General features: G+C 71.8%; 103 protein-coding genes, 2 tRNA genes and 1 riboswitch (2 of these 106 running past the window's edge). Of the genes, 50 read left to right on the forward strand and 55 right to left on the reverse strand.

The genetic code is table 11. The features are described 5' to 3' along the window. Nucleotides 1-270, forward strand: the end of a protein-coding gene (locus ACFW01_RS11145) for a hypothetical protein (protein WP_384503081.1). Its footprint begins 303 nt before the window's first position; the window shows 270 of its 573 coding nt (coding positions 304-573); its start codon lies off the left edge, out of view; its stop codon occupies nt 268-270. A gap of 86 nt (nt 271-356) precedes the next feature. Here the strand turns inward: ACFW01_RS11145 and ACFW01_RS11150 are convergent, their stop codons facing one another. Continuing rightward, a complete protein-coding gene (locus ACFW01_RS11150; RefSeq protein WP_384503083.1) occupies nt 357-1460 on the reverse strand; it encodes a Ku protein in 1104 nt (367 codons plus the stop codon). 103 nt (nt 1461-1563) lie between these two features. Between ACFW01_RS11150 and ligD the strand changes: the two genes are divergently transcribed. Further along, complete coding sequence (gene ligD / locus ACFW01_RS11155) at nt 1564-2445, forward strand: non-homologous end-joining DNA ligase (RefSeq protein ID WP_234960857.1); 882 nt, start codon at nt 1564-1566, stop codon at nt 2443-2445. Between the two features lie 19 nt (nt 2446-2464). Here ligD and ACFW01_RS11160 read toward each other — a convergent pair whose 3' ends face one another. Next, entirely contained in the window at nt 2465-3268 is an 804-nt protein-coding gene (locus ACFW01_RS11160; protein WP_234954695.1) for a nuclease-related domain-containing protein, read from the reverse strand. Nucleotides 3269-3529: 261 nt separating this feature from the next. On the opposite strand from ACFW01_RS11160, the gene ACFW01_RS11165 reads away from it, so the two are divergent. The 5 genes from ACFW01_RS11165 (at nt 3530) to ACFW01_RS11185 (ending at nt 9053) form a co-directional block, all read left to right on the forward strand. Next, a complete protein-coding gene (locus ACFW01_RS11165) occupies nt 3530-4339 on the forward strand; it encodes a hypothetical protein (RefSeq protein WP_234954696.1) in 810 nt (269 codons plus the stop codon). After that, nucleotides 4336-5580 carry an ATP-binding protein gene (locus tag ACFW01_RS11170; RefSeq protein ID WP_234954697.1) on the forward strand — a complete coding sequence of 415 codons (1245 nt, stop codon included), beginning with the start codon at nt 4336-4338 and terminating at the stop codon, nt 5578-5580. Before ACFW01_RS11165 ends, ACFW01_RS11170 begins: the two co-directional genes overlap by 4 nt. A 134-nt stretch (nt 5581-5714) precedes the next feature. Continuing rightward, entirely contained in the window at nt 5715-6194 is a 480-nt protein-coding gene (locus ACFW01_RS11175) for an SH3 domain-containing protein (RefSeq protein WP_234954698.1), read from the forward strand. Between the two features lie 43 nt (nt 6195-6237). After that, on the forward strand, nt 6238-7599 hold the full coding sequence (locus tag ACFW01_RS11180) for an FtsW/RodA/SpoVE family cell cycle protein (RefSeq protein ID WP_234954699.1): 1362 nt from the start codon (nt 6238-6240) through the stop codon (nt 7597-7599). Then, nucleotides 7596-9053 (forward strand): penicillin-binding transpeptidase domain-containing protein, encoded by a 1458-nt coding sequence (locus ACFW01_RS11185; protein WP_234954700.1) that lies wholly within the window; start codon nt 7596-7598, stop codon nt 9051-9053. Before ACFW01_RS11180 ends, ACFW01_RS11185 begins: the two co-directional genes overlap by 4 nt. 12 nt (nt 9054-9065) lie before the next feature. Here the strand turns inward: ACFW01_RS11185 and ACFW01_RS11190 are convergent, their stop codons facing one another. Continuing rightward, nucleotides 9066-9665, reverse strand: coding sequence for a Uma2 family endonuclease (locus ACFW01_RS11190; RefSeq protein WP_234954701.1), 600 nt, complete (start codon nt 9663-9665; stop codon nt 9066-9068). Nucleotides 9666-9901: 236 nt separating this feature from the next. On the opposite strand from ACFW01_RS11190, the gene ACFW01_RS11195 reads away from it, so the two are divergent. The 4 genes from ACFW01_RS11195 to ACFW01_RS11210 all read left to right on the forward strand — a co-directional run bounded on the left by ACFW01_RS11195 (nt 9902) and on the right by ACFW01_RS11210 (nt 13301). Next, the gene (locus ACFW01_RS11195) at nt 9902-10840 is read left to right on the forward strand and encodes a diiron oxygenase (RefSeq protein WP_122616204.1); all 939 of its coding nucleotides are present in this window, start codon (nt 9902-9904) and stop codon (nt 10838-10840) included. 179 nt (nt 10841-11019) lie between these two features. Further along, complete coding sequence (locus ACFW01_RS11200) at nt 11020-11673, forward strand: TetR/AcrR family transcriptional regulator (RefSeq protein WP_234954703.1); 654 nt, start codon at nt 11020-11022, stop codon at nt 11671-11673. Nucleotides 11674-11704: 31 nt separating this feature from the next. Further along, nucleotides 11705-12034, forward strand: a complete 330-nt coding sequence (locus ACFW01_RS11205; protein ID WP_234954705.1) for a hypothetical protein — start codon at nt 11705-11707, stop codon at nt 12032-12034. A gap of 103 nt (nt 12035-12137) precedes the next feature. Beyond that, a complete protein-coding gene (locus ACFW01_RS11210; protein WP_234954707.1) occupies nt 12138-13301 on the forward strand; it encodes a C40 family peptidase in 1164 nt (387 codons plus the stop codon). Here ACFW01_RS11210 and ACFW01_RS11215 read toward each other — a convergent pair. The 5 genes from ACFW01_RS11215 to ACFW01_RS11235 are packed head-to-tail and all read right to left on the reverse strand — an operon-like array spanning nt 13262 to nt 18972. Further along, nucleotides 13262-14527: a styrene monooxygenase/indole monooxygenase family protein gene (locus ACFW01_RS11215; RefSeq protein ID WP_234954709.1), complete on the reverse strand. Its 1266-nt coding sequence runs from the start codon at nt 14525-14527 to the stop codon at nt 13262-13264. The genes ACFW01_RS11210 and ACFW01_RS11215 overlap by 40 nt on opposite strands. Nucleotides 14528-14560: 33 nt before the next feature. After that, nucleotides 14561-15202, reverse strand: coding sequence for an ATP/GTP-binding protein (locus tag ACFW01_RS11220; RefSeq protein ID WP_234954710.1), 642 nt, complete (start codon nt 15200-15202; stop codon nt 14561-14563). Then, nucleotides 15183-15623, reverse strand: coding sequence for a DUF742 domain-containing protein (locus ACFW01_RS11225; RefSeq protein ID WP_234954712.1), 441 nt, complete (start codon nt 15621-15623; stop codon nt 15183-15185). Before ACFW01_RS11225 ends, ACFW01_RS11220 begins: the two co-directional genes overlap by 20 nt. Next, nucleotides 15620-16123, reverse strand: coding sequence for a roadblock/LC7 domain-containing protein (locus ACFW01_RS11230; RefSeq protein ID WP_163015789.1), 504 nt, complete (start codon nt 16121-16123; stop codon nt 15620-15622). The genes ACFW01_RS11225 and ACFW01_RS11230 overlap by 4 nt, the downstream gene beginning before the upstream one ends. Continuing rightward, on the reverse strand, nt 16120-18972 hold the full coding sequence (locus tag ACFW01_RS11235; RefSeq protein WP_234954714.1) for a nitrate- and nitrite sensing domain-containing protein: 2853 nt from the start codon (nt 18970-18972) through the stop codon (nt 16120-16122). Before ACFW01_RS11235 ends, ACFW01_RS11230 begins: the two co-directional genes overlap by 4 nt. A 450-nt stretch (nt 18973-19422) precedes the next feature. Here ACFW01_RS11235 and ACFW01_RS11240 point away from each other — a divergent pair, with 450 nt between their 5' ends. After that, nucleotides 19423-20214 (forward strand): protein phosphatase 2C domain-containing protein, encoded by a 792-nt coding sequence (locus ACFW01_RS11240; protein WP_234954715.1) that lies wholly within the window; start codon nt 19423-19425, stop codon nt 20212-20214. Between the two features lie 16 nt (nt 20215-20230). Here the strand turns inward: ACFW01_RS11240 and ACFW01_RS11245 are convergent, their stop codons facing one another. Then, a complete protein-coding gene (locus ACFW01_RS11245; protein WP_234954717.1) occupies nt 20231-20725 on the reverse strand; it encodes a MarR family transcriptional regulator in 495 nt (164 codons plus the stop codon). A gap of 249 nt (nt 20726-20974) precedes the next feature. Between ACFW01_RS11245 and ACFW01_RS11250 the strand changes: the two genes are divergently transcribed. Then, complete coding sequence (locus tag ACFW01_RS11250) at nt 20975-21802, forward strand: lysozyme (protein ID WP_234954719.1); 828 nt, start codon at nt 20975-20977, stop codon at nt 21800-21802. Between the two features lie 60 nt (nt 21803-21862). Here the strand turns inward: ACFW01_RS11250 and lon are convergent, their stop codons facing one another. Further along, entirely contained in the window at nt 21863-24295 is a 2433-nt protein-coding gene (gene lon / locus ACFW01_RS11255) for an endopeptidase La (RefSeq protein ID WP_234954720.1), read from the reverse strand. A 164-nt stretch (nt 24296-24459) separates the two neighbouring features. On the opposite strand from lon, the gene ACFW01_RS11260 reads away from it, so the two are divergent. The 4 genes from ACFW01_RS11260 to ACFW01_RS11275 all read left to right on the forward strand — a co-directional run bounded on the left by ACFW01_RS11260 (nt 24460) and on the right by ACFW01_RS11275 (nt 31233). Then, nucleotides 24460-25158: a spermidine synthase gene (locus ACFW01_RS11260; protein ID WP_234954721.1), complete on the forward strand. Its 699-nt coding sequence runs from the start codon at nt 24460-24462 to the stop codon at nt 25156-25158. 113 nt (nt 25159-25271) lie between these two features. After that, on the forward strand, nt 25272-26012 hold the full coding sequence (locus tag ACFW01_RS11265) for a response regulator transcription factor (protein ID WP_064729795.1): 741 nt from the start codon (nt 25272-25274) through the stop codon (nt 26010-26012). Further along, nucleotides 26009-27133 carry an ATP-binding protein gene (locus ACFW01_RS11270; RefSeq protein ID WP_234954722.1) on the forward strand — a complete coding sequence of 375 codons (1125 nt, stop codon included), beginning with the start codon at nt 26009-26011 and terminating at the stop codon, nt 27131-27133. The genes ACFW01_RS11265 and ACFW01_RS11270 overlap by 4 nt, the downstream gene beginning before the upstream one ends. Nucleotides 27134-27414: 281 nt before the next feature. Next, on the forward strand, nt 27415-31233 hold the full coding sequence (locus tag ACFW01_RS11275) for a multifunctional oxoglutarate decarboxylase/oxoglutarate dehydrogenase thiamine pyrophosphate-binding subunit/dihydrolipoyllysine-residue succinyltransferase subunit (RefSeq protein WP_234954723.1): 3819 nt from the start codon (nt 27415-27417) through the stop codon (nt 31231-31233). Nucleotides 31234-31313: 80 nt separating this feature from the next. Here the strand turns inward: ACFW01_RS11275 and fxsT are convergent, their stop codons facing one another. The 8 genes from fxsT to ACFW01_RS11315 form a co-directional block, all read right to left on the reverse strand. Further along, nucleotides 31314-34316 (reverse strand): FxSxx-COOH system tetratricopeptide repeat protein, encoded by a 3003-nt coding sequence (gene fxsT / locus ACFW01_RS11280; RefSeq protein ID WP_234954724.1) that lies wholly within the window; start codon nt 34314-34316, stop codon nt 31314-31316. A gap of 75 nt (nt 34317-34391) precedes the next feature. Further along, complete coding sequence (locus ACFW01_RS11285; protein ID WP_384503093.1) at nt 34392-35675, reverse strand: aKG-HExxH-type peptide beta-hydroxylase; 1284 nt, start codon at nt 35673-35675, stop codon at nt 34392-34394. After that, on the reverse strand, nt 35672-35947 hold the full coding sequence (locus ACFW01_RS11290; RefSeq protein ID WP_384503095.1) for a hypothetical protein: 276 nt from the start codon (nt 35945-35947) through the stop codon (nt 35672-35674). Before ACFW01_RS11290 ends, ACFW01_RS11285 begins: the two co-directional genes overlap by 4 nt. Before the next feature lie 91 nt (nt 35948-36038). After that, the gene (locus tag ACFW01_RS11295) at nt 36039-39314 is read right to left on the reverse strand and encodes an SAV_2336 N-terminal domain-related protein (RefSeq protein WP_384503097.1); all 3276 of its coding nucleotides are present in this window, start codon (nt 39312-39314) and stop codon (nt 36039-36041) included. 7 nt (nt 39315-39321) lie between these two features. After that, complete coding sequence (locus ACFW01_RS11300) at nt 39322-40377, reverse strand: AAA family ATPase (RefSeq protein WP_384503169.1); 1056 nt, start codon at nt 40375-40377, stop codon at nt 39322-39324. Nucleotides 40378-40528: 151 nt separating this feature from the next. Beyond that, nucleotides 40529-42634 (reverse strand): trypsin-like peptidase domain-containing protein, encoded by a 2106-nt coding sequence (locus ACFW01_RS11305; RefSeq protein WP_234954730.1) that lies wholly within the window; start codon nt 42632-42634, stop codon nt 40529-40531. After that, complete coding sequence (locus ACFW01_RS11310; RefSeq protein WP_234954732.1) at nt 42631-43038, reverse strand: CU044_2847 family protein; 408 nt, start codon at nt 43036-43038, stop codon at nt 42631-42633. Before ACFW01_RS11310 ends, ACFW01_RS11305 begins: the two co-directional genes overlap by 4 nt. 140 nt (nt 43039-43178) lie before the next feature. Further along, nucleotides 43179-43364 (reverse strand): DUF6104 family protein, encoded by a 186-nt coding sequence (locus tag ACFW01_RS11315; RefSeq protein WP_030190019.1) that lies wholly within the window; start codon nt 43362-43364, stop codon nt 43179-43181. A gap of 244 nt (nt 43365-43608) precedes the next feature. Between ACFW01_RS11315 and ACFW01_RS11320 the strand changes: the two genes are divergently transcribed. Beyond that, the gene (locus ACFW01_RS11320; RefSeq protein WP_234955396.1) at nt 43609-44559 is read left to right on the forward strand and encodes a DUF4097 family beta strand repeat-containing protein; all 951 of its coding nucleotides are present in this window, start codon (nt 43609-43611) and stop codon (nt 44557-44559) included. A gap of 1 nt (nt 44560) precedes the next feature. Beyond that, nucleotides 44561-45616 carry a PadR family transcriptional regulator gene (locus tag ACFW01_RS11325; protein WP_234954734.1) on the forward strand — a complete coding sequence of 352 codons (1056 nt, stop codon included), beginning with the start codon at nt 44561-44563 and terminating at the stop codon, nt 45614-45616. Nucleotides 45617-45728: 112 nt separating this feature from the next. Here ACFW01_RS11325 and ACFW01_RS11330 read toward each other — a convergent pair whose 3' ends face one another. The 4 genes from ACFW01_RS11330 to ACFW01_RS11345 form a co-directional block, all read right to left on the reverse strand. Beyond that, nucleotides 45729-46304: a Clp protease N-terminal domain-containing protein gene (locus tag ACFW01_RS11330; protein WP_234954736.1), complete on the reverse strand. Its 576-nt coding sequence runs from the start codon at nt 46302-46304 to the stop codon at nt 45729-45731. Next, nucleotides 46304-46513, reverse strand: coding sequence for a helix-turn-helix domain-containing protein (locus ACFW01_RS11335; RefSeq protein ID WP_161331678.1), 210 nt, complete (start codon nt 46511-46513; stop codon nt 46304-46306). The genes ACFW01_RS11330 and ACFW01_RS11335 overlap by 1 nt, the downstream gene beginning before the upstream one ends. A 64-nt stretch (nt 46514-46577) precedes the next feature. Continuing rightward, nucleotides 46578-47543: a zinc-binding dehydrogenase gene (locus tag ACFW01_RS11340; RefSeq protein WP_234954737.1), complete on the reverse strand. Its 966-nt coding sequence runs from the start codon at nt 47541-47543 to the stop codon at nt 46578-46580. Between the two features lie 170 nt (nt 47544-47713). Beyond that, nucleotides 47714-48943 carry an NADP-dependent malic enzyme gene (locus ACFW01_RS11345; RefSeq protein WP_234954738.1) on the reverse strand — a complete coding sequence of 410 codons (1230 nt, stop codon included), beginning with the start codon at nt 48941-48943 and terminating at the stop codon, nt 47714-47716. 639 nt (nt 48944-49582) lie between these two features. On the opposite strand from ACFW01_RS11345, the gene ACFW01_RS11350 reads away from it, so the two are divergent. From ACFW01_RS11350 to ACFW01_RS11360, 3 genes are read left to right on the forward strand one after another with little or no spacing between them, the layout of a single operon-like run. Continuing rightward, nucleotides 49583-50542 (forward strand): ABC transporter substrate-binding protein, encoded by a 960-nt coding sequence (locus tag ACFW01_RS11350; RefSeq protein WP_234954739.1) that lies wholly within the window; start codon nt 49583-49585, stop codon nt 50540-50542. A 30-nt stretch (nt 50543-50572) separates the two neighbouring features. Then, nucleotides 50573-51523, forward strand: a complete 951-nt coding sequence (locus tag ACFW01_RS11355) for an amino acid ABC transporter permease (RefSeq protein WP_234954740.1) — start codon at nt 50573-50575, stop codon at nt 51521-51523. Further along, nucleotides 51520-52281: an amino acid ABC transporter ATP-binding protein gene (locus ACFW01_RS11360; protein WP_384503102.1), complete on the forward strand. Its 762-nt coding sequence runs from the start codon at nt 51520-51522 to the stop codon at nt 52279-52281. Before ACFW01_RS11355 ends, ACFW01_RS11360 begins: the two co-directional genes overlap by 4 nt. Nucleotides 52282-52348: 67 nt before the next feature. Here ACFW01_RS11360 and ACFW01_RS11365 read toward each other — a convergent pair whose 3' ends face one another. Further along, on the reverse strand, nt 52349-53137 hold the full coding sequence (locus ACFW01_RS11365) for a class I SAM-dependent methyltransferase (protein WP_234954741.1): 789 nt from the start codon (nt 53135-53137) through the stop codon (nt 52349-52351). Between the two features lie 99 nt (nt 53138-53236). Here ACFW01_RS11365 and ACFW01_RS11370 point away from each other — a divergent pair, with 99 nt between their 5' ends. After that, nucleotides 53237-53866 (forward strand): ABATE domain-containing protein, encoded by a 630-nt coding sequence (locus ACFW01_RS11370; RefSeq protein ID WP_234954742.1) that lies wholly within the window; start codon nt 53237-53239, stop codon nt 53864-53866. Here ACFW01_RS11370 and sodX read toward each other — a convergent pair. After that, complete coding sequence (sodX, locus tag ACFW01_RS11375; RefSeq protein ID WP_234954743.1) at nt 53770-54207, reverse strand: nickel-type superoxide dismutase maturation protease; 438 nt, start codon at nt 54205-54207, stop codon at nt 53770-53772. The two genes, ACFW01_RS11370 and sodX, sit on opposite strands and share 97 nt — an antisense overlap. A gap of 145 nt (nt 54208-54352) precedes the next feature. Between sodX and sodN the strand changes: the two genes are divergently transcribed. Then, nucleotides 54353-54748, forward strand: coding sequence for a superoxide dismutase, Ni (sodN, locus tag ACFW01_RS11380; RefSeq protein WP_055417908.1), 396 nt, complete (start codon nt 54353-54355; stop codon nt 54746-54748). Between the two features lie 128 nt (nt 54749-54876). On the opposite strand, the gene ACFW01_RS11385 is transcribed toward sodN, so the two are convergent. The 4 genes from ACFW01_RS11385 to ACFW01_RS11400 form a co-directional block, all read right to left on the reverse strand. After that, nucleotides 54877-55461, reverse strand: coding sequence for a dihydrofolate reductase family protein (locus ACFW01_RS11385; protein WP_234954744.1), 585 nt, complete (start codon nt 55459-55461; stop codon nt 54877-54879). A 76-nt stretch (nt 55462-55537) separates the two neighbouring features. Further along, nucleotides 55538-56158: a GNAT family N-acetyltransferase gene (locus ACFW01_RS11390; RefSeq protein WP_384503105.1), complete on the reverse strand. Its 621-nt coding sequence runs from the start codon at nt 56156-56158 to the stop codon at nt 55538-55540. Between the two features lie 258 nt (nt 56159-56416). Next, nucleotides 56417-57577 carry a family 2 encapsulin nanocompartment cargo protein polyprenyl transferase gene (locus tag ACFW01_RS11395; protein ID WP_384503107.1) on the reverse strand — a complete coding sequence of 387 codons (1161 nt, stop codon included), beginning with the start codon at nt 57575-57577 and terminating at the stop codon, nt 56417-56419. Nucleotides 57578-57664: 87 nt separating this feature from the next. After that, entirely contained in the window at nt 57665-59071 is a 1407-nt protein-coding gene (locus ACFW01_RS11400; RefSeq protein WP_384503109.1) for a family 2B encapsulin nanocompartment shell protein, read from the reverse strand. A 329-nt stretch (nt 59072-59400) separates the two neighbouring features. On the opposite strand from ACFW01_RS11400, the gene ACFW01_RS11405 reads away from it, so the two are divergent. Both ACFW01_RS11405 and ACFW01_RS11410 read left to right on the forward strand, forming a co-directional pair. Beyond that, the gene (locus tag ACFW01_RS11405; protein ID WP_234955400.1) at nt 59401-59979 is read left to right on the forward strand and encodes an N-acetylmuramoyl-L-alanine amidase; all 579 of its coding nucleotides are present in this window, start codon (nt 59401-59403) and stop codon (nt 59977-59979) included. 31 nt (nt 59980-60010) lie between these two features. Continuing rightward, a complete protein-coding gene (locus ACFW01_RS11410; RefSeq protein ID WP_234954752.1) occupies nt 60011-60919 on the forward strand; it encodes a pyridoxal-phosphate dependent enzyme in 909 nt (302 codons plus the stop codon). 22 nt (nt 60920-60941) lie between these two features. Here ACFW01_RS11410 and ACFW01_RS11415 read toward each other — a convergent pair whose 3' ends face one another. Continuing rightward, complete coding sequence (locus ACFW01_RS11415) at nt 60942-62534, reverse strand: Na+/H+ antiporter (RefSeq protein WP_384503171.1); 1593 nt, start codon at nt 62532-62534, stop codon at nt 60942-60944. A 60-nt stretch (nt 62535-62594) separates the two neighbouring features. Here ACFW01_RS11415 and ACFW01_RS11420 point away from each other — a divergent pair, with 60 nt between their 5' ends. The 3 genes from ACFW01_RS11420 (at nt 62595) to ACFW01_RS11430 (ending at nt 64614) form a co-directional block, all read left to right on the forward strand. Beyond that, entirely contained in the window at nt 62595-62855 is a 261-nt protein-coding gene (locus ACFW01_RS11420; RefSeq protein ID WP_122616162.1) for a UBP-type zinc finger domain-containing protein, read from the forward strand. A gap of 251 nt (nt 62856-63106) precedes the next feature. After that, the gene (locus ACFW01_RS11425; RefSeq protein ID WP_003973726.1) at nt 63107-63520 is read left to right on the forward strand and encodes an anti-sigma regulatory factor; all 414 of its coding nucleotides are present in this window, start codon (nt 63107-63109) and stop codon (nt 63518-63520) included. A gap of 29 nt (nt 63521-63549) precedes the next feature. After that, the gene (locus tag ACFW01_RS11430) at nt 63550-64614 is read left to right on the forward strand and encodes an RNA polymerase sigma factor SigF (protein ID WP_234955402.1); all 1065 of its coding nucleotides are present in this window, start codon (nt 63550-63552) and stop codon (nt 64612-64614) included. A gap of 34 nt (nt 64615-64648) precedes the next feature. Here ACFW01_RS11430 and ACFW01_RS11435 read toward each other — a convergent pair whose 3' ends face one another. Then, entirely contained in the window at nt 64649-65095 is a 447-nt protein-coding gene (locus tag ACFW01_RS11435) for a hypothetical protein (protein WP_125492797.1), read from the reverse strand. Nucleotides 65096-65221: 126 nt separating this feature from the next. On the opposite strand from ACFW01_RS11435, the gene ACFW01_RS11440 reads away from it, so the two are divergent. Together ACFW01_RS11440 and ACFW01_RS11445 are read left to right on the forward strand one after the other, a co-directional pair. Then, complete coding sequence (locus tag ACFW01_RS11440) at nt 65222-66190, forward strand: diacylglycerol kinase family protein (RefSeq protein WP_234954756.1); 969 nt, start codon at nt 65222-65224, stop codon at nt 66188-66190. 319 nt (nt 66191-66509) lie between these two features. After that, nucleotides 66510-66767, forward strand: coding sequence for a WhiB family transcriptional regulator (locus tag ACFW01_RS11445; protein WP_003973730.1), 258 nt, complete (start codon nt 66510-66512; stop codon nt 66765-66767). Between the two features lie 216 nt (nt 66768-66983). Here ACFW01_RS11445 and ACFW01_RS11450 read toward each other — a convergent pair whose 3' ends face one another. Next, a complete protein-coding gene (locus ACFW01_RS11450; protein ID WP_234954758.1) occupies nt 66984-68459 on the reverse strand; it encodes a PAS domain-containing sensor histidine kinase in 1476 nt (491 codons plus the stop codon). Nucleotides 68460-68812: 353 nt separating this feature from the next. Then, the gene (locus ACFW01_RS11455; RefSeq protein WP_384503113.1) at nt 68813-69529 is read right to left on the reverse strand and encodes a TetR/AcrR family transcriptional regulator; all 717 of its coding nucleotides are present in this window, start codon (nt 69527-69529) and stop codon (nt 68813-68815) included. A 98-nt stretch (nt 69530-69627) separates the two neighbouring features. On the opposite strand from ACFW01_RS11455, the gene ACFW01_RS11460 reads away from it, so the two are divergent. Beyond that, a complete protein-coding gene (locus ACFW01_RS11460; protein ID WP_384503115.1) occupies nt 69628-70380 on the forward strand; it encodes an SDR family NAD(P)-dependent oxidoreductase in 753 nt (250 codons plus the stop codon). A 120-nt stretch (nt 70381-70500) separates the two neighbouring features. Next, nucleotides 70501-71286 (forward strand): glucosamine-6-phosphate deaminase, encoded by a 786-nt coding sequence (gene nagB, locus ACFW01_RS11465; RefSeq protein WP_234954764.1) that lies wholly within the window; start codon nt 70501-70503, stop codon nt 71284-71286. A gap of 160 nt (nt 71287-71446) precedes the next feature. Here the strand turns inward: nagB and ACFW01_RS11470 are convergent, their stop codons facing one another. Then, complete coding sequence (locus ACFW01_RS11470) at nt 71447-72076, reverse strand: type III effector protein (protein WP_234955404.1); 630 nt, start codon at nt 72074-72076, stop codon at nt 71447-71449. A gap of 147 nt (nt 72077-72223) precedes the next feature. Here ACFW01_RS11470 and ACFW01_RS11475 point away from each other — a divergent pair, with 147 nt between their 5' ends. Together ACFW01_RS11475 and ACFW01_RS11480 are read left to right on the forward strand one after the other, a co-directional pair. Further along, nucleotides 72224-72655 (forward strand): Hsp20/alpha crystallin family protein, encoded by a 432-nt coding sequence (locus ACFW01_RS11475; protein WP_234954766.1) that lies wholly within the window; start codon nt 72224-72226, stop codon nt 72653-72655. Nucleotides 72656-72851: 196 nt separating this feature from the next. Then, nucleotides 72852-73295 carry a DUF2267 domain-containing protein gene (locus ACFW01_RS11480; RefSeq protein WP_234954768.1) on the forward strand — a complete coding sequence of 148 codons (444 nt, stop codon included), beginning with the start codon at nt 72852-72854 and terminating at the stop codon, nt 73293-73295. Between the two features lie 51 nt (nt 73296-73346). Here the strand turns inward: ACFW01_RS11480 and ACFW01_RS11485 are convergent, their stop codons facing one another. The 4 genes from ACFW01_RS11485 to ACFW01_RS11500 all read right to left on the reverse strand — a co-directional run bounded on the left by ACFW01_RS11485 (nt 73347) and on the right by ACFW01_RS11500 (nt 78033). Next, nucleotides 73347-74837, reverse strand: coding sequence for a glycoside hydrolase family 3 protein (locus ACFW01_RS11485; RefSeq protein ID WP_384503118.1), 1491 nt, complete (start codon nt 74835-74837; stop codon nt 73347-73349). 9 nt (nt 74838-74846) lie between these two features. After that, a complete protein-coding gene (locus tag ACFW01_RS11490) occupies nt 74847-75677 on the reverse strand; it encodes a carbohydrate ABC transporter permease (protein ID WP_234954772.1) in 831 nt (276 codons plus the stop codon). After that, nucleotides 75674-76660, reverse strand: coding sequence for a carbohydrate ABC transporter permease (locus tag ACFW01_RS11495; RefSeq protein WP_064729764.1), 987 nt, complete (start codon nt 76658-76660; stop codon nt 75674-75676). The genes ACFW01_RS11490 and ACFW01_RS11495 overlap by 4 nt, the downstream gene beginning before the upstream one ends. 95 nt (nt 76661-76755) lie before the next feature. After that, nucleotides 76756-78033 carry an extracellular solute-binding protein gene (locus ACFW01_RS11500; RefSeq protein ID WP_384503121.1) on the reverse strand — a complete coding sequence of 426 codons (1278 nt, stop codon included), beginning with the start codon at nt 78031-78033 and terminating at the stop codon, nt 76756-76758. 453 nt (nt 78034-78486) lie between these two features. On the opposite strand from ACFW01_RS11500, the gene ACFW01_RS11505 reads away from it, so the two are divergent. The 6 genes from ACFW01_RS11505 to ACFW01_RS11530 all read left to right on the forward strand — a co-directional run bounded on the left by ACFW01_RS11505 (nt 78487) and on the right by ACFW01_RS11530 (nt 85789). Continuing rightward, nucleotides 78487-79251 (forward strand): GntR family transcriptional regulator, encoded by a 765-nt coding sequence (locus ACFW01_RS11505; protein ID WP_003973740.1) that lies wholly within the window; start codon nt 78487-78489, stop codon nt 79249-79251. A 332-nt stretch (nt 79252-79583) separates the two neighbouring features. Then, nucleotides 79584-79841, forward strand: coding sequence for a DUF3311 domain-containing protein (locus ACFW01_RS11510; RefSeq protein WP_234954777.1), 258 nt, complete (start codon nt 79584-79586; stop codon nt 79839-79841). Next, nucleotides 79838-81448 (forward strand): monocarboxylate uptake permease MctP, encoded by a 1611-nt coding sequence (mctP, locus tag ACFW01_RS11515; RefSeq protein WP_234954779.1) that lies wholly within the window; start codon nt 79838-79840, stop codon nt 81446-81448. The genes ACFW01_RS11510 and mctP overlap by 4 nt, the downstream gene beginning before the upstream one ends. Before the next feature lie 100 nt (nt 81449-81548). Beyond that, complete coding sequence (locus tag ACFW01_RS11520; protein ID WP_234954781.1) at nt 81549-82055, forward strand: GNAT family N-acetyltransferase; 507 nt, start codon at nt 81549-81551, stop codon at nt 82053-82055. A 47-nt stretch (nt 82056-82102) separates the two neighbouring features. Further along, nucleotides 82103-82265: riboswitch (cobalamin riboswitch) on the forward strand. 123 nt (nt 82266-82388) lie between these two features. Then, entirely contained in the window at nt 82389-84776 is a 2388-nt protein-coding gene (locus ACFW01_RS11525) for a ribonucleoside-diphosphate reductase subunit alpha (RefSeq protein WP_384503124.1), read from the forward strand. Next, the gene (locus tag ACFW01_RS11530; protein ID WP_125491935.1) at nt 84776-85789 is read left to right on the forward strand and encodes a ribonucleotide-diphosphate reductase subunit beta; all 1014 of its coding nucleotides are present in this window, start codon (nt 84776-84778) and stop codon (nt 85787-85789) included. The genes ACFW01_RS11525 and ACFW01_RS11530 overlap by 1 nt, the downstream gene beginning before the upstream one ends. Here the strand turns inward: ACFW01_RS11530 and ACFW01_RS11535 are convergent. Further along, complete coding sequence (locus ACFW01_RS11535) at nt 85702-85953, reverse strand: hypothetical protein (RefSeq protein WP_234954783.1); 252 nt, start codon at nt 85951-85953, stop codon at nt 85702-85704. The two genes, ACFW01_RS11530 and ACFW01_RS11535, sit on opposite strands and share 88 nt — an antisense overlap. Before the next feature lie 92 nt (nt 85954-86045). Between ACFW01_RS11535 and ACFW01_RS11540 the strand changes: the two genes are divergently transcribed. After that, nucleotides 86046-87014, forward strand: coding sequence for a helix-turn-helix domain-containing protein (locus ACFW01_RS11540; protein WP_234954784.1), 969 nt, complete (start codon nt 86046-86048; stop codon nt 87012-87014). Between the two features lie 3 nt (nt 87015-87017). Here the strand turns inward: ACFW01_RS11540 and ACFW01_RS11545 are convergent, their stop codons facing one another. From ACFW01_RS11545 to ACFW01_RS11590, 10 genes are all read right to left on the reverse strand, one after another. Further along, complete coding sequence (locus tag ACFW01_RS11545; protein ID WP_384503127.1) at nt 87018-88394, reverse strand: cytochrome P450; 1377 nt, start codon at nt 88392-88394, stop codon at nt 87018-87020. Next, complete coding sequence (gene cyc1 / locus ACFW01_RS11550; RefSeq protein WP_384503129.1) at nt 88391-89476, reverse strand: epi-isozizaene synthase; 1086 nt, start codon at nt 89474-89476, stop codon at nt 88391-88393. The genes ACFW01_RS11545 and cyc1 overlap by 4 nt, the downstream gene beginning before the upstream one ends. Nucleotides 89477-89725: 249 nt before the next feature. Next, complete coding sequence (def, locus tag ACFW01_RS11555) at nt 89726-90376, reverse strand: peptide deformylase (RefSeq protein ID WP_384503131.1); 651 nt, start codon at nt 90374-90376, stop codon at nt 89726-89728. 150 nt (nt 90377-90526) lie between these two features. Continuing rightward, nucleotides 90527-91507 carry a hypothetical protein gene (locus ACFW01_RS11560; protein WP_122616143.1) on the reverse strand — a complete coding sequence of 327 codons (981 nt, stop codon included), beginning with the start codon at nt 91505-91507 and terminating at the stop codon, nt 90527-90529. A 113-nt stretch (nt 91508-91620) separates the two neighbouring features. After that, a complete protein-coding gene (locus ACFW01_RS11565) occupies nt 91621-92889 on the reverse strand; it encodes an HD-GYP domain-containing protein (RefSeq protein ID WP_384503133.1) in 1269 nt (422 codons plus the stop codon). Next, the gene (locus ACFW01_RS11570) at nt 92886-94220 is read right to left on the reverse strand and encodes an HD-GYP domain-containing protein (protein ID WP_384503135.1); all 1335 of its coding nucleotides are present in this window, start codon (nt 94218-94220) and stop codon (nt 92886-92888) included. Before ACFW01_RS11570 ends, ACFW01_RS11565 begins: the two co-directional genes overlap by 4 nt. Before the next feature lie 108 nt (nt 94221-94328). Next, nucleotides 94329-94640 (reverse strand): mycothiol system anti-sigma-R factor, encoded by a 312-nt coding sequence (rsrA, locus tag ACFW01_RS11575; RefSeq protein WP_234954790.1) that lies wholly within the window; start codon nt 94638-94640, stop codon nt 94329-94331. After that, nucleotides 94637-95320: an RNA polymerase sigma factor SigR gene (sigR, locus tag ACFW01_RS11580; protein WP_234955406.1), complete on the reverse strand. Its 684-nt coding sequence runs from the start codon at nt 95318-95320 to the stop codon at nt 94637-94639. Before sigR ends, rsrA begins: the two co-directional genes overlap by 4 nt. A gap of 260 nt (nt 95321-95580) precedes the next feature. Next, complete coding sequence (locus ACFW01_RS11585) at nt 95581-96255, reverse strand: alpha/beta family hydrolase (RefSeq protein WP_384503138.1); 675 nt, start codon at nt 96253-96255, stop codon at nt 95581-95583. Between the two features lies 1 nt (nt 96256). Beyond that, the gene (locus ACFW01_RS11590; protein ID WP_384503140.1) at nt 96257-97072 is read right to left on the reverse strand and encodes an SOS response-associated peptidase; all 816 of its coding nucleotides are present in this window, start codon (nt 97070-97072) and stop codon (nt 96257-96259) included. Nucleotides 97073-97122: 50 nt separating this feature from the next. Between ACFW01_RS11590 and ACFW01_RS11595 the strand changes: the two genes are divergently transcribed. From ACFW01_RS11595 to ACFW01_RS11610, 4 genes are all read left to right on the forward strand, one after another. Further along, nucleotides 97123-97845 carry a M50 family metallopeptidase gene (locus ACFW01_RS11595; protein WP_122616139.1) on the forward strand — a complete coding sequence of 241 codons (723 nt, stop codon included), beginning with the start codon at nt 97123-97125 and terminating at the stop codon, nt 97843-97845. A 134-nt stretch (nt 97846-97979) separates the two neighbouring features. Continuing rightward, a complete protein-coding gene (gene aroA / locus ACFW01_RS11600) occupies nt 97980-99296 on the forward strand; it encodes a 3-phosphoshikimate 1-carboxyvinyltransferase (RefSeq protein ID WP_234954794.1) in 1317 nt (438 codons plus the stop codon). A 12-nt stretch (nt 99297-99308) separates the two neighbouring features. Continuing rightward, on the forward strand, nt 99309-100322 hold the full coding sequence (gene rsgA / locus ACFW01_RS11605) for a ribosome small subunit-dependent GTPase A (RefSeq protein ID WP_384503143.1): 1014 nt from the start codon (nt 99309-99311) through the stop codon (nt 100320-100322). A gap of 160 nt (nt 100323-100482) precedes the next feature. Then, complete coding sequence (locus ACFW01_RS11610; RefSeq protein WP_064729742.1) at nt 100483-100806, forward strand: multidrug efflux SMR transporter; 324 nt, start codon at nt 100483-100485, stop codon at nt 100804-100806. Between the two features lie 47 nt (nt 100807-100853). On the opposite strand, the gene ACFW01_RS11615 is transcribed toward ACFW01_RS11610, so the two are convergent. Then, nucleotides 100854-101465 (reverse strand): TetR/AcrR family transcriptional regulator, encoded by a 612-nt coding sequence (locus ACFW01_RS11615; RefSeq protein ID WP_384503145.1) that lies wholly within the window; start codon nt 101463-101465, stop codon nt 100854-100856. Nucleotides 101466-101654: 189 nt separating this feature from the next. Between ACFW01_RS11615 and hisN the strand changes: the two genes are divergently transcribed. Next, nucleotides 101655-102455 carry a histidinol-phosphatase gene (gene hisN, locus ACFW01_RS11620; RefSeq protein WP_384503147.1) on the forward strand — a complete coding sequence of 267 codons (801 nt, stop codon included), beginning with the start codon at nt 101655-101657 and terminating at the stop codon, nt 102453-102455. 133 nt (nt 102456-102588) lie between these two features. Beyond that, nucleotides 102589-102996, forward strand: coding sequence for a cyclic nucleotide-binding/CBS domain-containing protein (locus tag ACFW01_RS11625; RefSeq protein WP_161329940.1), 408 nt, complete (start codon nt 102589-102591; stop codon nt 102994-102996). A gap of 113 nt (nt 102997-103109) precedes the next feature. Here ACFW01_RS11625 and ACFW01_RS11630 read toward each other — a convergent pair whose 3' ends face one another. Then, nucleotides 103110-104561: a catalase gene (locus ACFW01_RS11630; protein ID WP_234954800.1), complete on the reverse strand. Its 1452-nt coding sequence runs from the start codon at nt 104559-104561 to the stop codon at nt 103110-103112. A 144-nt stretch (nt 104562-104705) separates the two neighbouring features. Here ACFW01_RS11630 and ACFW01_RS11635 point away from each other — a divergent pair, with 144 nt between their 5' ends. Further along, nucleotides 104706-105122 carry a Fur family transcriptional regulator gene (locus tag ACFW01_RS11635; protein ID WP_125491922.1) on the forward strand — a complete coding sequence of 139 codons (417 nt, stop codon included), beginning with the start codon at nt 104706-104708 and terminating at the stop codon, nt 105120-105122. A gap of 138 nt (nt 105123-105260) precedes the next feature. Here ACFW01_RS11635 and ACFW01_RS11640 read toward each other — a convergent pair. The 4 genes from ACFW01_RS11640 to ACFW01_RS11655 all read right to left on the reverse strand — a co-directional run bounded on the left by ACFW01_RS11640 (nt 105261) and on the right by ACFW01_RS11655 (nt 110592). Beyond that, nucleotides 105261-105334 (reverse strand) — tRNA-Met (locus ACFW01_RS11640). Nucleotides 105335-105412: 78 nt separating this feature from the next. Then, nucleotides 105413-107224, reverse strand: a complete 1812-nt coding sequence (locus ACFW01_RS11645) for a tetratricopeptide repeat protein (RefSeq protein ID WP_384503150.1) — start codon at nt 107222-107224, stop codon at nt 105413-105415. 240 nt (nt 107225-107464) lie between these two features. Further along, nucleotides 107465-107538: transfer RNA gene (locus tag ACFW01_RS11650), tRNA-Met, on the reverse strand. Between the two features lie 84 nt (nt 107539-107622). After that, entirely contained in the window at nt 107623-110592 is a 2970-nt protein-coding gene (locus ACFW01_RS11655; protein WP_234955408.1) for a UPF0182 family protein, read from the reverse strand. A gap of 164 nt (nt 110593-110756) precedes the next feature. On the opposite strand from ACFW01_RS11655, the gene ACFW01_RS11660 reads away from it, so the two are divergent. Beyond that, nucleotides 110757-111299: a PPA1309 family protein gene (locus ACFW01_RS11660; protein WP_384503152.1), complete on the forward strand. Its 543-nt coding sequence runs from the start codon at nt 110757-110759 to the stop codon at nt 111297-111299. A 16-nt stretch (nt 111300-111315) separates the two neighbouring features. On the opposite strand, the gene ACFW01_RS11665 is transcribed toward ACFW01_RS11660, so the two are convergent. Continuing rightward, nucleotides 111316-111975 carry the 3' portion of a PDZ domain-containing protein gene (locus tag ACFW01_RS11665; protein WP_234954806.1) on the reverse strand. 435 nt of this gene lie beyond the right edge of the window, so 660 of the gene's 1095 nt are visible here — the last part of the coding sequence; the start codon falls outside the window, past its right edge; the stop codon is at nt 111316-111318.

Here is a 111975-nt window from a genome sequence, read left to right on the forward strand (position 1 = left end):
CGGGCCCGGCTGCGGCGGATCGGCCGGGTGATCGGCACGGCGACCGCGGTCGCCCTCGCCCTGACCGCGTGGTCGCAGCTGTCCACCGGCCCGGGCACCCCGGGCGGCGAACCGGCCGACACGATCGGACGGCGCCTGGACGAGAGCCCCGCCCTGCCCACCCTGGCCTCCCTCGCACCGACGGAAGCCGGCACCGCGACCCCCGCGGCCTTCGAGTCCGCACCGTCCGCGATACCCCGGGCCTCGGCCTCTTCCTGGACCATCGACTGAACACGGGTGGCCCGACCGCGTCACGTCCGGTCCCGCTTCGCCGGCGCGCCGAGGCGCGGCGCGACCGCACCCGCTGACCGGCGGCGTCAGGCGCTGCGCTTGCGGGACGCCGTCCTCTTCGCCGTGGTCTTGTCCGTGGTCTTGTCCGTGCTCTTGGCGGCCGCGCTCCTGCCGGTGGTCTTCTTGGCGGTGCTCCCGGCCGTCGTCTTCCTGGCCGGCTGGGCGGACTTCGCCGTGGACTTCCCGGCGGCGGCCGTCGACTTCTTGGGCGCCGCCTTCTTCGCCGCCGTCTTCTTCGCCGCCGCGGACGTCGACTTCTTGCCGCCGGTCTCCTTGGGTGCCCGCCTGGACGACTTCTGGGCCCGGGGCAGGGGCCTGACCTCGGCCTCCTCGGCCGGAGCGGGTTCCTCGCCGCCCCGGGACTCCCGCGCCGCCCGCACGCTGCTCTCCAGCGCGGCCATCAGGTCCAGCACCTTCCCGGGCCGCTCCTCCTCGCGGGCCTCGGGCGGGGCCTCGCCGGCCGACTTGGCGGCGATGACCTCCTCCAGGGCCTCCTGGTACTCGTCGTGCAGGTCGTCCAGATCGATCTCGCCGAGGGTGTCCATGAGGGCGTCCGCGAGGTCCAGCTCCTGGTCGCGGACGGTGACGCCGGCGTCCGGGGCGACGCCCTCGGGGGCGCGCACCTCGTCCGGCCAGAGCAGGCCGTGCATGGCGATGGCGTCGCCGACGACCCGGAGCATGCCGAGGCGTTCCCGGCCGCGCAGCGCGAACTTGGCGATGGCGACCCGGTTGCTGCGCTTGAGCGCCTCGCGCAGCAGCGTGTACGGCTTGGCGGCGGGGGCGCCGCTCGCCGCGAGGTAGTACGCGGAGCCCATCTGGAGCGGGTCGATGCGCTCCTCGGGCACGAAGGCGACGATCTCGATCGTCCGCGCGGTCGGGATCGGCAGGTGGGACAGGTCCTCGTCGGTGATCGGGATCATCGAGCCGTCGGCGTCCTCGTACGCCTTGCCGATCTCGGCCTGGGTGACCTCGCGGTCCTCCAGCTCGCAGACCTTGCGGTAGCGGATCCGGCCGCCGTCCTCCGTGTGGATCTGGCGGAAGGAGACCGAGTGGCTCTCGGTGGCGTTCACCAGCTTGATCGGGATGCTGACCAGGCCGAAGGAGATGGCGCCGTTCCAGATCGATCGCACGTGCAGCACCTTTCCGGTCGGGCGGTTCGCGGGTCGGTTCGCCGGGCGGTTCGCCGGGCGGTTCGCCGGGCGTTTTGTACGTGTTCCGTGCGATTCTCATGGTATGGCGCCTATCACGGAGGTGGAGGGGCGGCGGGTGGCCCTGAGCAATCTGGAGAAGGTGCTGTATCCCGCGTCCGGCTTCACCAAGGGCGAGCTGCTGCACTACTACGCGACGACCGCCGGGGTGCTGCTGCCGCATCTGCGGGACCGCGCGGTCTCCTTCCTGCGGTATCCCGACGGTCCGGACGGCCAGCTGTTCTTCACGAAGAACGTGCCGCCGGGTACGCCCGACTGGGTCACCACGGCCGAGGTCCCCCGCTCGGAGGGGCCCGCCCGGATGGTGCTGGTGCAGGACCTGCCGAGCCTGATGTGGGCGGCGAACCTGGTGACCGAGTTCCACACGCACCAGTGGACCGCGGACGATCCCGGCGAGGCCGACCGGCTGGTGTTCGACCTCGACCCCGGCCCGCCCGCGACGGTGGTGCACTGCTGCGAGGTGGCCGGGTGGCTGCGGGAGCGGCTGGCGGCGGACGGGATCGAGGCGTTCGCCAAGACGTCGGGGGCCAAGGGGCTGCATCTGCTGGCGGGGGTGCGGGGGGCGTCGTCGGAGCGGGTGTCGGAGTACGCGAAGGCGCTCGCCGTGGAGGCCGAGCGGGCGCTGCCCCGGCTGGTGGTGCACCGGATGACGCGCAGCCTGCGGCCGGGGAAGGTGTTCGTGGACTGGAGCCAGAACGCCGCCCGCAAGACCACGGCCGCCCCGTACACGGTGCGGGCCCGCCCCGACCCGGCAGTCTCCACACCGGTGACGTGGGACGAGGTGGCGGGCTGCCGGCGGGCGGAGGAGTTCGTGTTCCGGGCCCAGGACCTCGGACCGCGGGTACGGGACCACGGCGACCTGCTGGCGCCGCTGCTCGACCGACGCCGGGCGGCGGCGCTGCCGTAGCCGTCCTGAGCCCGGTGTCCTAGAGGCGCGTCCAGGTGGCGCGGTCGCGGGCCATGGCGTGCAGGGCTTCCACGTCCGCCGGTTTGAGGACCCCTCCCCGGCGGGCCAGGTCGGGCAGCTCCCGGTCGGTGAGGACACGGACCGCGCGCGGTGGCGCCGTGACGGTCACGTGGGCCGGGTCGACGAGGACGAGGACGGCGCGGACCTCGGCCGTCAGCGCGTAGGAGGCCCGGTCGGCGTCGGCGCGGACCCTGCGCAGCAGGGGGTGTGGTTCCCGGCGGCCCAGCGCGACCAGGGGGTCGCCGACGTGCACCCGCTGTCTGCGGGCGGGCAGCACGTGCAGCGCGAAGAGCCCGCCGGGGCCGATCAGCAGGTGGTGGACGCGGTCGCCGCCGGGCAGCGGCACGGAGTGCAGGGTGTGCCAGCCGGCGCCGTCGAGTCGGTCGAGGGCCGTCCCCGTCGCGTGCTCGGCCGCCAGGGCCCGGCGGCGCGGGTCGGGGCGCAGCCGGTGCGCGGGGCCGGCGTCGCGCTCCAGGGCGATCAGCAGCGCCTCGCCGGGCCGATTGGGGGCGAGGTCGTCGTCCGGGTGGAGGGAGAGCCGGGCCAGTTCGGCCGGGGCCGGGACCGGGGGCGGGCCGACGGCGACCGGACCGGTGAGGAAGGGGCCCAGCGCCCGGAGGACCTCGTCCCGCCGGTCGTCGCTCAGCAGGTTGACCCGGGCCGCCTCACGGTCGTACCAGGCGACGTTCCCGCCGTCCGGGAGGCAGACGTAGAGGCGGTCCCTACCGTGCCGCCGGGCCGGTACGACGCGCAGTCCGTCCATCCACACCACCCCTCCACCATGGGACCAGGCGGGGTGCTGCGGGGGCAAGAAGCCGACTGCCCCGGTGAGGAGTCACGCCGGGGCGCCGGGGCAGGGGCGCCTCGCGTGATGGTCCGGCCCCCGCGCGGCTGCCGGAGGACCTGGCCGAGTAGCCCGGCACGCCCGGACGCACGCAAAATGGCCTTCCGTACCGAGAGGCGTACGGTCCCGCCCACAGCCGTGCGGGACCGTCGGCGCCGCTCACCGAACCCCAGGAGTGCAGTGCTCCCGATCCGCCGTGGGCGTCCCGCCCGCGTTCCCGTCGTCGTCGCGCTGCTCCTGGTGACCGCGGCGGCCGGTGCGCTGACGGCATGCGGCGACTCGGGCGGGCTGCGGAGCGCGGGCGCGACCCCCGCGGCGCGGAGCCCGGCCCGGCTCTGGCCCGACCTCACGCCCGCGTCGAGTCCCGCGTACGACATCGGCGAGGTGGACAACGAGGTCGTCAAGGGCGTGCGGGTCCCCGCCGGCGGCATCCGCGAGGTGAACCCGGTGGCCGTCGTGCGGGAGGAGATCACCGCGCACCCGGAGGACTACGCGGGCGCCAAGGCGCGCTACCACGAGACGTCCGTCCGGATGGCGGACTGCGGCGCGGACGGCACGGCCGGTGACCGCGCGGGGTGCCCGGTGCTCCGGCCGTACTACCGGGACCTGACGGGTGACGGGCGCCCCGAGATGACGCTGGGTTTCCGGCTGCTGCCCGCCAAGCTGACCGCCGTGCGCGTCTACACCGTCGAGAAGGGGCGGCTCGTGCGGGTCATGTCCTACGACGACGCGGTGAGCGAGGTCGAACTGGCCGGGCGGACGGTGATCGTCCGCTCGCCCTCGGAGGTAGCGGGCTACGAGTACCGCCTCCAGTGGACCTGGGACCCCGACCAGCGGGCCATGCTGCTCACCAGCGACGAGATGCTGCGCACCGACGACGGCGGGCTGCACACCAAGCGCCCGTCACCGCGGGCCTCCGGGTCGCCTTCCGCGTCACCGTCCGCGTCGCCGTCGGCGCGGTCCGCGTCACCCACGGCGAGCGCCCCGTGAGGCTCGCGCTCCCCCGGTGGGCCGGTCCGCTGGCGGTGAAGGCGGCCGTCTTCATCACCGTGATGTGCTGCGCGCTCGCCGCGCTGCTCGGCGTCCTGGTGCACGTCTCGGTCACCAACCAGACCGTCGGCCAGGCCCGTGACGTCGCCCTGACCCGGCTGGGCGAGGCGACGGAGGCGTACGAGGCCGGGGACCCGCTGCGCCGGGGCGCCGGGATCGATCCGCCGGGGCTGCCGGCCCGGCTGCGCGAGCTGGCCGCGTCCGGCCGGCGGGGCACGATGGTCGCCGAGTCGGACGGGCGCCCCACGATGTGGGCGGCGGGCCCTGCGGGCGGTGGCCGGGCGCTGGCGGTGCGGGTCGACCACTCGCAGGGCGAGCGCACCATCGACGGCCTGGACAACGCGATCGTGTGGTCCTCGGCGCTGGCGATCGGGGCGACGCTGCTGGTCGGCGCGTTCGCCGTGACCCGGGTGACGCGCCGGCTGCACGCGACGGCACGGGTGGCGCGGCGGATCAGCGCGGGCGACCTCGACGCGCGGGTCGGCGATCCCCGGGCGCAGGATCCGACCCGGCCGCAGGACGAGGTGGCCTCGGTCGCGGGCGCGCTGGACTCGATGGCCGCCTCGCTCCAGGGCAAGCTGCTGGCCGAGCAGCGGTTCACCGCGGACGTGGCGCACGAGCTGCGCACCCCGCTCACCGGCCTGCACGCGGCGGCCGAGCTGCTGGAGCCGGGGCGCCCCACCGAGCTGGTGCGGGACCGGGTGGCGGCGCTGCGCACGCTCACCGAGGACCTGCTGGAGATCTCCCGGCTGGACAGCGGTCGGGAGCGTCTCGAGGTGGAGCCGGAGCCGCTGGGCGAGCTGGCGCAGCGGGTGGTGCGCGGCTCGGGTGCCGACACGCGGGTGGACGTCGTGCGGGACGCACGGGTGGAGACCGACCGGCGGCGGCTGGAGCGGGTGCTGGGCAACCTGGTCGCGAACGCCCACCGGCACGGCCGGGCGCCGGTGGTGCTGACCGTGGACGGGCCGGTGATCACCGTGCGGGACCACGGGGGCGGCTATCCGGACTACCTTCTGGCGCACGGCCCGCAGCGGTTCCGCACCGAGGCGGGCGGCAAGGGGCACGGACTCGGGCTGACGATCGCGCTGGGGCAGGCCGAGGTGCTGGGCGCGCGGCTGGAGTTCGCGAACCCGCCGGACGGCGGGGCGCTGGCCGCGCTGACGCTGCCTCAGCAGCCCTGACCCGGCGGCGGGGCGCGCGGCACCCGGTCCGGGCGGCGCGCTCCGATGGCTCAGCGTGACGGGCGGCCGGCACCGTGCGCTCCTAATGTGGCGGACAGTCAGCTGAAGAACCGTTCGCTCCGGGAGGTACTCCCATGGCTCTGTTGTCCGCGTTGTCTTCGTTGTCTGCGCCGTCCGGGCTATCCGGGTTGTCCGCACCGTCCTCGCGCTCGCCACTGGTCCGCGGCCTGGCCACCACCCTGGCGGCCGGCGCGCTCGCCACCGCCGTCGCCGTCACGCCCGCCGCCGCGAACGACGAGTGGGGCGGCGGGGGCTCCTCCGCCGGCGCCACCGGCGGGAGGGGCGACGACTGGGGCGGCGGCGACGGACGCCGGGAGCAGGGCCGGTACCGGGGCGTGGTCACCACCGACCGGCTCCCGCTGCGCACCTCGCCGTCCCGCGGCAGCGAGGTCATCCGGTACGCCCGCCGCGGCGAGACCGTCCGCATCCACTGCAAGACCCCCGGCGACAAGGTGCACGGCAACCCCCTCTGGTACCTCCTGGCGGACGGCACGTGGGCCTGGGGGCCGGCCCGCCACATCGACAACATCGGCCCGGCGCCGCGCTGGTGCTGACGCCGACGCCCCCGACACCACACCATTTGGGTAAGTTCCGGACATGACCAAGGCCGGACCCGGAACCGGAATCACCGTGGCACCAGCGGACACGCCCGCTCCCGTCGCCCGGCTCCCCCGGCGCCGGGGCATCGAACTCGCGCTCATCCTCATGGCCGTGCTGCTGTCGGTGTTCGGCTACTGCAACGTCGGACTCGCCCAGCACGGCACCCTCCCGCGCGACGCCGCCGCTTACGGCGCCGGGCTCGGTGTGCTCGCGCTCCTCGCCCATCTGGCGGTACGGCTGCGCGCCCCCTGGGCGGATCCGCTGCTGCTGCCGATCGGCGTGCTGCTCAACGGGCTCGGCCTGGTGCTGATCTACCGGCTCGACCTGGAGACGCCGGGCGACCGGGCGGCCCCCACCCAGCTGGTGTGGTCGACGCTGGGTGTCGCGCTGTTCATCGTGGTCGTCCTGCTGCTGCGCGACCACCGGGTCCTGGCCCGCTACGCCTACGTCTGCGTCACCGCCGCGCTCGCCCTGCTCACCGTGCCGATCTTCTTCCCGGCGGTGAACGGCGCCCGCATCTGGATCCGGATCGAGGGCTTCTCCATCCAGCCCGGCGAGTTCGCCAAGGTGCTGCTCGCCGTGTTCTTCGCCGCCTACCTGGCCGCGAACCGCAGCGCGCTGGCGTACGCGGGGCGCCGCGTGTGGCGGCTGCAACTGCCCACCGGCCGGGTCCTCGGCCCGATCCTCGCCGTGTGGCTGGTCAGCGTCGGGGTCCTGGTCCTGGAGCGCGACCTCGGCACCTCGCTGCTGTTCTTCGGCCTGTTCGTCGTCCTTCTCTACGTCGCCACCGGCCGCACCGGCTGGATCGCCGTCGGCCTGCTGCTGGCCTCGCTGGGCGCGGTCGCCGTGGGCTGGCTGGAGCCGCACGTGCACACCAGGGTGGAGGACTGGCTGCACCCCTTCGCGTCCATCGAGGCGGGCGACGGGCCGGGCCAGCTGGCGCAGTCCCTCTTCGCCTTCGCGGCGGGCGGCGTGACCGGCACGGGCCTGGGCCTCGGGCACTCCGTGCTGATCGGCTTCGCCGTCAAGTCCGACTTCATCCTCGCGACCGCCGGGGAGGAGCTGGGCTTCCTCGGACTGACCGCCGTCTTCCTGCTGTACGGGCTGCTGGTGGAGCGTGGCTACCGGGCGGGCCTCGCCGCGCGCGACCCCTTCGGCCGGCTGCTCGCGGTCGGCCTCTCCTCGATCGTGGCGCTCCAGGTGTTCGTCATCGCGGGGGGCGTGACCGGGCTGATCCCGCTGACCGGCATGGCGATGCCGTTCCTGGCCCAGGGCGGGTCCTCGGTCGTCACCAACTGGGCGATCGTGGCCCTGCTGATCCGGCTCAGCCACGCGGCCCGGCGCGGGACGCCCTCGTGACCCGGCACATCCGGCACGCGGCCCTCTTCTGCGCCCTGCTGCTGGTGGCGCTGGTGGTGAACGCGGCCCGGGTGCAGATCGTCCAGGCCCCGGAGTACGACGGCAATCCGGCCAACCGCCGCCCCGACATCGCCCGCTACCAGCAGCCGCGCGGCGACATCCTGGTCGGCGACGAGGCGGTGACGGGCTCCCGGGACACCGGGGAGCACCTGCGCTACGAGCGGACCTACGCGAACGGGCCGATGTACGCGCCGGTCACCGGCTTCGCCTCGCAGGCGTACGGGACCAGCCTGCTGGAGCACGCGGAGGACGGCCTGCTGTCCGGCGCCGACCCGATGCTCGCGCCGCTCCCGCTGTGGAACGACGTCACCGGCGCCCACAACCCGGGGGGTGACGTCGTGACGACGATCGACGGGGCGGCGCAGCGGGCGGCGTTCGAGGGGCTCGGGCGGCGCACGGGCGCGGTGGCCGCGGTCGAACCGGCCACGGGGCGGATCCTGGCCCTGGTGTCCACCCCGTCGTACGACCCCCAGCTGCTGTCCGGCAACAGCGCGGCCGCCAACCGGACCTGGGACCGGCTGAACGGCGACCCGGACAAGCCGATGCTCAACCGGGCGGTGCGCCGGACCTATCCGCCCGGTTCGACCTTCAAGGTGGTCACCGCGGCGGCGGCGCTGGACGCGGGCGTGGTCCGGGACCTGGACGCGCCGACCCGCTCCCCCGACCCGTACACCCTCCCCGGCACCCGCACCCGGCTGACCAACGAGGCCGACGGCTGCCGGAACGCCTCGCTGCGGGAGGCGTTCGAGTGGTCCTGCAACACGGTGTTCGCCAAGCTCGGCGTGGACGTGGGGGTGACGGACATGACCGCCACGGCGGAGGCGTTCGGCTTCAACGACGGCGCGGTGCGGGTCCCGTTCGCCGTCTCGCGCTCCACCTTCGACACCTCGGTGGACCGGGCGCAGCTCGGGCTGGCCTCGATCGGGCAGTACAACACCCGGGCCACTCCGCTCCAGATGGCGATGGTGGCGGCGGCCGTGGCCGGCGGCGGTCAGGTGCGCTCGCCGTACCTGGTGGAGCGGACCCTGCGGGCGGGCGGCAGCCTGGTGGCGACGGCCGGGTCCCGGCCCTCGCGCGAGGTGATGCGGCCGTCGACGGCGGCGCGGCTCAAGGAGCTGATGACCGGCGTGGTGGAGAGCGGCACCGGGGCGAACGCCGCGATCCCCGGGGCCACCGTCGGGGGCAAGACCGGCACGGCCCAGCACGGCGTCGGCAACTCGGGCACGCCGTACGCCTGGTTCGTCTCCTGGGCCCAGCGCCACGCGGATGTGGAGCCGAAGGTCGCGGTCGCCGTGGTGGTCGAGGGCACGGCGGCGGACCGTGAGCGGGTCAGCGGGGGCGGACTGGCGGCGCCGATCGCGCGGTCGGTGATGGAGGCGGTGCTCGGGGGGTGAGGCAAGGAGAGTTCAGCGGCGGGGTTCCAGGCTGGTGAGGTCGATGTCGATCGGGAAGGGGACGGTGAGCTTGAGGCGATTGTGGAAGATGCCGACCAGCCCATAGACCTTGGTGGCCGGGTCGAGTTCGTACGCGTAGACCACCGGGAGGTCGTGGTTCTCCTCGACTCGCCAGAAATGCGGGATACCCGCCTGCGCGTACTTCAAGGGCTTCACCTCCCGATCCCGCTCCATCGACTCTTTGGAGACGACCTCGACAGCGATCACGACATCTTCTGGCCGGTACCAGGTCTGCCTCGTACCGGCGTATGCCTCTGCCCGGAACACCAGCACGTCGGGCTCCGACCGATTGCGTTCGTTGAGCTTGACGGTCATCTGCATCATGACCTTCAGCTCGTCCGGCGTCTGGGCCAGTAGGGCGTGGTCCAGCAATCGGATGGCCAGTGAGTGGAAGTTGGTCTGCGGACTCACGAAGACAAGGCTCCCGTCGATCAGCTCCGTGTGCGGAGGCAGGTTGGGAAGCTCGTCGAGGTCGTCCGCCGTCCAGCCGCCCTCCGGCGGACGGGGCCACTCGTAGTCGTCGTCCAGCCCGTAGTCACGTGCGGCGCTCATGATCGCTCCCATGTCCCGGAGTCTGACGGACACCGCCAGCGTACCCAGGACGAACGCGGACGGAGCGCTCCATCGAGTGAGCACCCGTCGGGCCATTGACGTCGCAGCACCTTTGCTCGCGGTCGACAAGTTCCGCGCGGGGGATTGACGAGCTTGCTGACACGCAGTCTCATAAGACGCAGCAAGCTGGAGTGACCGCGGGTAACACGATCCGTTCGACGAGGTGGGACACAGCCATGACGACCCTGACGGAAGCCGACGCGCTCGACGGTCTGCGCGACGCGCTCGGCCTGCTCAAGGACCGCGAGCAGGTGGCCGAACGGCTGCTGGACTCGTCCGCCAAGCACTCCTTCGACCCGGACAAGGAGCTGGACTGGGAGGCGCCGTTCGAGGACGGCAAGTGGTTCTGGCCGCCGGAGCTGGTGTCGCTGTACGACACCCCGATGTGGAAGCGGATGAGCGAGGAGCAGCGCATCGTGCTCTCCCAGCACGAGGCCGCCGCGCTCGCCTCCCTCGGCATCTGGTTCGAGCTGATCCTCATGCAGCTGCTGGTGCGGCACATCTACGACAAGGCGGCGACGAGCGCGCACGTGCGCTACGCGCTGACCGAGATCGAGGACGAGTGCCGGCACTCGAAGATGTTCGCCCGGCTGATAACCCGCGGCGAGACGCCCTGGTACCCGGTGAGCCCGATGCACCAGCACCTCGGCCGCCTCTTCAAGACGATCTCCACCACGCCCGGCTCCTTCACCGCCACGCTGCTCGGCGAGGAGGTCCTGGACTGGATGCAGCGGCTGACCTTCCCCGACGAGCGGATCCAGCCGCTGGTCCGGGGCGTCACCCGCATCCACGTCGTGGAGGAGGCCCGGCACGTGCGCTACGCCCGTGAGGAGCTGCGCCGCCAGATGGTGACGGCCCCGAAGTGGTCGCAGGAGTTCACCCGGATCACCTCCGGCGAGTTCGCCCGCGTCTTCTCCGTCGCCTTCGTCAACCCGGAGGTCTACACGAACGTGGGCCTCGACAAGCGCGAGGCGCTGGCGCAGGTCAAGGCCAGCGGCCACCGCCGGGAGATCATGCAGACCGGCGCGAAGCGCCTCACCGACTTCCTGGACGACATCGGGGTGCTGCGGGGGGTCGGACGGCGGCTGTGGAGGTCGTCGGGACTGCTGGCGTAGTCACCACCGCCCAGCTGCGGGCAGTCGTGCCTCCCCCAGTGCCTGAACGGCCTGGGAGGCACCCCGCCACGCCGGGCTGCGACACCCGCCCCGCCCACCCCACCGGACGGCACGATTCGGACACCGCCCAGTCCACCGGCCCAGGGGACCCACCGAGCGGAGCGGTTACGCTGCGGTTCATGACCCCGCAGGCTCCCACCCCCGCCTACCGCCGGCTCAGCGTCGAGGAACGCCGCGTCCAGCTGCTCGACGCGGCGCTCGCCCTCTTCGCGCACCGGCCCCCGGAGGAGGTCTCCCTCGACGACGTGGCCGAGCAGGCCGGGGTCTCGCGGCCGCTGGTGTACCGGTACTTCCCGGGCGGCAAGCAGCAGCTGTACGAGGCCGCGCTGCGGTCGGCCGCCGACGAGCTGCGGCTCTGCTTCGACGAGCCCCGCGAGGGACCCCTGCTGACCCGGCTGGCCCGGGCCCTGGACCGCTACCTCACCTTCGTCGACCAGCACGACACCGGATTCAGCGCGCTGCTGCGCGGCGGCAGCGTGGCGGAGACCTCGCGGACCTCCTCCATCGTGGACGGGGTGCGCCGGGCCGCGGCCGAGCACATCATGAGCCACCTGGACGTGGCCGAGCCCGGACCCCGGCTGCGGATGACCGTCCGGATGTGGATCACGGCGGTGGAGGCGGCCTCGCTGATCTGGCTGGACGAGGAGAAGCAGCCGCCCCTCGACGAGCTGCGGGACTGGCTCGTGGAGCAGTTCCTCGCCGTGCTGACGGTCACCGCCCGGCGCGACCCGCAGACCTCGGCGCTGGTCGAGGCGCTGGCGGCGGACATCTGACACCGCCGCGCGGATCACTGACACTGGTGCCGTGAAGAGCGAAGACACCCCCTTCGAGGGCGGCCCGATGGACGGGCGGGTGCTGCCCGTCCTGGTCGGCATGACCGGGCACCCGCCGAAGACGTACCGCATCCCCGTACCGGACCCGGACGGCGGGCCGCCCACGGTGCTCGTCTACCGGCGCGTGCCCCGCGACGGGCGCGGCGGGCTCGGGCTCGCCCGCTGGAAGTACGCCTACGACCCCGAGGGCCGGCCCGGCTCCGGCCGGAAGTGGCCGTGGTCCAAGCCGGACCCGAAGGCCGGACCGGGCGCCGATCCAGACGCCACGCCGGGCGGCAAGCCGGACGACGCCGACGGGTGACCCCGTTGCGCCGAACCGCGCACACTCGGCGCGCGGAACCCACGGGCACGTCACAGGCTCGCGGTGCGGAGCGGACCCGCCGCACCGCAGCGGAGGTGATGACGTGTCAGGAAGGCTTCTGCGTCTGGTGTGTACGGCGGCGATGGCGGCCGGGATCGCCCTGGCGCCCGGACCCGCCGCGGCCGACCCCGAACCCGGCGGGACCGGCGCGGGCCGCCCGCTGTCCGAGCTGCTGACGGACCTTCAGGAGCTGTACCGGGAGGCGGAGAAGGCCACCGAGACCTACAACGGCACCGAGGTGCGGCTGACCCGGCAGCGGGCCGAGGTGCGGCGGCTGGACGCCGAACTGGCCCGGACCCGGAACTCGCTGAGCGACAGCCGGGGCGCGGCCGGGCGGCTGGCCCGGCAGCAGTACCAGAACAGCAGCGACCTCTCCCCCTATCTGCGGCTGCTGCTGGCCCGCGATCCGCAGCACGCCCTCGACCAGGGCCATGTGATCGGGCAGCTGGCCCGGGAACGCGCCGAGACGGTCGGCCGGCTGACCGGCGACACGAAGAAGGCCGACGAGCTGGCCCGGCGGGCGCGCGAGGCCCTGGACGCGCAACGCTCCCTCGCCGTACGCCAGGCCGCCGAGCGGGACACCGTACGCGACCGGCTGCACGCCGTCGAGGAACTGCTCGCCTCGCTCAGCCCCGCGGAGCTGGCCGCGCTGGCGGAGTTCGAGCGGAGCGGGATCGCCGAGGCGCAGGAGCGGTTCATGGCGTCCGGCGCGCTCGGCGACGACGCCAAGCCGTCGGGGGCGGGCGACCGGGCGGTGCGGTTCGCGGTGGAGCAGCTCGGCAAGCCGTACGAGTGGGGCGCCGAGGGCCCGGCGTCGTACGACTGCTCGGGGCTGACCTCGGTGGCCTGGGACCGGGCCGGGACGGCGATCCCCCGGACCAGCCAGGAGCAGTGGGCCCGGCTGGACCGTGTGCCGCTCGGCGAACTGCGGCCGGGTGACCTCGTCGTGTACTTCCCCGAGGCCACCCACGTCGCGATGTACCTCGGTGACGGCATGGTCGTCCAGGCCCCCCGCCCCGGCGCCGAGGTCAAGGTCTCCCCGATCGCCGCCAACCCGGTCCTGGGCGCGGTACGCCCCGACCCCGCGGGTGAGCCTCTGGCGCGGTACACGCCACCGAGACTCCCCGAGGGGGCCACGGACGGGTCGGACGAAGGGTACGCGGCCCCCTACGCGCCGGCCGCGCCGCCGGAGATCCCGGCGAGGTAGGCCTCGGTCTTCGCCGGCTCGTAGAAGAAGTTCTCGAAGTCGGACGGGTCGTTGAAGCCGTTGGCGAAGCGGTCGGCGGCGGGCTGGAGCTGACCGGCGGCGCCGATGAGGTTCAGGATGTGCTCCGGCGGCGGCGCGAGCATGGCGTTGGTCCACTTGGTGACGTGCTGGGCGGTCCCCCAGTAGCGGTCGAAGGTCTGCCGCATCCACGCCTCGTCGAACTCCCCGTCACCCCGCTCCAGGATCGAGGCGAGGTAGGCCGCCGCGCACTTGGAGGCGGAGTTGGAGCCCTGGCCGGTGATGGGGTCGTTGGCGACGACCACGTCGGCCACGCCGAGCACCAGACCGCCGCCGGGGAGCCGGCCGATCGGGTTGCGGACGGTGGGGGCGTAGCGGCCGGCCAGCGTGCCGCCGGCGTCGGTCAGCTCGACCTTGGTGGCCCGCGCGTACTCCCAGGGCACGAACTTCTCCATGAGTTCCAGGGTCAGGGAGAGGTGCTCGGCCGGGTCCTTGACGTCCTTGAAGGCGTCCAGCGGGCCGCCGGGTATGCCCTCCCAGAACAGGATGTCCGCGCGGCCGGAGGTGGTGAACGTCGGCATGATGAACAGCTCGCCGACACCGGGGACCAGGTTGCAGCGGACGGCCTCGGTCTCCGGGTGCTCCGGGCGCGGGCCCAGTCCGTGCACGTAGGCCACCGCGAGGGCGCGCTGCGGCTCGGCGTACGGGGAGCGGGAGGCGTCGCGGCCGAACATCTGGACCAGCTCGCCCTTGCCGGCGGAGACCAGCACCAGGTCGTAGGCGCGGGAGAAGTAGTCCAGGTCGCCGACGGCCGCGCCGTGGATGACCAGCTGGCCGCCGCGCTGGGCGAAGGTCTCCATCCAGCCGGCCATCTTCACCCGCTGGTCGACGGATTGCGCGAAGCCGTCGAGCCGCCCCAGCCAGTCGATCGCCCGCTGGGTCGGGCCCGGGTCGTGCGAGCCGGGAGCGGCGACCGAGACGCCGAGTCCCTCGATCTTCGGGGCCTGGGACTCCCAGAAGTTCAGCTGGAGGTCGCGCTCGTGCTGGAGGGCCGTGTGGAACATGCACTGCGTCGACATGACCCGGCCGGTGCGGATCTCGTCCGCGGTCCGGTTGGACATCAGGGTGACCTCGTAGCCGTGCGACTGGAGGCCGAGGGCGAGCTGGAGACCGGACTGGCCGGCTCCGACGACGAGTATCTTCCGCATGCGGGGGACGCTCCTAAGGGGACTGCTCGGGGACTACTCGGGGGTTTCGTCGAGCGCGTGGCCCACGAGGGACAAGAGGGTCTCGATGGCCGAGATCCGACGGCGCGCATCCATGATCATTACAGGTATGTGCGCGGGGATCGTCAGCGCCTCCCGCACGTCCTCCACCCCGAACAGCTCGCTGCCGTCGAAGTGGTTCACGGCGACGACGTACGGCAGTCCGCAGCTCTCGAAGTAGTCCAGCGCCGGGAAGCAGTCCTTCAGGCGCCGGGTGTCGGCCAGCACGACGGCGCCGATCGCGCCGCGCACCAGGTCGTCCCACATGAACCAGAACCGCTGCTGGCCCGGCGTGCCGAACAGGTACAGCACCAGGTCGTCGTCGAGCGTGATGCGGCCGAAGTCCATGGCCACGGTGGTGGTGAGCTTGCCCGGGGTGGCGGTGAGGTCGTCGGTCTCCTCGCTCGCCTCGGTCATCAGCGCCTCGGTCTGCAGGGGCGTGATCTCCGAGACGGCGGTGACCAGCGTGGTCTTGCCGACGCCGAAGCCGCCCGCCACCACGATCTTCGTGGCGATGGGCGCCCGGGTCGGGTCCGTCTGCCAGGGCTGTGCGGGCTCGTCGGGGTCGACGAGCGGGGAGACGCCGGAGGCGGCGGCGTCAGAGACGACGGAGTCCACTGAGCACCCTTTCGAGCAGAGCGCGGTCCGGGCGGCCCGTGCCGTGGCCGGTCCCGGTGCCGTACACACGGATCTTTCCCTGGTCCGCCAGGTCGCTGAGGAGCACGCGGACCACGCCGAGCGGCATCTTCAGCAGCGCGGCGATCTCGGCCACCGTACGCATACGGCGGCACAGTTCGACGATGGCCCGCATCTCCGGCATCACCCGGGAGGTCAGGCCGCCGTTCGTCAGTTCCTTGCGCTCCTCGGCGGCTTCGAGCGCGGCGGTGCCGGCGGTGGCGCCGACGAACGTCTCGACCAGCAGGACGTGGCCGAAGCGGGTCCGCCCGCCGGTGAGCGAGTAGGGCCGTACGCGGGCGGGTTTGCGGTCGGCGCCGCGTACGGGGAGGTTCCCCCGGCTGTACCCGGGACTGCTGCTCATCGGGCGCTCCCCGTCGACTCGGACTCCAGGGACTTCCGCAGCTCGCTGCGGAGTTCGGGCGTCAGGACATGGCCGGCGCGGCCGACGAAGAGCGCCATGTGGTACGCGACGACGCTCATGTCGCAGTCCGCGGAACCGTGCACGCCGAGCAGCGAGCCGTCGCTGATCGACATCACGAACAGGCTGCCCTCGTCCATCGCGACCATCGTGTGCTTCACCGTGCCGAAGTCCATCAGCCGGGCGGCGCCGATGGTCAGGCTGCCCACGCCGGAGACGACGGTGGCGAGGTCGGCCGCCGAGCCGCGCGGACCCGTGCGGGGCGCTTCGCGGACCTGCCGGGCCTCCTCGTTCCGACCGGGGTCGGAGGAGAGGAGCAGGAGGCCGTCGGAGGAGACCACCGCGACCGATTGGATGCCGGGCACCTCCTCGACGAGGTTGGTCAGCAGCCAGTGGAGATTGCGGGCCTCACTGCTCAGACCGAAGGTACTGGGCGCGGTCAACTGCTTGCCTCCTCGACGGTGCCCCCCGTGGCTTCTTCGGTTGTGTCCGCCGCGGCGATCTCCGCCTCGACGTCGCGTCGTCCGGCTTCCGCCCCCTGGCGGAAGCCTCCCAGACGGCGGCGGAGCGCCTCGGCGTCGACGGAGCCCGAGGTGCGTGGTCGCGGTGCCGCCGCGGGTGTGCTGAGCTTCGGGGTCCGCTTGGGCAGACCCTTGTCGGTGACGGGTTCGGCCTCGTCCGGCGCGCGGTCGTGTGCGTCGGGGCCGACGGCGTACGGGTCGGGAGCCGGCTCCGGTCCGGGAGCGCGCTCCGGGTCCGCGGCGGGCTCCGGGTCCTCGGCGGGCCCCAGGTCCGGTGGTCCGGCCTGGGCCGGGAGCAGGAGCGCCATCGTGGTGTCGTCGGGGAGGTCCCGGCCCAGGGCGGCGGTCTCGTCCCGGGTGCCGGGCGCGTCGGTGTCCGGTGCGGCGCTCTCGGCGACCGGTGCGCCCTCGGGCTCCGGTTCCGGCTCCGGCGCGTCCGCGGTGGCCGGTGCGGCGGGAGCGTCGGCCTCCGCGCGCCGTACGGCCTCCTCCGCCGAAGCCACCAGCGGGTCCGCGCTCCGGTGCGCACCCTTGGTGGCGCGCCCGTGCAGGACGTTGGAGTTGGCCTCCGCGTCGGCGCCGGGCAGGGAGAAGGAACCCGTTCCGTCGGACACCGGCACGGTCGGGGCCAGTGCCGCCGGCGGGGCCGGGGCGAGCAGCGGAGCGGGCAGTACGAGGACGGCCGCGACCCCGCCCTGCTTCTGCTCGCGCAGCCGCACGCGCGCCCCGTGCCGGTGGGCGAGCCGGGCGACCACGTAGAGGCCGAGCCCGAGACCGTCCTCGCCCTCCTGGTCGTACGGCGCCTGCGGGTCGAAGTCGGTGAGGCGGGCGTTGAGCCGCTGGAGCCGGTCGGTGGCCATGCCGATGCCCTCGTCCTGGACGGAGAGCATCACCTCGCCGTTCTCCAGCAGCCAGCCGGAGACCTCGACGGGCAGGTCGGGCGGCGAGAACGAGGTGGCGTTCTCCATCAGTTCGGCCAGCAGGTGCGAGAGGTCGTCGGCGGCGAAACCGGCGACGTGCGCGTGCGGCGGCAGCGCGGCGATACGGACCCGCTCGTACCGCTCGATCTCGCTCACCGCGGCCCGGACCACGTCGACCAGCGGCACCGGTGAGGCGCTGTGCTGGACGTGTTCGGTGCCGGCCAGGACGAGGAGGTTCTCGCTGTGCCGCCGCATGACGGTGGCGAAGTGGTCGAGCTTGAACAGGGTGGACAGCCGGTCCGGGTCCTGCTCGCGTTCCTCCAGGCTTTCGATGACGGCGAGTTGCCGCTCGACCAGGCCGAGGGTGCGCAGCGCGAGGTTGACGAAGGTGGAGCCGATGCTCTTGCGGACCACGTCGAGGCGGGCGGCCGACTCGGCGAGTTCGGCGCGCAGTGCCTCGCGGGCGTCGGCCATCTTCTGGCGCTGGCCGACCAGGTGCTTGCGGTCGGACTCCAGCGTGTTGACCCGCTCGGCGAGCGTCGCGGCGTGCGCGTGCAGGGCGTTGACGGAGCGGACGACCTGGGCGAACTCGTCGTTGCGGCCGGTGAAGGCGACCGGCTCCTCGGCCGCCATGTCCTCCGCGCCGGCCAGCCGGGCCGAACCCCGGCGCAGCACCGACAGCGGGCGGGTGAGGGTGCGGGCCATGGCGGTGGCGATGCCGAGGGCGAGCAGGATCAGGGCGCCGAGGGCGGCGATCCGGATCTCCAGCGCGGTGACGTCGTCGTCGCGCAGCTGCTCCAGCGCCGTGGTGCGCTTCTCGTAGAGGGCGGACTCGGCGCCGCGCATCGCGTCGACGCGGGCGGAGAGCGCGGCGTCCAGCCGCTTGGTGCTGGTGCCGAGGTCGTCGTCGGAGAGCGTCGGTTCGTCGGTGAGTCCGGCGAGGTACTTCTCGGCGGAGTTGACCTCGGGTCCGGCTACGGTGGCGTCGAAGCTGCTCCGGGCCTCCTTGGGGGCGCCCTCGCGGAAGTCGGCGAGCGCCGCGTCGGAGCGGACCCGGGCCTGCTGGGCGGCGGCGGCCAGCGCGTCGCGCTGCTTGGCGTCCGCGTCCGAGGAGCTGGTCGTCTCGGTGGGCAGGCCGGTGATCGGGTCGATCACGGTCCGGGTGCTGCTGGGCACGGCGAGGGCCGCGAGCAGCAGGCCACGGGTGGCGGCGGCCTGCTGGACGGCGGTGTCCAGTTCGGCCAGCGCGTAGGCGCCGGCGCCCGCGCGGGGCGGCATCTCCTCGGCCAGCTCCTCGGCCAGGGCGTGGAGTTCGGTGATGGCCTCGGAGTACGCCTGGTGGGATTCGAGGGCGGTGCTCTTGCCGGTGAGCGCGGCGCGGCGCAGGGCGGCGATGGCGTCCAGGTCCTCGCGCAGGGCGGAGGGCGTGTCGGTGTCGGCGCGCAACTCCTCGACCTGCCGGTCCACGCGGGCGCTGCGCTGCTCGGAGGGCGCCTTGTCCTCGGGCCGGCCGGCCGCGATGTAGGGGGTGACCTCGTCGCGCTCGTCGGCGAGGGAGTGGGCGAGGCTGAGCGCGCCCTGGGTGCGTTCGGCGAGCGTCACCAGCTCCTGGGAGTCGTGCAGTTGCCCGGAGGCGGTCACGACCGAGGGGGCGCCGGCGGCGGCGACGGCCGCGGCCACGACCGCCACGGCGACGATCAGGCGGTTGCGTACGTGGGTGGGGCGCCCCTTGCCGACGGGGGTCTCCGGCGGCGGAGGGGTGGAGGTGCCGGGGGTGCGCTCCGCGCTCCCCGCGGGGGCCGTCTGCTTGTCTGTGCGACGAGGCCGCGTCTTCTGCACCGGTGCTCGCATTCCTCACTCGTGTACCCGTGGGCCCGGGTGGCGCTCCGTCAACTGGCCGGTCGGCGCAGGCATCCTCCGCCGAGCTCCGGGCCGTGCCCCGGCCGCCGGCAGCGCGTCGGGCGGGGAGACCGCGTGAGCGGGGCAGGCCCCCCACAGTTTCCCGACCCTCCCAGTGCCGGTGGGTGGTGAGCACGCATCATCCGACCCGCCACCCGAAGGAGTGAACCCCGGACGGGAGTTGGTGGGCAAGTTCCCCCGGCGCGTGCGACACGGGTGTGCGGCGCGCCGGTTGGACGTCTGCGACGGGCGGTGGCACTATGTGCCGCCACGTGTCGTCCGGGCCTGTGATTCCACCCCAAATCAGGCGTCTGACCTGCACCGGCGTGCGGGTTCCGGGGGAATCCGTGGAGGGTGCCAGCCTTTTGCGGACACTGTGAAGGGGTCGTGCAGACTGGCCGGATGCGCACCGAACTCGTCTCGGAACCCGGACTGGCCGACCACCCCAACGAGGACTTCGCGAGCGTCGGACTACCGGCCTCGGGACAGGGCGGCTCACTCGTCGTGCTGGACGGGGTGACGCCCCCGCGGACCGGAACGGGGTGTCTGCATTCCGTGCCCTGGTTCACGGCCCACCTCGGCGGCGCGCTGACCGAACTGACTGTTTCACTGCCGGATGTCCCCCTCGTCGACGCGCTGGCCCGCGCCATCGCGCGTACCGCCGCGGCACACGCGGAAACCTGTGACCTTTCTCACCCGCGCACCCCGCAGGCCACCGTGGTCCTCGCCCGCTGGTCCCCCGCCGAGGTCGAGTACCTGGTCCTCTCCGACTCCGCCCTGCTGGTGGAGGCGCCCGACGGCGCGGTCTCGGCCGTCCTGGACGACCGGCTGTCCCGGCTCCCCCGCTCGGCGCTCGCCACGGACGCGATGGTGGACGCCAACCTGCGCAACAAGGAGGGCGGTTTCTACACGGCCGCGGCCGATCCGGCGGTGGCGGCGCGCGCGGTGACGGGGGTGCTGCCGCGCGGCGGGGTGCGGACCCTGGCGGCGCTGACGGACGGGGCCGGGCGGTGGGTGGAGAAGTTCCGGGAGGGCGACTGGACGGACTGCCTCACGCTGCTGCGCAAGCGGGGCGCTCAGGCTCTGGTGGACCGCGTACGGGAGCTGGAGCGGACGGACGCGGCGGGCACCCGCGCGCACCTGGGCCGCAGCAAGACCCACGACGACGCGACGGTGGTGTACGCGGAGCTGTGAGGCGCGGGGGACGGGGCTACTTCTCCATCCCGCGGTTCAGTTCGTGCAGCAGGCGGGCCAGTTCCGAGACCTCGCGCGGGTCCCAGTCGGCGAGCCGGCCGGCGTAGCGGGCGCGGCGGGCCTCGCGTACCCGGCCGACGCGGTCCTGGCCCTCCTGGGTCAGGGTGACGAGCCAGGCGCGGCCGTCGGCGGGGTCGGGTTCGCGGGCGACCAGGCCGAGTTCCTCCAGGGCGCGCAGCTGCCGGGACATGGTGGCCTTGCCGACGCCGATGTAGGCGGCGAGGTCGGTGGCCCGCTGCCCGCCGCACTCGCCGAGCCGCACGAGAAGGCCGTACGCGGACGACTCCAGGTCGGGGTGGACCTCCCGGGCCATCTCGCCCTGGTTGGCCCGGGCGCGCCGCAGCAGCACCGTCAGCTCCCGCTCCAGCGCCAGGAACTCCGGCTGGTTCACACCACTGCCGGCCATCTCGGATTCGACTCCGCGACCGTCGCCGTTTCCGCTTTCGTGCACGTCAGCCCCTGCCTCGGTTCTTCCGGTTTTCCCGGTCCTGAAAGTTTCCGCCACGGCCCGCCATCACCGCAGCTCGGCAAGTATTTCGCAGGCTTAGACCAACGGCGGCTTCCGGTCCCCCTTCCCACCTCCCGTTCTACGTGCGTAGCGTCTTCACCGGACCTCTGAATGGCATGCCCACGCCATTCACGGGTTCCTCCCCACTTGCGCATCCCCCACCGAGCACCACCGAGCCATCGGAGGCACGTCATGCTCGTGCACAGATCCGGATCGGCCCGCGGCCGGCGTCTCGCCGTCACCGGGATCCTGCTCGCCGCCCTCTGTCTGGTGTCCGCCCTCCCCGCGCAGGCGGCGTCGGCCGCCGACACCCCGCCCCGCGGCTCCGCCCACATGGGCATGGGCGTCCTCGAACACGACGGGAGCCACGGCACCCCGGTCCCGGGCGGCGCCGCCCAGACGGAGGGCGTCGACGTCTCCAGCCACCAGGGCAACGTCGCCTGGTCGACCCTGTGGAACAGCGGGGTCAAGTGGGCCTACGCCAAGGCCACCGAGGGGACGTACTACACCAACCCGTACTTCGCCCAGCAGTACAACGGCTCGTACAACGTCGGGATGATCCGCGGCGCCTACCACTTCGCCACCCCGGACAGCACGAGCGGCGCGACCCAGGCCAACTACTTCGTGAACCACGGGGGCGGCTGGTCCCGCGACGGCAGGACGCTGCCGGGGGCGCTCGACATCGAGTGGAACCCGTACGGCGCCGCCTGCTACGGCAAGACGCAGAGCCAGATGGTCTCCTGGATCCGCGACTTCCTGAACACGTACAAGGCCCGCACCGGCCGGGACGCCGTGATCTACACGGCCACCAGCTGGTGGACCCAGTGCACCGGCAACTACGGCGGCTTCGCCGCGAACAACCCGCTCTGGATCGCCCGGTACGCCGCGTCGGTGGGCACGCTGCCGGCCGGCTGGGGCTACTACACGATGTGGCAGTACACGTCGTCCGGTCCGACGGTCGGCGACCACAACAGGTTCAACGGCGCGCTCGACCGCGTGCGGGCGCTCGCCAACGGCTGACACGCCGGAGGCCCGGCCCCCTCGCGGGGTCCGGGCCTCCGTGCCGTCCGGCAGCGTCCGTCACGCCGCGACCGGAGTCGTACGCGCCGCCCCGTTGGTCGCGGGGGCGAGCGCCAGTTCCAGGACCTGGCGGACGTCGCTGACGGCGTGGACGTCGAGCTTGTCCAGCACCTCCGCCGGGACGTCGTCCAGGTCGGGCTCGTTGCGCTTGGGGATGATCACCGTGGTGACGCCCGCCCGGTGCGCCGCGAGCAGCTTCTGCTTGACCCCGCCGATCGGCAGGACGCGTCCGGTGAGTGAGACCTCGCCGGTCATCGCCACGTCGGTGCGGACCAGCCGGCCGGAGAGCAGCGAGGCGAGGGCCGTGGTCATGGTGACGCCGGCGCTCGGACCGTCCTTGGGGACCGCGCCCGCCGGGAAGTGGATGTGCGCTCCCCGGTCCTTCAGGTCGCCCACCGGCAGTTCCAGCTCGGCTCCGTGGCTGCGCAGGAAGCTCAGCGCGATCTGCGCCGACTCCTTCATCACGTCGCCCAGCTGACCGGTCAGGGTCAGCCCCGCCGCGCCCGTCTCCGGGTCGGCCAGCGACGCCTCGACGTAGAGGACGTCGCCGCCCGCGCCGGTGACCGCGAGGCCGGTGGCCACGCCCGGCACCGAGGTGCGCCGCTCCGCCGGGTCCTGGGCGGACTCGGGCACGTGGTGCGGCCGGCCGATCAGGCTGCGCAGGTCGGCGTCGGTGACGGTGAAGGGCAGCTCCCGCTCGCCCAGTTCGTGCTGGGCCGCCACCTTGCGCAGCAGCCGGGCGATCGACCGCTCCAGGGTGCGCACGCCCGCCTCACGGGTGTACTCGCCCGCGAGCTTGCGCAGCGCGCCCTCGTCGACCGTGACCTCGTCGCCGTCGAGTCCGGCCCGCTCCAGCTGGCGCGGGAGCAGGTGGTCACGGGCGATGACGACCTTCTCGTCCTCGGTGTAGCCGTCCAGGCGGACCAGCTCCATGCGGTCGAGCAGCGCCTCCGGGATGGCCTCCAGGACGTTGGCGGTGGCGAGGAAGACGACGTCGGACAGGTCCAGCTCGACCTCCAGGTAGTGGTCCCGGAAGGTGTGGTTCTGGGCCGGGTCGAGGACTTCGAGCAGGGCCGCGGCGGGGTCGCCGCGGAAGTCGGAGCCGACCTTGTCGATCTCGTCGAGCAGGACGACCGGGTTCATGGACCCCGCCTCCTTGATCGCCCGCACGATCCGGCCGGGCAGCGCGCCGACGTACGTACGCCGGTGGCCGCGGATCTCGGCCTCGTCGCGGACGCCGCCGAGGGCGACGCGGACGAACTTGCGGCCCATCGCGTGGGCGACGGACTCGCCGAGCGAGGTCTTGCCGACACCGGGCGGACCCACCAGGGCCAGCACGGCACCGCCACGCCGGCCGCCGACCACGCCGAGGCCCCGGTCGCCGCGCCGCTTGCGCACGGCGAGGTACTCGGTGATGCGCTCCTTCACGTCCTCCAGACCCGCGTGCTCGGCGTCCAGCACGGCCTGGGCGCCCTGGATGTCGTAGGCGTCCTCGGTGCGCTCGCTCCACGGCATCTCCAGAACCGTGTCGAGCCAGGTGCGGATCCAGGAGCCCTCGGGCGACTGGTCGGAGGACCGCTCCAGCTTGTCGACCTCCTTGAGCGCGGCCTCGCGGACCTTCTCGGGCAGGTCGGCGGCCTCGACACGGGCGCGGTAGTCGTCGGACTCCTCGGCAGCGTCCTTGCCTGACTCGCCGTTGAGCTCGCGCAGCTCCTTGCGCACCGCGTCGAGCTGGCGGCGCAGCAGGAACTCGCGCTGCTGCTTGTCGACGCCCTCCTGGACGTCCTTGGCGATGGTCTCGGCGACGTCCTGCTCGGCGAGGTGGTCGCGCAGCTGCTGGGTCGCGAGCTTCAGGCGGGCCACCGGGTCGGCCGTCTCCAGCAGCTCGACCTTCTGCTCGGTGGTGAGGAACGGCGAGTAGCCGGAGTTGTCGGCCAGCGCGGAGACGTCGTCGATGGCCTGCACGCGGTCGACGACCTGCCAGGCGCCGCGCTTGCGCAGCCAGGCGGTGGCGAGCGCCTTGTACTCCTTCACCAGCTCGGCGACCTGGCCGGGCAGGGGGTCGGGCACGGTCTCCTCGACAGGGGTGCCCTCGACCCAGAGAGCGGCGCCGGGACCGGTCGTACCGGCGCCGATGCGCACCCGGCCCCGGCCGCGGATCAGGGCGCCCGGGTCGCCGTCGGCGAGGCGGCCGACCTGCTCGACGGTGCCGAGGACGCCGGTGGCGGCGTGGGTGCCGTCGATGCGCGGGACGAGCAGGACCCTGGGCTTGCCGGGCTCGGACCGGGCGGCGGCCTGGGCGGCCTCCACCGCGGCCCGCACCTCGGCGTCGCTCAGGTCCAGGGGGACGACCATGCCGGGCAGGACCACTTCGTCGTCGAGCGGCAGCACGGGCAGGGTGAGCGGTGTGAAGGCGGCGGACTCAGCAGCCATGATCTCCCCTTCGGCAGTCAAGTTGAGTTACATCGACTCAATGAAAGGGAGTCCCGGATTGTTCCCCGGGGGTCGTTCGCTCTCAGCGATCAACGGCCGAGGCGCTCGGACCCGTGCACGAAAAGCGCTCCCGGCCCGCGCCGCATTCCTGCCAGGATGGGCCGATGGCCATCACTTCCCCCGACTTCCGCGAGGCCCCCGAGGTGCTGGACCGCAGGGAGGGCCCGTACGGCGAGGTCGTCCTGCGACGGCACGGGGCGCTGCTCCAGATCATCGCGAACGGCTGCTTCCTGATGGACACCTCCGACGGGCGCTCCGAGCGGCGGCTGGTCGACGCGGCGGCCGACGCGCTCGCCGGGTCCGGCGGACCGGCCGCGCCGCACCTGCTCATCGGCGGGCTCGGCGTCGGCTTCTCGCTCGCCCACGCGGCGGCCGACCCCCGCTGGGGCCGGATCGCGGTCGTCGAACGCGAGCCCGCCGTCATCGACTGGCACCGCACCGGACCGCTCTCCGCCCTGTCGGCGCGGGCGCTGGCCGACCCGCGCACGAAGATCGTCGAAGCGGACCTGGTCACCTACGTCAATGAGACTTCCGACACGTACGACGCGCTCTGCCTGGACATCGACAACGGCCCCGGCTGGACCGTCACCGAGGGCAACGACGGGCTGTACGGGCCGTCCGGACTGGCGGGCTGCGCAAGGCTGTTGAGACCCGGCGGGGTGCTTGCCGTATGGTCTGCGCAGCCCTCTCCGGAATTCGAAGAAACCTTGCGTAATGCCGGTTTCCAGCAGGTGCGTACCGAAGAGATCCCCGTTGCCCGGGGCGTTCCGGACGTCGTCCATCTCGGCGTCGGTCCTGGATAGCAATGCCGTGGGGACTCCCCGTACGCTGCTGCTCTGACACGGATCATTCAAGCGTCAATCGCAGTCATGGGATCACCCCACGGATTCCGGAAAGCACACCTCAGGGGCGGGCGATGGAGCAGACACAGACCTCCCACAACGGCTCGGCCGCGGCCACCCAGGGCGCACAGCGCCGGGTGCTGGTGGTCGAGGACGACCAGACGATCGTGGACGCCATCGCGACCCGACTGCGCGCCGAGGGGTTCCTGGTGCAGACGGCGGGCGACGGTCCGTCCGCCGTCGACACGGCCGAGGCGTGGCAGCCCGACCTGCTGATCCTCGACATCATGCTGCCGGGCTTCGACGGCCTGGAGGTCTGCCGGCGCGTGCAGGCCCAGCGGCCGGTGCCGGTGATGATGCTCACCGCGCGCGACGACGAGACGGACATGCTGGTCGGGCTCGGCGTGGGTGCCGACGACTACATGACCAAGCCGTTCTCGATGCGCGAGCTGGCCGCGCGCGTGCACGTGCTGCTGCGCCGGGTGGAGCGGGCCGTCGTGGCCGCCTCGACGCCCCGCAGCGGCATCCTGCGCCTGGGCGAGCTGGAGATCGACCACGCGCAGCGCCGGGTGCGGGTGCGCAGCGAGGACGTCCACCTCACCCCCACCGAGTTCGACCTGCTGGTCTGCCTGGCGAACACCCCGCGTGCGGTGCTCTCCCGTGAGCAGCTGCTGGCCGAGGTGTGGGACTGGGCGGACGCCTCCGGCACCCGGACCGTGGACAGCCACATCAAGGCGCTGCGCCGGAAGATCGGCGCCGAGCGCATCCGCACCGTGCACGGCGTGGGCTACGCGCTGGAGACGCCGACGCCATGAGCCGAGGGCGGGAGGCCGCACGGAGGAGCCCCGGCCCCCGCATCGCCGGGGAGCCCTGGGGCGGCGTACGCCCGTTCTCGGTCAAGACCAAGCTGGGCGCGCTGGTCGTCACGTCGGTGCTGATCACCACCGGTCTGTCGGTGATCGCGGTGCACACCAAGACGGAGCTGCGCTTCATCACGGTCTTCTCGATGATCGCCACGCTGCTGATCACCCAGTTCGTGGCGCACTCGCTGACCGCGCCGCTGGACGAGATGAACGCCGTGGCCCGGTCCATCTCGCACGGCGACTACACCCGCCGGGTGCGCGAGAACCGCCGCGACGAGTTGGGCGACCTGGCCGTCACCATCAACCGCATGGCGGACGACCTGGAGGCGCAGGACCTCCAGCGCAAGGAGCTGGTCGCGAACGTCTCGCACGAGCTTCGCACCCCCATCGCGGGCCTGCGCGCGGTGCTGGAGAACATCGTCGACGGCGTCACCGAGGCCGACCCGGAGACCATGCGCACGGCGCTCGGCCAGACCGAGCGGCTCGGCCGGCTGGTGGAGACGCTGCTGGACCTCTCCCGCCTGGACAACGGCGTGATACCGCTGCGCAAGCGGCGCTTCGAGGTCTGGCCGTACCTGTCCGGCGTGCTCAAGGAGGCCAACATGGTCGCCTCGGCCCGCGCGGGCATCGCCTCCGGCTCGGGCAGCCACACGCGTACCGACGTGCACCTGGCGCTCGACGTCTTCCCGCCCGAGCTGACCGCGCACGCCGACCCCGAGCGCATCCACCAGGTCGTCGCCAACCTCATCGACAACGCGGTCAAGCACAGCCCGCCGCACGGCCGGGTGACGGTCAAGGCGCGCCGCGGCGAGCTGCCCGAATCCCTCGAGCTGGAGGTTCTCGACGAGGGCCCCGGCATTCCGCGCTCCGAGTGGCGCCGGGTGTTCGAGCGGTTCAACCGGGGTTCGGTCTCCCGGCCGCACGGTCCGGGCAGCGACGGCGGCACCGGTCTGGGCCTCGCGATCGCGCGCTGGGCGGTGGATCTGCACGGCGGCCGGATCGGTGTGGCCGAATCCGAGCGGGGATGCCGGATTCTCATCACTCTTCCGGGCCTGCCCTCGACGCCCGGTTGACGTAGGGTTCGAAGCGGAGCTTCAAGATCCACGGGCATCCGCCCTGGCGGACACGTGTGATCAGGGACAGGCCCGCGTTTTCCCGGCGCCGGGTCCCGCTCCGCCCTTCCCACGCGCAGCAGAACCTCGCTTGTTTCCCGCCATTTCCAGCGCCGAAACACCGTCTGCAATGTGACTTACGCGACGATGAACGGGCCCGGCCTGACCTTCGGGGTCGGCAAGGCGTAGCCTTGATTCCCGCTGTCCACCATCTTGTGAAGCGGAAGAGGGCGGTTCTCGCCGTGTCGCCACAGTCCCCCAGTAACTCGAGCATCTCGACCGACACCGACCAAGCGGGCAAGAACCCCGCTGCCGCGTTCGGTGCCAACGAGTGGCTCGTTGACGAGATCTATCAGCAGTACCTCCAGGACCCGAATTCCGTGGACCGAGCCTGGTGGGACTTCTTCGCCGACTACAAGCCCGGGGCGCCCGCGGCCCAGGCCGCCGCCCCCGCGGCCACGGCCACGGACTCCGGCAGCGCGCCCAAGGCCGCCCCCGCACCACAGGCGCAGGCTCCCGCCCCGGCCCAGCCGAAGGCGGCCGCCCAGCCGGCCGCCCCCGCGAAGCCCGCCGCGGCCCCGGCCGCCAAGCCCGCCGCCGCGCCCGCCAAGCCCGCGTCCCAGCCGCAGGCGAAGGCCGCCGCACCCGCCGCGCCCGCCGCGCCCTCGAAGGACGCCGCCACCGCGGCCCCCGAGGGCCCCGAGCTGGTGCCCCTGCGCGGCCCGGCCGCCGCGGTCGCGAAGAACATGAACGCCTCGCTGGAGCTGCCCACGGCCACGTCCGTGCGCGCCGTCCCGGTGAAGCTGCTGTTCGACAACCGCATCGTCATCAACAACCACCTCAAGCGCGCCCGGGGCGGGAAGATCTCCTTCACGCACCTGATCGGCTACGCGATGGTGCAGGCCATCAAGGCCATGCCGACGATGAACCACTCGTTCGGCGAGAAGGACGGCAAGCCGACCCTCGTCAAGCCCGCGCACGTCAACCTCGGCCTCGCCATCGACCTGGTCAAGCCCAACGGCGACCGCCAGCTGGTCGTCGCGGCGATCAAGAAGGCCGAGACGCTGAACTTCTTCGAGTTCTGGCAGGCCTACGAGGACATCGTCCGCCGCGCCCGCGACGGCAAGCTGACGATGGACGACTTCTCCGGCGTCACGGTCTCCCTGACCAACCCCGGCGGCCTCGGCACCGTCCACTCGGTGCCCCGCCTGATGCCCGGCCAGTCGGTCATCATGGGCGTCGGCTCCATGGACTACCCCGCGGAGTTCCAGGGCACCAGCCAGGACACCCTGAACAAGCTCGGCATCTCGAAGGTCATGACGCTCACGTCGACCTACGACCACAGGGTCATCCAGGGCGCCGCCTCCGGCGAGTTCCTGCGCCAGGTCGCCAACCTGCTCCTCGGCGAGAACGGCTTCTACGACGAGATCTTCAAGGCGCTGCGCATCCCCTACGAGCCGGTCCGCTGGCTCAAGGACATCGACGCCAGCCACGACGACGACGTCACCAAGGCCGCCCGCGTCTTCGAGCTGATCCACTCCTACCGGGTCCGCGGCCACGTCATGGCCGACACCGACCCGCTGGAGTACCAGCAGCGCAAGCACCCCGACCTGGACATCACCGAGCACGGGCTCACCCTGTGGGACCTGGAGCGCGAGTTCGCGGTCGGCGGCTTCGCGGGCAAGTCCCTGATGAAGCTGCGCGACATCCTCGGCGTGCTGCGCGACTCGTACTGCCGCACCACCGGCATCGAGTTCATGCACATCCAGGACCCGAAGCAGCGCAAGTGGATCCAGGACCGCATCGAGCGCTCGCACACCAAGCCGGAGCGCGAGGAGCAGCTGCGCATCCTGCGCCGGCTGAACGCGGCGGAGGCCTTCGAGACCTTCCTGCAGACGAAGTACGTCGGCCAGAAGCGCTTCTCCCTGGAGGGCGGCGAGTCCGTCATCCCGCTGCTCGACGCGGTCATCGACTCGGCGGCCGAGTCCCGCCTCGACGAGGTCGTCGTCGGCATGGCCCACCGCGGCCGGCTGAACGTGCTGGCCAACGTCGTCGGCAAGTCGTACGCGCAGATCTTCCGCGAGTTCGAGGGCAACCTCGACCCGAAGTCGATGCACGGCTCCGGCGACGTGAAGTACCACCTGGGCGCCGAGGGCACCTTCACGGGCCTGGACGGCGAGCAGATCAAGGTCTCGCTGGTCGCCAACCCCTCGCACCTGGAGGCGGTCGACCCGATCCTGGAGGGCGTCTCGCGCGCCAAGCAGGACATCATCGGCAAGGGCGGCACGGACTTCACCGTCCTGCCGGTGGCGATCCACGGCGACGCGGCCTTCGCGGGCCAGGGCGTGGTGGCCGAGACCCTGAACATGTCGCAGCTGCGCGGCTACCGCACCGGCGGCACGGTCCACGTCGTCATCAACAACCAGGTCGGTTTCACCGCCGCCCCGGAGTCGTCGCGCTCCTCGATGTACGCCACCGACGTGGCCCGCATGATCGAGGCCCCGATCTTCCACGTGAACGGCGACGACCCCGAGGCCTGCGTCCGTGTGGCGCGGCTGGCCTTCGAGTTCCGCCAGGCGTTCAACAAGGACGTGGTGATCGACCTCATCTGCTACCGCCGCCGCGGGCACAACGAGACCGACAACCCGGCCTTCACCCAGCCGCTGATGTACGACCTGATCGACAAGAAGCGCTCGGTGCGCAAGCTCTACACCGAGTCCCTCATCGGTCGCGGCGACATCACCCTGGAAGAGGCCGAGCAGGCGCTCCAGGACTACCAGGGGCAGCTGGAGAAGGTCTTCACCGAGGTCCGCGAGGCCGCCTCGCAGCCCGCCTCCGCCGAACCGTCGGAGCCGCAGGCCGAGTTCCCGGTCGCGGTGAACACCGCGGTCACCGCCGAGACGGTCAAGCGGATCGCCGAGTCCCAGGTCAACATCCCCGACCACGTCACCGTGCACCCGCGACTGCTGCCGCAGCTGCAGCGCCGGGCGGCGATGGTCGAGGACGGCACGATCGACTGGGGCATGGGCGAGACCCTCGCCGTCGGCTCGCTGCTCCTGGAGGGCGTGCCGGTCCGGCTCTCCGGCCAGGACTCGCAGCGCGGCACCTTCGGCCAGCGCCACGCGGTCGTCATCGACCGTGAGACGGGCGACGAGTTCACCCCGCTGCTGTACCTGTCCGAGGACCAGTCCCGGTACAACGTCTACAACTCGCTGCTCTCCGAGTACGCGGTGATGGGCTTCGAGTACGGCTACTCGCTGGCCCGCCCCGACGCTCTGGTGATGTGGGAAGCGCAGTTCGGCGACTTCGTCAACGGCGCGCAGACGGTCGTGGACGAGTTCATCTCGTCGGCCGAGCAGAAGTGGAACCAGACGAGCGGTGTGACGCTCCTGCTCCCGCACGGCTACGAGGGCCAGGGCCCGGACCACTCCTCGGCCCGCCCGGAGCGGTTCCTCCAGCTCTGCGCGCAGAACAACATGACGGTCGCGATGCCGACCCTGCCGTCGAACTACTTCCACCTCCTGCGGTGGCAGGTGCACAACCCGCACCACAAGCCGCTGGTCGTCTTCACCCCGAAGTCGATGCTGCGCCTGAAGGCCGCGGCCTCGAAGGCGGAGGAGTTCACGACGGGCCAGTTCCGCCCGGTCATCGGCGACGACTCGGTCGACCCGGCCGCCGTCAAGAAGGTCGTCTTCACCGCCGGCAAGGTCTACTACGACCTCGACGCCGAGCGGAAGAAGCGCGGCGTGACCGACACGGCCATCATCCGCATCGAGCGCCTGTACCCGCTGCCGGGTGCCGAGCTCCAGGCGGAGATCGCCAAGTACCCGAACGCCGAGAAGTACCTGTGGGCCCAGGAGGAGCCGGCGAACCAGGGTGCCTGGCCGTTCATCGCGCTCAACCTGATCGACCACCTGGACCTGGCGGTCGGCGCCGACATCCCGCACGGCGAGCGCCTGCGGCGCATCTCGCGCCCGCACGGCTCGTCCCCGGCCGTCGGTTCCGCCAAGCGGCACCAGGCCGAGCAGGAGCAGCTGGTGCGTGAGGTCTTCGAGGCCTGACCGCACACGCGTCCGACAGGAGGGGCCGGTCCCGGGAACGGGGCCGGCCCCTCCGGCGTGCGGGGGGGGGCCGGTGCCTGTCAGCCGAGGTAGGGCTCGAAGTCCCAGTACGGGCGGGTGCGCTGACGGGCGGAGAGGGTGTGCGGATGCTGGGCGCCGAGCGTCCGGGTCAGACCCAGCAGCCCGTCCTCCTCCAGCTTCCCGGCCTCCTCGTGCTCCCGGGCCGCCCGCAGGTCGGCTGCCAGGGCGACCTGGCAGGACAGGGTCAGCGGGTGCTCCCCGCCCAGCGTGCGCTGGGCCCGGCGCACCGTGTCGCGGCCGAGTTCCACCGCGTCGGCGATCCGCCCGTTGAAGTTGCGCGCGCCGGTGGCGCACAGGGCGCAGCCGAGCACCCAGGGGTGGTCGGGGCCCAGGGTGGCGGTGAGTCCGGCCAGGGCCGCCTCGAACATCGCCATGGCCTCGGCCCGCTCGCCGGCCGCCTGCATGATCAGGCCGGTGTTGGCGAGCATGCCGGTGGCGACGGGGTGGGCGGGCCCGAGCAGCGCCCGGTACCCGGACTCGGCCTCCTCGATCAGCTCGCGGGCGTGACGGAGGTCGCCGTGTTCGCGGAGGTAGTTGCCGTAGTTGGTGAGGAAGGCGAGGGTGCGGTAGTGCCCGCGGCCGTGGACCTGGGCCAGCTCGTCCAGCAGGCTCGCCATCTCGGGGCCGATGTCCTGCGTGGGCCCGCCCCCTCGGCGGCGGCTCATCACCAGCTGGGTGCGTGCCCCCAGGGTCTGCGGATGCTGCGGGCCCAGCACCTGCAGATGCAGGCGGACCGCCGGCTCCTGGCGTGCGAGCGCGTCCCGGTAGCGGCCGAGCAGCCTCAGGTCGTGCGTGACGGCGCTCGACGAGTTGAGCGTGCTGATGTGCCGGGCGCGCAGGACGCTCTCGCGAATGCCGTAGTTCTCCAGGTCGAGTTCGTAGGCCTCGGCGAACCGGCCGAGCAGGCGCAGGCTGACACCGAGGTTGTGCCGGGCGACCGTCGTGGCGGTCTCGTTCGGGCCGAGCAGGCGGTCGGTGCCTTCCAGGACCTCGTGCTGCAAGGCGTACGCCTCGTCGTAGCGCCCCAGGTGGCGCAGGCAGCTGGCCATCGCCCCCTGGGTGGTCAGCTCCGCCAGCGGGTTGGTGCCGGGCGCCGCCCGCAGCCGCTCCAGGACGTCGCGGTCGAGGTCGTACGCCTCCCGGAACCGGCCGCTGACCCGCACCATGGTGCTCTCCTCCCGCGTCAGGTCCAGCATCTGCGGGGAGAGCGGGGGCAGGAACGCGGCCCAGCGCTCCCGGGTCCGCCGGGCCAGGTTCAGACCGGTGGTGTACTCCCCGCTGCGGTTGCAGTAGCGCAGGCAGTTCAGCACGGTCTCCTGGATCCGGGGCCGCGTGCTGTCGAGCGCGCCCGAGGGCTCCAGATGCGGCAGCAGTTCGGCGTAGCGGGGCCAGTTCCGGCTGTCCTGGGGGTTGCCGGGGTCCGCTTCGGCCAGCAGGGTGCGCACCGCTCTGCGGTGGCTGTCACGCTGGTCGTCGCCGGTCAGCTTGGAGACGATGTCGTGGACCAGCCGGTGCATGTGCACCGACTCCTGGTGCGGCCCCATCTCCAGGCCGGCCGGACCCCGGGTCTCGCGGGTGAGGACCGAGTACTTCACCAAGGTGTCCAGCGCCCGGGACCAGGCGGGCAGGTCCGCCGTCATCCAGCGCAGGTTCTCGGGGAGATCGGCGTGCGGATAGGCGCGGATCAGTCCGAGCGGGATACGCCCGGGGGCGAAGGAGGTGCACAGTCCCAGCACGTCGATGGCCTGCGGCTGGGCCCGGCGGAACCGGTTGAGCAGTATCGACCAGGAGGTCATGGAGGACTGGGGGAAGCCGTCGCCGGTGACGGGTTCGTCGACGGTGGAGAGCCGGCGCTCGCGCACCATCCGCAGGTACTCGGACACCTCCATACCGGACTCGCCGAGCCAGGAGGCCGCCTGCACCAGCGGCAGCGGTACGTCACCGAACTCGGCGGCGACCTCCTCCGCCTCGGCGGCGCTGATGTGGCCGGCCCTGCGCATCAGGTAGCCGACGGACTCGGCGCGCACGAAGCCGGGGACCTCCACGGCGTCCGTCCGCTCGCTCCAGGCCCGGTTGCGGGACGTGACCAGGACGTGGCCGGGCCCCTGCGGGAGCAGGGCGTCGGCTCCGTCGGTGTCGTCCCAGCCATCGAAGATCACCAGCCACTTCTGGTGCGGGTCGCCGCGGCGCAGGGCGTTGCGGACCGCGCGAATGCGTTCGCCGGGCTCGCTGCCGCTGCGCAGACCGAGTTCGACCGCGAGTTCGCCGAGTCGGTCGCGCTGGATGTTGCGGTCGTCGGAGTTGACCCACCAGACCACGTCGTAGTCGGTGCTGAAGCGGTGCGCGTACTCGGCGGCGAGCTGGGTCTTGCCGATGCCCGACATGCCCAGCAGCGTGCAGGCGGCCGCGCCGCGCTCGGCGTCCGCGAGGCGCTGGTGGATGGTGGTGAGCAGGTCGTCGCGGCCGGTGAAGCGCGGGTTGCGGCGCGGCACCTCGCCCCAGACGTCGCATCGCGTGTCGGGAAAACGGACCCGGGCGGCCGGGGTCCGCGGGGTGGGCAGCGGCGCCAGGCCCAGCCGGGCGAGCAGCCGCTCCTCGACGGCTTCCTCGCTCAGCCCCCACAGACTGGCCGGTTCCAGGACGGCCGTGGCGGGCAGCAGCGGCCGATTGGTGAGGTTGACGGCGGCGAAGCGGTCGGCGTGCGCGGCGACGAAGCCGCGCAGCGCGTCGTTCCACTCCCCCGGCGGGCGCGGCCCCAGCTCGAAGAACCAGTCGTTGAGGACGAGGAGCACGCGCCCGCTGGACAGCAGCAGGTCACCCAGGGAGTCCTCCAGCGGGATCTCCCGCGGCGGGTCCCAGCGCTGAAGTGTGGCCCGTTGGCCGTGGCGTTCCAGGCACTGTTCGATCCACGCCGCCCATGAGCGGTGATAGCCGGGGAAGACCACAAGAATGTGCTCGGAGGCCGTCGCACCGCCCCCGCCGGACCACCGCTTGTCCGCCATCACCGCTCCCTGTCCCGCCGCGTCCGCCGCGCTCGCGCACACGCTAACGCAACGCGGTCACACTCGTGCGCTCCGTCATGTCGAGTTTCGGGCGGCCACGCCGAGACTCTCGTGGTGCCCCTGCATCTCCCGCACGAAACTCCGTCCCGCACAGGTGAGTTCATCGGATTCACGCAGTACGGCCAAGGCCTCCCCGACCTGTTCCCGGTACTGCGCGAAACGTTCGGCGGCCCGCTGTCGCCACTCCTCGGGCGCGGCGGCCGCGCGCTCCGCCCGCGACCACAGATCGAGCAGCGCGAGGTGGGCGTAGGCACCCTGGAGCACCGCAGGGACGGGGCGGGGGTCCGGCCGCCACGCCACCCGGTGCAGGGTGCCGCCGGGACGGCACAGCGCCACAGCCTCGTCGAGGGCCGCCAGCTTGCTGTGGTGGGTCTCGTGCACCAGCGTCTCCGCCAGTTCCGGCGCGTCGGCCGGCATCCGGGTCAGCACGGCGCCCGGGGCGGCACGGAGTGTCGCCCCGCTCGGGGCTCCCGCGCCGCGGCCGGTGGCGAGCGGCACGACGGAACGCACCAGCCCGTCCGTCTCCGCGACCCGTCCGGGGTCGGTCGCCGACAGCAGCGCGCGGGCCAGGCGCCACCGCCCCGCCCACGCGCGGTACTCGGTGCGTGCGCGGTCGGCCGCGGGAGCGCCCGCCCTGCCGATGCCGCGGGACGGCACGCGGTAGGGGTCGAGGTCGTCCAGGACCGTGTCACCGCCCGGCAGCTTCCGCAGGGCGCGCCAACCGGTTCCCTCCTCCGGTCCCGGTGGCCCGGCGCCTGACGGCCTCCGGCGGGGGCGCGCGGTCACGACGTCGGGGCCCGCCTCCGCGGTGAGCCGCACAGGCCCCGCACCGCCGCTCGCCCGGGCCCACCCCGAAGGACTGCGCAGGACGCCCAGGCCGGGCAGCGCCAGCAGTCCCGAAGGTGCCGTGAACCTGCCGGACGGCGCCCGGCCGGACCGGACGGCGGCGGCGACGGCGACGCCCCTCAGGTGCGGCAGATGGGCCTCGAAGGCTGTTCCCGGCCGCGCGGCGAGCGCCTCCGTGAGCCAGGCGCCGACCGTGGGGTAGTCGAGGACGTCGCGCACCGCCGCCCCGTCGGCCCGTTCGGCGCGCTCCAGCAGCGCCCAGTCGTCCTCGAAGTCCCGGTGCGCGGCGGGGGACAGCGAGGGGCCCTGTCGTTCGACCCGGACCAGGAGGGCCTTGAGGAGCAGCATGCGACGCGCGTGGATCGCGGCACGCAGTGCCGCGGTCGCGGCAGGCAGGGGTCGGGTCCGGGCGAGTGCGACGAAGACGCCGGGCGGTACGGAGGACGGAGTCATCCCCCGGACACCCGAGTCGGCGGAGACTCGGCGAGTCGGGCCGAAAACGAGCACTCTCCGGAGCCCTCCGGCATCAGCCGCTCGCTGTCACCGGAATGCCAGACCTGCTGGGAATCGTCGGAGCCGGCCAGCACCCGGTCGACGGCCGCGATGAGTTCCGGATCGTCCATGGCACGCAATGTCCGCAGGTCGGCATCGGTGAGCCCGGGCAGAAGCACGGTCGGTCCGGCGCCCCCGCCGCGACCGGGCGTTCCCATCCCCTGCTCCGCCACCCTCGGCTCCTCCCTGCCCACGTCCGCCCCGTCCCCTCGCGATGGTTGCCCAGTTCTTCCCGACCGGCCGGAGAGGGAAACCCTTCACCGATCAACTGCGCGCAAACTCGGCCGGGTTGGACCGCTCTCCCCAAGGGTGCCAAGGCGGTGAGAGCCGCCTCCACTCCTCCTCGGGCATGGTCCGGGACGGGGCCTCGGGGGTCCGTCCCGCCGCGAGGTCGTCTCCCGCGCGGCGGGTCAGCTCCACGTCGTCCCAGTCGACCTCCTGCAGGGACCCCGTGAGCCGCTGCCACTGCTCCCGCGCCGCCCGGTAGGCCGCACCGGCCGCGCTGGGCCGGCCCAGCAGCACGAGCACCGCTCCGCGCCCGTGCCGGGCCCGGGCCACCGTCGCCGGCCCCGGCCCGGCCGGGTACGCCTCCCACGCCTCGCGCTCGGCGTTCTCGTACGCGTGCAGCGCCTCGAAGAGCACGGGCGCGCCGGCCCGGTACCACCCTTCGAGCCGCACCCTGCCGAGCTGGAGCCAGGCCTCGGCCCGTACGCCCACGTCGGCCGCCGCCCGCACGGCCTGCCCCAGCAGGTGCCGGCTCTCGAACAGGTCCGGCAGGAAGCCCAGATGACGGAAGCGCTGGGCGAGGGCGCTGCCCACGAGCGCCTGCAGCCGGCCGCGCTGCGCGGAGCGGGCCGGCAGGTCCTTGAGGGCCTCCCTCAGTACGGACTCCGCACGGTCCACGAGACCCGCGCCGTCCCCCCGGGACGCCCTGCGGAGCAGGGACTCGCCCCAGGTGGTGAGGAGCCCGCAGCGTACGACGCTCTCCGGCGGTGCGAGCAGCACGGCCGTCTCGTACGCCTCGTCGGCCTCCTGCGCCTCGCCCGCCGTGTCGTGGAACGCGGCGCGGGCGGCGAGGCAGGGCAGCCGCAGGGCGGGGTCGTCGCCGGCGGCCCGCTCCGCCCGCAGCAGCGCTTCCCGGGTCGCCGCCTCGTCCGCCGGGTCGCCGCGCAGCGCCCGCGCCAGGTCGAGCAGGGCCCGGCTGCGTACGGGGCCGGGGGCGCCGGACTCGTCGAGCAGGGCGCAGGCCGGGCGCAGGTCGGCGGCGGCCTCGCGGTGGTGCCCCAGGTCGAGCAGGAGCCGGCCGCGGCGCAGCAGCCGCGCCCGGTGGACGGCGCGCCAGGTCTCGGTGCGGTGGCGGTCCGCGGCGGACCCGGCCTCCGTGGGCTCAAAGGCGCGGCGGACCGCCGCGGGCCAGGGGGCGATGTCGGGGGCCAGGACGTCGAGCGCGGCCATGAGGCGGTCCGGGTCGCCGGTGACGCGCCACAACGCGTGCAGCCCGGCGGCGAGTTCCAGCGCGGAGTCCGCCTGCGCGGGGCTGTCGTCCGGCGCCGCGCGGTGGGCCGTGGCCAGTTCCCCGGTGGCGGCGGCGAGGAGGTCCGCCCGGCGCTCCGGCGCGCGGCCCGCCACCGTGTCGGCCTCGGCGCGCAGCACGCGGCCGAGGACCAGCCGAGCCCGTACGCCGTCGTCCCCGTCGGGTGCCAAGGCGGCGTCGGCAGCGGTCCCGGCGGCGGCCCGCACCGCAGCCTCGGCGTGCTCCCGCGCCCGGTGCAGCACATCCGGGTCGGCCAGCGTCCGCCACTGGCCGAGCAGCCGCTCCGCCTCCGTCAGGGGCTCGGGCGTGACCAGGTCCGGCAGGTAGAAGCGCAGCACCTGGGCGGGGACGCGGGCGAACAGCTCGGCCTCGACGCTGTCCCCGGCGTTCGGCCCGGCGTCGTCGTCCGTGCGCGACCCGGGATCGGCGGCCCCGGCGTCGCGCCCGGCGAGGCGGACCGCGGCCAGCGCGGCGAAGTTGCGGGTGCCCTTGCCGAAGCGGCGCTCCACGTAGTCCGAGCAGTGCTTGAGGACGAGTCCGGCGGTGTCCTGGTCGAGCGTGGAGAGCAGCAGGTCCTGCACTCGGCCCGGGTAGCTGAAGCACGGCTGTTCGTCGGGGCCGGGCAGCCGGCGCAGCAGCCCGCCCAGCAGGACCTCCGCCAGTTCCATGGGCCCGGTGTCGGGGAGCATGGCACGCTGGACGAGTTGCATGACGGGCAGGGTGAGCGGGGCGGCGGCCAGATAGACGGCGAGGCGCAACGCCCCCGGCGAGGCGGTCGCCCGGAAGGCACGGACGAGTTCGTCGTCGTCGCGGGCGACCGGGCCGGCCGCGGCCTCCGGCGCGGGGCGGTGCGTCGTCAGGGCGGCCCAGGCCCGCTCACTGGTGGGACCGGTGCCGGCCAGCAGACGCGCCCAGGTCTCGAACGCCTCGGGTGTCGGCTGAAGGACCGGTACCGCCGTGACGGGTGCGTCGGGCTCGTCCCACGGCTCGTCGTCCGGGTGGAAGGTGAGACGGCCGCCGAACTCGGCCGGCCGGACCAGCAGTCCGGGCTCGGCGGGCAGGGCCGTGCGGCCCCACAGGCGGGGTGGCAGCGGCTGGACGATGGCCAGGGGCGAGGAGCGCGGCCACTCCCCCAGCAGCCGTTGCGCCCCGCCGCTCTGCCACAGGGTGCCCACGCAGTCGCTGATCAGCAGGGTGACGGAGCGGCCCGAGGGGTCGTGGAGCTCGTCCGGCGAGCGCAGCCGCAGCGGGCGGCCGGGCTCGGCGGCGGGACCGATCGCCGGGCTCCCGGCGGCATCGGCGTACAGATGATGGACCCGGACGGCGGCGAACGCTCCCGACTGCTGACAGGCCTGGCGCAGCTCCTCGACCAGCTGTCCCCACACGGCCATCGCGGGCCCGGTGTCCACCAGGAGGCAGATGTCGCACCGCCTGCTGCGGCCCGGCCGGGGTACGGGCAGCACGAAGCCGGTCGCGGCGGCGCGCTCGGCGGTCGCCTCCTCGTCGATGCCGCCGTCCGTGTACTCGGTGCCCGCGACCCGGTAGCGGCTCAGGATGCGCAGGGCCTTCTCCAGGCCGAGGAGGCCGGGCAGCGCGGTGGCGGCGGGGGCGCGCACCGGGAAGGTGGCGTAGGTGCCGCTGCCGTCGGATCGGCCGGTGGCGGCGCCCGCGGCACGCAGGGGTACCGGGGTGGACGCCCGGGTTCCGGGGGTGGTGCGGTCCGGGGCGGGCCGTGCCGCGCCGTCCGGGGTGGCGAGGTGGGGGTCGGGCGACGCCGGCGGGGTCTGCGATCCGCTCTCCGGCGTACCGGCTGGTTCGGAGCCGGAGCCGGGGTCCGAACCGGAACCGGGGCCCGTGGCGGGGTCGGGGCGGCCGACGGCGGCGCGGGGCGGTGCCGAGCCGAGCCGGCGGGCGAGCCAGACGGCGTCCGCGACGTCCTCGGCGGTGACGTCGAGGCCGGCGCGTCGCAGTCGGCCGATCAGCTCCTCCAGCGGCGCCCCCTGCATCGGGCACTCACCTCGACCGGTCGAGCCGCTGCATGAGCAGGTCCGCGATGCGCTCGCGGGTGAGCCGTTCCGCGTGGGGCGTGTGCTGGGTGAGGAAGAGGGCGTTGAGGAGTTGGTCCGCGGCCATCACCTCGCCCGGTTCCCGGTCGAGGAACCTGCCGATCAGGTCCTGTCCCGCGGCGACCCCCTCCTCGCCGAGGTGCGCTTCCACCATCGCGGTGAGCTGCTCCTCCCCCGGCGGCTCCAGCTCGAGCTGGACGCAGCGCCTCAGCAGCGGCGCCGGGAAGTCACGCTCGCCGTTGGAGGTCAGGACGATCAGCGGGAAGCTGGTGCAGGCGATGCGCCCGCCGTGCACCGCGATCCGGCCGCTGTCGTGCGCGAGCACCTCGACCACGGGCTGCCTGTCGGCGACGCGTTCCAGTTCCGGGATGGCGAACTCGCCCTCCTCCAGCGTGTTCAGGAGGTCGTTGGGCAGGTCGAGGTCGCTCTTGTCCAGTTCGTCGATGAGCAGGACCCGGGGCAGTTCGGAGGGCAGCAGCGCGGTCCCTAGCGGTCCGAGCCGGATGTACGCACCGATGCCCCGGTCCCTGTCCGCTCCGTCGTCCCCTTCGCTTCCGTTGCCGCCGTCGTGTCCGTTGCCCCCGGCGCCGCGGGCGCGCTCCAACTGGACGTCCTGGAGCCGTCCGATCGCGTCGTAGCGGTACAGACCGTCCTGCAGGCTCGTCCGGCTGACGATCGGCCAGCGCAGCACCCGGCCCAGTTTCAGCTCGTGGGCGACCGCGTAGGCGAGGGTGGACTTCCCGGTGCCGGGGTTGCCGGTGACGAGGAGCGGGCGGCGCAGGTAGAGGGCCGCGTTGACGGCGTCGACCTCGGCGGGGCGGGGCGCGTAGTTCTCCGCACGGCGGCGGCGGACTCCGAGCCGGCGGGCTCCGCCCGGGTCCTCCGACCCGGCCGGCGTGCCGTCCTGTCCCCGTGTGAAGTCGCGCCAGGGGGGCGGCTCCGGTAACCGCCGTACACCGTCGTGCGGCTGACCCACTCCGCGGTAGATCCGCCAGTCGTTCACCATGGGCTCCTTCCGGCTCTGGTGATCCTGCAGCGGTCCGGGCCGTTCGAGTACGACGGTACCGTCCGGCCGCCGGGCCCGCCGAGACTCCCGGACGCTCCTGCTTCCCTGATGCCCCGACACCGGGGAGCCGACGGCTTCTGACGCGGCATCAGGCGGTCCGGGGTCCGGCGAGCGGAGGCGGCCGCATCGTCTCCGCCCCGTACGGTGGACGGTCCGGGGGGTCGAAGAGGACGGCGATCCTGCCCGTGAGTCCCTCGCTCAGGGCGATGTCGGGGTCCGAGGCCCCGATGCGCTGGTCGCGTACGTGCGCGTGCAGGCCCTCGGCCCGGCCCGCGAGGGACAGCAGGCGGGCGGCGTTCCGGTGGAACGCCCGGCACCCGTCGTGGTCGTGGCCGTCTCTGCGCCACAGCACCAGGGGGTGTCCGGCGGCGAGGGCGACGTCCATGGCCTCCCGCCCGGCGCCGCTCCCGACGGGCCCGCAGAAGACCGGGACGCAGCCGTCGCCGCTGCCCGACAGCCGGCGGAAGGTGCCGAGCCTGCTCTCCCGGCGCCCGCCGGACTCGTGCCCGCTGTCCGTCGACTCGCCGCGCAGCGGGATGCCGGAGAGCGGCCCCCGCGCGGTGGCCGTCCAGCGCCGGCGCCATTCGGGGATGGGTGCCTTGGCGTTGCGGCGGCGGTCGCGGAGCAGCACGGTACGGCGCAGTCCGAGCGGCATGGACTGCTCGTCGAAGAAGTCGGTCTCCTCGTCCTCGCCCCCCTCACCGGATGCGACGTCCCTCTCGGGGACGAGCCGCCACTCGTCTATCGGCTCGTCGAGCAGGGCGCGGGGCAGGAACGCCTCGACCACCGCCAGGTGTTCACCGCGGTCGCCCAGCCGCAGCGCTTCGGCGAGCGGCTCCCTCAGGTACTCCTGGAGTTCGTGGCGCCGTACGCCGAGGTCGTTGCTGTAGAGAGGGGTGACGTCCCGGCCGTCGTACAGGAGTCGCACGCTCAGCGGGTAGCGCTCCCCGTAGACCGGTTCCCCGATGTCGACGAGGACGTCGGCTCCGGTGCGGGCCGGTGTCTCGCGCACGAGGACAGGACCGGCGGGCCGGGCGACGGCCGGCTCGCGCACGTCGTCGAGCAGCCGGTCGATGTCCTCGCGGATGACCGGCCGGGCGTACAGGACCGCCTGCTCCCCGATCCACCGGGTGAAGTCCCGCAGCCGCTCCGGGTCGGTGCCGCCCGGGTGTTCCAGCACGGTGTGCCGGGCCACCTTGGCCGCGTACAGCAGTACGGCGTCCAGGTCGAGTTCGGGCCTGCCTCCCTTGTCACCGAGGTCGCGCAGCCCGTGCAGCAGGGCCGCGCCCTCCCGCCAGGTGCGCGGGTCCTCGGGGAAGGGGGACCGGAAGTCCGACTGCACCACGCGGGACTTGGCCTCCTGCACGAGGTCCAGGATCTCCCCCGGGCCGCTGGGCGGCGGCAACTGGGCGAGGTGGCCGTAGAGGTGGAGGCGCTGGGCGGGGTCGAGGATGCCGGGGGTGCCCGGGTCGCGCAGCCCGGTCTGCACCCGCGTCCAGTCGGTGTCCGCTCCGGGCCGGTTGAAGCGGGCGAGGTGGTGCAGGTCGTGCTCGCGCATGACGGTGTGCAGGATGTCGCCCCCGCGCACGTCGTGCAGCTCGCGCAGCGCGGTGACGGGGACGGCGGCCCCCTCCGACTGCCGGACGCCCTTGTTCATGCCGATGACGGAGCCGTGGCGGAGGTCGACCACGGGTCCGCCGGACAGGCCCTCGACCGGCAGGGCGCCGGTGAGCAACAGGGCCTTGCCGTCCCGGCCGCTGGCCTCACCGACGCCGTGTCTGAGGCCGAGGGCGCCGGTCTGCCGCGACCAGCCGTGCAGCGAGACCGGGGCGGGGATGGTCGGGGCGCGATCGCTCAGCCAGACGCACGGGGCGTCGTCGGCGCCGTGCACCCGGACGAGTGCGATGTCCGGGAAGTCCCAGCGCGCGCGGCCCGCGTGCGCGGGCTCGGGGCGCGGTTTGGCGAGCACCACCTCGCCCGTGGTGGTGCCGCCCTGCCAGGTGACCCCCACGGGGCTCCGACTCCGCCACACCTCCGCTCCCCCCTTCCCCACGACGTGAGCACAGGTCAACAGCCAGCCCGGCGCTATGAAGAATCCCGATCCCCAGTATTCGCCACGCTCCGGTGCATACCCGTCACCCGGTGCGACGATGCGCGCGAGCGAGGGGCGCACCAGGTCTTCGAGGGCGCTCATACGGCCCCGGACACCGGAGGTCCGGGCGCGGGAACGGCACCGCCCTCCGGTCCGGGTCGCGGCGCGCCGTCCCGGCGGGCGGGTTCGGTCCAGGTCAACGACACGTTCAGCGAGGCGTTGCCGCCGCCGCCCGCGATCGCGGCCACGACGCTGCCGGCCTGCGCCGACAGCTCGATGCCGAAGCCGACGGAGACCTCGACGGATTCCTGGGTGTCCAGTCCGGCGCGCAGGGAGCGCACGACACCACCGACCGTGCCGGCGAGGCCCCCGGCCATGTCGATGACGCGGTCCCGTACTCCGGTGTCCTCGAAGCCGTCACCGGTCGTCGCGTCGTCGGGCGCGCTCACTCTGGCCCAGACGACGGTCCCGTCGTCGAGCCGTACCTGTTCGATCCCCCCGGCCACGGCGCCCCCGTCCGTTCGCTTCCGGCTCCCCCGCTGCTGTGGAGGTCTCTTACCCCACCGGGGGGAGCAGGCTAAACCCCTGGCCCTGCCCAGTGGTTCAGGCCGAGTGGTTCAGTCCGAGTGGTTCAGACCGAGTGGCCCTACTCCTCGTCCTCGTCCTCGTCGTCCAGGCGGGCGAGCCAGGTGGCGAGGCGCTCGACGGGGACCTCGAAGTCCGGATTGAGGTCGACGAAGGTACGCAGCTGTTCGGCGAGCCACTCGAAGGTGACCTCTTCCTCGCCGCGCCGCTTCTCCAGTTCCTCGATGCCGCGGTCGGTGAAGTACATGTGGCGTTCTCCTGCGTGCGTCCGTGTTCCGAATCGGCCCCCAAGACTATGCAAAGGGCACCGGGCGGGTGCCGTGCGCCCCGGCCGGGGAGCGGAGCCCGGCGGTCCGTCGGGCGTCGGGTGCCGGGCGTCCGGCGGGCGCGTTCACCGCAGCGGACTCCGGTGTCTTGACTTTCCGCAGCCGCGATATATCGTGAATGACGGAGGACGCGATATGGCGCGTTCGGTCGAGGAGGTCTGCACCATGTCCGAGTGGTCCGTCGCGGAGCCCAGGAAACTCACCTTCGACGAGTCCGTGAGCCGCCTGCACGTACGCATCGTCGATGGAACGGTGAACGTCGTGGGCACGGACGAGGGTTCCGCCCGCCTGGAGGTCTCCGAGATCGAGGGACCACCCCTGATCGTCACCCATGAGGACGGCGCGCTCACCGTGGCCTACGAGGACCTGCCCTGGAAGGGTTTCCTCAAGTGGCTCGACCGCAAGGGCTGGCGCCGCAGCGCGGTGGTCTCCCTGGCGGTGCCGACCGGCACCCGCGTGGAGGTGGGCGCGGTCAGCGCCGCGGCCGTCGTCTCCGGACTCGACGGGCACGCCGAGGTGAAGGGCGTCTCCGGAGACACCACCCTGGTGAGCCTCGCGGGCCCGGTCCGCGCGGACACCGTCTCGGGGAACGTGGAGGCCCAGGCCCTCACCGGAGACCTGCGTTTCCACTCCGTCTCCGGTGACCTGACGGTGGTGGAGGCGGGTTCCTCCGTACGGGCGGATTCGGTGAGCGGATCGATGATCGTCGACCTGGACCCGGCCGGCGGCCCCACCGACATCAGCCTGAACAGCGTCTCGGGCGAGATCGCCATCCGGCTGCCCCAGCCCGCCGACGCCCAGGTGGAGGCCAACACCGCCAGCGGCGCGGTCTCCAGCGCCTTCGAGGACCTCCGGGTGGGCGGCCAGTGGGGCGCCAAGCGGATCACCGGGCGGCTCGGCGCGGGCAACGGGCGGCTGAAGGCCACCACGATCTCCGGCTCGATCGCCCTGCTGCGGCGGCCGGCCGCGGCGGACACTCCGTGGGAGCGGGAGCCGCGGGACACCGGCCCGGCGCACGACGCGCCGGGCGACCCGGGGGACAATTCCGCTGCCGTCCGGGACCACGGCGACACCGCCGCCCCGTCGGACGGCACGACCGACAAGAAGGTGCTCTGACATGCCCCCCGTCTTCGCCCACGGCCGACTGCGCCTCTATCTCCTCAAGCTCCTGGACGAGGCCCCGCGCCACGGCTACGAGGTGATCCGGCTCCTCGAAGAGCGCTTCCAGGGCCTCTACGCCCCGTCGGCGGGCACGGTGTATCCGCGCCTGGCCAAGCTGGAGGCCGAGGGGCTGGTCACCCACACCACCGAGGGCGGACGCAAGGTGTACGCCATCACGGACGCCGGCCGGGCCGAGCTGGCCGAGCGCAGCGGCGAGCTGGCCGATCTGGAGCTGGAGATCCGGGAGTCGGTCGCCGAGCTGGCCGCCGAGATCCGGGCCGACGTGCGCGGCGCGGCGGGAGACCTGCGCCGGGAGATGCGGGCCGCGGCCAGCGCGGCGCGCCAGGGCGCCGGACCGGGGACGCAGGACGAGGCGGGCGGGGCCGGGGGCGTCGACGACAAGGAGGCCTGGCGGGCCGCCAAGGAGGAGATGCGCCGGGTCAAGCAGGAGTGGAAGGAGCAGGCCCGCCGCGCCAAGGACGAGAGCAGGCGCGCCCGCGACGAGGCCCAGCGGGCCCGGCGTCAGGCCAAGGAGGCCCAGGAGCGGGCCCGGACCCAGGCGCAGGAGGAGGTGCAGCGCATCGCCCAGCGGGTCCAGGAGCAGGTGCAGGACCACTTCTCGCGGGGCGACTGGCCCACGGGACTGCGCGAGGGGCTGAGCGAACTGGCGAAGGAGGTCGGCGACTTCGGCAAGGACTTCGGGAAGGAGTTCGGCAAGGACTGGGGCTTCGGCCGCACCGACACGGGCTCCACCGCCCCCCGGCCCGAGTACTCCGCCACCCCCGAGGACTTCCCCGCCGGCTACGCCCCGGCCTGGGCCCACGAGGACGCGGCGGACTCCACCGGGGACCCGGCCCGTGACCTGGACCGGCTGCTCGACCGCTTCCGGGACGACATCCGTGACGCCGCCCGGGACCGGGGCGTCACGCCCGACCAGCTCCGTGACGCCCGTCGGCAGTTGTCGGCGGCGGCGGCGCACATCGGGGCGATTCTGCGGACGCCGAAGGCCTGACCTCAGGGGCACGGCCCCCGGCGCCCGGCCACGGGCGTCGGACGCGGGGCGTTGGATGCGGGGCGTTGGACGCGGGCGTCGGACGCGGGGCGTCGGACGCGGGGCGTCGGGCTCAGGCCGCGCCCGCGCCCTCCCCGGAGCCGTCGCCCAGCACCCGGGTCAGCGACTCGTGGGTCACCCCGTGGTCGGCGAGCACCTCCGCGGGCACGCCAGGGCGGATCGTCAGCGCGAGGAGGAGGTGCTCGTCCCCGATGCGCCGGTCGCGCCGGGCGACGGCGACCCGCAGCGCCTTCTCCAGGACCTCCTTGGCGCCCCGGTCGAAGCCCCGGTGCCCGGACCAGCGCCGTCCGCCGCCCTTCCGCTCGCCGGACATGACCCCGACACCGTGCACCTCCTCCACCCGGGCGACGACCTCCGAGACGTCGATCCCCAGTCCGGCGAGGGCATCGGTCTCGGCCTGTGTCAGACCGGCCCGGCGCCGCGCCTCCGCCAGCGCCCGCCGCACCGAGTCCCGGCGCTCGCCGCCGGCCCCGAGCGCCGTCAGCGCGAAGGAGGCCCGGCTGCCCTCCCGGTCCAGCAGGGCGAGCAGCAGGTGTCCGGTGTCGACGGTCCGCGCATCCGCGGCCTCGGCATGCCCGACGGCCCCCTGCACGACCGTCCGGGCATCCTTCGTGAACCGCTCGAACATCAATGCCTCCCGTACTTCTTGTGCACGGCCTGCCTGCTGACTCCGAGCTCCGTGGCGATCTCCTGCCACGACCAGCCCTGGTGGCGCGCGCTGCGCACCTGCACCGCCTCCAGCTGCTCCAGCAGCCTCCGCAGGGCGGCGACGGCCCGCAGCCCGACCCTGGGGTCGCGGTCACCCGCACGCGTGGCGAGATCCGTTGCTTCGCTCATACGGGTCAACTTAGGTTGACATCCACTCGCCGTCAACCCCAGTTGACATCGCGGGTCCGCGGAGTCAGGAACCGCTGAGCACGATCTTGCCGAACAGCTCCCCGGAGGCCATCCGCTCGAAGCCCTCACGGGCCCGGTCCAGCGGGAGCACGTCGTCGATGACGGGACGTACGCCGGTGGCGGCGCAGAAGGAGAGCAGGTCCTCCAGTTCGTCCTTGGTGCCCATCGTGGAGCCGACGACCCGCAGCTCCAGGAAGAAGATCCGGGTCAGCTCCGCGTGCGAGGGCCGGTCGCCGCTGGTGGCGCCGGAGATGACCAGCGTCCCGCCCGGCCGCAGCGACTTCACCGAGTGCGACCAGGTGGCGGCGCCCACGGTCTCGATGACGGCGTCCACCCGCTGCGGCAGCCGCGCGCCCGGCTCCACCGCCTCGACCGCGCCCAGTTCCAGGGCCCGCTTCCGCTTCGCCTCGTCCCGGCTGGTGGCGAAGACCCGCAGCCCCGCGGCCCGGCCGAGCACGATCGCGGCCGTGGCCACCCCGCCGCCGGCGCCCTGCACCAGCACGGAGTCGCCGGGACGCACCCCGGCGTTGGTGAACAGCATCCGGTACGCCGTCAGCCAGGCGGTGGGCAGACAGGCGGCCTCCGCGAAGGACAGCTCCTTCGGCTTGGGCAGGATGTTCCAGGTGGGCACGGCGACCTGCTCGGCGAACGTCCCCGGATAGCGCTCGGTGAGGATGGAGCGCGGCTCCCGGGGGCCGACCCCGTGGCCGGTCTGGCCGATCACCGAGTGCAGGACGACCTCGTTGCCGTCCGCGTCGACACCGGCGGCGTCGCAGCCCAGGATCATCGGCAGCCGGTCCTCCGGGAGGCCGACGCCGCGCAGGGACCAGAGGTCGTGATGGTTGAGGGAGGCGGCCCTGACATCGACGACACTCCAGCCGGGCCGGGCCTCGGGAGCCGGACGCTCCCCCAACTCCAGGCCGGTCAGCGGCTCGTCGCGGTCGATTCGGGCGGCGTAGACAGCGAACATGGCCCTGACGATAGGTTCCCCACCCGCCGACCGGAACCACGACGCCCTGTGACACACACCCTCTTGCCACCAGCGCCGCCGCCGGGCCAGGCGGCGGCCTCCTGCAAACGGGAGCGGCCCCGCCCTCCCGAGGAGGACGAGGCCGCTCACCGCACACGCGCGTCACACCGTCACCGGCGCGCCACACCCTCCGCACGGGCCGCGGCCGCCACCGCCGCCGTGACCGCCGGGGCGACCCGCTCGTCGAACGGGGACGGGATGACGTAGTCCGCGGCGAGGTCGTCCCCCACCACGGAGGCCAGCGCCTCGGCCGCCGCGAGCTTCATGCCCTCGGTGATCCGCGACGCCCGCACCTGGAGCGCGCCCGCGAAGATGCCCGGGAACGCCAGCACGTTGTTGATCTGGTTCGGGAAGTCCGAGCGCCCCGTGGCGACGACCGCCGCGTACTTGTGGGCGACCTCCGGGTGCACCTCGGGGTTCGGGTTGGCCATCGCGAAGACGAAGGCGCCCTTCGCCATCGAGGCCACCGCGTCCTCGGCCACCGTGCCGCCGGAGACGCCGATGAAGACGTCGGCGCCCGCGAGCGCGTCCTCCAGCGAGCCGGACAGCCCCGCCTTGTTGGTGAAGGAGGCCACCTCCTGCTTGACCGGCGTGAGGTCCGCCCGGCCCGCCGAGATGATGCCCTTGCGGTCCGCCAGCGCGACATCCCCGATACCGGCCTCCACCAGCATCTTGGCGATGGCGACACCGGCCGCGCCCGCGCCCGAGATCACCGCGCGCAGCTCGCCCAGCGTCCGCCCGCTCAGCCGCGCCGCGTTGCGCAGCGCCGCCAGCGTCACGACCGCCGTGCCGTGCTGGTCGTCGTGGAAGACCGGGATGTCCAGGCGCTCCTGGAGCTTGCGCTCGATCTCGAAGCAGCGCGGCGCCGAGATGTCCTCCAGATTGACGCCGCCGAACGAGGGCGCGAGGCGGACCACCGTCTCCACGATGTCGTCGGCGTCCGTGCAGTCCAGGGCGATCGGGACCGCGTCCACCCCGCCGAACTGCTTGAAGAGGATCGCCTTGCCCTCCATCACCGGGAGGGAGGCCTCGGGCCCGATGTCCCCGAGCCCCAGCACCGCCGTGCCGTCCGTCACGACCGCGACGACCGAGGACTTCCAGGTGTAGTCGTGGACGAGGTCGGGCTGCTCGGCGATCGCGCTGCACACCTTCGCGACGCCGGGCGTGTACGCCAGGGACAGGTCTTCCTTGTCACGGACCGGCACGGTGGCCTGCACGGCCATCTTGCCGCCGCGGTGCAGCGCGAACGCGGGGTCGAAGGAGTCGAGCGGCTCCGCGCCCGCCCCCTGCTCCGCACCGGCTCCGTTGTCGCTGCGAGGATTGACGATCTCCGCTGCCACTTTGTCTTACCCCTTAAGAGTTCATGGTTTGAGGGTTGTCCACTCCTGGTGAGGAATGGGCGGGCACCGCGCGGGAGGATGGCTGTACGGGCCACGAGGACCCCGCGCGACGGGCGCGCCGCACACGCGCCCTGAGCCCCTGATGAGGGGTGTAAAGAACCTTCTTACCCGACGGACGCCTCCGGCGACGAGTCGGATAAGAGCAAGCTCACATGTCGGACCCCGAACGCCGCATGTCGGTGACATGGCTCATAGCCGGGGATCAGGACAACCTCACGGCACCCCTTGACAGAGCGGGAGAAGCCACTTGCAACGGCCGTACGCGCTGATGATCCATGCCCGGATAACGAGAAATTCCGCAGATCTTCCGGCCGGAGGGGCAGATTCCCGTAAAGGTTCGGTCGTGATGTACCGACCTGATGCGGTTCGGGGGGTGACCCGTTATCCGATTTTGACATGACGGCCCCCCTGAATGGCCGAGTCCGAATGGCAAGATGCCGTAATCACACGAGGTCGCGGCACTCGAAGGTGTGTGCTCACGTCGACCCACGGCGCCCGCCGGTCCCCCGGCAGGCGTCCCGCTCCATCGGAACACCACCGTCCCCATCGGCAACTCCATCCATCCGCCGGAGGAACCCCATGACCGCAAGCTCCACCCGTCGTACGACCGCCGCGCACTCCCGGCTAGCAGCGGTCGGTGCGATCGCGGTCGCAGGCGCGCTGCTGCTCACCGGATGCGGCGACCAGACCGAGAACAGCGACTCCGGCAGCGACAACCAGTCCTCGAACGGTGCTCCGCTGGCCGACAAGCTGCCGCAGTCGATCCGCGACAAGGGCACCGTCAAGGTCGGCTCCGACATCGCCTACGCGCCCGTCGAGTTCAAGGACGACTCCGGCAAGACGGTCGGTATCGACCCCGACCTCGCGGACGCCCTGGGCAAGCAGCTCGGCGTGAAGTTCGAGTTCGAGAACGGCACCTTCGACACCCTGATCACGGGTCTGCGCTCCAAGCGGTACGACATCGCCATGTCCGCGATGACCGACACCAAGGACCGCCAGGAGGGCATCGACTCGGACACCGGCAAGAAGGTCGGCCAGGGCGTCGACTTCGTCGACTACTTCACCGCCGGTGTCTCCATCTACACCAAGAAGGGCGACGACCAGGGCATCAAGACCTGGTCCGACCTGTGCGGCAAGAAGCTCGTGCTCCAGCGCGGCACGGTCTCCGAGGACCTGGCCAAGGCCGAGAACGAGAAGTGCCCGGCCGGCAAGAAGATCTCCATGGAGGCCTTCGACAACGACCAGCAGGCCCAGACCCGCCTGCGCGCGGGCGGCGCCGACGCCGGCTCCTCCGACTTCCCGGTGGCGGCGTACGCGGTGAAGACCTCCGGCGGCGGCAAGGACTTCGAGCTGGTCGGCGAGCAGGTCGAGGCCGCGCCGTACGGCATCGCGGTCGCCAAGGAGAACACGCAGCTGCGCGACGCCCTGAAGGCGGCGCTGGACGCGGTGATCGCCAACGGCGAGTACAAGAAGATCATGGACAAGTGGGGCGTGGCGGAAGGTGCCCTCACGGAGGCCACCATCAACGGCGGCAAGTGACCGCGCGGCGGGCACTGAAAGGCAACATCCGTGACTGTTGACATCGACAAGACGGGCTCCGGCCCGGCGGACACCCCGCCGGCCGGCCCGGAGGCCATCAGGGCCATCCCGGTCCGGCACTACGGCCGCTACGTCACCGCGGTCGTCGCGATCGCGCTGCTGGCCGCGGTCGTGTACGCGTTCTCCCAGGGCAAGATCAACTGGGCTGCGATCCCGGACTACTTCTTCGACGACCGGATCCTGTCCGGTATGGGCAAGACGCTGCTGATCACCGTCCTGGCCATGCTCATCGGCATCGTCGGCGGCATCATGCTCGCGGTGATGCGGCTGTCGAAGAACCCGGTGACCTCGTCCATCGCGTGGTTCTACATCTGGTTCTTCCGCGGCACCCCGGTCCTGGTGCAGCTCGTCGTCTGGTTCAACCTGGGCCTGGTCTTCGAGTACATCAACCTCGGCCCGTTCTACCGCGACGAGTGGTCCGACTTCATGACGCCGTTCCTGACGGCGCTGCTCGGCCTCGGCCTCAACGAGGCCGCGTACATGGCGGAGATCTGCCGCGCCGGCCTGCTGGCGGTCGACGAGGGCCAGACCGAGGCGGCCCACGCGCTCGGCATGAGCCACACCAAGACGCTGCGCCGGATCGTGGTCCCGCAGGCGATGCGCGTGATCGTGCCGCCGACGGGCAACGAGGTCATCAACATGCTGAAGACGACCTCCCTGGTGTCGGTCGTCCAGTACTCCGAGTTGTTCAGAGTGGCCCAGGACATCGGCCAGACCTCGGGCGCACCCGCCGAGATGCTGTTCCTTGCGGCGGCCTGGTACCTGCTGCTGACCTCCATCTTCAGCGTCGGCCAGTACTACTTGGAGCGGCACTACGCCCGCGGCTCCAGCCGCAGCCTGCCGCCGACGCCGATGCAGAAGATCAGGGCGAACCTGCTCTCCCTGTCGAACCGCTCCAGCACGACGGGAGGTGCCGCATGACCGCCATGGTCAAGGCCGAGGGCGTCCACAAGTCCTTCGGCGCCATCGAGGTCCTCAAGGGCATCGACCTGGAGGTGAAGACGGGTGAGGTGTTCTGCCTGATCGGCCCCTCCGGCTCCGGCAAGTCCACCTTCCTGCGGTGCATCAACCACCTGGAGAAGATCAACGCCGGACGGCTCTACGTCGACGGCGAGCTGGTCGGCTACCGCCAGAAGGGCGACAAGCTCTACGAGCTGAAGGACAGCGAGGTCGCGGTCAAGCGCCGGGACATCGGCATGGTCTTCCAGCGCTTCAACCTGTTCCCGCACATGACGGCGCTGGAGAACGTCATGGAGGCGCCGATCCAGGTCAAGGGCGTGAGCAAGGCGCAGGCGCGGGAGCGCGCGGGCGCCCTGCTGGAGCGGGTGGGCCTGGCCGACCGGGCCCGCAACTACCCCTCGCAGCTCTCCGGCGGCCAGCAGCAGCGGGTCGCGATCGCGCGGGCGCTGGCGATGGACCCGAAGCTGATGCTGTTCGACGAGCCGACCTCGGCCCTGGACCCGGAGCTGGTCGGTGACGTCCTCGACGTCATGCGCGACCTCGCCGAGTCCGGCATGACGATGGTCGTCGTCACCCACGAGATGGGCTTCGCCCGCGAGGTGGGCGACAGCCTGGTCTTCATGGACGACGGCGTGGTCGTCGAGTCGGGCAACCCGCGCGACGTCCTGACCGATCCGCAGCACGAGCGGACGAAGGCGTTCCTGTCCAAGGTCCTCTGAGGACGGGCGGTCGCGCGCGGAGGGGCGGTACGGAAGATCCGTACCGCCCCTCCGCCGTGTCACGGTCTCACTTCACCGCGAGCAGCAGCGTGTCCGACGGCGAGCACCACACCGGCCGCGCCTCGCCGAAGCCCTTCTCGCGCAGGACGCGCGCGTGCCAGGCCGCCGAGGGCATCTCGCCGTCGGCGTGCTCACCGTAGATCTCGAAGCGGCGGGCGGTCGGTTCGGCGAGGACCGGGTCCTTGGCGGCGAGCTGCCACCACTCGGCCCAGTCGAGCGCGCCCCCGCTCTTGGCCGCGTCCATCTGCGCGTGCCGCTGCGCACGCTCGGCCGCGTTGATCCGGGGCGTCGTGTCGTCGATCATGTGGTCCGCGTTCATGAAGACACCACCGTCGCGGACCAGGCCCGCGACCCGGCCGTAGAGATCCGCGAGGGGGCCGGCGTGGAACCAGTGCAGGGCCGTGGCGGTCAGGACGGCGTCGTACGAGTCGTGCGGCAGCTTCGCCGGCCAGTCGGGGTCCTTGAGGTCGGCGGTGACGAGGGAGACCCGGTCGTCGCCGGCGAAGGTGCCCTCGGCGATCGCGAGCAGCGCGGGGTCGAGGTCCACGCCGGTGCTGGTGGCCCCGGGGAAGCGGGCGAGCAGCCGGGCGGTGATGGTGCCGGTGCCGCAGGCGAGGTCCAGCACACGCGGTGCGGTGCCGACGAGCGCCTCGACCATGTCGAGCATGATCCGGAAGCGGTCCTCCCGGTCCGGCATGTACCACTCCTGCTGCCGGTCCCAGCTCTCCTGCCAGGCCCGCCAGTCGGCGCCGGCCGTGGTGGCGTCGGTGGTGTTCGTGGTGTCGGCGTCCGTCATCGGGCCCCTCCGTGCATGCGTGACGTAATACCCTGGAAGCACGATCAGCTGTTACCCGACCGCAGGCACGACCATAGAGCCCCTTCGTAAGGACTACAAGTGGAACTGGCCTATTACTCGGATTACGCCGTACGTCTCGTCAACACCGAGGAACCGTCCCGAGGACAGGATTCCCTGACCTCGGTCGAGGCCGTCCGCGAACTGTTCGGCGCCAACCAGTCGGCGGCCCGGCGGGCGGCCGACTCGGACGTGACCCGCTTCCGCTCGGTCCGGGGACGGCTGCGGGCGGTGTTCGAGGCGGCCGACGGCGGCGACGAGACCCTCGCCGTGGACCTGCTGAACTCCCTGCTCCTGGAGTTCCCGGTGAGCCCGCAGATCTCCGGCCACGACCACCGCGACGACGACGGCCGCCCGCTGTGGCACATGCACCTGGCGGACCACCCGTCCAACGCCACCGCCGGTTTCGCCGCCATCGCGGCGATGGGCCTCGCCTTCCACCTCACCGAGTATGGAGTGGACCGCCTGGGCCTGTGCGAGGCGGTCCCCTGCCGCAACGCCTACCTGGACACCTCCACCAACCGCTCCCGTCGCTACTGCTCCGACCGCTGCGCCACCCGCGCCAACGTGGCGGCCTACCGCGCCCGCAAGCGTCTGGAGGCGGACCGGGCGGCCGGCACCGGCCTGAGCGCGGACAGCGCCCAGCGGGCCACGGCGAACGGGGAGCGCTGACCCGCCCGCGGCGGCCGGTACCGCAGGCGCACCCTGCCGAGCACCAGGTCCTCGGGGACGACCCCGTAGTCGGTGCTGTCGCCGCCGGCGAAGGCGTTGTCCCCGAGCACCCACCAGCCGGTCCCGCGCCGCTCGACGGCCCGCTTGACCACCAGCAGGTCCTGCTGGAAGGGATGCCGCAGCACGACCACGTCACCCGGCCGGACCCGCGCCCCCCAGTGCACGAGCAGCACGTCACCGTGGTGCAGCGTGGGCACCATCGACGGCCCGGTCACCTCGGCCGGCCCGAAGGGCAGCGCGCCTCTCGCGCGCTCGGTCTCCTGCGACGGCCGCTCCGGCATCACCCGGCACCTCCCGGTCTTTCCTCCATCAGTCTCAGTCTCACCCCCGGACTTTTGTCCCAAGCCCACGGGGGCACTCGCGAAATCGGGCCACCCAGGGAGTAATGTCCCCCCTGAGAAGACGATCACGAGGAAGGAACGCTTCATGCTTTCCCGCCTGTTTGCCCCCAAGGTCACGGTCAGCGCCCACTGCGACCTGCCCTGCGGCGTGTACGACCCGGCCCAGGCCCGCATCGAGGCGGAGTCGGTGAAGGCCGTCCAGGAGAAGATGGCCGGTAACGACGACCCGCACTTCCAGGCCCGCGCCACGGTCATCAAGGAGCAGCGCGCCGAACTCGCGAAGCACCACGTGTCCGTGCTGTGGAGCGACTACTTCAAGCCCCCGCACTTCGAGAAGTACCCGGAGCTGCACCAGCTGGTCAACGACACCCTGAAGGCCCTCTCGGCCGCCAAGGGCTCGACCGACCCGGCGACCGGCCAGAAGGCCCTGGACTACATCGCCCAGGTCGACAAGATCTTCTGGGAGACCAAGAAGGCCTGACCCCTGCATCCCGGGCCGGCGATCGGTGCACCATCGCGGGCCGCAGGACTGACCGGAGGGGCCCGGCCGCAACCCGGCCGGGCCCCTCCGCGTGTCCGCACCCCTCTCGCCTCCGGTGCACGGACGGCTCAGCGCCTGCGGTCGTAGGTGCGCACCACGACACCGTTGCCGAAGGTGCGCACCGAGCCCGCCACGAATTCGGAGACCTCGAAGCCCGAGGCGAACATCGGCATGCCGGTGCCCAGCACCACCGGGTACGTCTTGATCACCAGCTCGTCGACCTCGTCGACCAGCTCCCCGGCGACGGCCGCCCCGCCGCACAGGTAGATGTCGAAGTCGCTCTCCTCCGCCTTCAGTTCACGGACCCTGCCGACCAGGTCCGTCGAGACGATCTCGACGTTGGGGTCGGGCGACTCCGTGAGGGTGCGCGACGCGACGATCTCGCGCATGTGTCCGTATGGGCTGGTGACGCCCTCCTTCAGCGCCAGGTCGTAGCTGCCCCGGCCCTGGACCACCGTGTCGAACCGCTTGTTCGGCAGGTCGTCGATACCGCGCTGCTGCCGGCCGAAGCTCGACACCGTCTCCGGGTACTCCGCCTTCAGGAAGGCGAAGAACTCCTCGTCCACGAACGGGTACATGAACGACGCGTCGCCGTCCGGGCCGCCGATGAAGCCGTCGATCGAACAGGCGATGAAGTACGTGAGCTTGCGCAAACCGGTCTCCTTCTTCCTGGCCACCCCTTGACCACTACGCTCACAGTACTCCGTGTGTAGTTGTCTGGTCTTCTGATTATCCGCTCCGCGGCTCACGCCACATCGGCCACATCACGGGACCGTCGGGCAGCTGGAGGGCCTGACCGGTGAACTCGAAGCCCAGGCGCTCGTACAGCACCCGGCCGCGGGCGCTGCTCGCCTCCAGGTAGGCGGGCGTCCCCTCGCCGTCGCAGCGGTCGAGCACCGACTCCATCAGCGCGGTACCCAGACCCTCGCCCTGCCGCCCGGGGGCCACGCCGATCATCCACAGGTACTCGTGGGCCCGGCCGGTGGGGTGGATGCCCTCGGTGAGCCGGGCTATCAGTTCGACGCGCTCGTTGTCCGGGTCGACGGCCTCGCGCACCAGGGCGGGGACGTCCTCGACGGGCCCCTCGGCGGCCTGTTCGTCCCCGGCCGGTTCGTGCGCGGGTACGGGCAGCCACAGCGCGCAGGCCGCGCCGTCCTCGGTGAGATCGATGTGCCCGTCGGCCAGCACGGCGTCGGTGAAGGCCGCCATGAGCCGGTGATGGGTCAGCCGGCGGTACTCCGCGCCGGGAAAGACCCAGCTGCTGACCGGGTCGTTCTGGAAGGCCTCGTCCAGGAGCCGGACGACCCGCTCCCGGTCGTCCTCCCCCGCCGTCCGGATCACCACGCCCATGGCCCGTCCCGCCCCTTCGGCTCAACATCGTTCGTGTGTACGGAGGTTGAGCCTATCCGGGAGGCCTCACACGTCGGCCGGGCAGGTGAAGGGGGCGGGCCCCGCACACCGTGGGGAAGTGCGGGACCCGCCGGACCGGAGCCGTCGGCGGTGCGGCCGTACGTCGGGTCAGGTGCCGTACGGCCCTGCACGGGCTCCGGGGTCTTGCGGCCGGCCCGGGCGGGCCGGATGGTGCGGCGGGCGGCGGTCGGACGGCCGTTAGGTGGTGCGCCGGGTCACGAACTCGGCCAGCGCGAGCAGTCCGCCCGCCGACTCCGGCTCCGGCACGGCACGGGCCAGTTCCTGCATCGCCCGTGCCATCCGGTCGGCCGCCTGGGCCTGCGCCCAGTCCCGGCCGCCGGCCCGCTCCACGGCCAGGGCGGTGCGCTCCAGGTCCTCCTTGTCCTCGTCGTACGGTGCCGCGTACAGCGCGGCGAGTTCGGCGGCGGCCGGGGTTCCGGAGGTGAGGGCGGCGACCACCGGCAGCGACTTCTTGCGGACGGCCAGGTCCGCGCCGGCCGGCTTGCCGGTGTGGCGCGGGTCGCCCCATATGCCGATGACGTCGTCGATGAGCTGAAAGGCCAGCCCGGCCTGCCGGCCGAAGGCGTCCAGCGCCTCGACGTCCTCGTCGGCGGCACCGGCGTACAGCCCGCCGAGCGCGCAGGCGCATCCCAGCAGGGCGCCCGTCTTGGCCTCCGCCATGGCGAGCGTCTCGTCGAGGGTGACCTCGTGGGGCGCGCGCCGCTCCATCGCCGTGTCCGTGTGCTGGCCCTCGCACAGTTCCATGACGCAGTCGGCCAGTCTGATGGCCGCCGCCGCGGACGCCGGATGCGGGTCCGCGGCGAGCAGCCGCAGGCCGAGTGCCTGAACGGCGTCGCCCGTGACGATCGCGTCGGCGTCGCCGAACACGGTCCAGGCGGTGGGCCGGTGACGCCGGGTGGTGTCCCGGTCCATCACGTCGTCGTGCAGCAGTGTGAAGTTGTGGATCAGCTCCACCGCGGCGGCGGCCCGCACCGCCGCCGTACGGGCCGTGGGCCCGCCGAGCGCGGCGGCCGCCGTGAGGACGAGTGCGGGACGGATCGCCTTGCCCGCGTTGCCCTCGGCGGGCGTGCCGTCCGCGTGCTGCCAGCCGAAGTGGTAGAGCGCGACGCGGCGCATCATCGGGGGCAGTGCGGCGATGGCGGCCCGGAGTTCGGGGTCGACCGACGCCCGGGACTCGCTCAGGAGCACCGCCGCCTCCTGCCCCTCGGACACCTGCGGCCCGGCTCCGCCGGCCGGGGTGCCCGGCTCGTCCGCACGCTGGGTACCGATGGGCCTGTGCCTCTCCGGCGCTCCGGTGGGACCGCGGGTCGCGGTGGCGCCGCACCCGGTCTCCGTCATGGACTCACCTCCCCCATGGGCCCGCTCCCGTACCCCGGGGGTGTACCCGCCCGGGAGGGCGGGGACACGGCGTCGGGCGGACCGGCATCACTGCCAGCGGCCGATCTCGACGTTCTCCAGGACGCCCAGCGCGTCCGGCACCAGGACCGCGGCCGAGTGGTAGGCCGTGACCAGGTACTTGATGATGGCCTGCTCATTGATGCCCATGAAGCGCACCGACACACTCGGCTCGATCTCGTCGGGGATGCCGGTGGCCCGCAGCCCGATGACGCCCTGCTCCTGCTCGCCGGTACGCATCGCGATGATCGAGGTCGTACGGGCCTCGGTGACCGGGATCTTGTTGCACGGGTAGATCGGCACTCCGCGCCAGGTCGGAATGCGGTGGCCGGCGACGTCGATCGTCTCGGGGACCAGTCCGCGCCGGTTGAGCTCCCGGCCGATCGCGGCGATGGCACGCGGGTGGGCGAGCAGCAGCTTGGTGCCCCTGCGGCGGCTCAGCAGCTCGTCCAGGTCGTCCGGTCCCGGCACGCCGTCGTGCGGCTGGATCCGCTGGTCGTACTCGCAGTTGTGCAGCAGGCCGAACTCGCGGTTGTTGACCAGCTCGTGCTCCTGGCGCTCCTTCAGCGCCTCGACCGTCAGCCGGATCTGCTGCTCGGTCTGGTTCATCGGCTGGTTGTACAGGTCGGCCACGCGCGAGTGGATGCGCAGCACGGTCTGGGCGACGCTCAGTTCGTACTCACGGGGCCGGGCGTCGTAGTCGACGAAGGTGTGCGGGATGTCCGGCTCGCCGCTGTGACCGGCGGAGAGGTCGATCGCCTTCTCGCCGTGCTTGTTGGTGTTCTGCTCCGGGAGCGAGCGCTGCTCCTCCAGGTGCGCGCTCAGGGACTCCGCGCGCTCCGCGACCTGGTCCACCTCCTGGCGGGGCAGCACGAGCACGGTGCAAGCGGTGACCGTGCGGGCCGTGTACTCCCAGATGGCGTCCCCGTCGAGCAGCGCCTGGTCGCCGAAGTAGGCGCCGTCGGCGAGGACACCGAGCACCGCGTCGTCACCGTAGGGACCGGTGCCGATCTTCTCCACCTTGCCGTGCGCCAGCAGGTACACCTCGTCGGCCCGGCCGCCGAACGAGGCGATGACCTCGCCGGGGCCGAACTCCCGCTGCTCGCAACGCTGCGCGAGCTCCGACAGGACCTCGTCGTCCTCGTACGACCGCAGCGCCGGCAGCTCGCCCAGCTCCGCGGGGACGACCTCGACGCGGTCGCCGGTCTTCACGAACGTCACGCGGCCGTCGCCGACGGCGAAGGTCAGACGCCGGTTCACCCGGTACGTGCCGCCCTGGATGTCCACCCAGGGAAGCGAGCGCAGCAGCCAGCGTGAGCTGATCTCCTGCATCTGAGGAACGGACTTGGTCGTGGTGGCCAGGTTCCGCGCGGCCGCCGTGCCGAGGCTCTGCTGCGGCCTGGTCTGCTCGGTGCGGACCTCTTCGCCTACCGACATAAGGAATTGCCCTCCCGGTCGTACCGGACGGCTGCGCCCGGCATCGATGTGCGTGGACCAGCCTTCCTCACGGAGCGTGCCAGTGCTATTACACGAAAGAGCGGGAATGGATCACCGGAAGCCGGGGCAGACATGGGGGCTTGTTCGCCGTCTCGGAGTCTTGTTCGGTCCTGTTCAACACCCAGGCCCGGGACGAGATTGGCCGAAAACGCTCGCACGCGCGCCGGGCAAGTAGTAGCCGGGGCTCCGTTTCGGTACAAGCACCGTACGAGACGGTCGTGCCCAGGCGGCCGTCACACAGCGTGAAGGAGTCGGCCGTGGCCTCACCCATGTCCGCGAGCAGCTTCCTCAAGGCACTGAAGGCGGAGGGGCTCACCGTCGTCGAGGTCGGCGACTGGCGCGACCACAACCGCAACCACAAGGGCCCCTGGGGGCCCGTGAACGGCGTGATGATCCACCACACGGTCACGAAGGGCAGCGCTCGGACGGTGGACATCTGCCGCAAGGGCTACGAGGGCCTGCCCGGCCCCCTGTGCCACGGGGTCATCACGAAGGACGGCCGGATCCATCTGGTCGGGTACGGCAGGGCCAACCACGCCGGCCTCGGCGACGACGACGTCCTGCGCGCGGTGATCGCCGAGCGGGCGCTGCCGAAGGACAACGAGGCGAATACCGACGGCAACCGGCACTTCTACGGATTCGAGTGCGAGAACCTGGGCGACGGCGACGACCCCTGGCCGGCGGCGCAGCTGGAGGCCATCGAGCGGGCCGCCGCCGCGGTCTGCCGCCATCACGGGTGGAACGAACGGTCCGTGATCGGGCACCTGGAGTGGCAGCCCGGGAAGGTGGACCCGCGCGGGTTCACCATGGCGTCCATGCGCGCGCGGATCCGGGACCGGCTGAAGTGACGCACCCGCGGCGCGACGTGAGAATGGCCCGGTGACCGGCACCGACCCCTCCGACCTCGCCGCTCTCGGCCCCCGCCTTCCGTCACCCTGCCAGGAGATCGTCGACGGGCGGTTCGAGCGGCACGGCGTCCGCCTGCTGCTGAAGCGGGACGACCTGATCCACCCCGACCTGGTCGGCAACAAATGGCGCAAACTGGCGCCGAACCTCGCCACCGCGCGGGGCCGCACCGTCGTCACGTTCGGCGGCGCCTACTCCAACCACCTGCGCGCCACGGCCGCCGCGGGGCGACTGCTCGGCCTGTCGACGGTGGGCGTGGTGCGTGGTCAGGAACTGGCCGGGCGGCCGCTCAATCCCTCCCTGGCCCGGTGCGCGGCCGACGGCATGCGACTGCACTTCGTCGACCGCTCGACGTACCGCCGCAAGAGCGAGCCGGAGACCCTGGCCGCGCTGCTGCGCGCGGTGGCCGCCGAGGACGCGGTCGTCGTCCCCGAGGGCGGCAGCAACGCGTCGGCCGTCCGCGGCTGCCGGGCCCTCGGCGCGGAGCTGGGCGGACACGCCGACGTGGCCGCCGTCGCCTGCGGCACCGGTGGCACGCTCGCCGGTCTGGCAGCGGGACTGCCCCGGGGCCGGCGGACGCTGGGGATACCCGTGCTCAAGGGCGGCTTCCTGGCCGACGACATACGGCGGCTCCAGGACCGTGCGTTCGGCGGACCGCGCGGCGACTGGAGCCTCGACGACCGCTTCCACTGCGGCGGCTACGCCCGCACGACGCCGGAGCTGGACTCCTTCGCCGACGACTTCGAACACCGCCACGGCCTGCCCGTGGAGCGCGTGTACGTCGCCAAGCTGCTGCATGCCCTGCTCGCCCTCGCCCGGGAGGGCGCCTTCCCGCGCGGGACCACCGTGGCCGCGGTCGTCACCGGCCGGCCGTTCCCGTGACCGCCTCCCGGGCGCGCCCCGCTCACGTGGCCTCCCGGTAGGCCGCCGCCTCCTCCAGGTCGAGGCGGCGAAGCAGCGTCCGCAGCATCTCGTCGTCGATGTAGCGGCCGTCCCGCAGCCGGACGAAGACGTCGCGCTCGGCGCTGATCATCTCCCGGGACAGCCGCCGGTAGGTGTCGTCGACGCTCTCGCCGGTGACCGGGTTGACCTGCCCGAGCCGCTCCCAGACGGCGTTGCGGCGCCGTTCCAGGACCGTGCGCAGGCGCTCGGCGAGCGGGCCCGGCAGGGCGTTGCGCTCGTCGGCCAGCAGCTCGTCCAGGCGCCGCTCGGCCGCCCGGGAGGCCTGTGCCTGGGCGTTGGCCTCGGCGAGCGTCTCGGTCTGCACGTCGCGGGTGGGGAACTTCAGCAGGCGGATCAGCGGCGGCAGGGTGACGCCCTGGACGACCAGCGTGCCGATGACGGTGGTGAAGGTGAGGAACAGGATGAGGTTGCGCTCGGGGAAGGGATCGCCGTCGTGGACGGTGAGCGGGATGGAGAAGGCGATGGCCAGCGAGACCACGCCCCGCATCCCCGCCCAGCCGATGATGAACGGCCCCGTCCAGGAGAGGTCGCCCTCACGCGCGCGCACGCGGGCCGAGAGGCGCGGCAGGTAGGTCGCCGGATACACCCACACGAACCTCGCCACCGCGACCACCAGGAAGAGGGCGACGGCGTACCAGGCGGCTTCGGCGCCCTCGTGCTCCCCGAGCCCCTTGAGCACGACGGGCAGCTGGAGTCCGATCAGGGCGAACACGGCCGACTCCAGCACGAACGCGACCATCTTCCACACCGCCTCCTCCTGGAGGCGGGTGGCGAAATCGACCTCCCACGCGCGGTGGCCGAGAAAGAGCGCGACGACGACCACCGCGAGCACCCCGGAGGCGTGCACCTGCTCGGCGACCGCGTAGGCGAAGAACGGGATCAGCAGGGAGAGCGTGTTCTGCAGCAGCGCCTCCCGCAGATGGGTGCGCAGCCAGTGCAGCGGCGCCATCAGCACCAGCCCCACGCCGACGCCCCCGATCGCCGCGACGACGAACTCCAGGATCCCGCCGGCCCACGTGGCGCCCTCGCCGACCGCCGCCGCGAGCGCCACCCTGAAGGCGGTGATCGCGGTGGCGTCGTTGACCAGGGACTCGCCCTGGAGGATCGTGGTGATCCGGGAGGGCAGCCCCACCCGGCGCGCGACGGCCGTGGCGGCGACGGCGTCCGGCGGCGCGACCACCGCGCCGAGCACCAGGGCTGCCGTCAGCGGCAGACCCGGCACGATCAGGTACGCGGCGCAGCCGACGACGAAGGTCGCGAAGAGGACGTAGCCCACGGACAGCAGCGCCACCGGCCGCACCTGCGCCCGCAGGTCCAGGTAGGAACTGTCGGTGGCCGCCGTGTAGAGCAGCGGGGGCAGCAGCAGGGGCAGGACGATGTGCGGGTCGAGGGTGTAGTCGGGCACGCCCGGGACGTAGCTCACCGCCAGGCCCACCGCCACCAGCAGCAGCGGCACCGGCACCGGCACCCGCCGTCCCGCGGCGGCGACCGCGGCACTGCCCGCCACCAGCGACAGCAGCGGCATCACGTCCATGTCCTCGCCCGCCCTCTTTTTCCGCGCGATGATCCGCACACCCGTCGTAACCTGGCAATCATGAAACAGTGCACGCACGCCGACGCGCTGCCGCACCCCGAACCGGAGCCGCGCGGTGAGACCTGTCCGGAGTGTCTGGCCGAGGGCACGGACCCGGTGCAGCTGCGGCTGTGCCTCGACTGCGGTCACGTCGGCTGCTGCGACTCCTCGCCGGGGCAGCACGCGACGACGCACCACAAGGAGACCGGCCACCCGGTCATGCGCACCTTCGAGCCCGGGGAGAACTGGCGCTGGTGCTTCGTCGACCACGTCCTCGTGTGACCCTCGGCCCGGTACGGTTCGACCGTCTGACGCCTGGGTACGTCAACCCGGCGCGCGCTCTTCCGATTTGGGCCCGCCGAACCCCTAGCCACTGTGCGTGTTCGTGTGTTTACTATGAGTGACAGCATGGGGTTGGGGTCTCGGGGACAGGAAACTTCGGAGCGCGATAACGTCACCGCTGAACCACGTATCGCGTTACCCCGAGGGCGACCCCCTGGCCCTGTAACGCTTGTACCACCTTGGAGGTGAGGGTGTCCCAGATCGCAGGCGAGCCCGCGACCCAGGACTTCGTCGAAGTCCGGCTGCCGGCCGCGGGTGCCTACCTGTCGGTGCTGCGTACGGCGACGGCCGGCCTCGCAGCCCGCTTGGACTTCACCCTCGACGAGATCGAGGACCTGCGCATCGCAGTCGACGAGGCCTGCGCGATCCTGCTCCAGCAGGCCGTGCCCGGCTCGGTGCTCAGCTGTGTCTTCCGCCTCGTCGACGACTCGCTCGAAGTCACCGTCTCGGCGCCGACCACGGACGGCCACGCCCCTTCGCGGGACACCTTCGCCTGGACGGTGCTGTCCGCCCTCGCGGGCAAGGTCTCCTCCGCCGTGGACGAGGACAAAACCGTTTCGATCAGCCTCTACAAACAGCGCGGCGCGGGACCCGGGCCGACGTGAGGGACGGAAACGGGGACGGGGACGGGCCGGTGCGGGACGACGAGCGCGGCACACGGGAGCGGCCGGCCGGGGGCGAGCGTTCTCCGAACGAGGCCCGGCGCACGGCGGACGGCATCGACGGCATCCCCGAGCAGGCCCGGCCGCATCCGGAGGACGAGACCTCTCCCGAGGCCGTCGTTCCGGGCGACGGGCAGCGGACCGGGGACACCCCCGTCCAGCCCGTCCGAGCGGAGGAGAAGGCTCGGGAAAGGGCAACGGGCGGGACGATGAGCGAGCACGAGCGACACTCCGAGGACGACGCGCCGGGTGCCCGGGGCACGCAGGGCACCCGGCACGACCCGCAGGACCGCAGCGGGGCGCGCCTCCTGTTCGCGGAGCTGCGCACGCTGGAGAAGGACAGCCCCGCCTACGCGGAGCTGCGCAACCGGCTGGTCAGGATGCACCTGCCGCTCGTCGAGCACCTCGCGCGCCGCTTCCGCAACCGCGGCGAGCCCCTGGACGACCTGACCCAGGTCGCCACCATCGGACTGATCAAGTCGGTCGACCGTTTCGACCCGGACCGCGGGGTGGAGTTCTCCACGTACGCGACACCGACGGTGGTCGGCGAGATCAAGCGGCATTTCCGGGACAAGGGCTGGGCGGTCCGCGTCCCGCGCCGGCTCCAGGAGCTGCGGCTGGCCCTGACCACGGCCACCGCGGAACTCTCCCAGCTGCACGGGCGCTCCCCCACGGTGCACGAGCTGGCGCAGAAACTCGCGATCTCCGAGGAGGAGGTCCTGGAGGGCCTGGAGTCGGCCAACGCCTACTCCACGCTCTCCCTCGACGTGCCGGACACCGACGACGAGTCCCCGGCGGTCGCTGACACCCTCGGCGCCGAGGACGAGGCCCTGGAGGGCGTCGAGTACCGGGAGTCGCTCAAGCCGCTGCTGGAGGACCTCCCGCCGCGCGAGAAGCGGATCCTGCTGCTGCGCTTCTTCGGCAACATGACCCAGTCGCAGATCGCGCAGGAGGTCGGCATCTCGCAGATGCACGTCTCTCGGCTGCTGGCCCGCACCCTGGCGCAGCTGCGGGAGAAGCTCCTGGTCGAGGAGTAGGCGCAGCGCCCGCGTCGGCGGGCGGCGGCCCCGCCTACTTCTCGGCGTTGCCGGGGCCCCGGATGCCGAGGGCCTGGGTGGTCTCCGGGTTGACGAGCAGCACCAGCGCCGTGACGGAGACCACGGCGAGCACGATGCCCGCCGGAATGGCCGGGCCGTTCGTCGTCAGCAGGTTGTAGGCCACGGGCAGCGCCATGATCTGCGTGATCACGGCAGGTCCCCGGCTCCAGCCGCGTCGACCGAGCAGCCCGCGCGCGGCGAGCAGCGGCAGCAGGGCGAGGACGATCAGGGTGACCCCACCGGTGATCGCGGAGGTCCGGTCGTCGGGATGGCCGGTCAGCCCCCCGACGAGCATCCAGGCGCCGCCCACGACGAGCGCCAGGCCCTCCAGTGCGGCGAGCGCGGCCGCGGCGGTCAGCCGGCGGGGACGGGGGCCCGCCTCTTCGGCGGCTTCGGAAACGGGGTTCGGCTCACTGCTCACCCCTGAAGGGTAGCCCTCCGCGCATCCGCGTCCGCGAGGTGTCCGCCCTGTCACGTGCGCGGTTCCACGGCGGCGATCTTCACCTCGGTCTGGGCCGGGTACCACCCAGTAGGTACCCTGCAAACCATGCGTGCACTTCTCGTGGTCAACCCGGCGGCAACCACCACGAGTGCGCGTACGCGCGACGTGCTGATCCACGCCCTCGCCAGCGAGATGAAGCTGGAGGCGGTCACCACCGAGTACCGCGGGCACGCGCGCGACCTCGGCCGGCACGCGGCGCAGAGTGACGACATCGAGCTGGTGGTGGCCCTGGGCGGCGACGGCACGGTGAACGAGGTCGTCAACGGTCTGCTGCACGCCGGCCCCGATCCGGAGCATCTGCCCGGCCTCGCGGTGGTCCCCGGTGGTTCCACCAACGTGTTCGCCCGCGCCCTCGGCCTGCCCAACCACGCGGTGGAGGCCACCGGCGCGCTCCTGGACGCCCTGCGCGAGGGCAGCGAGCGGACCGTCGGGCTCGGCCTGGCCTCGGGGACGCCGGGGTCGGAGGACGAGGCGGTCCCGTCCCGGTGGTTCACCTTCAACGCCGGCCTGGGCTTCGACGCCGGCGTGGTCGGCCGCGTCGAGCAGCACCGTGAGCGCGGCAAGAAGTCGACGCACGCCCTCTACGTCCGCCAGGTGATGCGCGCACTCGTCGGCGAGCCGCACCGCCGCAGCGGGACGATCACTCTGGAGCGGGCGGGCGAGGACCCGGTCACCGATCTGGTGCTGTCCATAGTCTCGAACACGTGCCCCTGGACGTTCCTCGGCAATCGCCCGATCTACGCGTCACCTGAAGCCTCGTTCGACACCGCGCTCGACGTGTTCGGCCTCAGCCGCCTGTCGACGGCCGCTGTCGCCCGGTATGGCACCCAGTTGCTCACTTCGTCCCCCGAGCGCGGCCCCCGGGGCCGGCACGCGGTCTCCCTGCACGACTTGACCGACTTCACCTTGCATTCGAAGGTGCCGCTCCCCCTCCAGATGGACGGTGACCACCTGGGGCTGCGAACCAGCGTGACGTTCACAGGCGTACGCCGTGCACTGCGTGTGATTGTGTGAGCAGAAGGGGCGAAAGTCCTTTCACTCGAACGTTTAGACCAGGGTCCACCCCATGGAAGTACGGCTGTGACCTAGTCGACACCGAAGAATCAAAAAAAACTTTCCGGAAGGGGTTGTATCCGCCGCCGAGGTTTGCGAGTCTCTTCTTGGCGATCGGGACGGCCCGCAAGACCGGCCTCCACAGATCACCGGAACCCCTCTTCAAACCACAGGACCACGCCAGGGAACCTGGCTGTCGGCCCTTCACTTGTTGAGGGATTCGTGAAAGCGTTCACATTCACAAGCAACCCGCATGTAATACCAAGGAGAGGTAGCAGCCATGGACTGGCGTCACCGCGCCGTTTGCCGCGAGGAAGACCCCGAGCTCTTCTTCCCCATCGGCAACACCGGTCCCGCGCTGCTGCAGATCGAGGAAGCCAAGGCCGTCTGCCGTCGCTGCCCTGTCATGGAGCAGTGCCTGCAGTGGGCGCTCGAGTCCGGTCAGGACTCCGGCGTCTGGGGTGGTCTCAGCGAGGACGAGCGCCGCGCGATGAAGCGCCGTGCCGCCCGCAACCGGGCCCGTCAGGCCTCCGCCTGACACAGCCACCCTGCCTGAGCTTGGCGGCGCGTACAGCGAGTACGCATCCCCCGCTCCCGAGCCGCAGCGCGCAGTACCCCCGATGCGATCGCACGAGCACTGGCCTCGGACCTTCACCGGTCCGGGGCTTTTTGCTGTCGAAGACTCTCCGAAGACGGCCCGAGGAATGCCCGAAAACTGCCCAAGGGCCGCCCGAGGACCCGGCGGCCCCGCGCGCTACTTCGCCGCGGGCACGGGAATGTCCAGAATGACCTGAGTGCCGCGCTCCGGGGCCGGGACCATGTCGAAGGTGCCGCCCAGTTCGCCCTCCACCAGAGTGCGGACGATCTGCAGGCCGAGGTTGCCCGAGCGGTGCGGGTCGAAGCCGGGAGGCAGACCCGCGCCGTCGTCCTGGACGGTGACCCGGAGCCGGGCCTCCTTCGGCGTGCCGCCGCGGACCGCGGAGACCTCGACCGTCCCGGTGTCGCCCTGCCGGAAGCCGTGTTCGAGGGCGTTCTGCAACACCTCGGTCAGCACCATCGAGAGCGGGGTCGCGACCTCGGCGTCGAGGATGCCGAAGCGGCCCGTGCGCCGGCCGGTCACCTTGCCCGGTGAGATCTCCGCCACCATCGCCAGCACCCGGTCGGCGATCTCGTCGAACTCCACCCGCTCGTCCAGGTTCTGGGACAGCGTCTCGTGCACGATCGCGATCGAACCGACGCGGCGCACCGCCTCCTCCAACGCCTCGCGGCCCCGGTCGGACTCGATGCGCCGGGCCTGCAGGCGCAGCAGGGCGGCCACCGTCTGGAGGTTGTTCTTCACCCGGTGGTGGATCTCCCGGATGGTGGCGTCCTTGGTGATCAACTCGCGTTCGCGGCGGCGCAGTTCCGTGACGTCGCGCAGCAGTACGAGTGAACCGATGCGTGTTCCCTTGGGCTTGAGCGGGATGGCCCGGAACTGGATCACCCCGTCGTGCGCCTCGATCTCGAACTCGCGCGGCGCCCAGCCACTGGCCACCTTGGCCAGCGCCTCGTCCACCGGCCCGCGGGACGGGGCGAGTTCGGCGGTGGTCCGGCCCAGGTGGCAGCCGACCAGGTCGGCGGCGAGTCCCATGCGGTGGTAGGCCGACAGTGCGTTCGGGGAGGCGTACTGGACGAGGCCGTCCGCGTCGAGCCGGATCAGGCCGTCGCCGACACGGGGCGAGGCGTCCATGTCGACCTGCTGGTTCTCGAACGGGAAGGCCCCGGCCGCGATCATCTGTGCGAGGTCCGAGGCGCTCTGCAGGTACGTCAGTTCCAGGCGGCTCGGTGTGCGCACGGTGAGCAGGTTGGTGTTGCGGGCGATGACGCCCAGGACGCGCCCCTGGCGGCGTACCGGGATGGACTCGACCCGGACCGGGACCTCCTCGCGCCACTCCGGGTCGCCCTCGCGCACGATCCGGCCCTCGTCCAGGGCGGCGTCCAGCATGGGGCGCCGGCCGCGCGGGACGAGGTGGCCGACCATGTCGTCCTGGTAGGAGGTGGGGCCGGTGTTGGGCCGCATCTGGGCGACGGAGACGTACCGGGTGCCGTCCAGGGTGGGGACCCACAGGACCAGGTCGGCGAAGGAGAGGTCGGAGAGCAGCTGCCACTCCGAGACCAGCAGGTGGAGCCACTCGAGGTCGGAGTCGTCGAGCGCGGTGTGCTGGCGTACCAGTTCGTTCATGGAGGGCACGGGGCTGAGCGTACCTGGCGGTACACCCGCGGGCCGCGGCGCCTGGGAGGGACCCTCAACCCTCCCGGCACCGCAGCCCGGAGCAACATCGGCCGTGGGGTGTGCGGTCCCGGTCGGCCGAAGGATGAGGAACCGGGGCAGTCAGGGCAGAGAGCTCCGGTTCCTCGGTCCGCCCTCCTGTGCGGGGAAGGCGGAAGCCTGACGATCACTTCGCGTGAGTGGCACGGTCAGCGTCTCGTCACCATTCTGGACTAGACCACTGAGCGTGTCCATGCGGTCGACCGTGTTTGTTCTTGCGCGATCCGCCCGTTTCCAGGCGTCCGCGCACCCGCCAGCAGCCTAACCCTGTTGGCTCACCCGCGGGGCCAGACCGCCAGGGCAATTTCCACCAGCGCCTCCAGCTCCGTCCGGCTCGCGCCGTCGCGCGCCTGCTGGGACATGCCCTGGATCATCGCGCCGGCGTGCCGGGCCAGGGCGGCGGCGTCGGTGCCCGGCGGCAGTACGCCCGCGGCCACGTCGGCCGAGATCCGGCTCTCGATCGCGGCGATGTTGGCGTTGCGCCGCACCCGCAGGGACTCCTCCACCTCGGGCGTCGAGCAGTTGGCGGCGGCGTGGACGACGAGGCAGCCGTGCGGCCGGCCGGGGACCGTGTACTCGTCGGCGGCCTCGCGCAGCATCCTCTCTATCCCCGCACGGGCGGTCGGCTCCTCGGCGAGCGCACGGTCGCCGAAGGAGCCGTACCGCACGCCGTACTCCCGGACGACCTCCTCGAAGAGCGAGCGCTTGTCGCCGAAGGCTCTGTAGAGGCTCGGGGCGCCGATGTCCATGACCCGAGTGAGGTCGGAGACGGAGGTGGCCTCGTAGCCGCGCTCCCAGAAGGTCATGAGGGCCGCCTCCAAGGCCGTCGCGCGGTCGAAGGAGCGCGGGCGTCCGCGGCCCCGGCCGGTGGCGGCCCCGGCCGGCGCCCCGGACCGCACGCCCTTCCGGCCCGGCCCGGCACCCTGCAGCCCCTCGCCCTGCCTCTCGCCCTGCCCGTCACCGGTCTCGCCGCCGCGCTCCCTGCTCACCATGGAGTGGATTTTATAGCGGGCACTAGAGAAATGTCGCCGGACTGCTGTACGGTCATTTTTGTAGCGACCGCTATTCAAATGCGAAGGGGGGCGCCGCCATGAGCGCGCTCACGGGCAGGACGGCTCTCGTCACGGGAGCGAGCAGGGGCATCGGACGCGGGATCGCCGAGCGGCTGGGGCGTGACGGCGCCCGGGTCGCGGTGCACTACGGGAGGAACGAGGGGGCGGCGAAGGACACGGCGGCCGCGATCGAGGCGGCGGGCGGCTCGGCGTTCACGATCGGGGCCGACCTGCGCTCCCCCGGGGCCGCCGAGGCGCTGTGGGAGGAGTTCGACCGGCACGCCGACGGACTGGACATCCTGGTGAACAACGCGGGGATCGGCAGCACGCATCCGATCGCGGAGATAGCGGAGGAGGAGTACGACGCGGTCTTCGCGGTCAATGTAAAGGCGCCGTTCTTCCTGCTCAAGCACGGCCTGGGTCGGCTGCGCGACGGAGGCCGGGTCATCAACGTCTCCTCGGGACTGGCCCGCACCGCCGTGATGCCGGACAACGTGGCCTACGCGATGACGAAGGGCGCGCTGGACGTGCTCTCGCGCGACCTCTCCAAGGTGCTGGGCGCCCGCGGCATCACGGTGAACTCGGTGGCTCCCGGCATCATCGACACGGACAACACGGCCGAGTTGCTGCACGGCAGCGCGGAGGGCTGGGACCGGGCGGCGGCTCTCTCCGCGCTGGGCGGGGTGGGGACGCCGTCGGAGGTGGCCGACGTGGTGGCGTTCCTCGCCTCGCACGAGGGCCGGTGGGTCACCGGAAGCTGGGTCGACGCGACGGGAGGTTCCCTGACCTGACACCCCCGTCCGCCTGACCGATTCGACGCGCCCGCGGGGACCTGCTCTGTTAGATTGGTCTAAACCACATAGCCAGTCCCGGACCCCGGGTGAGTCCTCTCTTCGAAACGGCAGGCCAGCGTGGAAGTTGTCATCGTTCCCGATGCCAAGGCGGGCGGCGAACTCATAGCCGAGGCCATGGCGCAGCTGCTCCGGCGCAAGCCCGACGCCCTGCTCGGGGTGGCCACCGGTTCCACGCCGCTACCCGTGTACGAGGCACTGGCGGCCAGGGTGCGCTCGGGCGCCGTGGACACCGCGCGGGCGCGGATCGCGCAGCTCGACGAGTACGTGGGGCTGCCGGCGGAGCACCCGGAGTCGTACCGCTCGGTGCTGCGGCGCGAGGTGCTCGAGCCACTCGGGATCGGCATGGACGCGTTCACCGGCCCCGACGGCACGGCCGCGGACGTCCAGGCGGCGTGCGAGGAGTACGACCGGGCGCTGAGCGGGGCCGGCGGGGTCGACCTCCAGCTGCTGGGCATCGGCACCGACGGACACATCGGCTTCAACGAACCGTGCTCCTCGCTGGCCTCCCGGACCAGGATCAAGACGCTCACCGAGCAGACCCGCGTCGACAACGCGCGCTTCTTCGACGGTGACATCGAGCAGGTGCCGCACCACGTGATCACCCAGGGCATCGGCACCATCCTGGAGGCGCGGCACGTGGTGCTGCTCGCCACCGGTGAGGGCAAGGCGGACGCCGTCGCCGCGAGCGTCGAGGGCCCGGTCGCGGCCGTGTGTCCGGCCTCCGCGCTGCAGCTGCACCCGCACGCCACGGTCGTCGTCGACGAGGCGGCCGCTTCCAAGCTGAAGCTCGCCGACTACTTCCGGCACACCTACGCCCACAAGCCGGACTGGCAGGGCATCTGACCGGTCCGGCAGCACCCGGCCACCACACCGCGGGTGGTCCGAGGGACGCGCGTAGGGCGCCGGCACCCCGCACGGGGGCCGGCGCCCTTGTCGTACCACCGGCGCCGGTTCCCGGCCGGAGGCCGACCGGGCCGCTGGCGGGGTGCGCGGGGTGGGGCCGTCACGGGGGTGCGAGGGTGTCGAGCCGGGCGGCGAGGCCGGGATGGGCGGCCAGGTGGGGGCGGGTGGCGGCCAAGGGGGCGATGAGGTCGGCGGGGTCGTCGTGGGCGAGGGCCGCGTGGAGCTCGCCGAGCGGGCGGCGGGCGGCAGGGGGAAGGTCGGTGAGTGCGGTGATCTGGCCGGCGAGGCGGCGCAGGTCTGCCGCGTTGCTGCGGGCCCAGGTGGCGACGGTCCGTTCGGCGGCCCGGGCCTGGCGGGTGGCCGTCACACGCTCTTCGCCGGTGGTTCCGGCGGGGCCGGGGCGGCCGCGCAGGTAGCGGCGCTCGGCGGCCTGGCGGCTGGCGACGCCGAGGGGGTGGGCGAGGTCGGCCCAGCTGGCTCCCGCGTCGCGGGCCGTTTCGATCAGGCCGGTCTCCCATCCGGCGAGCCGCTCGCGCACCTGACCCAGCAGCATCAGGGAGGCCAGCGCCTGCTCCGGCCCGGGACCGGGCGTGTCGGGAACGTCCTCGGCCGCTTGCTGGGCGTCGCGCAGGACGTTGTCAATGGCATCAAGAGCCGCCGCGGCGGCAAGGAACGACGCCGGGCTGTGGGCGTCGGTGCGGGACGGGGACGGCTGGTCGGCCGGGGTCACGGGCACCCCCTCGGGCTTGTCGTTGCTTGTCATTGCTTGTCATTGCGAGGATGACATCTCGTTTGTCATCCATTGGATGACATGCTACAACAGTGTCAGTGAAGCGCATTGGCAGCAACTGCCTGAACTGCTGGAGGTGTATTCACGATGTTGATGCGCACTGACCCCTTCCGTGAGCTGGACCGGCTGACGCAGCAGCTGATGGGTCCGGGCACCTGGTCGAGGCCGTCGGCGATGCCGATGGACGCCTACCGCGAGGGCCACGAGTATGTGGTGGCCTTCGACCTGCCCGGCGTCAGCGCGGACGCGATCGACATCAACGTCGAGCGGAACATGCTGACGGTCAAGGCCGAGCGCCGACCGGTGGCGAAGGCCGACGACGTGCAGATGGAACTCTCCGAGCGGCCGCTGGGCGTCTTCTCCCGCCAGATCGTGCTCGCCGACACGCTCGACACCGAGCACATCGAGGCCGACTACGACGCGGGCGTGCTCACCCTGCGCATCCCGATCGCCGAGCGCGCCAAGCCCCGCAAGATCTCCATCGGCGTCGGTTCCGGCCGCAAGGAGATCTCCGGCTGACACGGCCGGCGGTGCGGAGGACGGGCCCCCGATCTCCCCCCTCACCCGTCCTCCGCACCTTCTCGACCCGGAGCAGAGCACCGAACCGCTACCGGCGGAGCAGACCGCGACCTGGGCGCCGCCCCCGGCCCACCCGACTCACCCCTACCTCGGTGCCACACACCCGCCCCCCCCTCAACGAAAGGCATGCACCGCAGTGATCACCGACGTGCGCGTACCGTCCGAGCACCAGCAGCCGTACGGGACGGCGTACGAGCAGATGCTGGAGAAGGTCCGCTACGAAGGCGCCTACCCCACCCTCGAGAGAGCCGACGAAGCCGTCCGCCTGGTCCTCTCGGGGCTGGGACGCAGGCTGACCGGCGACGAACGCGTCGACCTGGCCGCCTGCCTGCCCCTGGAGGCCGCGCGGGTCCTGACCGCGCAGATCCCCGACACCCGGCCGCTGACCGGATGGGCCTTCGTCAAAGACCTCGCCGCCCGCTCCGGGGCCTCCCTGGCCACCACCCGCTGGGACACCGGCTCCGTCTTCGCCGCCGTCGCCGCCCACGCCGGCCCCGACCTCGTCACCCGCATCCTGCACCAGCTCCCCACCGGCTACGCGCTGCTGTTCGGCCGAGCCGAACTCAAGCGCGCCGCGTAGACCGGGAAGATTCTCCGAACCCCGATCGCTTCGCACACCCGGCGGGTGCCGTCAGATTCCGACGACCGCCTCCGCCGCCGCCCGGCCGCAGACGCGGGCCGCGCCGTAGGTGGCCAGGTGGAGGGAGCCGCGGGGTTCGGCCCGGGGGACGCCCATCTCGACGACGACCGTGTCGGGCCGGGCCGCCAGCAGGGTGTCGAGGGCCGCCGCCATCCAGGGATGGCGGTGCTCGTCGCGGACGACGGCGACGACGCGGCGGGCGCCCGCCGCGGCCAGCGCCTCGTGCCCGGCGTCGGGTCCGGTGAAGCTGCCGGTCTCCGTGCCCGGGAGCAGCCGGCGGAGTTCGGCGGCGACGCCCCAGGGGGTCTCGTCGCCGACCGCGATGTTCGCGACCGGGGTGAAGGCGGCCACGAACGGCGGCACCGTGAGCGGGCCGGAGCCCTCGGTCGCGGTGACGCGCAGGGCACGGCGGGCCGCGCGCAGGCCCACCTCCTCGTCCGGGGCACCGGCCGTACGGGCGTCCGGGCGGTTCGCCGCGGTCCAGCGGGACAGAGCGCGGACCCGGTCGGCCGCGTCGGCCAGCCGCTCCTCGGGCAGCTCGCCGGAGCGGACGGCCTCGACCAAGGCGTCGGACAGCCGCCGCACGGTGTCCTCGTCGCACAGGCCGCCGCCCACGCAGATCGCGTCGGCGCCCGCCGCGATGGCCAGGGCGCTGCCGCGTTCGATGCCGTAGGTGCCGGAGATGGCCCGCATCTCGATGCCGTCGGTCACGATGAGGCCGTCATAGCCCAGCTCGCCGCGGAGCAGGTCGGTCAGGATGCGGCGGGAGAGCGTGGCCGGACGGTCCGGGTCGAGGGCCGGGGCCAGGATGTGGGCGCTCATCACCGCTCGGCTGCCGGCGGCGATGGCCGCGCGGAACGGCACCAGGTCGCGTTCGGCCAGCACCGCCGCGTCCACGTCGATGCGCGGCACGGCGTGGTGGGAGTCGATGCCCGTGTCCCCGTGGCCCGGGAAGTGCTTGGTGCAGGTGGCCACGCCCGCTGACTGCATGCCGGTGACGTAGGCGGCGGTGTGCCGGGCGACCAGGTCGGTGGCGGCGCCGAAGGAGCGTACGCCGATGACCGGGTTGTCCGGGTTGGAGTTCACGTCGGCGGACGGCGCCCAGTTGAAGTTGACGCCGCAGTCCGCGAGCCGGCGGCCCAGTTCGGCGGCGACCTCGCGGGTGAGGCCCACGTCGTCCACCGCGCCGAGGGCGTGGTTGCCGGGGAAGGAGGAGCCGGTGCGCACCTCGAGGCGGGTGACGTCGCCGCCCTCCTCGTCGATGGCGACCAGCACGTCCTCGCGTTCGGCGCGGAGCTGCGCGGTCAGGGCCGCCACCTGGTCGGGCGTCTTGACGTTCCGCCCGAACAGGGCGACGGAGGCCAGCCCCTCCCCGAGGCGGCGCAGCAGCCAGTCGGGGGCGGTGGTGCCGGAGAAGCCGGGCTGGAGAACGGTGAGCGCGTTCTGCGTGAGTGTGTCGGTGCCGCTGGCGATGGTCGTCATCGGGTGGCGTTATCCCTTCACGGCGCCGGCGGTCAGGCCGCTGACGGCCTTGCGCTGGAGGAAGACGAAGAGGATCAGGATCGGGATGGCGAAGAGGGACGACGCGGCCATGGTCGCACCCCAGTCGTCGCCGAACTGGGTCTGGAAGCTGGACAGCCACAGCGGCAGCGTCTTGGCCTCGGTGTCCTTGTTGAGCACCAGGACCAGGGCGAACTCGTTCCACGCGGTGATGAACCCGAACAGCGAGGTGGACATCAGGCCCGGCGCGAGCAGCGGCAGGATGACCCGGCGGAACGCCTGGACGCGGGTGCAGCCGTCGACCATCGCGGACTCCTCCAGCTCCTTGGGCACCGCGGCGACGAAGCCGCGCAGCGTCAGGATGGTGAAGGGCAGGATCATCATCATGTAGAAGAGCGTGAGCGGCACGAGGCTGTTCAGCATCGACGCGTCCCGCACGATCATGTACATCGCGATGACCATGACTTCCCAGGGCGCCATCTGGGCCAGCATGAAGCCGATGATGAAGCCGCGCCGCCCCTTGAACCGCATCCGCGCCAGGGCGAAGGACCCGGCCAGCGCGATGACCAGCGAGAAGACCACCGCGCAGATCGTCACCGTGAGCGAGTTGGTGACGTACGTCCAGAAGTGGTCGGCGCCCGTCGCGGTCTCGAAGTGGTCGAAGGTGATGTCGGTCGGGAACCAGACCGGGTTGTCGGCGAGGATGTCGCCCCGCGGCTTGAGGGCCGTGGCGAACATCCAGTACACGGGGAAGACGAAGCCGATGAACAGGACGACCGCCGTGGCGTTGGGCCAGACGCGGCCGAAGAGCGAGCGCTTCACAGCTCGTCCTCCTCTTGCTTGAGCACGATCCTGAGGTAGTAGGCGGTCAGGCCGAGCAGGATCAGGATGGTCAGGACGGCGATCGCCGCGCCCATGCCGTAGTGCTGGTTGCCGACGCCCTCGACGTAGGCGTACACGGGCAGGATCTCGGTGAGCCGGTCCGGGCCGCCCTCGTTGAAGGTGTACACCTGCACGAACGCCTTGAAGACCCAGATGATCTCCAGGAAGGTCGTGGCGTAGAGGAAGGGGCGCAGGAACGGCATGGTGACCGTGGTGAAGCTCCGCCAGACGCCGGCGCCGTCGAGGGACGCGGCCTCGTAGAGCTCGCCCGGGATGGTGGTGGTCGCCGCGTACAGGTTGATGGCGACGAACGGGATGGACATCCACACGATCAGCAGGGTGACAACGAAGAACGTCGACATCTGGCTGCTGGTCCAGCTGTAGTCGGCCATGGAGTGCCAGCCGAGCTTGTCCAGGACCCAGTTGACGACGCCGTAGCGGGTGGCGAAGAGCCACTGGTAGACGGTGGTGGCGGCGACCACGGGCATCGCCCAGGCCAGCACCAGGCCGATCAGCAGGGTGAACCGCATCCGCCTGCCGAGGCGGGCGAGCAGCAGGCCGATCAGAGTGCCGAGCACCATGATCAGGGCGACGTTGGCCGCGGTGAAGAGGATCGAGCGGAGGGTGACCCGCCAGAACTGCTCGCTGGTGAGGGTCTCCTTGTAGTTCTCGACGCCGTTCCACTCGGTGACGTGCTGGATCAGCTGCGCCATGTTGAGGTTCTGGAAGGACAGCAGGACGTCCTTCAGCAGCGGCCAGCCGAGCAGCAGCACGGAGGCCGCGACGGCGGGCAGCAGCAACAGGTACGGGGCGAGGGCGCCGGCGCGCGACGCGGCTCTCGTTCTCGGTCCGCCGGATCCCCCGCCGTCCGCCTTGCGGACGTCCGCCGGGCCCGAGGGCGGCCGTTCGGTCTGCACGGTCATGCTCGCGTTCTCTCTTCTCGACCTGTGTACGTCGACCCGCGTACGGTCGCCGGGGCGGGAGCCGTCACCGGCCACCCGCCCCGGCACACCCGGTGCTACTGCTGCTGCGACAGGCGCTTGTTGAACTCTTCCTCGACCTGCTTGGCCGCCTCGGCGGTGCTCTTGCCGTTGAGCACGGCGGTCATGTAGGTCTTGATCGGGTTGGGCGCGTTCTCGACCGCGGCCCACTCCGGGATCAGCGGCGTGGTGCCACCGCCCTCGGCGGCCGGCGCGGCGGCCTCGGCGGCGGCGTTGCCCTTCAGGTTGGACTGGAGCGCGTCCTTGTTCGGGATGACGCCGTTGGCCTTGGCCAGCGCGCCCTCGAACTCGTCGGAGAGCGTGACCTTCAGGAACTCCTTGGCCAGCTCCTGCTTCTTGCTGCCCGCGGCGACGGCCAGGTTGGAACCGCCGAGGAAGACGCCCTCGGGCTTGGCGGCCGTCTCACCCGGGATGGTGAAGTAGCCGAGGTCCTTCTCGATCGCCGGGTTGGTCTCGATCGCGATGCCGGCTTCCCAGCCCATGCCGATGAAGGCGCCGGTCTTGCCCTTGGCGAAGACCTCACCCTGCTGCGGGGTGGCCTCGTCCTTGTCCTTGGGCGCCTTGGAGAGGGACTGGAACTTCTTGTACGTCTCCATGGCCGCGGCGACCTTCGGGTCGGCCAGGTTGGAGACGTACTTGTCGCCGTCCTTCTTGACCAGTTCGGCGCCCTCGCCGATCGCGAGGCCGACGAAGTGGTACCAGTTCTGGCCCGGCAGGTAGATGGGCTCGGCGTCGGTCTTCTCACCGATCGTCTTGAGGTCGGCGTAGAACTCGTCGCGGGTCTTGGGCAGTTCCTTGATGCCCGCGTCCGCCCAGACCTTCTTGTTGTAGACCACCACGCGGTTGACCACGAACCACGGGGCGGCGTACTGCTTGCCGTCGAAGACGGCGGACTCGTTCAGGGACTCGGACCAGTCCGCGCCGATCGAGCTCTTCAGGTCGGCCAGGTCGGCGAGACCACCGGTCTTCGCATAGGCCGGCGTCTGGGTGTTGCCGATCTCGAAGACGTCCGGCGGGTTCTCCTCGGACAGGGCGGTCGTCAGCTTCTGCTGAATACCGTTCCACGTCTGGACCTCGAACTTGACCTTCGCCTTCGTCTTCTTCTCGAAGGCGGCCGCCACGTCCTTCTGCCACTGGTCCGGCGAGGACCCGTCCATCACCCACACGGTGAGCGTCTCACCGGCGTAGCCGTCCGCCCCGGCCTTCTTGCCGTCGTCGCCGCTGTCGCCCCCGCACGCCGCGATCGAGACCATCATGCCCGCGATACCGATCGCGGCTATCAGCTTGCGCTTCACGCCACCCTCCTCAGGGATGCCACAAAACCCCCCTGCCTCCCCGCGGTTGCTCGTCGACGCGGACCGCCCATGGGGCCGGGACCTGGACCAATGGTGTAGACCAGTACGGGGAGCTTGGCCCAGACCAATAGGGCTGTCAAGGGTGTGCAACCACGCTCCCCGCGTCCGTGATGCGACCGAGATATGCAGGGACCTTTCATTGCGCAAGCCCCAGATCGGGCGGACCGGGACCGGGTGTACCACCACCCGCCGAACGACGTGCCGGTACGGTCCCGAACGCGCGTACCAGCGACGTCCGACCCGACTGTGGACTAGACCAAGGGGGGTCCCGGGGGTATACAGAAGGGATCACGGAGCGTGCGGGGCCATCCCGGCACGAAGCCGTGCCACGATGTGAGCCGTGACCGACAGGAATGCCGGTCACTTCGGCACCCGGAGCCGGGAAGGCAGAGCATGAGCACCGACGTCAGCAGTGCGGAGAACGAGGGTGGGGCGACCGTCCGTACCGCGCGCGTGCCCAAGTACTACCGTCTGAAGAAGCATCTGCTCGACATGACCCGGACACAGACACCGGGCACGCCGGTCCCGCCGGAGCGCACCCTGGCCGCCGAGTTCGACACCTCGCGCACCACCGTGCGCCAGGCCCTCCAGGAGCTGGTGGTGGAGGGGCGCCTGGAGCGCATCCAGGGCAAGGGCACCTTCGTCGCCAAGCCCAAGGTGTCGCAGGCGCTGCAACTCACCTCCTACACCGAGGACATGCGGGCCCAGGGCCTCGAACCCACCTCGCAGCTGCTGGACATCGGCTACATCACCGCCGACGACCGGCTCGCCGGCCTGCTGGACATCACGGCCGGCGGACGGGTGCTGCGCATCGAGCGGCTGCGCATGGCCAACGGCGAGCCGATGGCCATCGAGACCACCCACCTCTCGGCGAAGCGCTTCCCCGCGCTGCGCCGGTCCCTGGTGAAGTACACGTCCCTGTACACCGCGCTCGCCGAGGTGTACGACGTCCATCTCGCCGAGGCCGAGGAGACCATCGAGACCTCGCTGGCCACCCCGCGCGAGGCCGGCCTGCTCGGCACCGACGTGGGCCTGCCGATGCTGATGCTCTCCCGGCACTCCCAGGACCGCACCGGTCAGCCGGTGGAGTGGGTGCGGTCGGTGTACCGGGGCGACCGCTACAAGTTCGTGGCCCGCCTGAAGCGCCCCCAGGACTAGGGGGTGCCGTTTGGATCTCGCCGGGGTCGCGGGGTCTGGCACGCACATCTGCGGCGTTGTCGTCGGTTGCCAGGGCTCCGCCCTGTCGCCCTCCTCCGCCTTGCAGCTGCACGCGCCAGACCCCGCTCGGGCCGGTTGCAAGGCGCCGTTGCCCGGAGCCGGCCAGATCCAAACGGCACTCCCTAGCACAAACCGGGCAGAACATACCGCTCCCGACCGCGAAGTTGCAGTTCAGGACCGATATGCGGACGAGGGCTTCCGCTGTCCTGACGCCGTCACCTACATTTCGTGCGCACTGCACGAGGTGATCAGCGAGGGGACGGAGCCACCGCATGTCACAAGCCCCGGAAGTGAGCAGAGGCCCGGTGGTGACGCCTGTGCGCGTCGTCATCGGCCTCTGCCTAGTCGCACCGTTCGTCGCCATGCTCTGGGTCGGTTCGTACGCGAAGACGGACCCGACCTTCATCGGCATACCGTTCTTCTACTGGTACCAGATGGCGTGGGTACTCATCTCCACCGTGCTCACGGTGATCGCGTACCAGCTGTGGCAGCGTGACCAGCGCGCCCGCCGGGAAGGCGGGGCCAAATGAACGACGGCGTGAACGGCGTCGCGCTCGGCGTCTTCATCTTCTTCTTCGTCCTCGTCACCGCCATGGGCTTCCTGGCCGCCCGCTGGCGCCGGGCCGCGAACGAGCACAGCCTCGACGAGTGGGGCCTCGGCGGCCGGTCGTTCGGCACCTGGGTCACCTGGTTCCTGCTGGGCGGCGACCTGTACACCGCGTACACCTTCGTGGCCGTCCCGGCGGCGATCTACGCGGCGGGCGCGGCAGGCTTCTTCGCGGTGCCGTACACGATCCTGGTCTACCCGCTGATCTTCACCTTCCTGCCGCGCCTGTGGTCGGTCTCCCACAAGCACGGATACGTGACGACCTCGGACTTCGTGCGCGGCCGGTTCGGCTCGAAGGGCCTGTCGCTGGCGGTCGCCGTCACCGGCATCCTCGCGACGATGCCGTACATCGCGCTCCAGCTGGTCGGCATCCAGGCCGTGCTCGACGTGATGGGCGTCGGCGGCGGCGAGGACACCAACTGGTTCATCAAGGACCTGCCGCTGCTGATCGCCTTCGGTGTGCTGGCCGCGTACACCTACTCGTCGGGGCTGCGCGCGCCCGCGCTGATCGCGTTCGTCAAGGACACGCTGATCTACATCGTGATCGCGGTGGCGATCATCTACATCCCGATCAAGCTGGGCGGCTTCGACGACATCTTCGCCGCGGCCGGCGACAAGTTCACCGAATCGGGCAAGGGCGGCCTGGTGCCGGACCACGGCGGCCAGTGGACGTACGCCACCCTGGCCCTCGGCTCGGCGCTGGCGCTGTTCATGTACCCGCACTCGATCACCGCGACGCTGTCCTCGCGCAGCCGTGAGGTGATCCGGCGCAACACCACGATCCTGCCCCTGTACTCGCTGATGCTGGGTCTGCTCGCGCTGCTGGGCTTCATGGCGATCGCGGCGGGCGTCAAGGTGGAGAACGGGCAGCTGGCGATCCCGCAGCTGTTCGAGAACATGTTCCCGGACTGGTTCGCGGGCGTGGCCTTCGCGGCCATCGGCATCGGCGCGCTGGTGCCGGCGGCGATCATGTCGATCGCGGCGGCGAATCTCTTCACCCGCAACATCTACAAGGACTTCATCAAGCCGGACGCCACGCCGGCCCAGGAGACCAAGGTCTCCAAGCTGGTGTCGCTGCTGGTGAAGGTGGGTGCGCTGGTCTTCGTCCTGGGCATGGACAAGACGGTCGCGATCAACTTCCAGCTGCTCGGCGGCATCTGGATCCTGCAGACCTTCCCGGCGCTGGTCGGCGGCCTGTTCACCCGCTGGTTCCACCGCTGGGCGCTGCTCGGCGGCTGGGCGGTCGGCATGGTCTACGGCACGGTCGCCGCCTACGGCGTGGCCTCGCCGACGCAGAAGCACTTCGGCGGCTCCTCCGAGGAGATCCCCGGCATCGGCGAGATCGGCTACATCGGTCTCACCGCCTTCGTGCTGAACATCCTGGTCACCGTGGTCCTGACCTTCGTCCTGCGGGCGGTCAAGGCGCCCGACGGCGTCGACGAGACCAAGCCGAGCGACTACACGGCGGACGCGGGCGACCCGGGCGTCGAGGTCGAACTGCCGCCGGCCACGGCGGGCACCTCGCACTAGGTCCTTCCTGGAGGTCCTTCCCCACAGGTCCTTCTTCCGCAGCGGGCCGTCGGAGAAATCCGGCGGCCCGTTGTCGTACCCGTCGGGCACACTCGGGGTCATGGACTTCGTGATACGGCGGGCGGCGGCCGAGGAGTACGACACCCTCGGCGAGATCACCGCACAGGCCTACCTGCGCGACGGCCTCCTCGACTTCGGGGAGGACGACGCGTACCTGCACGAGCTGCGCGCCGTGGGCAAGCGGGCGGCGGCCGCCGAGGTGCTGGTCGCCGCGGCGGACGGCGGGGTGCTCGGCGGCGTGACCTTCGTGCCCTCCGGCGGGCCCATGGCGGACATCGCCCGGCCCGGTGAGGCCGAGATACGCATGCTCGCCGTCGCCCGCGAGGCACGCGGACGCGGGGCCGGCGAGGCGCTCGTGCGGGCCTGCGTCGACCGCGCAAGGTCCGTGGAGGGCTGCGCGCGCGTCGTGCTGTCCACCCAGGCCACCATGCGCACCGCCCACCGCCTCTACGCGCGCCTGGGCTTCACCCGCACCCCGGACCGCGACTGGAACCCCTTGCCGGAGCTGGACGACATCACTCTCCTCACCTACGAACTGACGCTCTGACACCACCCCGACACGCTGGCGGACACAACATCTGGGGGTGCTGGCGGAGCCCGGCACAAGATGTATGCTCGTGCTCGCTGTCGCCGCAGGGGAATCCGGTGTGAATCCGGAACTGTCCCGCAACGGTGTACATGCGTGCATCCGTACGTTCTCGGACGTACGTGCACGCGTGTCTCAGTCCGAGGACCTGCCGACAGTGCGCCCGGCCTCCCGGCCCGGGTGCCATGACGTCCGGGCCTCGTGGAGTGGGCCGGTGGACGCGACGCCGCGTGCGCTCGTGTGCTGCCCCCTGCCCTCCGCCAGGCCCCGTGCCGAGCGAGGGAGTGCCCCCACGTGACCATCGCGCCAGCCGATCCGGCCGCAGCGACCCCGGTGACGACTTCAGCGATGCCGGTGACCGAGGAGTCCGACGGACCCGGTGCCGCCCTGCTGCGGACCCTGACCGCGCTGACCGCCGACCTCCCCGACGCCGACCCCGGCCGGGTCGCCGCCGCCGCGCTGCGCGGCCGCTCCGCCCACGCGGACGAGGCCGAGCTGCGGGAGCTGGCCACGGAGGCGGCGGCCGGTCTCATCTCCGAGGACCCGGTCTACTCCCGCCTGGCCGCCCGGCTGCTGACCATCGGCATCCGCGCGGAGGCCGCTTCCCAGGGCGTCACGTCCTTCACCGAGTCGGTCGCCACCGGCCACCGCGAGGGCCTGATCGCCGACCGCACCGCCGAGTTCGTACGGCAGCACGCGGACCGGCTGGACGCGACGATCGACCGGGCCGCCGACGACCGCTTCGGCTACTTCGGGCTGCGCACCCTGCACAGCCGCTACCTGCTGCGGCACCCGATCACCCGCAAGGTCGTCGAGACGCCCCAGCACTTCATGCTGCGGGTCGCCGCCGGCCTCGCCGAGGACGACACCGCCCGCTCCGTGGACGAGGTCAGCGCGCTCTACGGCCTGATGAGCCGCCTCGACTACCTGCCCTCCTCCCCCACCCTGTTCAACTCGGGCACCCGGCACGCCCAGATGTCGTCCTGTTACCTTCTCGACTCCCCCAAGGACGAGCTGGACTCCCTCTACGACCGCCTGCACCAGGTCGCCCGCCTCTCCAAGCACGCCGGCGGCATCGGCATCGCCTACTCCCGCGTCCGCTCCCGGGGTTCGCTGATCCGCGGCACCAACGGGCACTCCAACGGCATCGTCCCGTTCCTCAAGACGCTGGACGCCTCGGTGGCGGCCGTGAACCAGGGCGGCCGGCGCAAGGGCGCGGCGGCGGTCTACCTGGAGACCTGGCACGCGGACATCGAGGAGTTCCTGGAGCTGCGGGACAACACCGGCGAGGACGCCCGCCGCACGCACAACCTGAACCTGGCGCACTGGATCCCGGACGAGTTCATGCGCCGCGTGGACGCCGACGGCCAGTGGTCGCTGTTCTCGCCCGCCGACGTGCCCGAGCTGACCGACCTGTACGGCGCCGAGTTCGACGCGGCCTACCGCGCGGCCGAGGCCGCCGGGCTCGCCCGCAGGACCCTGCCCGCCCGTGAGCTGTACGGCCGCATGATGCGCACCCTCGCGCAGACCGGCAACGGCTGGATGACCTTCAAGGACACCGCCAACCGCACCGCCAACCAGACGGCCGAGCCGGGCAACGTCATCCACTCCTCCAACCTCTGCACGGAGATCCTGGAGGTCACGGACGACGGCGAGACCGCGGTCTGCAACCTGGGCTCGGTCAACCTCGGCGCCTTCGTCGACGTGGCGAAGGGCGACATCGACTGGGAGCGGCTGGACGCCACCGTCCGCACCGCGGTCACCTTCCTGGACCGGGTCGTCGACATCAACTTCTACCCGACCGAGCAGGCGGGTCGCTCCAACGCCCGCTGGCGCCCGGTGGGCCTCGGCGCGATGGGCCTGCAGGACGTCTTCTTCCAGCTCCGTCTGCCCTTCGACTCGCCCGAGGCGAAGGCCCTGTCCAGCCGCATCGCCGAGCGGATCATGCTCGCCGCGTACGAGACGTCCACCGACCTCGCCGAGCGCAACGGCCCGCTGCCGGCCTGGGAGAAGACCCGTACCGCCCGCGGCGTGCTCCACCCCGACCACTACGGCGTCGAGACCACCTGGCCGGAGCGCTGGGCGGCGCTGCGCGAGCGCATGGCCACCACCGGGCTGCGCAACTCCCTGCTGCTCGCCATCGCGCCGACCGCCACCATCGCCTCCATCGCGGGCGTCTACGAGTGCATCGAGCCGCAGGTGTCCAACCTGTTCAAGCGCGAGACGCTGTCCGGCGAGTTCCTCCAGGTCAACTCGTACCTGGTGAACGACCTCAAGCGGCTCGGCGTGTGGGACGCCCGCACCCGCGAGGCGCTGCGCGAGGCCAACGGCTCGGTCCAGGAGTTCAGCTGGATCCCCGCGGACGTCCGCGCGCTGTACCGCACCGCCTGGGAGATCCCGCAGCGCGGCCTGATCGACATGGCCGCCGCCCGCACCCCGTACCTCGACCAGGCCCAGTCGCTGAACCTGTTCCTGGAGACGCCGACCATCGGGAAGCTCTCCTCGATGTACGCGTACGCCTGGAAGCAGGGCCTGAAGACCACCTACTACCTGCGTTCGCGCCCGGCGACGAGGATCGCCCGCGCCGCCGGCCGGGCCACCGTCCCCGCCCAGGCCGCCCCGGACCCCGAGGCGGTCGCCTGCTCCCTGGAAAACCCCGAGTCCTGCGAGGCCTGCCAGTAATGACCGAGAACACCAAGAACCTGCTCGACCCGGGCTTCGAACTGACCCTGCGCCCCATGCGCTACCCCGACTTCTACGAGCGCTACCGGGACGCCATCAAGAACACCTGGCACGTCGAGGAGGTCGACCTCCACTCGGACGTCGCCGACCTCGCGAAGCTCAGCCCCGAGGAGCAGCACCTGATCGGCCGGCTGGTGGCCTTCTTCGCCACCGGTGACTCGATCGTGGCGAACAACCTGGTGCTGACCCTCTACAAGCACATCAACTCCCCCGAGGCGCGCCTGTACCTGTCGCGGCAGCTGTTCGAGGAGGCCGTCCACGTCCAGTTCTATCTGACGCTGCTGGACACCTACCTGCCCGACCCGGAGGACCGCAACGCCGCCTTCGCGGCCGTGGAGAACATCCCCTCCATCCGCGAGAAGGCCGAGTTCTGCTTCAGGTGGATGGACTCGGTCGAGTCGATCGACCGCCTGGAGAACCAGGCCGACCGCCGCCGTTTCCTGCTGAACCTCATCTGCTTCGCCGCCTGCATCGAGGGACTGTTCTTCTACGGCGCCTTCGCGTACGTCTACTGGTTCCGCAGCCGGGGTCTGCTGCACGGTCTGGCCACCGGCACCAACTGGGTGTTCCGGGACGAGACGATGCACATGTCCTTCGCCTTCGACGTGGTCGACACCGTGCGCAAGGAGGAGCCGGAGCTGTTCGACGAGCGGCTCGAGCAGCAGGTCACCGACATGCTGCGGGAGGCCGTCGAGGCCGAGCTGCAGTTCGCGCGCGACCTGTGCGGTGACGGCCTCCCGGGCATGAACACCGACTCGATGCGGGAGTACCTGGAGTGCGTCGCCGACCAGCGTCTGACGCGCCTCGGCTTCGCCCCCGTGTACGGCTCGGAGAACCCCTTCTCCTTCATGGAGCTGCAGGGCGTTCAGGAGCTGACCAACTTCTTCGAGCGGCGTCCCTCGGCGTACCAGGTGGCGGTGGAGGGCACCGTCGACCTGGACGAGGACTTCTGAGTCCGAGCGGTCTCCCTTTCTCCCCGGTTCTCCTGGGCCTCCCTGAGCTGACGGTCGATGCGCCGGTCGCGCACGATGCCGATCACCGAGGGGAGGACCATGAGGACCAGGAGTCCGAAGGTCACGAGCATTCCGATCAGGGCTTCGATCTCGTTTCCGTTCATGACACCACTGTCGCGCCGGATACTCCTTACCGGGAGTGGCAGGACTGCCGTAGGGCCTCGATTTCCTGCCACTTTGGGTGCACACTGGGAACATGCTCGAAAACGTGGCCGCCGTCCTGCTCGACGGTGTGCATCCCTTCGAACTCGGCGTGGTCTGCGAGGTCTTCGGCATCGACCGGAGCGACGAGGGGCTGCCGGGGTACGACTTCGCGGTGGTCTCCGCGGAGGGCCCCTCGCTCGGCACCCACGTCGGCGGACTGACCGTGTCCACGCCGTACGGCCTCGACCGGCTGGCCGAGGCCGACCTGATCGCCGTGCCGGCGGGCAGCGACTTCGTCCGCCGGCAGTATCCGCCCGAGCTGCTCGACGCCCTGCGGCAGGCGGTGGACCGGGGCGCGCGCGTGCTGAGCGTCTGCTCCGGGGTCTTCGTACTGGGCGCCGCCGGGCTGCTGGACGGGCGGCGGTGCGCGGTGCACTGGCGCCACGCGGCCGAGCTGAGCCGCCAGTACCCGCGGGCCGTGGTGGCGCCCGACGTGCTCTACGTCGACGAGGAACCGGTGATCACCTCCGCCGGGACCGCCGCCGGGATCGACGCCTGCCTGCACATCGTGCGCAAGGAACAGGGTCCCGAGGTCGCCAACCGGATCGCCCGGCGCATGGTGGTGCCGCCGCACCGGGACGGCGGGCAGGCGCAGTACATCGAACGCCCGCTGCCGCGCTCCTCCTGCGACACCGTCGGCGAGGTGCTGGCCTGGATGGAGCAGCACCTCGACGAGGAGGTCACCGTCGAACAGCTCGCGGCCCGGGCGCACATGTCCCCGCGCACCTTCGCCCGCCGTTTCCAGCAGGAGACGGGCACGACTCCCTACCGCTGGATCCTGCGCCAGCGCGTACTGCTGGCCCAGCGGCTCCTCGAGGCGACGGACGAGACGATGGACACGATCGCCTGGCGCACCGGTTTCGGTACGGCGGCGGCCCTCAGGCACCAGTTCGTCAGGGCCCTGGGCACCACGCCGCACGCCTACCGGCGCGCCTTCCGGGGCCCGGAGGCCGCCGCCTGAGCGTCACCGAGCCACCGGCCGGACCCGCAGGTCGTGCGGTCGCAGGGTGATGCCGACCCGGACGGCGTCGTTCGAGCCCGCCACCTGCTCGAAGCGGTACTTCGTGGCGAGCGCGGCCGTGATCAGCGTCAGCTGTGCCATGGAGAAGTGGTCGCTGGGGCACTTGCGATTGCCGACGCTGAACGGCTTCATGGCGTATTTCGGCACATTCCGAGCACGCTCCGGAAGCCAGCGGTCCGGGTCGAACTCCAGGTTGTCGGCGTACGACTTCGCATCGCGCTGGATTGCGTACGGACTGTAGATGATGTCCGAACCGGCCGGAATGCGATAGCCACCGAGTTCGGTCTCGGCCACCGAGCGGCGGGTCAATACCCATACGGCCGGGCGCAAACGCATGGCTTCCACGATGACATTGCCGGTGTGCGTGAGCTTGCGGACGTCCCTGAATGTCACGGGGCGTCCGCCGGTCACCGCTTCGACTTCGTCGTGTATGCGGTCGGCATGTTCCGGGTGGTCGGCAAGTGCCTGCAGCAACCACATGATCGTGGAGGCGATGGTTTCACTGCCCGGGGTGAGTATCGCGACGACCTGGTCGTGGATCTCCTGTTCCCCGATCGGGTCGCCATTGTCGTCCTTCGCCTCCAGCAATGCCGTGAGCAAATCGTCCGGCTTTTGACCGGACGCGCGGCGCTCGGCGATGATCTCGTCCACCAGCAGATGCAGATCGGCCAACGCGTTGTTGAATTTGCGGTTGGCCGGAAGCGGCAGCCGGTAGAGCGGTCCGAGCGGGACGACCATGCGCCGGTACATGCCCCGGAAGACGGTGGCGAGCGCGACGCACAGCCGCTCGGCGCGCTCGTCCATGTACTGCCCGCGCAGCAGGCAGCGGGCCGCGACGCGCACCGCCACCCGGAAGGACTCGGAGGTCGCGTCGACGGTCCGGCCCGCCCGCCAGCGCTCGGTCAGCGCGTGCGCCTCCTCCTCCATGATCGGCCCGTACGCGGGGATCGCGTCGAGTTTGAAGGCCGGCTGGATGGTGCGCCGCTGGCGCCGGTGGAGCGGGCCGTTGGCGGTGGCCACGCCCTCCTTGCCGAGCAGGCCCTCCAGCGACTCCCACAGCGGACCGGCTATGTGGTAGTCAGGGCTCAGCGCGAGGGCGCCGGTGAGTTCGGGGGCGGTGACCGCGTAGACGGTCTTGGGGCCCAACCTGATGCGCACGATGTCGCCGTGGTCGCGCAGCTGGGACATGTAGGCCAGCGGGTCGCGGGCCAGCCGCCAGCCGTGGCCGAGCAGGGGTACGCCGCCACCCGCGAAGGGCGGCTCGCGCAGCTCCGGCGCCGCTTCCGCGCGGGTCTCGGGGTTGACGGACTCGACGGTCATTTCTCACCTGCCGCTTCGTTGTTGACGTACGGGGGCGTGGACCGGTCGTCCCAGCTGTCGACCATGTACCGGCCGGACTCGTGATGGAACCAGTAGACGGAACTGAACCAGTTCCGCATATTGCCGACGTTGGTCCGCACGGCGCCGCTCAGTTCCTTTCCGCGTACGGTTCCGTCGGCCAGCGAGTCGGCGAACCGTAACGCCTCCTGCTCCACCGCGAGGAATTCGGTGATGGATTCCTCGACGCGTCGCCTGACTTCCACAATGGCCTCTTCCAGGGTGAGCCCCTGATGCGTGATGAGGCTGATGCCGAGATTGTGAACCTCGTCGCCCGCGATTTCCTTGGGCAGGGAGCACAGGTCGTTGTACCAGGCCGCGAATTCCTGACTCAGGAGCGCCGCCCTGCGATAGGCCGGGTGTTTCCGTACCGCGTCCGGCAGCTCGCAGCCTGCGCTCGGCTCAAGCAGGTCGGTCCAGATCCAGTGGGCGAAGGTGAGCCGGCGCAGTTCGAGATACTCCTCGACTCCGGGCACGATTCCGCGGGTGCGGTTGTGGAATTCCCGGTCGTACGCCTCGATCACCGCGTGGAAGTGCCGGGCGAACCGGGCGTTCCAGGTCGTCGGCAGGAAGGCGTACAGGCGCCGCACACTGTCGGCGAACCCGGCCACCAGGGTGTCCTCGTGGTGCAGGTGTTCCCCGGGTGAGTCGAGTGCCGTGTGCAGCAGGTCGCGCAGTCGCCGCCAGGCGCCGGCCCGGCCGTGGACGATGTCCCGGTCGTGCCGGTCGTCCCAGACGAAGAACCACGCGCTGTAGTCCGCTATCGCCTGCAGGACCGGCTCGGGGGCACCCAGGTAGTACCCCGCCATGAGGTCCGTGTAGCACAGGCCGTCGGCATATTCCTCGACCTTGTCCGCCGGCATGAGCCGTTTTTCGAGCAGCCAGGTACGCGTCTTCTCCTGGAGCCTCGGCCAATACGGGTGCAGTTGCCGGGGAAATGCCGCCTCGATCACCGGGAGACGAAGCGATGACGGTACTGCGATCGCGGTCGGTGTCGCTGTGGTGCCATGTGGGAAAGCATGCACGGACAAACCCCTCTCAGCCGCCGGTGGCGCACCCCTCTCGCTGAGCGGGGCGTGCGCCGTTGCGAATCCCCGCACTTCCCATTCAGCACCACAACTGACCGTTCTGGGAACGGATTTGCTCCATTCACTACCCCCAGATGCCTGAATTCTCCTGTTGTGTGGCAGGTTTCGGCAGACGAACGGCGCCCGCCCGGGGGAGACCCGAACAGGCGCCGTGCGCAAGGGAGAGGTGTGACGGGTGGGGCGGTATCAGTCGTTCGCGACCACGGGGTAACGCGGCTCGTTCTCGGCCATCTGCCGCAGCGCGTCCTTGCGTTCACGCTTGGAGAGCCGGTCGATGTACAGGTATCCGTACAGATGATCCGTCTCGTGCTGCAAACACCGTGCGAAGTAGCCGGTGCCCCGCACCTTGACCGGGTTGCCCTTCTCGTCCTGCCCGGTCACCTCGGCGTAGTCGGGGCGGGCCAGCGGCGCGTAGGCGGTCGGCACGGAGAGGCAGCCCTCGTTGCTGTCGTCCAGGCGGCGCCGGTCGGCGGGCAGTTCGACGAGGACCGGGTTGCAGACCACGCCGACGTGGCGGACGCCCTCGTCGTCGGGGCAGTCGTAGACGAAGACCTTCTGGGGGACGCCGATCTGGTTGGCGGCCAGGCCCACACCCTCGGCGGTGCGCTGGCTGGCGAACATGTCCGCCACCAGCTGCTGGAACCCCTCGCCGAAGTCGGTGACGTCCGCGCACTCCGTGTGCAGCACCGGATTGCCGACCACCGTGATCGGACGCGAGGCGCCCCGCTCACGCCAGGCCGCCTCGCGCTCCTCGCAGTCCTCGGTGTCGACGACGAAGCCCTCGTCGTCCACGGGGAGCACGCCCACGTGCTGCTGATCGGTGTCCTGCTGGGCCATGACCGACGTATGCCTTCCTGGATGAACCTGGCTGAATGCTTGATACAGGGTACGGTGACGCGCCCTTTCAGGGGCGCGGGACGGTGTCCATGTGCGGCTCCGCCGCGTGGGCGCGACCAGCCACGACGGACCGGCCGACGAAGAACGACCTCAGCAGACCTCTTCCAGATCCCGCCAATCCCGAGAATCAGGACTGTCCGCGACCCACCCGTCCAGCAACCCCTTCACCAGCGCAGCCGGCGCAGCCACCCCGCACTCCCGCTCCGGCACCCACAGCTGCCCGTCCGTACGGTGCCCGAGGGGCCCGGGATGTCCCGGTTCGCTGTGGTCGTGCGGGTCGAGGTGCTCGCCCTCGCCTTCGTCGGACGGCATCCGGGACTCCGAGCACATCCGGCACAGCAGCCGGACCGAGGACGACCAGTCCTCGGCGGCGAATCCGGCGTCGGCCGCCAGCTGCTCCAGCGCGTCCCGGTCGGACTCGGTGGCCGCCTCCAGGAGGACGACCCAGGTGGGCACGGGCGACGGCGCCCACAGCTCGATCTCGTCGAAGACCGGGTAGGAGTGCCCGGCCGCGGTGGACCGCTCTCCGTGCGGCACCCCGTCGTGCAGGACGACCTCGCCCCAGCGCCGCCCGGACGACGGCAGCGGGATGGACAGCACCTCCACGCGGGCGGGGTCCAGGCGCCGCCCCCACACGACCTCGGCCTCCCCCTCGGGGGACAGTCGTACGGCCGCGCTGCCGAGTTCCATGCCGAGCGGCTCACCGGCGTCCGTCGCGTCCCCGGGGGTGCGCAGTCCGTACGCCTGCCAGGCCCGGCGGGCCAGCGGCCAGTCCTGCAGGGCGGTCGCCGCGATGCCGACGTTCCACCAGTCGGGGGCGCCGGTGTCCCGGTCGAGGAGCGCGACGGCCCGCAGCCCGGCCGCCCTGGCCTGCTCCCAGTCGTGCCGGAACTTGTGCAGCAGGGCGAGGTTGAACCACGACTCCGACAGCCAGGGTTCCAGGTCGGCGGCCCGCGTCAGCAGCGCCCCCGCGTCCTCGTAGCGACCGTCGCCGATCAGCGTGAACGCGCGGTCGGTGGCCTGCCGCCAGGAGGCGGAGGGCCGGTGCCGTGCCTTGCCGAAGATCCTCACCATTCCCGCCTGCCAGTTCCGTTCTGTGGGCTGGCTGTGCCTTTCGCGCCCCCGGACACCCTTTCCTGCGCATCAAACCACGTACGGCTGGAGAGGCGCTCATTACCCATGGGTTACCCAGCCGAGGGCGAGGTAAGACTGGATCGCGAAAGCACTCGGGCCAGTGCTTCCACCACGTCCGGAGCGTAGTCGTCCGCGGTGGCCAGGCGCAGCTCCTCCAGGGCCGTGAGACCGCCGCCGGGACCGGCGTCCCGCGCCTTCTCCTCGTAGGCGTTCACCACCCGTACGATCCGCGCGGCCGGCGGCTGCTCCCGGCAGGGGTCGGCCTGGCGCTCCACGACCACCGCGACAGCCGGGTCGACGCCGGTCTGGCGGACCACGGCGCCGCCCAGCAGCGCGATCCGCCGCTGCTCCGGGACGGGCAGGCCGGCGGTGGCACCCGCGGGTACCGGGTCGACCAGGCTGAGCTGGCCGATGTCGTGCATCAGGGCCGCGTACTCCAGCACGGTCAGCTCGGGCCCCGACAGCCCCAGGTCGCGGCCCACGGCCCCGCTCAGCTCGGCGACGCGGCGCGCGTGTCCGGCCGGGGTGTACCCGGCGATCTCGGTGGCCCTGGCCAGGGACGCGATGGTCTGCCGGTAGGTGGCCCGGACGGCCGCGTAGCGGCGGTAGGACAGCTGGGCGAGCAGCAGTGGCACGCAGAAGACGGGGAGCGCCCAGAGGCCCGCGACGCCCACCGCGAGCGCCATCACCACCCCGGTCGCGCACACCGCGGTGGTGATCCCGACCATGCCGCGCAGCTCCTCGCGCAGCAGCGGGCCGAAGGGCCAGCCGGTGCGGGCGTGCGCGGGTGCCGCGGCGAGCACGGCGTCGCACAGCGTGGTCAGGGCGAGCAGCGCGATCAGCAGCAGCGCGTACGCGGGGCCGCTCCAGTCGCGGAAGGTGCCCTGGACGGAGAGCGGCTGGAAGCACACCGCGGCGAAGGCGACGGTGAGCACGCGCCGCGCCAGGTGGTCGAGGACGGGCCCGCTGCCCCGGGCCGTGTAGGGCACGCTGCCGGTCAGCGACGCGGCGAGGACGACGGTGACGGTCTGGGCGACGCCGTGCGGGGCGGGCCGCCCGGCGACCTCCCCGAGCAGCGCGTACGCCAGTGCCCCGGCGGCGCCGAGCGGAGCAGCCTCGCGGGCCTCGGCGTCGGCGCGGCGGGTCAGCTCGCCGAGGGCGACCAGCACACCGAAGGCGAGCGCGACGGGCCGGTGGACGAGCCCCGACCACAGCACGGAGGCGAGGCAGAGCACGACGACGAGTCCGGCGGCGGCGCGGATGAGGAGGGGAACCAGCGGAGGCCGGCCCCGCAGCCGGGGCGCCAGTGGCCCGCTCATACGGCACGTCTCCCGACGCTGTCGCGCGCGCCCCGTCCACCTGCCCGGCCGGGGATCGCCGCGGCCGTCGGGACAGCGGCGGTGCCGTCGGCCGTGACCGACGGGTGCCAGCCGTGCCGGCCCAGGGCGCGGACCAGCGCGCCCACCATCCGGGGGTCGAACTGTTTCCCGGCACACCGTTGGAGCTCCTCCACCGCCGCGGCGACGGGACGGGCCCTGCGGTAGGAGCGGGTGGAGGTCATCGCGTCGAAGGCGTCGGCGACGGCCACCACGCGGGCCGACTCGGGGATGCGGTCGCCGACCAGGCCGTAGGGGTAGCCGCTGCCGTCCAGCCGTTCGTGGTGGTGGAGGACGGCGGCCCGGGCCTCCCCCAGGAAGCGGATGCCGCGCACCATCTCGTGCCCGTACTCCGGGTGCAGTTCGATCACCCGCCGCTCCTCGGGCGTCAGCGCCCCCTCCTTGCGCAGCAGCCGGGTGGGCACGCCGAGCTTGCCCACGTCGTGCAGGATGCCGGCGAAGCGGAGCGTCTCGACCCGCTCGTCGTCCATGCCCAGCTCGCGGGCGATCATCATGCTGGCCCGGCCGACGCGCTCGCTGTGTCCGCGGGTGTAGCCGTCCTTGATGTCGACGGCCTGCACGAGCGCGCGGATGGTCGCCTGGTGCGCGGCCCGCTCCCGGTGGTACTGGGCGAACGCCCACCACGCGACACACATCGGCAGCAGCACGAGCAGCGCGGCCACCGGACCGTACGGGCTGCGCCACAGGACGGCCATCATCAGCCCGGCGAGCCCGTGCACGGCGACCGGTCCGAGCGTCCTGGTGAACAGTCCTCGCCATGCCCGGCCCGCCGGCACCGGGTCGGCGAGCGCCAGGATGCCGCCGTCCAGCAGGGTGAGTACCAGGCAGAACGCCAGTAGCGCGGCCCCGGCGGGCACGAGCGCGTACGGGAAGTCGGGCTCGACGAGCGCGTCCCGCCCGCCGAGCCGCCCGTGGAGGTACGCGGCGGCCCAGACGGCGAGCGTCAGCTGTGCGGCCCGCCAGACCCGCCGCAGCGCGAAGGGCCGCCTCGGCACCGGGGACAGCAGGGCTCCCGGCAGTGCGACGAGCGCCGCGGCGGACGGCGGGAGCAGGAAGGCACCCGTGAGCAGGACGGGGTAGCAGGTACCGACGGAGCGGAACCGCGCGACCAGCTCGGAGCCCGCGTACAGCACGGCGAGCAGCAGCACCGCCCGCCAGGGCGTGGGTGTCGAGGGCAGTGACCGCAGGCAGACGAGTGCGGCCAGGACGACACCGGCGACGTACACGCGCGCCCGAGCCGGTACCGCGTCCATGATCCCCTCCCCCGGCCACGCCTGTCAGGCTCCGGAGCCTAGGACGGCGGTGGGGAGGCCGCGGGCAGATAACCCGCGGATTAGCACGTACGAGTGACTCGGGAGGGCTCAGGACTCCTGGGGAGCCGGCGGTGCGGCCGTGACGTCGTGCTCGGGCACGGACTGTCCGGACCGGATCAGGTCGAGCCTGCCCATGACCTTGGCGCGCAGGTCACCCGGCACGTCGTCCTGTCCGCAGCACCGCTTGACCAGCTTCTTCACGGCCTGCTCCAGCCCGTACTTCTCCAGGCAGGGCGAGCACTCCTCGAAGTGGTGCTCGAACTTCACGCAGTCCGAGTCCGGCATCTCCTTGTCGAGGAACTCGTAGAGATGATCGAGGATTTCGCTGCAATCCGTCTCGTGCGGCTCTCCGCAGCTCATGACCCCGAGCCTTTCGCTTCGTTCGACTCTCCGGCGCCGGCCGGGACCAGACCGCGGTCGCGGGCGTAGTCCTCCAGCATGCCGCGCAGCTGACGGCGTCCACGGTGCAGCCGGGACATGACCGTACCGATGGGTGTCCCCATGATGTCGGCGATCTCCTTGTAGGCAAACCCCTCGACGTCCGCCAGATAGACGGCGATGCGGAACTCCTCGGGGATGGCCTGGAGGGCCTGCTTCACGTCCGAGTCGGGCAGGTGGTCCAGCGCCTGCGACTCGGCGGAGCGCAGACCGGTCGACATGTGCGACTCGGCACGCGCGAGCTGCCAGTCCTCGATCTCCTCGGCCGCGCTGCGCTGGGGCTCGCGCTGCTTCTTGCGGTACGAGTTGATGAAGGTGTTGGTGAGGATGCGGTACAGCCACGCCTTGAGGTTGGTGCCCTCGCGGAACTGGTGGAAGGACGCGTACGCCTTGGCGTAGGTCTCCTGCACCAGGTCCTCGGCGTCGGCCGGATTACGCGTCATGCGCAGCGCGGCCGAGTACATCTGGTCGAGGAACTCCAGCGCGTCCCGCTCGAAGCGCGCGCTGCGCTCGGCGGTCGACTCCGCGCTCGTGCCCCGGCCCTCGGGCTGCTCCGCCTGGCCGTGTTCGGTCCCTGCGTCGGTCCCAGTGACCGGACCCACCTCCTCCAGTGACGTGGTGAAACCGAGACCGGCCCCACTCGAATCGGAGGATAGACGACGATCCGGTCCGCCCGCCGCCCGAATAGGGGCGGTCTTCGCCGCGTGCAGCACCGTCCAGTCCAGGTCGGCGCGGCCGCTGCTGCGACGAGGGCAGAAGGTCGAACCCATGCGGCGGACTTCCTCTCCTACGGCGTCGGTGCTGATTCTCAGCAACGTACGTCCGGCACAACAGTGGGCGCACGCCGGTCATTCCCAGGCGTTCACCCAAGTGAGCCGACCCACTTCGCGACCCTCTCGGTGATCAGCTCCAGGGCCGCCTCCTGGGTGGTCTCCGCCCGCTTGGGCACGGCGAAGCCGTGATCGCCGTACGGCACCTCGACGAGGTCGTACGTGCCCTCGGCGGCCTCGGGGAACTCCCCCGGCCTCCCGAAGGGGTCGTTGCCGCCCTGCACGACGAGGGTGGGGACGCCCGCCCCCAGCAGCTCGTCGGCGCGGGACTTCTCGGGCCTGCCCGGCGGGTGCAGGGGGAAGCTCAGGGCGAGGACGGCGTGGGCGCCGAGTTCGCGGGCGGTGCGGCAGGCGACGCGGGCGCCGGCGCTGCGGCCGCCCGCGATCACGGGCAGTCCCGGTGCGGTCAGCGCGGGCCAGAGGCCGCGCCAGCCGGTGTCGAGGGTCTTCGGCGCGGGCGCCAGCTTCTTGCCGGCCACCCGCCAGGGCTGCTCGACCAGGGCCACGCTCACTCCGTGGGCGGGCAGTGCGGCCGCCAGCGCCCGCAGGTCGCGCGCCTCGATGCCGCCGCCGGCGCCGTGGCTCGCGGCGAGGACGAGACGGGGCTTCCCCGCCCGGTGCCAGGTGATGCGGGCGGGCCCGGCGTCGGTCTCGACCGCCTCGACCGCCTCGGGCGTCTCGGGCGTCTTCTTCGTCACATGCGTCACGTCAGAAGAGTGTGCCCTCTTCCGGCGCCTCCAGCTCCTTGAGCAGCTCCGGCCCGTTGTTGCGCACGTTGCTCACCGCGGTGGAGACCGGGAACGCCCGCATCATTCCGGCGGGCGGGGGCGCCAGCAGCGACCTCAGCTCGTCGGGGTCGGTGCGTGCCGGGTCGAGCCAGTCGTCCCAGCGGTCCGGCGTCAGCATCAGGGGCATCCGGGGGTGGATGTCGGAGAGCGCGTGCGGCCCGTCGGCCGGGGCGACCGCCAGGGGGGTGGTCTCGGCCTCGGTCGTGATCACCGAGCACGTCACCCACCAGGCCTGCGGGTGGTCGTCCGGCAGCGTCCTGTCCCGCCAGAACTCGTAGAGCCCGGCCATGGCAAACACGGACCCGTCGGCGGGTGTGACGAAGTACGGCTGCTTGCGGGGCCGCTTCTTGCGTCCCTCGACCTCCAGGTCCCGCTCCTGCTTGCCGGTGACCCACTCGTAGTAGCCGTCGGCGGGCAGGATGCAGCGCCTGCTGCTGAAGGCGCGCCGGTAGGAGGGCTTCTCGTGGACGGTCTCCGCGCGGGCGTTGATCATCCGCGCCCCGCCCTCGGGGGTCTTGGACCAGGACGGGACGAGCCCCCACTTCAGCTTCCGCAGCTGCCGAACCGGATCCGGGTCCTCGGCGTCCTTCAGGGGACGGTCCAGAACGGCATGGACCTCCTTGGTGGGCGCCACGTTGTAGTCGGGCTCCAAGCTCTCCTTGGGCTCCCACTTCTCGATCTCGAAGATTCCCGCGAGATCCTCGGGTCGACGACTCGCCGCATACCGTCCGCACATACGTGCCACACTGCCAGACCCCGCGCAGACACGAGGAGCCCTCACCGAACATGGACCACCTCGCAACGGCCTCGCTCCCCTCTCTGTGGGACGAGGTATCCGGCACCCAGCCCGATCCCGACCTGTGGGTGGTGATCGCGACGCTGGTGGCCGCGCTGGTCGTCGTCGTGCCGCACCGCCCGTGGCGGATAGCGCGCAACGCGATCACCATCGCGCACGAGGGCGGACACGGGCTCGTGGCGCTGCTCACCGGCCGCACCCTGACCGGGATCACCCTGCACTCGGACACCAGCGGCCTGACGGTGAGCCGCGGCAAGCCGACCGGCGTCGGGATGATCCTGACGGCGGTGGCCGGCTACACCGCTCCCCCGCTGCTCGGCCTCGGCGGCGCCGCGCTGCTGGCCGCGGGGCGCATCACCCTGCTGCTGTGGCTGGCGACGGCGCTGCTCGTCGCCCTGCTGGTGATGGTCCGCAACGCGTACGGGATGCTGACGGTGGTGCTCACCGGCGGCACGTTCGTCCTGGTCTCCTGGCTGGCCGGACCTCAGGTGCAGGCGGCGTTCGCGTACGCGGTGGTCTGGTTCCTGCTGCTCGGCGGGGTGCGTCCGGCCTTCGAGCTGCAGGCCAAGCGGGCCCGGGGCGGCGCGGGCGACTCGGACGCGGACCAGCTGGCCCGGCTGACCCACGCGCCGGCGGGGGTCTGGTTCTTCCTGTTCCACGCGGTGTCGCTGTGCTCGCTGGTCGGCGGGGGACGCTGGCTCCTTGAGCTGTGACGCACGGGCGCCCGCACGCGCCCGGATATCCGCGCCCGCATATATGCACGGCATGTGCGCTGTCGCGATTTCGGTCAGGTTTCGCCGCTTTTGATCAAGATCTCCGATCGGCTTCAGCCATTAAAGTGGGGCCCATGACCGTGAACCCCACGCACACCGCCCTCTGGCCCGCACCGCACGCGAGCGGAGCCGTCGACGCGACCGTCCAGGTGCCCGGGTCCAAGTCGGTCACCAACCGCGCCCTGGTGCTGGCCGCCCTCGCCTCCGAGCCCGGCTGGCTGCGCCGTCCGCTGCGCTCCCGCGACACCCTGCTGATGGCCGAGGCGCTGCGCGCGATGGGCGTCGAGATCGAGGAGGGCGTCGGCCCGGAGGGCAGCGGTGAGTTCTGGCGGGTCATCCCGGCGGGACTGCGCGGCCCGGCCACGGTCGACGTCGGCAACGCGGGCACGGTCATGCGTTTCCTCCCGCCGGTCGCCACGCTCGTGGACGGCCCCGTCCGCTTCGACGGCGATCCGCGGTCCTACGAGCGCCCGCTGCACGGCGTGATCGACGCGCTGCGCGTCCTGGGTGCCCGCGTCGACGACGACGGGCGCGGCGCGCTGCCGCTGACCGTGCACGGCGGGGGCGCGCTGGAGGGCGGCCCGGTCGAGATCGACGCGTCGTCGTCCTCGCAGTTCGTCAGCGCCCTGCTGCTGTCCGGCCCGCGCTTCAACCAGGGCGTCGAGGTCCGCCACACCGGCTCCGCGCTGCCGTCCATGCCGCACATCCGGATGACCGTCGACATGCTGCGCTCGGTGGGCGCCCAGGTCGACACCCCGGAGTCGGGCGGCGAGCCGAACGTCTGGCGGGTCACGCCGGGCGCGCTCCTGGGCCGGGACCTGACGGTCGAGCCGGACCTCTCCAACGCCCAGCCGTTCCTGGCCGCGGCCCTGATCACCGGCGGCAAGGTCGTGATCCCCGACTGGCCGTCCCAGACCACCCAGCCCGGCGACCGGCTGCGGGAGATCTTCACCGAGATGGGCGGTTCCTGCGAACTGGCCGACTACGGGCTGGTCTTCACCGGATCGGGCGCCGTTCACGGCATCGACGTCGACCTCGGCGAGGTCGGCGAGCTGACCCCGGGCATCGCGGCCGTCGCCGCCCTCGCGGACTCCCCCTCGACCCTGCGCGGGGTGGCGCACCTGCGGCTGCACGAGACGGACCGCCTGGCCGCGCTCACCAAGGAGATCAACGAACTCGGCGGCGACGTCACCGAGACCGCCGACGGTCTGCACATCCGCCCGCGTCCCCTGCACGGCGGCGTCTTCCACACGTACGAGGACCACCGCATGGCCACCGCCGGGGCGATCCTCGGCCTCGCGGTCGAGGGAGTGCGCATCGAGAACGTGGCCACGACCGCCAAGACCCTGCCCGACTTCCCCGACCTGTGGACCGGGATGCTCGGGGCGTAGGGACTGTTCGCCATGCGCCGCTACGGCAAGCACACCGACGAGGACGACATCCGCTCCCGCCCCAACCGCAAGGGCAACCGGCCGCGCACCCACATCCGGCCCAAGCACGAGGACGCCGCGGAGGGCCTGGTCCTCACCGTGGACCGCGGCCGGCTGACCTGTCTGGTCGAGGACCGGGTCGTGATGGCGATGAAGGCCAGGGAACTGGGCCGCAAGGCGGCGGTGGTCGGCGACCGGGTGGCACTGGTCGGCGATCTCTCCGGCAAGAAGGACACCCTCGCGCGCATCGTCCGCATCGAGGAACGCGCGTCCCTGCTGCGCCGCACCGCGGACGACGACGACCCCTACGAGCGCGTGGTCGTCGCCAACGCCGACCAGCTCGCCATCGTCACCGCCCTGGCCGACCCGGAGCCGCGCCCCCGCCTGATCGACCGCTGCCTGGTCGCGGCGTTCGACGGCGGCCTCACCCCGCTGCTGGTGATGACCAAGTCGGACCTGGCGCCGCCGGACGAACTCCTGGAGCTGTACGGCGCGTTGGACATCCCGTACGTCGTCACCAGTCGCGAGGAGCTGGAGAACGGCGCCGCGGCCGGCCTGGTGCGCGAGCATCTGGACGGGAAGATCACCGCCTTCGTCGGCCACTCCGGCGTCGGCAAGACGACGCTCGTCAACACTCTGGTGCCGCAGGACCGCCGCCGGGTGACGGGTCATGTGAACGCGGTGACGGGCCGCGGCCGGCACACCACGACCTCGGCACTCGCCCTGCCGCTGTCGTCCGAGGCGGGCGGCTGGGTCGTCGACACCCCGGGCGTACGGTCGTTCGGGCTGGCGCACATCGATCCGTCGCGGGTCATCAACGCCTTCCCCGACCTGGTGCCCGGCACGGAGGGGTGCCCCCGCGCGTGCAGCCACGACGAGCAGGACTGCGCGCTGGACGCGTGGGTCGCCGAGGGCCACGCCGACCCGGCACGGCTGTACTCGCTGCGCCGGCTGCTGTCGACGCGCGAACGGAAGGAAGGCGACTGACCTCCGCGTTGTTTGCCGTGCCGTGGTACCGGTGAGTGCATAATCGCACCAAGCCGGAACCGAGCCCGCGCACATCCGGACGAAGCGACCCGGTAACGGCCACCGGACACAGCACCGGACGAAGCAGCGGTCACGGTACGGGACTACGGGAGGACAAGACATGGCGTGGCTGCTGGTCATCGTGGCCGGGTTGCTCGAGACCGGCTTCGCCGTCTGCCTGAAGCTGTCGCACGGCTTCACCCGGCTCTGGCCCACCGTCGCCTTCTGCGCCTTCGCCCTGGGCAGTTTCGGACTGCTGACCCTGGCCCTGAAGAGGCTCGACGTCGGCCCCGCCTACGCCGTGTGGACCGGCATCGGCGCCGCGGGCACCGCCATCTACGGCATGGTCTTCCTCGGCGATCTGGTCTCGACCCTGAAGATCGTCTCGATCAGTTTCGTCATCATCGGCGTGATCGGACTCCAGCTGTCGGGCTCGGCGCACTGAGCCGCGTGCACGGTGTCGCCCGACGGGCGGGGCTCTCGCAACAGGCCCTACGCCGTCGACCGGCGCGGCAGGGCGGTGCGCACGAGGTCGGCCACGCCGCCGTCGCCGGGCGGTGCCGCGACGCAGGACAGGGCGAGCCGCACGGCCAGTTCGCAGGAGCGGGTCAGTTCGGCGGCGTCCGGCGGGGCCGGCGGGTCGGCGCCGTACAGGACGGCCACGGCACGGTCGCGGACCAGAGCCACGAAGTCGCCGGGCGAGGGCAGCGGACCGTCGGCCCGGCGCTGGGCCGGCGCGGCGGAGGAGGACGGCACGGCCGTCAGCTCCGGTGCGGGCAGCCGCTCGCTCCAGCAGCCGGTGAGTAGCGCCCGGACCAGCGCGTTCTCGTGGGCGGCGGACGTCATCCACTCGGCGGTCGCGGTGAGCCGTTCACGCGGGTCGCTGGGCCCGGCGAGCGCGCGGTCCACGCCCGCGAGATAGCCGTCGGCCTCCCGCCGCACGAGCGCCCGCGCGAGGCCCTCCTTGCTGCCGAACTCGTTGTACAGCGTCTGCCGGGACACCCCGGCCGCCGCCGCGACGTCCACCATCCGCACGGCGGACCACGGCCGGTGCGCCAACGCCTGGTAAGCGGCGTCGAGCAGGGACTTCCGGGCTGCGGGCACCGTCGCCTCCCTCGGGCCGAGCGGCTTCGTGCCCAGATTTGACGGGTATGGGGTCACTGTCAAGGGTCCTCGCGCCGGAGCGGGCACAGGCCATGGGGCGCATCCGCCCGGCGGCTCCGCCTCCGTGATCCGCCACGCCCGCCAAACCCCTGGTGGCTCCCGCGCGTCCCGGGCCGATACGGTTGCCGCATGCCCGACTACCTCGACGACCTCCGCCTCGCCCACGTGCTCGCCGACGCCGCCGACGCGGCGACGATGGACCGCTTCAAGGCCCTCGACCTCAAGGTCGAGACGAAGCCGGACATGACCCCGGTGAGCGAGGCGGACAAGGCCGCCGAGGAACTCATCCGCGGCCACCTCGCCCGCGCCCGCCCCCGCGACTCGGTGCAGGGCGAGGAGTTCGGCACCACGGGAGCCGGCACCCGTCGCTGGGTGATCGACCCGATCGACGGCACCAAGAACTACGTCCGGGGCGTCCCCGTCTGGGCCACCCTGATCGCGCTCATGGAGGCCGGCGAGGGCGGCTATCAGCCCGTGGTCGGGCTGGTCTCCGCCCCGGCCCTCGGGCGCCGTTGGTGGGCGGTGCAGGACCACGGCGCGTTCACCGGCCGCAGCCTGACCTCCGCCTCCAGGCTCCAGGTCTCCCAGGTGTCCACGCTCTCGGACGCCTCGTTCGCGTACTCGTCGCTCGGCGGCTGGGAGGAGCAGGGACGGCTGGACGGCTTCCTCGACCTCACCCGCGAGGTGTGGCGCACGCGCGCGTACGGCGACTTCTGGCCGTACATGATGGTCGCCGAGGGCTCGGTGGACATCTGCGCCGAACCCGAGCTGTCCCTCTGGGACATGGCCGCGAACGCCATCATCGTCACGGAGGCCGGCGGTACCTTCACCGGCCTCGACGGGCGCCACGGCCCGCACAGCGGCAACGCGGCGGCGTCGAACGGCCGCCTGCACGACGAACTCCTCGGCTATCTGAACCAGCGCTACTGAGCGCCCGCCGACTCCCCCTCCACGCCCCCTTGTTGACCCCCGCTTTACCTGCCACCCTGAGAGTCCCCCCACTTGTGAACTTGTGAATCCATGAACTAACTCATGGATCACCGGCAGGAGGTGGCTCCACCCCATGCTCGTCCGCGAAGTCATGAGCAAGGTAGTCCTCACCATCGGCCCCGCCCACACACTCCGTCAGTCGGCCGCCCTGATGTCCGCACGCGGCGTCGGCGCGGCCGTGGTGTACGACCCCGACGCCGACGGCATCGGCATCCTCACCGAACGCGACGTCCTGGTCTCCGTGGGCCAGGGCCAGGACCCGGACACCGAGCGCGCCCACGCCCACACCACCACCGACGTCGTCTTCGCCGCACCGTCCTGGACCGTGGAGGAGGCGGCCGCGGCGATGGCGCACGGCGGCTTCCGCCACCTCATCGTGCTCGAGGGCGGCGAGCCGGCCGGCATCGTCTCGGTGCGCGACATCATCCGCTGCTGGGCGCCGGAGCGTTCGCGGCCGGGCGCCCCGGCGGTGACGGCCTGACGGCCTGACGGGCCGACGGGCTGAACGCTGGACGGGCCGAACGACGAAACGGGCCGGACCCCCGTACCCGGGGATCCGGCCCGCCGCCGCGACAAGCGGTCCAGTGCTGGACGTCAGCCGCGCAGGGCCTGGACCGCGGCCTCCAGCCGCTTGCCGAAGTCACCGTCGGCCTGACGGAAGTTGTTCACCGCGCGCTCGACGATGTCGTCGCGCGAGACACCGGAGAGGGCGCCGGCCAGGTTGTCGATCAGCCGCCCCTTCTCCTCCTCCGTCATCAGCCGGTAGAGGTTGCCCGCCTGGACGAAGTCGTTGTCCTCGGCGTGCGACGGAGCCTCGGTCTCGCCGGTGACACCGGAGACCGCGACCGGCTGCCACAGCGCGCGGTCCGTCTGGAACGGGCCGCCGAAGCTGTTCGGCTCGTAGTTCTTCGCGCCCTTGTGGCGGCCGTCGTACAGGAAGCCGTCACGGGAGTTGGTGCGCGCCTCGGTGGCGTGCGGGCGGTTCACCGGGAGGTGGTCGGCGTTGATGCCGACGCGGTAGCGGTGGGCGTCGCCGTACGCGAAGAGGCGGCCCTGGAGCATCTTGTCCGGGGACGGGCCGATGCCGGGCACGAAGTGCGACGGGGAGAAGATCGACTGCTCGACCTCGGCGAAGACGTTCTCCGGGTTGCGGTTGAGCTCCAGCTTGCCGAACTCGATGACCGGGTAGTCCGCGTGCGGCCACACCTTGGTCAGGTCGAACGGGTTGAAGCGGTACTTCGCCGCCTCGGCGACGGGCATGATCTGCACGCCGACGGTCCAGGAGGGGAACTCGCCCCGCTCGATCGCCTGACGCAGGTCGCGCTGGTGCGAGTCGGGGTCCGCACCGGCGAGCTTGTCGGCCTCGGCCTGGGTGAGGGTCTTGATGCCCTGGTCCGTCTTGAAGTGGTACTTCACCCAGAAGGCTTCGCCGGCCTCGTTGCTCCACTGGTAGGTGTGCGAGCCGAAGCCGTCCATGTGGCGGTACGACGCCGGGATGCCGCGGTCGCCGAAGAGCCAGGTCACCTGGTGCGTCGACTCGGGCGACAGGCCCCAGAAGTCCCAGACGTTGTCCGCCTCCTGGCTGCCGGTGTACGGGTCGCGCTTCTGGGTGTGGATGAAGTCGGGGAACTTGATGGCGTCCTTGATGAAGAACACCGGGGTGTTGTTGCCGACGAGGTCGTAGTTGCCCTCTTCGGTGTAGAACTTCAGCGCGAAACCGCGCGGGTCCCGGACGGCGTCGGGCGCGCCCAGGTTGCCGGCCACGGTGGAGAAGCGGAGGAAGGTCTCCGTCTCCTTGCCCACCTCGGAGAGGAACTTCGCGCGGGTGTACGGGGTGACGTCGGCGGTGACGGTGAAGGTGCCGTACGCGCCGGCGCCGCGGGCGTGCACGACCCGCTCCGGGATGCGCTCCCGGTTGAAGTGGGCCAGCTTCTCGAGGAGGAGCTGGTCCTGGACGAGCACGGGGCCGCCGACGCCCGCGGTCTCGCTGTTCTGGTTGTCGGCCACCGGTGCACCGGCTTCCGTAGTGAGCGGTCCCTGAGTCACGTACGCCTCCTGCGCCAATCCTGCAAAACCTGTCCCTTGGCTAATGCCGTTCTCGATCCTACAATGGACAATGTCTAAGTCAAGTACGGCTCCAAAGTCACACCTGTTCGGGACCTGGTCCCCCTAGCTGCTAGGCTGGTCTGTATGAGTGACCTACTGGAACGGTTGCGCGGTCGCGGATGGCGCATGACCGCGCAACGACGCGTCGTGGCCGAGGTCCTCGACGGCGAACACGTCCATCTGACGGCCGACGAGGTGCACGCCAGGGCCGTGGGCAGGCTCCCGGAGATCTCCCGGGCGACGGTCTACAACACGCTGGGCGAGCTGGTCTCGCTCGGTGAGGTGCTGGAGGTCGCGACGGACAAGCGCGCCAAGCGCTACGACCCGAACGCGCACACGCCGCACCACCACCTGGTCTGCGCCCAGTGCGGCGCGATCCGCGACGTCCACCCGACGGGCAACCCGATGGCCGACCTCCCCGACTCGGAGCGCTTCGGCTTCACCGTCTCGGACGTCGAGGTGACCTACCGCGGCACCTGCCCGAACTGCGCGGCGGCATAGGTCCCACCAGCACGCACGAAGCCCCGGCACCGATGGCGCCGGGGCTTCGTCATGACCGCGACCGGGGCTTCGCCCCCGTGCTCGCCGTGAACGCACCGAGGGCCGGAAACCTTTCGGATTCCGGCCCTCGGCCTTCAGTAGCGGGGACAGGATTTGAACCTGCGACCTCTGGGTTATGAGCCCAGCGAGCTACCGAGCTGCTCCACCCCGCGTCGATGAATGGAACATTACGTCACCCCCACGACGAGAAGCAAATCGCTTCCGCCCCGGCGTCCCGCCGGGGACAGGCCTCAGGCCGACAGCTCCTGCCGCAGGGCGTCGCGCAGCCGGGCCGCCCGTTCGCCCACCTCTGCCGGGCCCAGCGACACCGCCCGGTCCGCCCAGCGCTGCCCCTCCGCCAGTTCCCCCCGTCGCGCGCAGACCAGCGCCAGCCGCAGCGCGGCCCGTCCGTGACCGGCGTCGGCCGCGCGGCGCCACCACACGACGGCCTCGGGCTCGCTGCCCTCGCGGGCCAGCAGCAGGCCCAGGTTGAACGCGCCGTTGCGGGACCCGGCCTCGGCCGCCTCCCGGTACCACCGCGCCGCCTCCACCACGTCGCCCCGCGCCGCGGCGAGCATCCCGACCCGCACCTGGGCCCGGCGGTGACCCTGGGAGGCCGCCCGCTCGTACCACTCCTCGCACTCCGACTTCTCCTGCGCCTGCTCGCCCAGCTCGTGCGCGGGCGCGGGCGGCCGGCGCGCGTCCAGCACGGTCGCCAGCCGGTACGCGGCCTCCGCGCTGCCGCCCCCCGCCGCGCACCGCAGGAACCGTTCCGCCTCGCGCTCGTCCCCGGCACGCAGGCGGGCCATGCCGACCTGCAGCGCCGCCTCCGTGTGCCCGGCGGCCGCGGCCCGCTCGTACCAGCGCAGCGCCGTCCGCTCGGCGCCCCGGCCCGCGTGCAGGATCCCGAGGTTGAAGGCGGCGTCCACGCTGCCCGCCTCGGCCGCCTTGGAGAACCACGGCTCCGCGCCGGTCTCGTCACCGCCGCGCAGCAGCAGGATGGCGAGCGCGTTGGACGCCTCCCGGTGCCCGGCGTACGCGGCCCGGCGGTACCACTGCTCGGCCTGCGCGGTGCGGCCCTGCTCGGCGCAGAGCAGGCCGAGGTTGTACGCCCCGTTGTCGTCCCCGGCATCCATCGCGGCCCGGTACCAGCGTTCGGCGGTCTGGGTCTCGCCGCGCTCGGCGTGCAGCGCACCCAGGGCGTTGGCGGCGTTGCCGTCGCCGTCCTGGGCGGCGCGCAGCCACCACACGGCGGCGCTCTCGGTGTCCCCGGCGTCGCGCAGCAGGAAGCCCAGCGCGCAGGCCGCGCGAGCTTCGCCCTCCTTGGCGGACGTGAGGTACCAGCGGCCGGCCTCCTTCAGTTCGCCCCGCTTCTCCAGGATCGTCCCGAGGTGCAGCGCGGCCCGCCGGTGACCGCGTGCGGCGGCCTGCCGGTACCACTGCTCGACCTCCTCGCCGGCGGCGGCCGCGTCGTCGCCGGCGCGGTCCGGCCCGGCGCCGCGGTCCAGCGTCCGCGCCAGCCGGTACGCGGCCTCCCGGTGCCCGCGCTCGGCGGCGGCCCGCATCCAGCGCCCGGCCCCGGCGTCGTCGCCGCGGTGCTCCAGCAGGTCGGCGAGGGCATAGGCGCCCAGGACGTGCCCCTGCTCGGCGGACTGGCACAGCCAGTACTCCGCGGCGGGCTCGTCCCCGCGCTCGCGGAAGTGCCGCCCCAGCGCGTGAGCGGCGGCCGCGGATCCGGCGACCGCGGCGATCCGCCACCAGCCCGCGGCCTCGTCGGCGTATCCGCGCTGGTGCAGCAGAACGCCGAGGTTGTTCGCGGCCGCCCGGTCACCGGCCGCCGTGGCGGCCCGCAGCTGCGACTCGGCTCCGTCGAAGTCGCCCCGGCGCAGCAGCATCGCGCCGAGCATGCTCATCGCCTCGACGTCACCGCCGTCGACGGCCAGCCGCAGGCGCACTTCCTCCGCGGCCTCGTCGGCGGCCTCCTGAGCCTCGTCCGTGGCCTCCTCCTGACCGGACGGCGGCGCAAAACGCCCTGTCCCGAACAGATTTGCCATGTCCCCCATAACGTTCATCGTCGCACCACCTGCAACCTTGGTACACCCGGTATACCGCAGCCAGTGAGGTCACTTCAGCGTTTTGTCGACATGCCCACAGGACGACAAGTCAAACACAGATCGGCCCAACTCCCCCTGGCGGCGCGGCCGTCGCGCTCACCGGCACATGCGTTCGCACACCAGAGAAGGCCCGGATCCCTTTTGGGATCCGGGCCTTCGAGGTCGTGTGCGCATGGCCCACGATTTCAGTAGCGGGGACAGGATTTGAACCTGCGACCTCTGGGTTATGAGCCCAGCGAGCTACCGAGCTGCTCCACCCCGCGCCGTTGTGTTCACAACCCTAGCACGGCGCGGGATGGGCTTTGACCAGCTCGAACGCCGGTCGGCAGCGGCACCGCCACCGGGTGTCAGCCGGTGTCCGAGCCTCCGCCGGCCTCCTCGCTCGCGGAGGCGCCGGGACTGGCCTTGTCGTCCCCGTTCTTGTCCCCGGTGCCCTGGTCCGCCTTGGCCTGTGCGTCCTCGGCGCGCTGCAGCGCCTCCTCCAGGTCCTTCTGCGCCTCGGCGTACGCGGTCAGGTCCTTCTGCTCCAGCGCCTTCTGGCCGGCGTCGAAGGCCTCCTGCGCGTCAGTGAGCGCTTCCCGGACCGTCGGGTTGGTGGACGTCGGCGGTGGCTCCGTCGTGTCCTGGCCGGGGTCCTCGCCGGTGTCCTCCGGTGGCTCCGGTTCGGCCGCCTGCGCTCCGAAGACCTTGTTGAGGGCTTCGTCGAGCGTGTTCTCGAAGGCCGTGTTGCCGCCGTAGCTCACCAGCACCTTGCGCAGCAAGGGGTACTTGAGGTCGCCACCGCGGACGTAGACCGGCTCGACGTACAGCAGCCCGCCGTCGAGCGGCACGGTCAGCAGGTTGCCGTACTCGACCTCCGAGTCGCCGCCTCTCAGCAGCCGGATGGTCTCGGCGATGTCCTGCTCCGAGTTCAGCTGACTCTGGACCTGTTTCGGTCCGTTGACGGTCGTGCTGGTGGGCAGTTTGAGGATTCTGATCTTCCCGTAGCCGTTGGTTCCCGCCTCGGCGTCGACCGCCATGAACGCGCTGAGGTTGTCACGTCCGTTGGGCGTGAACGTCGTCGTCAGCGAGAACGCCTGCTGCTTCTGGTCGGGCATCTTCATGCTCAGGTAGTACGGCGGCACCGCGTCGCCCGACTTGTTGGTCGGGTCGTCCGGCACCTGCCACACCTCGCTGCCGCTGAGGAACGTGTTGGCGTCCTTCACGTGGTAGCGCGTGAGCAGCTCGCGCTGGACCTTGAACAGGTCCTGCGGGTAGCGCAGATGCTCCATCAGGTCCTTGGAGATCTCGTCCTTGCCCTGCACCGTGTCGGGGAACGCCTTCATCCAGGTCTTGAGGACCGGATCCTGGGTGTCCCACTGGTACAGCTTCACGTCACCGCTGTACGCGTCGACGGTCGCCTTCACGCTGTTGCGGATGTAGTTGACCTGGTTCTCCTGGGCCACCACCGCGCGCTGGTCGTTGGCCGCGGTCAGCGAGTCCGCCGTGGTGTCGCCGAGCGTCGTACGGGAGGCGTAGGGATAGCCGTTCGTCGTGGTGTACGCGTCGACGATCCACTGGATACGGCCGTTCACCACCGCCGGGTAGGCGTCGCCGTCGATGGTCAGCCACGGGGCGACCGCCTCGACGCGCTCCTTGGGCGTGCGGTTGTAGAGGATCTTCGAACCCTCGCCGATCGCACCGGAGTAGAGGATCTGCGGCTCGCTGAACGCCGCCGCGTACGCCGCGCGGTTGACCGGGCTGGACAGGTCGACCCCGCCGTCCCCCTTGTAGCTGAAGGTCTTCTCCCCCGAGTCGTCGGAGTAGTCGATCTCCTTCTGGGGACCGCCGACGATCGAGTACGTGGTGGTCTTCTCGCCGTAGTAGACCCGCTGCTCGTACGTGCCCAGGTCGCCCTTGGACGGCAGGTCGGACTCCGTGAAGACCGGGCGTCCCTCGGAGTCGACCGCCGTGCCCTTGGCCGCGACCACGCCGTAGCCGTGGGTGTAGCGGAAGTGGTTGTTGATCCAGTTCTTCTTCGGGATGCCGGCCAGGTTCAGCTCGCGCAGACCGATGACCGTGTCCTGGTCCTTGCCGTCCTTGGAGTAGCGGTCGACGTCGAGGTTGGTCGGGAACGCGTAGTAGTTACGCATCTGCTGGAGCTGCTGGAACGTGGGCGAGATGACGTTCGGGTCCATGATCCGGATGGACGCGGCGGCATTCGCGTCGTCCCGGAGCTTGGTCTTGTCCTTGGTCTCGGCCACTCCCGGATAGTCGGAGACCTGGGTGCCCTGGATGCCGTAGGCCTCGCGCGTGGCCGCCAGGTTCTTCTCGACGTACGGCGCTTCCTTGGCCTGCTCGTTCGGCTGGACCTGGAACTTCTGGACCAGTGCCGGGTACAGGCCGCCGATGAGGATGGCGGAGAGGACCATCAGGCCGAAGCCGATCACGGGCAGCTGCCAGGTGCGCCGCCACAGGGTGGCGAAGAACAGCAGCGCGCAGATGACGGCGATGCAGAACAGGATGGTCTTGGCCGGCAGGTAGGCGTTGGCGTCGACGTACCTGAGGCCGGTCCAGCTGTCGGTCGCCTTGAAGTCGCTGGACTTCACCGCCAGCCCGTACCGGTCCAGCCAGTAGGCGACCGCCTTGAGGGCGACGAAGACGCCGAGGAGCACCGACAGGTGTCCGGTGGCGGCGGCCGTGGCGCGCGCGCCCGGGCTGGTGACGCGCAGCCCGCCGTACAGGTAGTGCGTGAGCGCGGCGGCGATCACCGAGATGATCACGGCGGCGAAGCCGAAGCCGAGCAGGAACCGGTACCAGGGCAGGTCGAACGCGTAGAAGGAGACGTCCAGCTTGAACTGGGGGTCCTTCTGCCCGAAGGACACGCCGTTGACCCACATCAGCCAGGTCCGCCACTGACCGGACGCCGAGGCGCCGGCGATCAGGCCGACCAGCGCGGTGATGCCGAGCAGCAGCCACTTCTTGTACGGGGCGATGCCCATCCGGTACCGGTCGAGGTTCTGCTGCTCCATCGACATGGCGCTGAGCGGCGGGCGCAGGCGGTGGGCCAACCAGATGTTGAACCCGACGGCGAGCGCCATCAGCAGGCCGAAGACGAAGAAAAGCCCGATCTTGGTCCACAGGGTCGTCGTGAACACCGACGAGTAGTTGACCGACTTGTACCAGAGCCAGTCCGTCCAGAACCCGGCGAACATGGTGAACGCCATGAGGAGCACTGCGAGGACACCAAGTGTCAGCAGCAGGGTTCGGACACGCCGGGACGGGCGGCCCACTCTGATCCGCGGCCCCGACGGGGGGCCTCCGCCGCGGTCCGGCATCTGGAAAGCCAAGGTGCGCACCTCGAAGTTCGCTGTTGATCCGTCAGGCCCTCGGGTTCGCGGGCCCCCCGTGGGCCCCCGTGATCGAGGGCCCACACTTATGCAACTTACTCATCGTTTACTCGGTTCCCGATTCGGGCCAGTAACGAGGCAGGATTGTGACCATGTCCAACACCCCCATGGCTGCGAGCCCCCTCACCCGGGCCGTACTCGAGATCGACGAGTACGTCTCCGGGCTCGGCTGGGACCAGCCCGCACGCCTTTTTGCACTTGTCGACACCGCGCGGCTGAGGACCGATCAGCCCTCACTCGCGGACCGGCTCGGCCTTCAGGACGAACCGGACACTTCCGGCCTGACCCCGATCGAGCAGGACGAGATTCCAACGGACCAGCCGCTCGACGACTTCCTGGGCACCATCGCCTGGCCCGACGCGGTGGTCGGCTGCGCGCTCGCCGTGGAACGCCTGATGCTGCCGCCGTCCGCCGAGGCTCAGGTTCCGGAGGGCCTGAACGAGGCGGGGCTGGCGCGGTGGGTGGCGGAGCACCCGGACCGTCAGGAGGTCCGCATGACGGTCGCGGTGCTGCGCGACGGTGCCCGCGACTCGGCCCTGCGGCTGCGCGAGAAGGACTCCGCCACCGAGGTGCTCACCGGTTCCGACCTGGTGCCGGGTCTGGCCCAGGCGCTGACCGCGACCTTCGCCGAGTAGCCCGGCCGCCCGCCGGCTACCCCTTCGCGCACTCGGGCAGGTCGGAGGTCTTCCCGGAGCGGATGTCGCGCAGCGCGCCGAGGGCGTCGTCGATGGTGTCCACCTTCACGAGGGTGAGCCCGTCGGGGACGTCCGCGGCGGCGGTCGCGCAGTTGTCGGCGGGCGTCAGGAAGTACTGGGCGCCCTTGCCGCGCGCGCCGATGGTCTTCATGCTGATGCCGCCGATCGGACCGACCTTGCCGGTGTCGTCGATCGTCCCGGTGCCGGCGACGAAGCTGCCGCCGGTGAGGTCGCCCGGCGTGAGCTTGTCGTAGATGCCGAGGGCGAACATCAGGCCGGCGCTCGGACCGCCGACGTCGGCCAGCTTGATGTCGATGGAGAACGGGAACGTGTGGTCGGTCCCGGCGGAGATGCCGACGATGGCCCGCTTCTCCCCCTTGTCGTCGGAGGCCTCGGTGGTGATCTTGACCTGCTCCGTCTTCGTGGGCGTCCGGCGCTCCTTCTCCGCGTCGGCCTGCTCGTCGGCGGGCACGATCGTGAAGACGACGTCCTCTCCGGGCTTGTGCTTGGTCACCAGCTCGGCGACGTCGGCGGGCTCCTTGACCGTCGTACCGTCCACGGCCCTGATCACGTCACCGGCGTGCAGCCTGCCCTGCGACGGGGAGTCCTTGACGAC

This window comes from Streptomyces sp. NPDC058985, assembly GCF_042740985.1.
Taxonomy (GTDB): Bacteria; Actinomycetota; Actinomycetes; order Streptomycetales; family Streptomycetaceae; genus Streptomyces.

Bases quoted from the DNA above. Each gene is read 5' to 3' on its own strand.
- ligD (WP_234960857.1), top strand. From the start codon at position 1,564: ATGGCGCCTATCACGGAGGTGGAGGGGCGGCGGGTGGCCCTGAGCAAT.
- ACFW01_RS11160 (WP_234954695.1), bottom strand. From the start codon at position 3,268: ATGGACGGACTGCGCGTCGTACCGGCCCGGCGGCACGGTAGGGACCGC.
- ACFW01_RS11175 (WP_234954698.1), top strand. From the start codon at position 5,715: ATGGCTCTGTTGTCCGCGTTGTCTTCGTTGTCTGCGCCGTCCGGGCTA.
- ACFW01_RS11180 (WP_234954699.1), top strand. From the start codon at position 6,238: ATGACCAAGGCCGGACCCGGAACCGGAATCACCGTGGCACCAGCGGAC.
- ACFW01_RS11190 (WP_234954701.1), bottom strand. From the start codon at position 9,665: ATGAGCGCCGCACGTGACTACGGGCTGGACGACGACTACGAGTGGCCC.
- ACFW01_RS11195 (WP_122616204.1), top strand. From the start codon at position 9,902: ATGACGACCCTGACGGAAGCCGACGCGCTCGACGGTCTGCGCGACGCG.
- ACFW01_RS11200 (WP_234954703.1), top strand. From the start codon at position 11,020: ATGACCCCGCAGGCTCCCACCCCCGCCTACCGCCGGCTCAGCGTCGAG.
- ACFW01_RS11215 (WP_234954709.1), bottom strand. From the start codon at position 14,527: ATGCGGAAGATACTCGTCGTCGGAGCCGGCCAGTCCGGTCTCCAGCTC.
- ACFW01_RS11225 (WP_234954712.1), bottom strand. From the start codon at position 15,623: ATGAGCAGCAGTCCCGGGTACAGCCGGGGGAACCTCCCCGTACGCGGC.
- ACFW01_RS11235 (WP_234954714.1), bottom strand. From the start codon at position 18,972: ATGCGAGCACCGGTGCAGAAGACGCGGCCTCGTCGCACAGACAAGCAG.
- ACFW01_RS11240 (WP_234954715.1), top strand. From the start codon at position 19,423: ATGCGCACCGAACTCGTCTCGGAACCCGGACTGGCCGACCACCCCAAC.
- ACFW01_RS11250 (WP_234954719.1), top strand. From the start codon at position 20,975: ATGCTCGTGCACAGATCCGGATCGGCCCGCGGCCGGCGTCTCGCCGTC.
- lon (WP_234954720.1), bottom strand. From the start codon at position 24,295: ATGGCTGCTGAGTCCGCCGCCTTCACACCGCTCACCCTGCCCGTGCTG.
- ACFW01_RS11260 (WP_234954721.1), top strand. From the start codon at position 24,460: ATGGCCATCACTTCCCCCGACTTCCGCGAGGCCCCCGAGGTGCTGGAC.
- ACFW01_RS11265 (WP_064729795.1), top strand. From the start codon at position 25,272: ATGGAGCAGACACAGACCTCCCACAACGGCTCGGCCGCGGCCACCCAG.
- ACFW01_RS11270 (WP_234954722.1), top strand. From the start codon at position 26,009: ATGAGCCGAGGGCGGGAGGCCGCACGGAGGAGCCCCGGCCCCCGCATC.
- fxsT (WP_234954724.1), bottom strand. From the start codon at position 34,316: ATGGCGGACAAGCGGTGGTCCGGCGGGGGCGGTGCGACGGCCTCCGAG.
- ACFW01_RS11285 (WP_384503093.1), bottom strand. From the start codon at position 35,675: ATGACTCCGTCCTCCGTACCGCCCGGCGTCTTCGTCGCACTCGCCCGG.
- ACFW01_RS11295 (WP_384503097.1), bottom strand. From the start codon at position 39,314: ATGCAGGGGGCGCCGCTGGAGGAGCTGATCGGCCGACTGCGACGCGCC.
- ACFW01_RS11305 (WP_234954730.1), bottom strand. From the start codon at position 42,634: ATGAGCGCCCTCGAAGACCTGGTGCGCCCCTCGCTCGCGCGCATCGTC.
- ACFW01_RS11315 (WP_030190019.1), bottom strand. From the start codon at position 43,364: ATGTACTTCACCGACCGCGGCATCGAGGAACTGGAGAAGCGGCGCGGC.
- ACFW01_RS11320 (WP_234955396.1), top strand. From the start codon at position 43,609: ATGTCCGAGTGGTCCGTCGCGGAGCCCAGGAAACTCACCTTCGACGAG.
- ACFW01_RS11325 (WP_234954734.1), top strand. From the start codon at position 44,561: ATGCCCCCCGTCTTCGCCCACGGCCGACTGCGCCTCTATCTCCTCAAG.
- ACFW01_RS11330 (WP_234954736.1), bottom strand. From the start codon at position 46,304: ATGTTCGAGCGGTTCACGAAGGATGCCCGGACGGTCGTGCAGGGGGCC.
- ACFW01_RS11335 (WP_161331678.1), bottom strand. From the start codon at position 46,513: ATGAGCGAAGCAACGGATCTCGCCACGCGTGCGGGTGACCGCGACCCC.
- ACFW01_RS11340 (WP_234954737.1), bottom strand. From the start codon at position 47,543: ATGTTCGCTGTCTACGCCGCCCGAATCGACCGCGACGAGCCGCTGACC.
- ACFW01_RS11350 (WP_234954739.1), top strand. From the start codon at position 49,583: ATGACCGCAAGCTCCACCCGTCGTACGACCGCCGCGCACTCCCGGCTA.
- ACFW01_RS11360 (WP_384503102.1), top strand. From the start codon at position 51,520: ATGACCGCCATGGTCAAGGCCGAGGGCGTCCACAAGTCCTTCGGCGCC.
- ACFW01_RS11365 (WP_234954741.1), bottom strand. From the start codon at position 53,137: ATGACGGACGCCGACACCACGAACACCACCGACGCCACCACGGCCGGC.
- sodX (WP_234954743.1), bottom strand. From the start codon at position 54,207: ATGCCGGAGCGGCCGTCGCAGGAGACCGAGCGCGCGAGAGGCGCGCTG.
- sodN (WP_055417908.1), top strand. From the start codon at position 54,353: ATGCTTTCCCGCCTGTTTGCCCCCAAGGTCACGGTCAGCGCCCACTGC.
- ACFW01_RS11390 (WP_384503105.1), bottom strand. From the start codon at position 56,158: ATGGGCGTGGTGATCCGGACGGCGGGGGAGGACGACCGGGAGCGGGTC.
- ACFW01_RS11395 (WP_384503107.1), bottom strand. From the start codon at position 57,577: ATGACGGAGACCGGGTGCGGCGCCACCGCGACCCGCGGTCCCACCGGA.
- ACFW01_RS11400 (WP_384503109.1), bottom strand. From the start codon at position 59,071: ATGTCGGTAGGCGAAGAGGTCCGCACCGAGCAGACCAGGCCGCAGCAG.
- ACFW01_RS11405 (WP_234955400.1), top strand. From the start codon at position 59,401: ATGTCCGCGAGCAGCTTCCTCAAGGCACTGAAGGCGGAGGGGCTCACC.
- ACFW01_RS11415 (WP_384503171.1), bottom strand. From the start codon at position 62,534: ATGGACGTGATGCCGCTGCTGTCGCTGGTGGCGGGCAGTGCCGCGGTC.
- ACFW01_RS11420 (WP_122616162.1), top strand. From the start codon at position 62,595: ATGAAACAGTGCACGCACGCCGACGCGCTGCCGCACCCCGAACCGGAG.
- ACFW01_RS11440 (WP_234954756.1), top strand. From the start codon at position 65,222: ATGCGTGCACTTCTCGTGGTCAACCCGGCGGCAACCACCACGAGTGCG.
- ACFW01_RS11445 (WP_003973730.1), top strand. From the start codon at position 66,510: ATGGACTGGCGTCACCGCGCCGTTTGCCGCGAGGAAGACCCCGAGCTC.
- ACFW01_RS11455 (WP_384503113.1), bottom strand. From the start codon at position 69,529: ATGGTGAGCAGGGAGCGCGGCGGCGAGACCGGTGACGGGCAGGGCGAG.
- ACFW01_RS11460 (WP_384503115.1), top strand. From the start codon at position 69,628: ATGAGCGCGCTCACGGGCAGGACGGCTCTCGTCACGGGAGCGAGCAGG.
- ACFW01_RS11475 (WP_234954766.1), top strand. From the start codon at position 72,224: ATGTTGATGCGCACTGACCCCTTCCGTGAGCTGGACCGGCTGACGCAG.
- ACFW01_RS11485 (WP_384503118.1), bottom strand. From the start codon at position 74,837: ATGACGACCATCGCCAGCGGCACCGACACACTCACGCAGAACGCGCTC.
- ACFW01_RS11495 (WP_064729764.1), bottom strand. From the start codon at position 76,660: ATGACCGTGCAGACCGAACGGCCGCCCTCGGGCCCGGCGGACGTCCGC.
- ACFW01_RS11505 (WP_003973740.1), top strand. From the start codon at position 78,487: ATGAGCACCGACGTCAGCAGTGCGGAGAACGAGGGTGGGGCGACCGTC.
- ACFW01_RS11510 (WP_234954777.1), top strand. From the start codon at position 79,584: ATGTCACAAGCCCCGGAAGTGAGCAGAGGCCCGGTGGTGACGCCTGTG.
- mctP (WP_234954779.1), top strand. From the start codon at position 79,838: ATGAACGACGGCGTGAACGGCGTCGCGCTCGGCGTCTTCATCTTCTTC.
- ACFW01_RS11520 (WP_234954781.1), top strand. From the start codon at position 81,549: ATGGACTTCGTGATACGGCGGGCGGCGGCCGAGGAGTACGACACCCTC.
- ACFW01_RS11530 (WP_125491935.1), top strand. From the start codon at position 84,776: ATGACCGAGAACACCAAGAACCTGCTCGACCCGGGCTTCGAACTGACC.
- ACFW01_RS11535 (WP_234954783.1), bottom strand. From the start codon at position 85,953: ATGAACGGAAACGAGATCGAAGCCCTGATCGGAATGCTCGTGACCTTC.
- ACFW01_RS11540 (WP_234954784.1), top strand. From the start codon at position 86,046: ATGCTCGAAAACGTGGCCGCCGTCCTGCTCGACGGTGTGCATCCCTTC.
- ACFW01_RS11545 (WP_384503127.1), bottom strand. From the start codon at position 88,394: ATGACCGTCGAGTCCGTCAACCCCGAGACCCGCGCGGAAGCGGCGCCG.
- def (WP_384503131.1), bottom strand. From the start codon at position 90,376: ATGGCCCAGCAGGACACCGATCAGCAGCACGTGGGCGTGCTCCCCGTG.
- ACFW01_RS11565 (WP_384503133.1), bottom strand. From the start codon at position 92,889: ATGAGCGGGCCACTGGCGCCCCGGCTGCGGGGCCGGCCTCCGCTGGTT.
- ACFW01_RS11570 (WP_384503135.1), bottom strand. From the start codon at position 94,220: ATGGACGCGGTACCGGCTCGGGCGCGCGTGTACGTCGCCGGTGTCGTC.
- rsrA (WP_234954790.1), bottom strand. From the start codon at position 94,640: ATGAGCTGCGGAGAGCCGCACGAGACGGATTGCAGCGAAATCCTCGAT.
- ACFW01_RS11590 (WP_384503140.1), bottom strand. From the start codon at position 97,072: ATGTGCGGACGGTATGCGGCGAGTCGTCGACCCGAGGATCTCGCGGGA.
- ACFW01_RS11595 (WP_122616139.1), top strand. From the start codon at position 97,123: ATGGACCACCTCGCAACGGCCTCGCTCCCCTCTCTGTGGGACGAGGTA.
- aroA (WP_234954794.1), top strand. From the start codon at position 97,980: ATGACCGTGAACCCCACGCACACCGCCCTCTGGCCCGCACCGCACGCG.
- rsgA (WP_384503143.1), top strand. From the start codon at position 99,309: ATGCGCCGCTACGGCAAGCACACCGACGAGGACGACATCCGCTCCCGC.
- ACFW01_RS11610 (WP_064729742.1), top strand. From the start codon at position 100,483: ATGGCGTGGCTGCTGGTCATCGTGGCCGGGTTGCTCGAGACCGGCTTC.
- hisN (WP_384503147.1), top strand. From the start codon at position 101,655: ATGCCCGACTACCTCGACGACCTCCGCCTCGCCCACGTGCTCGCCGAC.
- ACFW01_RS11625 (WP_161329940.1), top strand. From the start codon at position 102,589: ATGCTCGTCCGCGAAGTCATGAGCAAGGTAGTCCTCACCATCGGCCCC.
- ACFW01_RS11635 (WP_125491922.1), top strand. From the start codon at position 104,706: ATGAGTGACCTACTGGAACGGTTGCGCGGTCGCGGATGGCGCATGACC.
- ACFW01_RS11645 (WP_384503150.1), bottom strand. From the start codon at position 107,224: ATGGGGGACATGGCAAATCTGTTCGGGACAGGGCGTTTTGCGCCGCCG.
- ACFW01_RS11655 (WP_234955408.1), bottom strand. From the start codon at position 110,592: ATGCCGGACCGCGGCGGAGGCCCCCCGTCGGGGCCGCGGATCAGAGTG.
- ACFW01_RS11660 (WP_384503152.1), top strand. From the start codon at position 110,757: ATGTCCAACACCCCCATGGCTGCGAGCCCCCTCACCCGGGCCGTACTC.